102 protein-coding genes (2 of these 102 cut by a window edge) are annotated in these 114,339 nt (G+C 64.5%); 41 read left to right on the plus strand and 61 right to left on the minus strand.

Annotated features, from left to right (window positions below):
• The 13 genes from rnr to AC07R1_RS24320 all read left to right on the plus strand — a co-directional run.
• Positions 1–627, plus strand: partial view of a ribonuclease R gene (gene rnr / locus AC07R1_RS24260; RefSeq protein ID WP_495111005.1) — the 3' end only. It extends 2,001 nt beyond the left edge of the window; only the last 627 of its 2,628 coding nucleotides appear in the window; its start codon lies beyond the left edge, outside the window; its stop codon occupies positions 625–627.
• On the plus strand, positions 624–1,391 hold the full coding sequence (gene rlmB, locus AC07R1_RS24265) for a 23S rRNA (guanosine(2251)-2'-O)-methyltransferase RlmB (protein ID WP_015633942.1): 768 nt from the start codon (positions 624–626) through the stop codon (positions 1,389–1,391). Before rnr ends, rlmB begins: the two co-directional genes overlap by 4 nt.
• 250 nt (positions 1,392–1,641) lie before the next feature.
• Entirely contained in the window at positions 1,642–2,067 is a 426-nt protein-coding gene (gene rpsF / locus AC07R1_RS24270) for a 30S ribosomal protein S6 (protein ID WP_011058949.1), read from the plus strand.
• A gap of 28 nt (positions 2,068–2,095) precedes the next feature.
• Positions 2,096–2,326 carry a 30S ribosomal protein S18 gene (gene rpsR / locus AC07R1_RS24275; RefSeq protein ID WP_002551829.1) on the plus strand — a complete coding sequence of 77 codons (231 nt, stop codon included), beginning with the start codon at positions 2,096–2,098 and terminating at the stop codon, positions 2,324–2,326.
• A gap of 36 nt (positions 2,327–2,362) precedes the next feature.
• Positions 2,363–3,262, plus strand: a complete 900-nt coding sequence (locus AC07R1_RS24280) for a hypothetical protein (RefSeq protein WP_011058950.1) — start codon at positions 2,363–2,365, stop codon at positions 3,260–3,262.
• A 21-nt stretch (positions 3,263–3,283) separates the two neighbouring features.
• A complete protein-coding gene (gene rplI / locus AC07R1_RS24285) occupies positions 3,284–3,730 on the plus strand; it encodes a 50S ribosomal protein L9 (RefSeq protein ID WP_007921484.1) in 447 nt (148 codons plus the stop codon).
• Positions 3,731–3,854: 124 nt separating this feature from the next.
• A complete protein-coding gene (gene dnaB, locus AC07R1_RS24290) occupies positions 3,855–5,252 on the plus strand; it encodes a replicative DNA helicase (RefSeq protein WP_011058951.1) in 1,398 nt (465 codons plus the stop codon).
• A gap of 289 nt (positions 5,253–5,541) precedes the next feature.
• Positions 5,542–7,839: a YgiQ family radical SAM protein gene (locus AC07R1_RS24295; RefSeq protein WP_495111006.1), complete on the plus strand. Its 2,298-nt coding sequence runs from the start codon at positions 5,542–5,544 to the stop codon at positions 7,837–7,839.
• A gap of 172 nt (positions 7,840–8,011) precedes the next feature.
• A complete protein-coding gene (gene ssp4 / locus AC07R1_RS24300; protein ID WP_186355319.1) occupies positions 8,012–8,953 on the plus strand; it encodes an Ssp4 family T6SS effector in 942 nt (313 codons plus the stop codon).
• Positions 8,950–9,399, plus strand: coding sequence for a hypothetical protein (locus AC07R1_RS24305; protein ID WP_123397741.1), 450 nt, complete (start codon positions 8,950–8,952; stop codon positions 9,397–9,399). The genes ssp4 and AC07R1_RS24305 overlap by 4 nt, the downstream gene beginning before the upstream one ends.
• A gap of 171 nt (positions 9,400–9,570) precedes the next feature.
• Positions 9,571–12,846, plus strand: coding sequence for a transglutaminase family protein (locus AC07R1_RS24310; protein ID WP_495111007.1), 3,276 nt, complete (start codon positions 9,571–9,573; stop codon positions 12,844–12,846).
• Positions 12,847–12,933: 87 nt separating this feature from the next.
• Positions 12,934–15,420, plus strand: a complete 2,487-nt coding sequence (locus AC07R1_RS24315; RefSeq protein ID WP_368994091.1) for a circularly permuted type 2 ATP-grasp protein — start codon at positions 12,934–12,936, stop codon at positions 15,418–15,420.
• A complete protein-coding gene (locus AC07R1_RS24320) occupies positions 15,420–16,310 on the plus strand; it encodes a transglutaminase family protein (RefSeq protein WP_011058957.1) in 891 nt (296 codons plus the stop codon). Before AC07R1_RS24315 ends, AC07R1_RS24320 begins: the two co-directional genes overlap by 1 nt.
• 109 nt (positions 16,311–16,419) lie before the next feature.
• Here the strand turns inward: AC07R1_RS24320 and AC07R1_RS24325 are convergent, their stop codons facing one another.
• Both AC07R1_RS24325 and AC07R1_RS24330 read right to left on the minus strand, forming a co-directional pair.
• Positions 16,420–16,596, minus strand: a complete 177-nt coding sequence (locus tag AC07R1_RS24325) for a hypothetical protein (protein ID WP_011058958.1) — start codon at positions 16,594–16,596, stop codon at positions 16,420–16,422.
• Between the two features lie 68 nt (positions 16,597–16,664).
• On the minus strand, positions 16,665–17,252 hold the full coding sequence (locus tag AC07R1_RS24330; protein WP_019096143.1) for a cytokinin riboside 5'-monophosphate phosphoribohydrolase: 588 nt from the start codon (positions 17,250–17,252) through the stop codon (positions 16,665–16,667).
• A gap of 351 nt (positions 17,253–17,603) precedes the next feature.
• On the opposite strand from AC07R1_RS24330, the gene azu reads away from it, so the two are divergent.
• Complete coding sequence (azu, locus tag AC07R1_RS24335) at positions 17,604–18,050, plus strand: azurin (protein ID WP_011058960.1); 447 nt, start codon at positions 17,604–17,606, stop codon at positions 18,048–18,050.
• Positions 18,051–18,203: 153 nt separating this feature from the next.
• Here the strand turns inward: azu and nadE are convergent, their stop codons facing one another.
• The 3 genes from nadE to AC07R1_RS24350 form a co-directional block, all read right to left on the minus strand.
• The gene (gene nadE, locus AC07R1_RS24340; protein WP_053148788.1) at positions 18,204–19,031 is read right to left on the minus strand and encodes an NAD(+) synthase; all 828 of its coding nucleotides are present in this window, start codon (positions 19,029–19,031) and stop codon (positions 18,204–18,206) included.
• Positions 19,032–19,034: 3 nt separating this feature from the next.
• Positions 19,035–20,249 (minus strand): nicotinate phosphoribosyltransferase, encoded by a 1,215-nt coding sequence (pncB, locus tag AC07R1_RS24345; protein WP_495111008.1) that lies wholly within the window; start codon positions 20,247–20,249, stop codon positions 19,035–19,037.
• 202 nt (positions 20,250–20,451) lie between these two features.
• The gene (locus tag AC07R1_RS24350; RefSeq protein ID WP_015633948.1) at positions 20,452–21,354 is read right to left on the minus strand and encodes a LysR family transcriptional regulator; all 903 of its coding nucleotides are present in this window, start codon (positions 21,352–21,354) and stop codon (positions 20,452–20,454) included.
• A 170-nt stretch (positions 21,355–21,524) separates the two neighbouring features.
• Here AC07R1_RS24350 and amaB point away from each other — a divergent pair, with 170 nt between their 5' ends.
• From amaB to AC07R1_RS24395, 9 genes are all read left to right on the plus strand, one after another.
• Entirely contained in the window at positions 21,525–23,015 is a 1,491-nt protein-coding gene (gene amaB / locus AC07R1_RS24355; protein WP_495111009.1) for an L-piperidine-6-carboxylate dehydrogenase, read from the plus strand.
• 113 nt (positions 23,016–23,128) lie between these two features.
• Positions 23,129–24,412, plus strand: coding sequence for an L-pipecolate oxidase (gene amaA, locus AC07R1_RS24360; protein ID WP_011058965.1), 1,284 nt, complete (start codon positions 23,129–23,131; stop codon positions 24,410–24,412).
• A 364-nt stretch (positions 24,413–24,776) separates the two neighbouring features.
• A complete protein-coding gene (locus AC07R1_RS24365) occupies positions 24,777–25,913 on the plus strand; it encodes a branched-chain amino acid ABC transporter substrate-binding protein (protein ID WP_011058966.1) in 1,137 nt (378 codons plus the stop codon).
• A 161-nt stretch (positions 25,914–26,074) separates the two neighbouring features.
• Positions 26,075–26,989, plus strand: a complete 915-nt coding sequence (locus tag AC07R1_RS24370; RefSeq protein ID WP_011058967.1) for an ABC transporter permease subunit — start codon at positions 26,075–26,077, stop codon at positions 26,987–26,989.
• A 2-nt stretch (positions 26,990–26,991) separates the two neighbouring features.
• Positions 26,992–28,287: a high-affinity branched-chain amino acid ABC transporter permease LivM gene (gene livM / locus AC07R1_RS24375; protein WP_011058968.1), complete on the plus strand. Its 1,296-nt coding sequence runs from the start codon at positions 26,992–26,994 to the stop codon at positions 28,285–28,287.
• On the plus strand, positions 28,284–29,156 hold the full coding sequence (locus AC07R1_RS24380; protein ID WP_011058969.1) for an ATP-binding cassette domain-containing protein: 873 nt from the start codon (positions 28,284–28,286) through the stop codon (positions 29,154–29,156). Before livM ends, AC07R1_RS24380 begins: the two co-directional genes overlap by 4 nt.
• Positions 29,153–29,869, plus strand: coding sequence for an ABC transporter ATP-binding protein (locus tag AC07R1_RS24385; RefSeq protein WP_495111010.1), 717 nt, complete (start codon positions 29,153–29,155; stop codon positions 29,867–29,869). The genes AC07R1_RS24380 and AC07R1_RS24385 overlap by 4 nt, the downstream gene beginning before the upstream one ends.
• Before the next feature lie 872 nt (positions 29,870–30,741).
• Positions 30,742–31,509, plus strand: a complete 768-nt coding sequence (locus tag AC07R1_RS24390; protein ID WP_041115482.1) for an SDR family oxidoreductase — start codon at positions 30,742–30,744, stop codon at positions 31,507–31,509.
• Positions 31,510–31,756: 247 nt separating this feature from the next.
• Positions 31,757–32,662: a cation diffusion facilitator family transporter gene (locus AC07R1_RS24395; RefSeq protein WP_011058972.1), complete on the plus strand. Its 906-nt coding sequence runs from the start codon at positions 31,757–31,759 to the stop codon at positions 32,660–32,662.
• A 73-nt stretch (positions 32,663–32,735) separates the two neighbouring features.
• Here the strand turns inward: AC07R1_RS24395 and AC07R1_RS24400 are convergent, their stop codons facing one another.
• The 7 genes from AC07R1_RS24400 to AC07R1_RS24430 all read right to left on the minus strand — a co-directional run bounded on the left by AC07R1_RS24400 (position 32,736) and on the right by AC07R1_RS24430 (position 37,957).
• Entirely contained in the window at positions 32,736–33,875 is a 1,140-nt protein-coding gene (locus AC07R1_RS24400) for an AGE family epimerase/isomerase (RefSeq protein ID WP_123397737.1), read from the minus strand.
• Between the two features lie 168 nt (positions 33,876–34,043).
• Complete coding sequence (locus AC07R1_RS24405; RefSeq protein ID WP_015633953.1) at positions 34,044–34,616, minus strand: HupE/UreJ family protein; 573 nt, start codon at positions 34,614–34,616, stop codon at positions 34,044–34,046.
• Positions 34,617–34,654: 38 nt separating this feature from the next.
• Positions 34,655–35,269 (minus strand): urease accessory protein UreG, encoded by a 615-nt coding sequence (ureG, locus tag AC07R1_RS24410; RefSeq protein WP_011058975.1) that lies wholly within the window; start codon positions 35,267–35,269, stop codon positions 34,655–34,657.
• Positions 35,270–35,278: 9 nt separating this feature from the next.
• The gene (locus AC07R1_RS24415; protein ID WP_011058976.1) at positions 35,279–35,953 is read right to left on the minus strand and encodes an urease accessory protein UreF; all 675 of its coding nucleotides are present in this window, start codon (positions 35,951–35,953) and stop codon (positions 35,279–35,281) included.
• Entirely contained in the window at positions 35,950–36,450 is a 501-nt protein-coding gene (gene ureE / locus AC07R1_RS24420; protein ID WP_015633955.1) for an urease accessory protein UreE, read from the minus strand. The genes AC07R1_RS24415 and ureE overlap by 4 nt, the downstream gene beginning before the upstream one ends.
• A 280-nt stretch (positions 36,451–36,730) precedes the next feature.
• A complete protein-coding gene (locus AC07R1_RS24425) occupies positions 36,731–37,363 on the minus strand; it encodes a TetR family transcriptional regulator (protein WP_011058978.1) in 633 nt (210 codons plus the stop codon).
• Between the two features lie 168 nt (positions 37,364–37,531).
• Positions 37,532–37,957, minus strand: coding sequence for a hypothetical protein (locus AC07R1_RS24430; RefSeq protein WP_103290441.1), 426 nt, complete (start codon positions 37,955–37,957; stop codon positions 37,532–37,534).
• A gap of 385 nt (positions 37,958–38,342) precedes the next feature.
• Between AC07R1_RS24430 and AC07R1_RS24435 the strand changes: the two genes are divergently transcribed.
• A complete protein-coding gene (locus AC07R1_RS24435) occupies positions 38,343–40,418 on the plus strand; it encodes an AsmA family protein (RefSeq protein WP_495111011.1) in 2,076 nt (691 codons plus the stop codon).
• 66 nt (positions 40,419–40,484) lie between these two features.
• On the opposite strand, the gene AC07R1_RS24440 is transcribed toward AC07R1_RS24435, so the two are convergent.
• Entirely contained in the window at positions 40,485–41,015 is a 531-nt protein-coding gene (locus AC07R1_RS24440; RefSeq protein ID WP_015633957.1) for a ferritin-like domain-containing protein, read from the minus strand.
• 110 nt (positions 41,016–41,125) lie between these two features.
• Positions 41,126–42,049: a LysR substrate-binding domain-containing protein gene (locus AC07R1_RS24445; RefSeq protein WP_495111012.1), complete on the minus strand. Its 924-nt coding sequence runs from the start codon at positions 42,047–42,049 to the stop codon at positions 41,126–41,128.
• A gap of 125 nt (positions 42,050–42,174) precedes the next feature.
• Here AC07R1_RS24445 and AC07R1_RS24450 point away from each other — a divergent pair, with 125 nt between their 5' ends.
• The 3 genes from AC07R1_RS24450 (at position 42,175) to AC07R1_RS24460 (ending at position 44,142) form a co-directional block, all read left to right on the plus strand.
• On the plus strand, positions 42,175–42,813 hold the full coding sequence (locus AC07R1_RS24450) for an FMN-dependent NADH-azoreductase (protein ID WP_072452016.1): 639 nt from the start codon (positions 42,175–42,177) through the stop codon (positions 42,811–42,813).
• A 12-nt stretch (positions 42,814–42,825) separates the two neighbouring features.
• Positions 42,826–43,131 carry a DMT family transporter gene (locus tag AC07R1_RS24455; protein ID WP_011058984.1) on the plus strand — a complete coding sequence of 102 codons (306 nt, stop codon included), beginning with the start codon at positions 42,826–42,828 and terminating at the stop codon, positions 43,129–43,131.
• Positions 43,132–43,251: 120 nt separating this feature from the next.
• The gene (locus AC07R1_RS24460) at positions 43,252–44,142 is read left to right on the plus strand and encodes an esterase/lipase family protein (RefSeq protein ID WP_011058985.1); all 891 of its coding nucleotides are present in this window, start codon (positions 43,252–43,254) and stop codon (positions 44,140–44,142) included.
• 2 nt (positions 44,143–44,144) lie between these two features.
• On the opposite strand, the gene AC07R1_RS24465 is transcribed toward AC07R1_RS24460, so the two are convergent.
• Entirely contained in the window at positions 44,145–45,050 is a 906-nt protein-coding gene (locus AC07R1_RS24465; RefSeq protein WP_011058986.1) for a DMT family transporter, read from the minus strand.
• A gap of 96 nt (positions 45,051–45,146) precedes the next feature.
• Between AC07R1_RS24465 and AC07R1_RS24470 the strand changes: the two genes are divergently transcribed.
• From AC07R1_RS24470 to AC07R1_RS24505, 8 genes are all read left to right on the plus strand, one after another.
• Complete coding sequence (locus tag AC07R1_RS24470) at positions 45,147–45,935, plus strand: AraC family transcriptional regulator (RefSeq protein WP_495111013.1); 789 nt, start codon at positions 45,147–45,149, stop codon at positions 45,933–45,935.
• Positions 45,936–46,006: 71 nt separating this feature from the next.
• Positions 46,007–46,306, plus strand: coding sequence for a PsiF family protein (locus AC07R1_RS24475; RefSeq protein ID WP_011058988.1), 300 nt, complete (start codon positions 46,007–46,009; stop codon positions 46,304–46,306).
• Positions 46,307–46,551: 245 nt separating this feature from the next.
• The gene (locus AC07R1_RS24480; RefSeq protein ID WP_072444022.1) at positions 46,552–48,255 is read left to right on the plus strand and encodes a ShlB/FhaC/HecB family hemolysin secretion/activation protein; all 1,704 of its coding nucleotides are present in this window, start codon (positions 46,552–46,554) and stop codon (positions 48,253–48,255) included.
• 20 nt (positions 48,256–48,275) lie between these two features.
• A complete protein-coding gene (locus AC07R1_RS24485) occupies positions 48,276–57,914 on the plus strand; it encodes a hemagglutinin repeat-containing protein (protein WP_495111014.1) in 9,639 nt (3,212 codons plus the stop codon).
• The gene (locus AC07R1_RS24490) at positions 57,911–58,747 is read left to right on the plus strand and encodes a hypothetical protein (protein WP_174823999.1); all 837 of its coding nucleotides are present in this window, start codon (positions 57,911–57,913) and stop codon (positions 58,745–58,747) included. Before AC07R1_RS24485 ends, AC07R1_RS24490 begins: the two co-directional genes overlap by 4 nt.
• A 71-nt stretch (positions 58,748–58,818) precedes the next feature.
• Positions 58,819–59,286 carry a hypothetical protein gene (locus AC07R1_RS24495; RefSeq protein ID WP_495111015.1) on the plus strand — a complete coding sequence of 156 codons (468 nt, stop codon included), beginning with the start codon at positions 58,819–58,821 and terminating at the stop codon, positions 59,284–59,286.
• Positions 59,287–59,312: 26 nt separating this feature from the next.
• On the plus strand, positions 59,313–60,161 hold the full coding sequence (locus AC07R1_RS24500) for a hypothetical protein (RefSeq protein WP_495111016.1): 849 nt from the start codon (positions 59,313–59,315) through the stop codon (positions 60,159–60,161).
• A gap of 125 nt (positions 60,162–60,286) precedes the next feature.
• A complete protein-coding gene (locus tag AC07R1_RS24505) occupies positions 60,287–61,297 on the plus strand; it encodes an AI-2E family transporter (protein ID WP_011058994.1) in 1,011 nt (336 codons plus the stop codon).
• A gap of 66 nt (positions 61,298–61,363) precedes the next feature.
• Here the strand turns inward: AC07R1_RS24505 and AC07R1_RS24510 are convergent, their stop codons facing one another.
• The gene (locus tag AC07R1_RS24510) at positions 61,364–62,629 is read right to left on the minus strand and encodes an Hsp70 family protein (protein ID WP_401335438.1); all 1,266 of its coding nucleotides are present in this window, start codon (positions 62,627–62,629) and stop codon (positions 61,364–61,366) included.
• Between the two features lie 297 nt (positions 62,630–62,926).
• Between AC07R1_RS24510 and AC07R1_RS24515 the strand changes: the two genes are divergently transcribed.
• Together AC07R1_RS24515 and AC07R1_RS24520 are read left to right on the plus strand one after the other, a co-directional pair.
• Positions 62,927–63,868: a DnaJ C-terminal domain-containing protein gene (locus AC07R1_RS24515; protein WP_011058996.1), complete on the plus strand. Its 942-nt coding sequence runs from the start codon at positions 62,927–62,929 to the stop codon at positions 63,866–63,868.
• 23 nt (positions 63,869–63,891) lie between these two features.
• Entirely contained in the window at positions 63,892–64,194 is a 303-nt protein-coding gene (locus AC07R1_RS24520) for a chaperone modulator CbpM (protein WP_011058997.1), read from the plus strand.
• Between the two features lie 191 nt (positions 64,195–64,385).
• Here the strand turns inward: AC07R1_RS24520 and AC07R1_RS24525 are convergent, their stop codons facing one another.
• The 27 genes from AC07R1_RS24525 to cbiE form a co-directional block, all read right to left on the minus strand.
• Complete coding sequence (locus AC07R1_RS24525; protein WP_011058998.1) at positions 64,386–65,519, minus strand: sensor histidine kinase; 1,134 nt, start codon at positions 65,517–65,519, stop codon at positions 64,386–64,388.
• Between the two features lie 98 nt (positions 65,520–65,617).
• Positions 65,618–67,318 (minus strand): urease subunit alpha, encoded by a 1,701-nt coding sequence (gene ureC, locus AC07R1_RS24530; RefSeq protein WP_011058999.1) that lies wholly within the window; start codon positions 67,316–67,318, stop codon positions 65,618–65,620.
• A gap of 108 nt (positions 67,319–67,426) precedes the next feature.
• On the minus strand, positions 67,427–67,732 hold the full coding sequence (locus tag AC07R1_RS24535) for an urease subunit beta (protein ID WP_011059000.1): 306 nt from the start codon (positions 67,730–67,732) through the stop codon (positions 67,427–67,429).
• Positions 67,729–68,262: a GNAT family N-acetyltransferase gene (locus AC07R1_RS24540; RefSeq protein ID WP_011059001.1), complete on the minus strand. Its 534-nt coding sequence runs from the start codon at positions 68,260–68,262 to the stop codon at positions 67,729–67,731. Before AC07R1_RS24540 ends, AC07R1_RS24535 begins: the two co-directional genes overlap by 4 nt.
• Before the next feature lie 7 nt (positions 68,263–68,269).
• The gene (locus tag AC07R1_RS24545) at positions 68,270–68,803 is read right to left on the minus strand and encodes a GNAT family N-acetyltransferase (RefSeq protein WP_011059002.1); all 534 of its coding nucleotides are present in this window, start codon (positions 68,801–68,803) and stop codon (positions 68,270–68,272) included.
• A 9-nt stretch (positions 68,804–68,812) separates the two neighbouring features.
• Positions 68,813–69,115 carry an urease subunit gamma gene (gene ureA / locus AC07R1_RS24550; protein WP_401402517.1) on the minus strand — a complete coding sequence of 101 codons (303 nt, stop codon included), beginning with the start codon at positions 69,113–69,115 and terminating at the stop codon, positions 68,813–68,815.
• Between the two features lie 57 nt (positions 69,116–69,172).
• The gene (locus tag AC07R1_RS24555; RefSeq protein WP_123397732.1) at positions 69,173–70,012 is read right to left on the minus strand and encodes an urease accessory protein UreD; all 840 of its coding nucleotides are present in this window, start codon (positions 70,010–70,012) and stop codon (positions 69,173–69,175) included.
• A gap of 30 nt (positions 70,013–70,042) precedes the next feature.
• Entirely contained in the window at positions 70,043–70,741 is a 699-nt protein-coding gene (gene urtE / locus AC07R1_RS24560; RefSeq protein ID WP_495111017.1) for an urea ABC transporter ATP-binding subunit UrtE, read from the minus strand.
• A 104-nt stretch (positions 70,742–70,845) separates the two neighbouring features.
• Positions 70,846–71,706 (minus strand): urea ABC transporter ATP-binding protein UrtD, encoded by an 861-nt coding sequence (urtD, locus tag AC07R1_RS24565; protein WP_011059006.1) that lies wholly within the window; start codon positions 71,704–71,706, stop codon positions 70,846–70,848.
• On the minus strand, positions 71,703–72,782 hold the full coding sequence (urtC, locus tag AC07R1_RS24570) for an urea ABC transporter permease subunit UrtC (protein ID WP_011059007.1): 1,080 nt from the start codon (positions 72,780–72,782) through the stop codon (positions 71,703–71,705). Before urtC ends, urtD begins: the two co-directional genes overlap by 4 nt.
• Positions 72,782–74,284 (minus strand): urea ABC transporter permease subunit UrtB, encoded by a 1,503-nt coding sequence (gene urtB / locus AC07R1_RS24575; protein ID WP_011059008.1) that lies wholly within the window; start codon positions 74,282–74,284, stop codon positions 72,782–72,784. Before urtB ends, urtC begins: the two co-directional genes overlap by 1 nt.
• A 147-nt stretch (positions 74,285–74,431) precedes the next feature.
• Positions 74,432–75,697 carry an urea ABC transporter substrate-binding protein gene (gene urtA / locus AC07R1_RS24580; RefSeq protein ID WP_019094029.1) on the minus strand — a complete coding sequence of 422 codons (1,266 nt, stop codon included), beginning with the start codon at positions 75,695–75,697 and terminating at the stop codon, positions 74,432–74,434.
• Between the two features lie 225 nt (positions 75,698–75,922).
• Positions 75,923–76,222, minus strand: a complete 300-nt coding sequence (locus tag AC07R1_RS24585; RefSeq protein WP_041115664.1) for a 7(1) septoil knot domain-containing protein — start codon at positions 76,220–76,222, stop codon at positions 75,923–75,925.
• A 149-nt stretch (positions 76,223–76,371) separates the two neighbouring features.
• On the minus strand, positions 76,372–77,382 hold the full coding sequence (locus AC07R1_RS24590; protein WP_011059011.1) for a FecCD family ABC transporter permease: 1,011 nt from the start codon (positions 77,380–77,382) through the stop codon (positions 76,372–76,374).
• A complete protein-coding gene (locus AC07R1_RS24595; RefSeq protein WP_011059012.1) occupies positions 77,379–78,338 on the minus strand; it encodes an ABC transporter substrate-binding protein in 960 nt (319 codons plus the stop codon). The genes AC07R1_RS24590 and AC07R1_RS24595 overlap by 4 nt, the downstream gene beginning before the upstream one ends.
• The gene (locus AC07R1_RS24600) at positions 78,335–79,123 is read right to left on the minus strand and encodes an ABC transporter ATP-binding protein (protein WP_053156130.1); all 789 of its coding nucleotides are present in this window, start codon (positions 79,121–79,123) and stop codon (positions 78,335–78,337) included. Before AC07R1_RS24600 ends, AC07R1_RS24595 begins: the two co-directional genes overlap by 4 nt.
• A 41-nt stretch (positions 79,124–79,164) precedes the next feature.
• Positions 79,165–81,294 carry a TonB-dependent receptor gene (locus AC07R1_RS24605; RefSeq protein WP_495111018.1) on the minus strand — a complete coding sequence of 710 codons (2,130 nt, stop codon included), beginning with the start codon at positions 81,292–81,294 and terminating at the stop codon, positions 79,165–79,167.
• 155 nt (positions 81,295–81,449) lie between these two features.
• A complete protein-coding gene (locus AC07R1_RS24610; RefSeq protein ID WP_072443963.1) occupies positions 81,450–82,832 on the minus strand; it encodes a PepSY-associated TM helix domain-containing protein in 1,383 nt (460 codons plus the stop codon).
• Positions 82,833–82,931: 99 nt separating this feature from the next.
• Positions 82,932–85,064, minus strand: coding sequence for a TonB-dependent copper receptor (locus AC07R1_RS24615; protein ID WP_401261744.1), 2,133 nt, complete (start codon positions 85,062–85,064; stop codon positions 82,932–82,934).
• 88 nt (positions 85,065–85,152) lie between these two features.
• A complete protein-coding gene (locus AC07R1_RS24620; protein WP_065364904.1) occupies positions 85,153–85,563 on the minus strand; it encodes a DUF2946 domain-containing protein in 411 nt (136 codons plus the stop codon).
• Positions 85,564–85,618: 55 nt separating this feature from the next.
• Entirely contained in the window at positions 85,619–86,113 is a 495-nt protein-coding gene (locus AC07R1_RS24625; protein ID WP_065364905.1) for a copper chaperone PCu(A)C, read from the minus strand.
• 49 nt (positions 86,114–86,162) lie between these two features.
• Positions 86,163–86,561: a DUF2946 domain-containing protein gene (locus AC07R1_RS24630; RefSeq protein WP_011059019.1), complete on the minus strand. Its 399-nt coding sequence runs from the start codon at positions 86,559–86,561 to the stop codon at positions 86,163–86,165.
• Between the two features lie 100 nt (positions 86,562–86,661).
• Positions 86,662–86,952: an addiction module antidote protein gene (locus AC07R1_RS24635; RefSeq protein ID WP_011059020.1), complete on the minus strand. Its 291-nt coding sequence runs from the start codon at positions 86,950–86,952 to the stop codon at positions 86,662–86,664.
• Positions 86,953–86,955: 3 nt separating this feature from the next.
• A complete protein-coding gene (locus tag AC07R1_RS24640; RefSeq protein ID WP_015633982.1) occupies positions 86,956–87,258 on the minus strand; it encodes a type II toxin-antitoxin system RelE/ParE family toxin in 303 nt (100 codons plus the stop codon).
• A gap of 183 nt (positions 87,259–87,441) precedes the next feature.
• On the minus strand, positions 87,442–88,170 hold the full coding sequence (locus tag AC07R1_RS24645; protein ID WP_011059022.1) for a cobalt-precorrin-6A reductase: 729 nt from the start codon (positions 88,168–88,170) through the stop codon (positions 87,442–87,444).
• The gene (locus tag AC07R1_RS24650; RefSeq protein WP_495111019.1) at positions 88,167–89,264 is read right to left on the minus strand and encodes a cobalt-precorrin-5B (C(1))-methyltransferase; all 1,098 of its coding nucleotides are present in this window, start codon (positions 89,262–89,264) and stop codon (positions 88,167–88,169) included. The genes AC07R1_RS24645 and AC07R1_RS24650 overlap by 4 nt, the downstream gene beginning before the upstream one ends.
• Positions 89,265–89,357: 93 nt before the next feature.
• Positions 89,358–90,572, minus strand: coding sequence for a precorrin-6y C5,15-methyltransferase (decarboxylating) subunit CbiE (gene cbiE, locus AC07R1_RS24655; protein ID WP_495111020.1), 1,215 nt, complete (start codon positions 90,570–90,572; stop codon positions 89,358–89,360).
• Between the two features lie 138 nt (positions 90,573–90,710).
• On the opposite strand from cbiE, the gene cobG reads away from it, so the two are divergent.
• From cobG to cobJ, 4 genes are read left to right on the plus strand one after another with little or no spacing between them, the layout of a single operon-like run.
• A complete protein-coding gene (cobG, locus tag AC07R1_RS24660) occupies positions 90,711–92,024 on the plus strand; it encodes a precorrin-3B synthase (RefSeq protein ID WP_495111021.1) in 1,314 nt (437 codons plus the stop codon).
• Positions 92,017–92,643: a precorrin-8X methylmutase gene (locus tag AC07R1_RS24665; protein ID WP_011059025.1), complete on the plus strand. Its 627-nt coding sequence runs from the start codon at positions 92,017–92,019 to the stop codon at positions 92,641–92,643. Before cobG ends, AC07R1_RS24665 begins: the two co-directional genes overlap by 8 nt.
• Complete coding sequence (locus AC07R1_RS24670; protein ID WP_053156151.1) at positions 92,643–93,374, plus strand: precorrin-2 C(20)-methyltransferase; 732 nt, start codon at positions 92,643–92,645, stop codon at positions 93,372–93,374. Before AC07R1_RS24665 ends, AC07R1_RS24670 begins: the two co-directional genes overlap by 1 nt.
• Entirely contained in the window at positions 93,374–95,095 is a 1,722-nt protein-coding gene (cobJ, locus tag AC07R1_RS24675) for a precorrin-3B C(17)-methyltransferase (protein WP_495111022.1), read from the plus strand. The genes AC07R1_RS24670 and cobJ overlap by 1 nt, the downstream gene beginning before the upstream one ends.
• 18 nt (positions 95,096–95,113) lie before the next feature.
• Here cobJ and AC07R1_RS24680 read toward each other — a convergent pair whose 3' ends face one another.
• From AC07R1_RS24680 to gcbA, 18 genes are all read right to left on the minus strand, one after another.
• A complete protein-coding gene (locus tag AC07R1_RS24680) occupies positions 95,114–95,557 on the minus strand; it encodes an SMI1/KNR4 family protein (protein WP_065364911.1) in 444 nt (147 codons plus the stop codon).
• On the minus strand, positions 95,554–96,099 hold the full coding sequence (locus tag AC07R1_RS24685; protein ID WP_495111023.1) for a CPCC family cysteine-rich protein: 546 nt from the start codon (positions 96,097–96,099) through the stop codon (positions 95,554–95,556). Before AC07R1_RS24685 ends, AC07R1_RS24680 begins: the two co-directional genes overlap by 4 nt.
• 27 nt (positions 96,100–96,126) lie before the next feature.
• Complete coding sequence (locus AC07R1_RS24690; protein WP_011059030.1) at positions 96,127–96,579, minus strand: hypothetical protein; 453 nt, start codon at positions 96,577–96,579, stop codon at positions 96,127–96,129.
• A 33-nt stretch (positions 96,580–96,612) separates the two neighbouring features.
• Complete coding sequence (locus tag AC07R1_RS24695; protein ID WP_011059031.1) at positions 96,613–97,290, minus strand: hypothetical protein; 678 nt, start codon at positions 97,288–97,290, stop codon at positions 96,613–96,615.
• 3 nt (positions 97,291–97,293) lie between these two features.
• On the minus strand, positions 97,294–98,202 hold the full coding sequence (locus AC07R1_RS24700; RefSeq protein ID WP_019094013.1) for a hypothetical protein: 909 nt from the start codon (positions 98,200–98,202) through the stop codon (positions 97,294–97,296).
• 38 nt (positions 98,203–98,240) lie between these two features.
• Positions 98,241–98,837, minus strand: a complete 597-nt coding sequence (locus tag AC07R1_RS24705) for a MarC family protein (protein ID WP_011059033.1) — start codon at positions 98,835–98,837, stop codon at positions 98,241–98,243.
• Positions 98,838–98,901: 64 nt separating this feature from the next.
• Positions 98,902–101,688 (minus strand): hybrid sensor histidine kinase/response regulator, encoded by a 2,787-nt coding sequence (locus AC07R1_RS24710; RefSeq protein WP_495111024.1) that lies wholly within the window; start codon positions 101,686–101,688, stop codon positions 98,902–98,904.
• 98 nt (positions 101,689–101,786) lie between these two features.
• A complete protein-coding gene (gene purD / locus AC07R1_RS24715; protein WP_011059035.1) occupies positions 101,787–103,076 on the minus strand; it encodes a phosphoribosylamine--glycine ligase in 1,290 nt (429 codons plus the stop codon).
• Positions 103,077–103,265: 189 nt separating this feature from the next.
• Positions 103,266–104,873, minus strand: a complete 1,608-nt coding sequence (purH, locus tag AC07R1_RS24720) for a bifunctional phosphoribosylaminoimidazolecarboxamide formyltransferase/IMP cyclohydrolase (protein ID WP_065364915.1) — start codon at positions 104,871–104,873, stop codon at positions 103,266–103,268.
• An 82-nt stretch (positions 104,874–104,955) separates the two neighbouring features.
• A complete protein-coding gene (fis, locus tag AC07R1_RS24725) occupies positions 104,956–105,276 on the minus strand; it encodes a DNA-binding transcriptional regulator Fis (protein WP_003186237.1) in 321 nt (106 codons plus the stop codon).
• Complete coding sequence (gene dusB / locus AC07R1_RS24730) at positions 105,273–106,286, minus strand: tRNA dihydrouridine synthase DusB (protein ID WP_047283747.1); 1,014 nt, start codon at positions 106,284–106,286, stop codon at positions 105,273–105,275. Before dusB ends, fis begins: the two co-directional genes overlap by 4 nt.
• A 195-nt stretch (positions 106,287–106,481) precedes the next feature.
• The gene (locus tag AC07R1_RS24735; RefSeq protein WP_258611437.1) at positions 106,482–107,786 is read right to left on the minus strand and encodes a DUF3426 domain-containing protein; all 1,305 of its coding nucleotides are present in this window, start codon (positions 107,784–107,786) and stop codon (positions 106,482–106,484) included.
• Positions 107,787–107,816: 30 nt separating this feature from the next.
• A complete protein-coding gene (prmA, locus tag AC07R1_RS24740) occupies positions 107,817–108,695 on the minus strand; it encodes a 50S ribosomal protein L11 methyltransferase (RefSeq protein WP_011059039.1) in 879 nt (292 codons plus the stop codon).
• Positions 108,696–108,924: 229 nt separating this feature from the next.
• The gene (accC, locus tag AC07R1_RS24745; RefSeq protein WP_015633996.1) at positions 108,925–110,286 is read right to left on the minus strand and encodes an acetyl-CoA carboxylase biotin carboxylase subunit; all 1,362 of its coding nucleotides are present in this window, start codon (positions 110,284–110,286) and stop codon (positions 108,925–108,927) included.
• A 17-nt stretch (positions 110,287–110,303) separates the two neighbouring features.
• Complete coding sequence (accB, locus tag AC07R1_RS24750) at positions 110,304–110,765, minus strand: acetyl-CoA carboxylase biotin carboxyl carrier protein (RefSeq protein ID WP_015633997.1); 462 nt, start codon at positions 110,763–110,765, stop codon at positions 110,304–110,306.
• Positions 110,766–110,813: 48 nt separating this feature from the next.
• The gene (gene aroQ / locus AC07R1_RS24755) at positions 110,814–111,266 is read right to left on the minus strand and encodes a type II 3-dehydroquinate dehydratase (RefSeq protein WP_011059042.1); all 453 of its coding nucleotides are present in this window, start codon (positions 111,264–111,266) and stop codon (positions 110,814–110,816) included.
• A gap of 230 nt (positions 111,267–111,496) precedes the next feature.
• Positions 111,497–113,458: a methyl-accepting chemotaxis protein gene (locus AC07R1_RS24760; RefSeq protein WP_236203705.1), complete on the minus strand. Its 1,962-nt coding sequence runs from the start codon at positions 113,456–113,458 to the stop codon at positions 111,497–111,499.
• 53 nt (positions 113,459–113,511) lie between these two features.
• A protein-coding gene (gene gcbA, locus AC07R1_RS24765) for a diguanylate cyclase GcbA (protein ID WP_495111025.1) crosses the window boundary here: on the minus strand, positions 113,512–114,339 show its 3' end. The gene runs 840 nt beyond the window's last position; the window shows 828 of its 1,668 coding nt (coding positions 841–1,668); its start codon lies off the right edge, out of view — the gene reads right to left on this strand; the stop codon is at positions 113,512–113,514.

Here is a 114,339-nt window from a genome sequence, read left to right on the forward strand (position 1 = left end):
GAGTCCTTCCCGGGTGTGATCACCGCGGTGACCGGTTTCGGCCTGTTCGTCGAGTTGACCGACATCTACGTCGAGGGCCTGGTGCACGTCACCGCCTTGCCGGGGGACTACTACCACTTCGACCCTGTGCATCACCGCCTGGCGGGCGAGCGCACCGGTCGCAGCTTCCGCCTGGGCGATACTGTGGAAGTGCGGGTCATGCGCGTCGACCTGGACGAGCGCAAGATCGATTTCGAAATGGCCGAGAAGACCATCAACGCACCGATCGGCCGCAAGAAGCGTGGCGCCGCGGACGCACCTGCCAGCAAGGTCGTGGAAGAGCCGGCTCCAGCCAAGGCGGGGCGTCGCAGCTCCGCCAAGGAAAAGGCGGTCGAGGCTTATCGTCCAAGCGACGCTGCCGCGAAAAACGCCGAAGTGCGCAAAAGCCGCGAAATGAAGCGGGCGCTGCTGGCCGAAGCCAAGGGCGGTGGTAAAGCGACGTCTGCGGGAAAGTCCGGTAAGCCGGCGCCCTCGCGCGTTGGCGAAAAGCCCGCCAAGCCGAGCAAACATCGTAAAGGTCCGCCCAAGGCGGGCTCCGCTTCCGGCGCTAAAAGCGGCGGGGCGCGCAAACCAAAGGCCAAGTCATGAGTCAGTTGGAAAAGATCTACGGCGTGCATGCCGTAGAAGCGTTGCTGCGTCACCATCCCAAGCGGGTCAAGCAGATCTGGTTGGCTGAAGGGCGCAGTGATCCACGGGTTCAGGTGCTGGTGGACCTGGCTGCGCAGAACCGTGTTTCGGTTGGCCAGGCCGAGCGTCGTGAGATGGACGCATGGGTTGAAGGCGTGCACCAGGGCGTAGTGGCGGAAGTCAGCCCGAGCCAGGTGTGGGGCGAGGCCATGCTCGACGAGCTGCTGGACCGTACCGAAGGCGCGCCGTTGCTGCTGGTGCTGGACGGTGTGACCGACCCGCATAACCTCGGGGCCTGCCTGCGTACTGCCGATGCGGCCGGTGCCCTGGCAGTGCTGGTGCCCAAGGACAAGTCGGCGACCCTGACTCCGACCGTGCGCAAAGTGGCCTGCGGCGCCGCCGAAGTGATTCCGCTGGTAGCCGTGACCAACCTGGCCCGCACCCTGGAGAAGCTCCAGCAGCGTGGGCTGTGGATCGTCGGCACCGCCGGCGAGGCCGAACAGGAACTGTACGACCAGGACCTGACCGGCCCGACCATCATCATCATGGGGGCCGAAGGCAAGGGCATGCGTCGCCTGACCCGCGAGCACTGCGACTACCTGGTACGCCTGCCGATGGCCGGCAGCGTCAGCAGCCTCAACGTCTCCGTGGCCACTGGCGTGTGCCTGTTCGAAGCCATGCGCCAGCGCGGTGCCAAGGCCAAGGCCGGCGCCAAGAAAGCCTGACCCGCAGTTGCAGGAGCCGGCTTGCCGGCGAGGCGCGTGCTGCCGTCCATCGTCGGCACGCCGGCTCCCGCAGGTGGTTGTTCAAATAATCACCAATTGCCTTGCGCCGCTGTTCCCCCTTCTCTACAATTGCGCCCCTTGCCGTGACGGCAGGCGCATATGTGCCTACTACCAGGCAAGACACACCAGTGTCATTCACTCCTTGTCTGACCGCTTATAGGCGGCAGGCTACAACCCGTAAGGAGCATTCATGCGTCATTACGAAATCATCTTTTTGGTCCACCCGGATCAAAGCGAGCAAGTCGGCGGCATGGTTGAGCGTTACACCAAGCTGATCGAAGAAGACGGCGGCAAAATCCACCGTCTGGAAGACTGGGGCCGTCGTCAACTGGCCTACGCAATCAACAATGTTCACAAGGCTCACTACGTGATGCTGAACGTTGAGTGCACCGGTAAAGCCCTGGCTGAGCTGGAAGACAACTTCCGTTACAACGATGCTGTGATCCGTAACCTGGTCATCCGTCGCGAAGAAGCCATCACTGGCCAATCCGAGATGCTCAAGGCTGAAGAAAACCGCAGTGAGCGCCGTGAGCGTCGTGACCGTCCTGAGCATGCTGACAGCGCCGATGGCGATGACAGCGACAACAGCGACGCCAGCGATAACGCTGACGAGTAATCCACGGACCTTTTGAGGAGCCAATTACATGGCACGTTTCTTCCGTCGTCGTAAATTCTGCCGCTTCACCGCTGAAGACGTGAAAGAGATCGATTACAAAGATCTCAACACTCTGAAAGCCTACGTATCCGAGACCGGCAAAATCGTTCCAAGCCGCATCACCGGTACCAAAGCTCGTTATCAGCGTCAGCTGGCCACCGCTATCAAGCGCGCCCGCTTCCTGGCCCTGCTGGCCTACACCGACAGCCACGGCCGCTGAGATCGGGCAGTCGACAAGTAGTAAGGGATTGAATGCATGCGCGCCTTAGCTGAGTTCATCATGCGCGGTCGTATGCAGGCCACTCTGGTAGTGGCTGGCTGTTCGGCATTGCCGTTGTTGTATTGGTTGGGTGCTGCCGCCGGGAGCCTGGTGCTTCTGCGGCGCGGATTGAAGGATGCCCTTGGCGTCCTCGCTCTGGGAGTGCTGCCAGCTTTGCTCTGGTGGCTGACGTTCGATGACCCGCGGGCACTTTTGGTGCTGCTGGGTTCTTCGAGTCTTGCGTTGGTTTTGCGCGCAAGCGAGTCTTGGAGCCGCGTGTTGCTGGTCAGCATAGCGATGGGGTTGGTGTTTGCTGGAGTCCTGGGTGCGGCTTTCCGCCCTCAGATCGAAGCGCTGTCACAGGAATTGATAAAAATCCTGCCGATGGCCTTGGGTGAGGTCTACCAGCAGCTATCGGTTGAAGAGCGAGCTCGTCTTGCCACGCTGATTGCACCGATCCTGACCGGCCTGATAGCGGCCCTGTTGCAAGCCATCAGCGTGCTGAGCCTGATTCTTGGGCGTTACTGGCAGGCTGTGTTGTATAACCCGGGTGGTTTTGGTCGCGAGTTTCGCGCCATCAGAATCCCTCTTGGGCCAGCGATGTTGCTGCTGGCGTGCATGCTGGTGGGGCCGAACTTCGGACCTCAACTGGCCATGCTGACGCCGATGTGCAGTGTCCCGCTGGCTTTTGCCGGGCTGGCCCTGATTCACGGGCTGGTGGCACAAGGGCGACTGGCCAGGTTCTGGCTGGTGGGGTTGTACGTCACGCTGTTGCCGTTCATGCAGCTGATCTATCCGTTGCTCGTGGTCCTGGCCATTGTCGACAGTCTGGTTGATTTTCGCGGTCGTTTGGCGCCGAAAGACGCTGATAACGGCTCTGCGAACGGTGAAGGTTAAAAGTTAAGAGGTTATTACCAAATGGAACTGATCCTGCTGGAAAAAATCGCCAACCTGGGCAACCTGGGCGATAAGGTAAACGTTAAGGCTGGTTACGGCCGTAACTACCTGCTGCCTTTCGGCAAAGCCACCGCTGCTACCGCTGCCAACCTGGCTGCGTTCGAAGCGCGTCGTGCCGAGCTGGAAAAACTGGCTGCAGAGAAGAAGGCTTCTGCCGAAACTCGCGCTGCGCAACTGGCTGAGCTGGAAGTGACCATCACTGCCACCGCCGGTGACGAAGGCAAGCTGTTCGGTTCGATCGGCACCCACGACATCGCTGATGCACTGACCGCCTCGGGCGTTGAAGTGGCAAAAAGCGAAGTTCGTCTGCCGAACGGCACCATCCGCAACGTAGGTGAATTCGACGTAGCCGTGCACCTGCACGCTGAAGTTGAAGCAACCGTACGCGTTGTCGTGGTGGCTGCTTAAGCAGTACCAAATCGTCTGGCACCTTGTGTGGCTGACGGTTAACATCGGGCACGATCCTGTTTACAGGTCGTGCCCTTTGTCTTTCTGCTGATCCTGATTTTCATCCCCCGAATTCCAAGTGGCCATGAACGATATCTCCGCTCCCGAGCAATACGATCTGCAAACCGCTGCCCTGAAGGTGCCGCCGCACTCCATCGAGGCCGAACAGGCCGTGCTCGGTGGTCTGATGCTGGACAACAACGCCTGGGAACGCGTGTTGGATCAAGTGTCCGACGGCGATTTCTACCGGCATGACCACCGTTTGATCTTCCGCGCCATCGCCAAGCTGGCCGACCAGAACATGCCCATCGACGTGGTCACCCTGTCCGAGCAACTGGACAAGGAAGGCCAGACTTCGCAGGTCGGCGGCCTGGGCTACCTGGGTGAACTGGCGAAGAACACTCCGTCGGTGGCCAACATCAAGGCCTATGCGCAGATCGTTCGCCAGCGGGCAACCCTGCGCCAGCTGATCGGCATCAGTACGGAGATCGCCGACAGTGCCTTCAACCCGGAAGGGCGCACCGCCGAAGAGATTCTCGACGAGGCCGAGCGGCAGATCTTCCAGATCGCCGAAGCGCGGCCCAAGACCGGTGGCCCGGTGGGGGTCAACGAACTGCTGACCAAGGCCATCGACCGCATCGATACCCTGTTCAACACGGACAACGCCATCACCGGCCTGTCCACCGGCTATACCGATCTCGACGAGAAGACCAGCGGCCTGCAGCCGGCCGACTTGATCATCGTCGCCGGCCGTCCGTCCATGGGTAAGACCACCTTCGCCATGAACCTGGTGGAGAACGCGGTACTGCGCAGCGACAAGGCGGTGCTGGTGTACTCCCTGGAGATGCCAGGTGAATCGCTGATCATGCGTATGCTCTCCTCCCTGGGCCGCATCGACCAGACCAAGGTCCGTTCCGGCCAGCTGGAAGACGACGACTGGCCACGCCTGACCTCGGCGGTCAACCTGCTCAACGACCGCAAGCTGTTCATCGACGACACCGCGGGCATCAGCCCCTCGGAGATGCGTGCGCGGACCCGGCGCCTGGTGCGTGAGCACGGCGATATCGCCATGATCATGATCGACTACCTGCAGCTCATGCAGATTCCAGGCTCCAGCGGCGACAACCGGACCAACGAGATTTCCGAGATTTCCCGGTCCCTGAAGGCCCTGGCCAAGGAGTTCAACTGCCCGGTAGTGGCCCTGTCCCAGCTCAACCGCTCCCTGGAACAACGTCCCAACAAGCGCCCGGTGAACTCCGACTTGCGGGAATCCGGAGCGATCGAGCAGGACGCCGACGTGATCATGTTCGTCTACCGGGACGAGGTGTATCACCCGGAAACCGAGCACAAGGGCATTGCCGAGATCATCATCGGCAAGCAGCGGAACGGCCCCATCGGCTTTATCCGCCTGGCGTTCATCGGCAAGTACACCCGCTTCGAGAACCTCGCCCCGGGCAGCTACAACTTCGACGACGACGAATAACGGCGCCAGCCATGGTGGTTGGCCGGCTCTGGTGGGGCAGCGTGCTCCCGCTGGAGCAAGCTGCGGCCCCAAGGCCGATCGGCGCCTTGCTCCAGATATATTGTCGCCACCGACTCTGCGCCTGCTGCGCAGACGAGCGGGAGCAAGTGCCCTCGCTACTGATCGCGTGACGTGACAATGAATTCCGACCCTTTTGGTCGGAATTGGTTATTTTTTGTGCTATATTCCGCGCCCGCGAATTTCCCTGTGAATCAACGCGTCCCTATCCAAGCCAACACCGGTCATCGACATGCAAGCAGCCAAGCCGTTATTTGACTATCCCAAGTACTGGGCCGAATGTTTCGGGCCAGCACCATTCCTGCCCATGAGCAGGGAGGAGATGGATCAGCTCGGCTGGGATTCCTGCGACATCATCATCGTCACCGGTGATGCCTACGTCGATCACCCGTCGTTCGGCATGGCGATCATCGGCCGGCTGCTGGAGTCCCAGGGCTTTCGCGTCGGGATCATCGCCCAGCCCAACTGGCAGTCCAAAGACGACTTCATGAAGCTCGGCGAGCCGAACCTGTTCTTCGGTGTCGCTGCCGGCAACATGGACTCGATGATCAACCGCTACACCGCCGACAAGAAAATCCGCTCCGACGACGCCTACACCCCCGGTGGCCTGGCGGGCAAACGCCCGGATCGTGCGAGCCTGGTCTACAGCCAGCGCTGCAAGGAAGCCTACAAGCACGTGCCCATCGTTCTCGGCGGCATTGAAGCGTCCCTGCGCCGCATCGCCCACTACGACTACTGGCAGGACCGGGTGCGCAACTCGATCCTGATCGACGCCAGCGCCGACATCCTGCTCTACGGCAACGCCGAGCGAGCCATTGTCGAAGTGGCCCAGCGCCTGTCCTACGGCCACAAGATCGAAGATATCACCGACGTGCGCGGCACCGCCTTCATCCGCCGCGACACGCCCAAGGACTGGTACGAAGTGGACTCCACCCGTATCGACCGCCCGGGCAAGATCGACAAGATCATCAACCCCTACGTCAATACCCAGGACACCCAGGCCTGCGCCATCGAGCAGGAAAAGGGCCCGGTGGACGATCCCCAGGAAGCCAAGGTGGTGCAGATCCTTGCCAGCCCGCGCATGACCCGGGACAAGACCGTGATCCGCCTGCCGTCCATGGAGAAGGTGCGCAACGACCCGGTCCTGTACGCTCACGCCAACCGCGTGCTGCACCTGGAAACCAACCCGGGCAACGCCCGCGCCCTGGTGCAGAAACATGGCGACGTGGACGTGTGGTTCAACCCGCCGCCCATTCCCATGACCACCGAGGAAATGGACTACGTGTTCGGCATGCCTTATCAGCGCATTCCGCACCCGGCCTATGGCAAGGAAAAGATCCCGGCCTACGACATGATCCGCTTCTCGGTGAACATCATGCGCGGCTGCTTCGGCGGTTGTACTTTCTGCTCCATCACCGAGCACGAAGGGCGGATCATCCAGAACCGTTCCGAAGAGTCGATCATTCGCGAGATCGAAGAAATTCGCGACAAGGTTCCCGGCTTTACCGGGGTGATCTCCGACCTCGGCGGCCCGACCGCGAACATGTACCGCATCGCCTGCAAGAGCCCGGAAATCGAATCCGCGTGCCGCAAGCCGTCCTGCGTGTTCCCGGGCATCTGTCCGAACCTGAACACCGACCATTCGTCGCTGATCCAGCTGTATCGCAGCGCCCGTGCCTTGCCGGGTGTGAAGAAGATCCTGATCGCTTCCGGCCTGCGCTACGACCTCGCGGTCGAGTCGCCGGAATACGTGAAGGAGCTGGTGACCCACCACGTGGGCGGCTACTTGAAGATCGCCCCGGAACACACCGAGGAAGGTCCGCTCAATCAGATGATGAAGCCGGGTATCGGCACCTACGACCGCTTCAAGCGGATGTTCGAGAAATACTCCAAGGAAGCGGGCAAGGAGCAGTACCTGATTCCGTACTTCATCGCCGCCCACCCGGGCACCACCGATGAAGACATGATGAACCTGGCCCTGTGGCTCAAGGGCAATGGCTTTCGCGCGGACCAGGTACAGGCGTTCTACCCGTCGCCGATGGCCACCGCCACGGCCATGTACCACTCGGGCAAGAACCCGCTGCGCAAGGTCACCTACAAGAGCGACGGCGTGACCATCGTCAAGAGCGAGGAGCAGCGCCGCCTGCACAAGGCGTTCCTGCGCTACCACGATCCGAAGGGCTGGCCGATGCTGCGCGAGGCTCTGCTGCGCATGGGCCGTGGCGACCTGATCGGTCCGGGCAAGAACCAGCTGATTCCGACCCACCAGCCGGCTACCGACAGCTACCAGAGTGCCCGTCGCAAGAATTCGACACCGGCCGGCAGCCACAAGGTGGCCAAGGAAACCAAGATCCTTACCCAGCACACCGGGCTACCTCCTCGCGGCGGCGACGGCGGCAATGCCTGGGACAAGCGCGAACAGGCCAAGGCTGCGGCGTTTGCCCGCAACAAGCAGGCGGCCAAGGAGCGCGCCGACGCGGCCAAGGGCAAAGGCAAGAAGCCGACCCGCAAGCCGGTAGTGCCGCGCTAAACCCCACAAAACGCCAGCCACCGAGCTGGCGTTTTGCTTTTATGGAGATCGATTTTTTTACCGGCGGGCGAGCAACAAACGGTCAGGGCTTTGTTAAGGTTGCCGGGCTTGCATTGCCGCGATGCCTGGCTGGCTCATGGCTATCAGGCAGATTCACATCGTCAGACCAAGGATGAACCGCGTGACCAGCCCACTAGACGGAGTGATCAGGGACCTCAGCCTGACCCAGGTTCTTGCCCGCCAACGAATCGAAAGCCAGATCAACCTGCCGCGTCTGTTTGCCGCCATCGACACCGATCCCTCGATTGCCGGTGCCGGGGTGGTGTACATCGATGCCGACTTCAATGTCGTGACCCTGCGCGAATTCAGGCCGATCTGCAGCATCGTGCCCAAGCGGGTGATCTTGCGCGAGGCCAAGCGCTACATCGCGCCCCAGCAGTTCGTCGACCAGGTGAAGAACAACCCGCGCGAATCGCGGCTGGCCACTGAATCCTTCAACACCACCCTGGCCTGCACGGCCGCAGTGATCGGCTGGCTGGTGGTGTTCAGCGGCAGCATCGCCGTGCCCTTCACCGCCGGTGCCAGTGTCTGGGTGGTAGCGCTTGGGGCCTCGGCGGCGATGGCCGGCACCGCTCAGTGCGTGATTGGCGGCGCGCGGGTGATCAACGAGATCCAGGACCCGGCGGCCAACGACCGCATGGACGATGCCGAGTGGTACAACATAGTCACGCCGATTCTCGATGGCATTTCCCTGGTGGGTGTCGGCGGTTCGGCGCTGACCACGCTCAGGCTGCTCAAGGCCAGCAAGGCGGCGAACACCGGCAAAAGCTGGATGCAGTTGCTCAAGGGCCTCAACCGCCAGGAACGGGCCAAGCTGACCAAGGAACTGTTGACCCTGCGGGACCCGAGCCTGACCTCCAAGCTGCTGAAGCTGCAACAGCGTGCCGGTGCGTTGCCCAGGCGCTATTCGTCGACGCAGATCCGCCACGCCACCCTGACCCAGATGCAGGATGCTCTGGGCGCTGCCCTGAGTACCAGCGGGAGTATCAGCTCCGGCAATCTTGGCCAGGTGAAAACCCTTGCGGTGGGGCTCTACGAGGAGTTCGACGAGTGATAGATGGCGGCCGCATGAGAGACCTCCTGGTACGTTATTTCCCGACCTTCATGCTCACCGTGCTGCTGGGCTGCTTCAGTGCCTCGCTCCTGCTGTCCCTGGCCGGCACCACTTATTGGCGCGCCATGGCACCGCCCCAGCGCGACGAATACCTGCTGTTTGGCCTGTTGGTACTGATCCCGCTGCTGGTGCTGGGCAACCTGCTGATAGTGCGTGGCATTTCCCGCGCGGTATGGTTGGTGGCCGGCTACTTTGTCGCCTGCCTGCTTGGGGTGGTGCCGATGTTTCAGTATCACCCGCACCAGGGGGTGTACCTGTTCGGCGTGTTGCTGCCGCTGCTCGGGCTGTTGCTGCTCAATAGCAAGCGACACCGGGAAATGCGCGAACGACTGCTGCAGATCCGCCAGCAGCGCCAGCGCTTCAAGCAGCAGCGCAAGCGCGGCTGATTCGTCGCCTGCCTTCTGGCGCATTTATGTGCAATTGCCTGCACCGGGATGCATCGATTGCGCGGTTTTGGTGCTGTACTGCCCAGGGTCGCTGAACAACCCCATGGACTTGCGCGCTGGCATAAGTCTTGCGCAGGTTCTCCCACCGTTCAGGCTCGCAGGAGGCACGCCGTGTCGATTCATGTCGCATTGCACCATGTCACGCACTATCGCTACGACCGCGCCGTCGAACTGGGCCCGCAGATCGTTCGCCTGCGCCCGGCGGCCCACAGCCGCACGCGAATTCTTTCCTATGCGCTGAAGGTCCAGCCCGAGCAGCATTTCATCAATTGGCAGCAGGACCCGCAGGGCAATTACCTGGCGCGTCTGGTGTTCCCGGAAAAAACCAGCGAGCTGCGGATCGAAGTCGACCTGCTGGCGGAAATGGCGGTGTTCAACCCGTTCGATTTCTTCCTCGAGCCCTACGCCGAGCAGATTCCCTTCGCTTATGCCGCCGATGAACAGCGCGAGCTGGCGCCCTACCTGGAAACCCTGCCCCTGACGCCGAGGTTCCAGGCTTACCTGGACGCCATTTCGCGTACACCGCTGCCGGCGGTGGATTTCCTGGTGGGCCTGAACCAGCGGTTGAGTGCCGACATCGCCTACCTGATCCGCATGGAGCCCGGGGTGCAGACTCCGGAGCAGACCCTGCTCAACGCCTCCGGCTCCTGCCGGGACTCGGCCTGGCTGCTGGTGCAATTGCTGCGCAACCTGGGGTTGGCGGCGCGCTTTGTCTCCGGCTACCTGATCCAGCTGACGGCGGACGTCAAATCCCTGGATGGCCCCTCCGGCACCGAGGTGGACTTCACCGACCTGCATGCCTGGTGCGAGGTGTACCTGCCGGGCGCCGGCTGGATCGGCCTGGATGCCACGTCCGGGCTGTTCGCCGGGGAAGGGCATATTCCCCTGGCCTGCAGCCCCGACCCCTCTTCAGCGGCGCCCATCACCGGGCTGGTGGAGCCCTGCGAATGTGAATTCAGCCATGAGATGAGTGTGGAGCGCATCTGGGAAGCGCCCCGGGTGACCAAGCCCTACACCGACGAGCAATGGCTGGCGATCCAGGCCCTGGGCCGGCAGATCGATGTCGACCTGCTGGAGGCGGATGTGCGCCTGACCATGGGGGGCGAACCGACTTTCGTCGCCATCGACGATCCCGATGGCCCGGAGTGGAACACGGCAGCCCTGGGGGCGAATAAGCGCCGCCTGGCCGGCGAGCTGTTCCAGCGCCTGCGCCAGCACTATGCGCCCCAGGGCCTGGTGCACTTCGGCCAGGGCAAGTGGTACCCGGGAGAGCAACTGCCGCGCTGGTCGCTGAATTGCCACTGGCGTCGTGACGGTGTACCGGTGTGGCGCAACAACGCGCTGATTGCCGACGAGCATGAAGATTACGCCGCCGATGCGCTGTTGGCCGGACGTTTTCTGGCCAGTGTCGCCGAGCGTCTGAAGCTGCCTGCGCGTTTTGTGTTTCCCGCCTACGAGGACAATTTCTACTACCTGTGGCGCGAAGGCAGCCTGCCGCTGAATGTCAGCGCCGAGGATTCGCGGCTGGAGGATGCCCTGGAGCGGCAGCGCCTGCGCAAGGTTTTCAGCCAGGGGCTGGACAAGGTCATCGGCCAGGTCCTGCCCTTGGCCCGTACCGCCAAGGGCGACCAGTGGCAGAGCGGGCGCTGGTACCTGCGCGATAACCATTGCCGGCTGGTACCGGGTGATTCGCCCCTGGGCTATCGCTTGCCCCTGGCGTCCCAGCCCTGGGTGACGGCGGCGGAGTATCCGTTCATTCACGCCACCGATCCGAACCAGGATTTTCCCGAACTGGCGGGCGCGGCTCAGCTGGCAGCGATTGATGAGCCGGCAGTGGCGGACGAGCGGGTGCCCCAGGTGGACGAGTCCGCCGACTGGCTGACCCGTACCGCGCTCTGCGCCGAGGCGCGCGAGGGGCGGTTGTACCTGTTCATGCCGCCCCTGGAGCGTCTGGAGGATTACCTGCAACTGGTCAGCGTGATCGAGGCCACGGCCGAGGAGCTGCGCTGCCCGGTCTTGCTGGAGGGCTACGAGCCGCCGGCGGACCCTCGCTTGTGCAACTTCCGGGTGACCCCGGACCCGGGGGTGATTGAAGTCAACGTGCAGCCCTCGGTCAGTTGGGACGAGTTGGTGGAGCGCACCGAGTTTCTCTATGAGCAGGCCCGGCAGACGCGCCTGACCAGCGAGAAGTTCATGATCGATGGGCGCCACACCGGCACCGGTGGCGGCAACCATTTTGTCCTTGGCGGAGCCACCCCGGCCGACTCGCCGTTCCTGCGGCGCCCCGACCTGCTGCGCAGCCTGATCAGTTACTGGCACAACCACCCGTCGCTGTCCTACCTGTTTTCCGGGTTGTTCATCGGCCCCACGTCCCAGGCACCGAGGGTCGACGAGGCACGCAATGACGCGCTGTACGAGCTGGAGATTGCCTTCGCGCAGATGCCGGCTCCCGGCCAGGAGTGCGCGCCCTGGTTGGTGGACCGCCTGCTGCGCAACCTGTTGATCGATGTCACCGGCAACACCCATCGCGCCGAGTTCTGCATCGACAAGCTGTATTCGCCGGATGGCGCCACCGGGCGCCTTGGCCTGCTGGAGCTGCGGGCCTTTGAAATGCCGCCCCATGCGCGCATGAGCCTGGCCCAGCAGTTGCTGCTGCGGGCGCTGGTGGCGCGCTTCTGGCGCGAGCCTTACGCGCCGGCCCGGTTGGCGCGCTGGGGCACCGAACTGCACGATCGTTTTCTGTTGCCGCACTTTATCGAACAGGATTTCGCTGATGTATTGGTGGAGCTGAATGCCGCCGGCTACCCGCTGCGGGCCGAATGGTTTGCCGCGCATCTGGAGTTCCGCTTTCCCAAGGTCGGCGATTACGCCGTCAGTGGCATCGAGCTGGAACTGCGCCAGGCCCTGGAGCCCTGGCATGTGCTGGGGGAGGAGGGTGCGGCGGGTGGCACGGTGCGTTATGTCGACTCTTCCCTGGAGCGCCTGCAGGTCAAGGTCGGCGGCCTGGTACCCGAGCGCCACGTGCTGACCTGCAATGGCGTGGCGCTGCCCCTGCATCCCACCGGGCGGGTCGGCGAGTTTGTCGCCGGGGTACGTTACCGCGCCTGGCAGCCGGCCAATTGCCTGCAACCCACTATCCCGGTGCATGCACCGCTGGTGTTCGACCTGCTCGATACCTGGATGCAGCGCTCCCTGGGCGGCTGCCAATACCATGTGGCCCACCCCGGCGGGCGTAATTACGACAGCCTGCCGGTGAATGCCAACGAGGCGGAAAGCCGGCGCATGGCGCGCTTCTTCCGCCTGGGCCATAGCCCGGGAAGCCTGGAGGTGCCGCCAGTGGTGATCAGTGCCGAGCTGCCGCTGACCCTGGATTTGCGACGTTTTTAATCCACCTGCGACGCCTGTGAGATAGCCATATCCGGGCGTCATGGCGGTGCGTTAATCTGACTTTCCCTGCCGTCTGCCGAGTGTTCCATGCCTGACTTGCTAGACCGTTACCCGCTGACGGCGGGTACCTACCACGAGTTGCTGGATGACCAGGGCCAGGTCCGGGCGCACTGGCAGCGGCTGCTGGAACAGTTGCAGCGCAGCAGCCCCGGTCAACTGGCCCAGCGCCAGGCGCTGCTGACCCGGCAGATCCACGAGAACGGCGTCACCTACAACGTCTATGCCGACCCCAAGGGCGCCGACCGGCCCTGGGAACTGGACCTGTTGCCCCATGTGATCGCGGCGGATGAATGGCAGTTGCTGTCCACCGGAATCGCCCAGCGCGCTCGCCTGCTCAATGCCGTGCTGGCGGACCTGTATGGCCCGCAGCGGTTGATCCGCGAAGGGCTGTTGCCGGCGGAACTGGTGTTCGGCCACAACAATTTCCTCTGGCCGTGCCAGGGCATCCGCCCGCCGGAACAGACCTTCCTGCACCTGTATGCCGTGGACCTGGCACGCAGCCCGGACGGGCGCTGGTGGGTCACCGCCGACCGTACCCAGGCGCCCTCCGGGGCCGGCTATGCCCTGGAGAACCGCATGAGCGTGTCCCGGGCGTTCCCCGACCTGTACCGCGACCTGCAAGTGCAGCACCTGGCCGGGTTCTTCCGCACCCTGCAGGAAACCCTGGCCCGCCAGGCACCCCGGGACAGCGAAGCGCCGCTGGTGGTGCTGCTGACGCCAGGGCGGTTCAACGAGAGCTATTTCGAGCACCTGTACCTGGCGCGACAGCTTGGCTACCCGCTGGTGGAGGGCGGCGACCTGACCGTGCGTGATGCCACGGTGTACCTCAAGACTCTCAGCGGCCTGCGCCGGGTGCACGCCATCATGCGTCGCCTGGACGACGATTTCTGCGATCCGCTGGAGTTGCGCACCGACTCGGCCCTGGGGGTTCCCGGGCTGCTGGACGCGGTGCGCCAGGGCCGGGTGCTGGTGGCCAACGCCCTGGGCAGCGGGGTGCTGGAGTCCCCCGGCCTGCTGGGCTTCCTGCCGAAGATCAGCCAGTTTCTGCTGGGCGAGGAACTGCTTCTGCCGTCCATCGCTACCTGGTGGTGCGGCGAGGCCCCGGTGCTGCAGCAGGCCCTGGAAAAACTCCCGGATCTGCTGGTCAAGCCGGCCTTCGCTTCCCAGAGCTTCACCCCGGTGCTGGGCCGCGACCTGGACCCCGAGCAACGCCGGCAATTGGCTGAGCGCATGCGGGCGCGGCCCTATGCCTATGTCGCCCAGGAATTGCCGCAACTGTCCCAGGCGCCGGTCTGGCAGGCCGAGAACGGGCAGTTGCAGCCCCGTGCCATCGGCATGCGGGTGTATGCGGTGGCCAGCGAGGACGGCTACCGGGTGCTGCCCGGAGGCCTGACCCGGGTCGCTGCCCAGGCCGGTGCCGAAGTGGTGTCGATGCAGCGCGGTGGCGCCAGCAAGGACACCTGGGTGCTCGGGGAGCGGGCGCCCAGCGGCGAGCAGTGGAAGGCCCAGCGCACCATCGGCGTGTATGACCTGGTGCGCCGCGATCCCTACCTGCCGTCGCGGGTGGTGGAAAACCTGTTCTGGTTCGGCCGTTATTGCGAGCGCTGTGACGACAGTGCGCGGCTGCTGCGGATCATGCTGGCGCGCTATGTCGATGGCGATGATCCGCAAGCCTTGCTGGCCGCGGTGGACCTGGGAGAAAGCCTGATGCTGCTGCCGGATGAGGGCGAGCTGCCCGAGCGCCTGCTGGCGGCCCTGTTGGGTGAGGACTGGTCCTTCAGCCTGCGCTCCAACCTGCAACGCTTGCAGTGGGCGGCTTCCCAGGTACGCGGCAAGCTGTCCCGGGAAAACTGGCAGGCCCTGGTGGAGCTGCAGCGCGAGGCCCAGGAGCTGGACACTCCGGAGCCGGATTTCGCCGAACTGCTGGATTTTCTCAACCGCCTGGTGATGTCCCTGGCGGCGCTCTCCGGCTTCGCCCTGGACGACATGACCCGCGACGAAGGCTGGCGCTTCCTGATGATTGGCCGGCGCATCGAGCGCCTGCAGTTCCTCAGCAGCAGCCTCGCGGCCTTCCTGCGGGGCACCGCGGCCTTCGACCAGGCCGGCTTGGACTGGCTGCTGGAGCTGGGTAACAGCAGCATCACCTACCGGTCGCGCTACCTGGCGGTGGCGCAGTTGATTCCGGTCCTCGACCTGTTGCTGCTGGATGAACAGAACCCCCACGCCGTGTTGTTCCAGCTCAAGCTGGTGACCCGCACCCTCAAGCGCCTCAACGATGATTTCGGCGTGCCCCGCGAGCTGGCGCTGCCGCGGCTGGTGGAGCGCCTGGCGCATTTCGACCTGGGCTGCCTGGAGAACTCGCTGTTCGGCGAGGCCAGTGTGCGCGCCGCAGTGGAGGGCCTGGCGGACCTGCTGCAGGAGATCGCCGAGGTCAGCGGGCAGGTTTCGGACCGCCTGGCGCTGCGGCATTTCGCCCATGTGGATGATGTCAGCCAGCAAACGGTGTCGGTCTGATGAGCGCGCGCTACCAGGTGTTCCACGACACCCACTACCGCTACGACAGCCCGGTGTCCCTGGCCCAGCAACTGGCGCACCTGTGGCCCCGGGCCTGTGCCTGGCAACTGTGCAGCGAGCGGCAATTGCTGATCAGCCCCGACCCTACCAGCCGTCGTGACGAGCAGGATGTATTCGGCAACCCGCTGACCCGCCTGGCCTTCGAGCGGCCCCATGACGAATTGCTGGTCAATGCCCAGCTCAGTGTCGAGGTGCTGGAGCGGCCGGCGCTGGATTTTGCCGCGTCACTGCCCTGGGATGCCGCCCGCGGCGCCCTGACCTACAGTGGCCAGCCCTTGTCCGAGGCGTTGCTGGAAGCCTGTCGCTACCGTTTCGAATCGCCTTATGTGCATCTGAAGCAGAGTTTTGTCGAGTTCTGCGCCAGTTGCTTCGTACCGGGGCGGCCGCTGTTGCAGGGCGCCCAGGCGTTGATGGAGAAGATCTTCAGTGAGTTCACTTTCGACGCCGAAGCCACCCAGGTGGCGACGCCGCTGGTGGAGGTGCTGGAACGTCGGCGCGGGGTGTGCCAGGACTTCGCCCACCTGATGCTGGCCTGCCTGCGCTCGCGAGGGCTGGCGGCGCGCTATGTCAGTGGCTACCTGCTGACCCAGCCACCGCCGGGGCAGCCGCGGCTGATCGGCGCCGATGCTTCCCATGCCTGGGTTTCAGTGTTTTGCCCGGTGCTGGGCTGGGTGGATTTCGACCCGACCAACAACGTGCAGCCGGCGCTGGAGCACATCACCCTGGCCTGGGGCCGGGATTTTTCCGATGTGTCGCCGTTGCGTGGGGTGATTCTGGGAGGGGGCAGCCATGACCCGGATGTTCGGGTCACCGTCATGCCCCTGGCATGACACTGCCATCTCCGACCTTGCAGGAGCCGGCTTGCCAGCGATGGGGCCTGCGGATATTGCGTAGGGCTGGAGAGCGCTTTCGCTGGCCAGCCAGCTCCTACGGGGCAGGTCAGGCCTGGGGGGCCTCGGGCTCGGCGTCGTCGACGCTCACTTCACCTTCTGCATCCGGGTTCAGTGCGCTGGTTTCTTCAGCGGCGGCTTTCTTGCGTTGCAGCTTTTCCTCTTTCTTCTGTTCCTTGGCCAAGTCACGTTGACGTTTGGCGAAGGAGTAGTTGGGTTTGGCCATGGGCGATCCTCTGGGGTCGAAGGTGAGGTTGAGCGGCGCGTATTCTGCCTGTTATCGGGGCCGGGTGGTTAACTGGGTTTGCCTTCGGCCCATTTGTCCGGGACCGTCGGTTGCCAGGCGTCCAGCGCATCCAGCAGGCCGGCCGGCGACTCGCTCATTTGCAGCATGTCACGGTGCGGGGCACGGACGAAGCCTTCGCCGACGATATGATCGAGAAAACCGCTGAGTTTTTCGTAGAAGCCATTCACTTCCAGCAGGCCGAGCGGCTTGTGGTGGTAGCCCAACTGGCCCCAGGTCCAGACTTCGAACAGTTCTTCCAGGGTTCCCAGGCCGCCGGGCAGGGCGATGAAGGCATCGCTGAGCTCGGCCATGCGCGCCTTGCGGGCGTGCATGCCGTCCACCACTTCCAGGCGGGTCAGGCCGCGATGGCCGATTTCCTTGTCCTTCAGGCTTTGCGGAATGATCCCGATGACTTCGCCCCCGGCCGCCAGGGCCGCGTCGGCGACGATGCCCATCAGCCCTACCGCGCCGCCGCCATACACCAGGGTCAGCTTGCGCTCGGCGATGGCCCGGCCCAGGGCCTGGGCGGCTTCACGATAGAGAGGGTTGGCGCCGGTGCTGGCGCCACAGAATACACAGACAGAAGTTAACGACATGCCTTACTCCGAGGTCATTGATGGCCTCAGAGTAAAGGCTCGCCGGCCTCGCTCCAAGTATTAAACCTCCCGTTGCGGGGTTTCATGGGTACCGCTGGCGCCACAGGCGTAGGCGGCGAGCAAGCTGCGAAACAGGCTGTTCAACGGCATGAGGGTGACTCCGATCAGGGACGATGGCGTGATTCTAGAAGCGTGCCATGCCGCTGGCCGGTTGATTGTCTTGATCAGGTCGATAGCAGAGAGTTGTATACAATTTTTTGATGCAAATCATAGGAACTTGCGAGAAATTCAGGCAGTCTTCCGTCCCATGGATTCAGATGGATTTTGTTAACCCTGCCTTGGAGATTCACCATGTTTGCCAAACTCGTTGCGGTATCCCTGTTGACACTGGCCAGCAGCCAACTGATGGCCGCCGAATGCAAGGTCGATGTCGACTCTACCGACCAGATGTCCTTCAACACTAAGGAAATCACCATCGACAAGAGCTGCAAGACCTTCACCGTGAACCTGACCCACTCCGGCAGCCTGCCGAAGAACGTCATGGGCCACAACTGGGTACTGAGCAAGACCGCAGACATGGCTGGCATCGCCACCGACGGCATGGCCGCCGGCATCGACAAGAGCTACCTGAAGGAAGGCGACACCCGCGTCATCGCCCACACCAAGATCATCGGTGCCGGCGAGAAAGATTCGGTGACCTTCGACGTATCGAAGCTGACCGCTGGCGAAAGCTACCAGTTCTTCTGCTCGTTCCCGGGCCACAACTCGATGATGAAAGGCGCTGTGGTCCTGAAGTAAGCATCAGGCCCGGCTGCAACAAGAAAGCGCCCCCAGGGGCGCTTTTTTTGTGTGCATCCGTAGGAGCGGGCTTGCCCGCGAAGAGGCCCTCGAGCCTTGTGCAGCACAAGCGGCCCTTTCGCCGGCAAGCCGGCACCTACAGAGCGAGGCGGGTCATGGGGCGAAGGGCATGACGCGTTTGTGATGGGTCTTGCGGTAGGTGTCGCAGATGATCTTGAAGGCTTCCTCACGTACCGGCTGGCCATGCAGGAAGGCGTCGATCTCGGCGTAGGTGACGCCGTGGGACGCTTCGTCCGGCTTGCCCGGCGACAGGTCTTCGAGGTCAGCGGTAGGGACTTTTTCCACCAGGGACTCCGGCGCGCCGAAATAGCGGGCAATGGAGCGCACCTGGTTTTTCACCAGGCCGCTCAGGGGCGCCAGGTCGCAGGCGCCGTCACCGAACTTGGTAAAGAAACCCATCACCGCTTCGGCGGCGTGGTCGGTACCTATCACCAGGCCATGGGCGGCGCCGGCGATGGTGTACTGGGCCACCATGCGCATCCGCGCCTTGGTGTTGCCGAGGACGAAATCCCGGGACACCGCGTGCTGCCCCTCGAAGGCCGCCACTTCGTTGGCCAGGGCCCTGACCGCCGGGCCGATGTTCACGGTGTGGCGTTCGTCAGGGTTGATGAAGTCCACCGAGGCCTGGGCATCGTGTTCGTCGAACTGGGTCTCATAGGGCAGGCGCACGGCAATGAAGCGGTAGCCATCGTCTCCGCTGCGTTCGCGTAATTCACGCATCGCCCGTTGGGCCAGCAGGCCGGCGGTCAGTGAGTCGACACCGCCGCTGATGCCCAGCACCAGGGATTTGAGCCCGGAATTGACCAGGCAGTCCTGGATGAAGCGGATGCGCCGGGCGATTTCTGCCTCAAGGGCGGCGTGGTCGGGAAAAGGTGCTTGGACCTTGAGCTGCTGCGCAATCTCACGCTGTACGGCTTGCATGATTCACTCCTTGCCAGGTTGGGCAGGTACTTGGAAAACGTGGCGCAAGTAAGCGACGAAGTTCGGATCCTTGCAATGGGTCTTGCCCGCTTCATCGGAGATCTTGGCGACGGGCTGGCCATTGCAGGCAGCCATTTTAAGCACGATGCTCATCGGCTCGACACTGGGAATGTCACAGGTCAGGTTGGTGCCGATGCCGAAGCTGACATTGATCCGCCCCCGCAGCGCACGGAATATTTCCAGGGCGCGCGGCAGGCTCAGGCTGTCGGAGAACACCAGGGTCTTGCTCATCGGATCGATGCCCAGCTTGTGGTAGTGGGCGATGGCCTTTTCTGCCCAGAGGATCGGGTCGCCGGAGTCGTGGCGCAGGCCGTCGAACAGCTTGGCGAAGAACAGGTCGAAATCGCCGAGGAAGGCATCGGTGGTGATGCAATCCGTCAGGGCGATGCCCAGCAAGCCACGGTATTCGCGGACCCAGCAGTCGAGGGCGGCGATCTGGCTGTCGATCAGCCGCGGCCCCAGTTGCTGGTGGGCCATGATCCATTCGTGGGCCATGGTGCCCAGGGGTTTCATGTTCAGTTCCCGGGACAGGTGCACGTTGCTGGTGCCGACAAAACGTCCGGGGAAATCGTGCTTGAGCACGTTCACTACTTCTTCCTGGACCCGGTAGGAAAAGCGTCGGCGGGTGCCGAAATCCGCCACTTGCAGCTCGGAAAGTTCTTCGCTGCTGGCGTTGGCGGTCAGCCAGTCGAACTTGCGGTACAGCTGCTCGCGGGCCTGGACCAGCTGGATCTCGCGATAGCGGTAGCGGTTGCGCACCTCGCTGATGATGGCCAGCATCGGCACTTCGAACAGGATCACGTGCAGCCAGGGGCCGCGCAGGCGGATAAACAGCTCGCCGTCCTCGATGCCGGTATGCACGTAGCGCAGGTTGAAGCGAAACAGCCCGAGAAAGCGCAGGAAATCCGGCTTGAGGAAGCTGATCCGTTCGAGAAAGCCCAACTGGTCGGCGCTCAGGCTCAGTTCCGCCAGGCGCTCGAACTGGTAGCGGATCTCTGCCAGATAGGGCCGCAGGTCCTCGCTGTTACGGCAACGAAACTCCCATTCCACCTCGACGTTGGGGTAGTTGTGCAGCACCGCCTGCATCATGGTCAGTTTGTAGAAGTCGGTGTCGAGCAGGTTCTGCACGATGCGATCGGCAAACACACTCTCGCTCATAACGGGAATCTCCATGCTGGCCGCGACGGACAAGTGCGGCATTCAGCTCTTTCAATGAAGGCGCTAGTGGCGCATAGACGCGCAGCGCTTTGCCAGTGTTTTTTGTGGCGGGCCATTCTCCGGTCGTAGGAGCTGGCTTCCCAGCGAACGGATCTTCAGTCTTGAGCAGGGCTCAAGGGCCCCATCGCCGGCAAGCCGGCTCCTACGGGAGGGGCGAGTCGTTGTGTTCGAGCATCCAGCGCACGAAGTCCCGGACCTTGGGCACTTCCGCCGAGTGTTCGGGGTAGGCCAGGTAATAGGCGTCCTGGCTGGGCATGGCGTATTCCCAGGCGATCACCAGCTTGCCTTCAGCCAGTTCTTCTTCCACCAGAAAGCGTGGCAGCAGGGCGACCCCGCAGCCGACCTGGGCCGCACGGATGCACATATAGAAGGTTTCGAAGCGTGGGCCGTGGTAGCTGTGCTCGGTCTGGTAGCCCTGTTGATCGAACCATTCGTGCCAGCCCTGGGGCCGTGAAGCGTTCTGCAACAGCACCAGTTCAGTGAGTTGCCTGGGGTCGGTCAAGGGCTCGGCGGGCAGGCTGTCAGGGGCGCAGACCGCCACCAGCTCTTCGCTGAACAGCTTCAGGCTCTCGGTGCCGGGGCGTGAACCCTGGCCAAAGTAGAAGGCCAGGTCGGCATGGCCCTGGAGCAGTTCGTCAGGCTCTTGCTCATTGCACAGGTCCAGGTGGATGTGCGGGTGGCGCAGTCGCCAGCCCTTGAGGCGCGGCACCAGCCAGCGGGCGCCAAAAGTGTAGGGCGTGGAGACTCGTAGGACTTCGGTCTCGCCGCCGTAGGAACGCAGGTAATGGGTAGACATCTCCACCTGGGTGAGGATCTTGCGCACCTCCACCAGGTACAGGTCGCCGGCCGGAGTCAGTTGCAGGCGCCGCCGTACCCGACGAAACAGCAGGTGTTGCAGCAGCTCTTCCAGTTGCGCCACTTGCTTGCTCACCGCGCTCTGGGTCAGGTTGAGCTCTTCGGCCGCACGGGTGAAGCTCAGGTGCCGGGTCACGGCCTCGAAGCACTGCAGGGCGGTGATCGACGGCAAGTAGCGTTTGTTGAGCATGGGTGGTCCTTGTTCTTATGGGTGCCAGCGAGCGGCTCAGCATGAATAAACGGAATGATATCTCGCTTAAAGGTCGTTTGTTGGCAAGTCTCGGGCCAGCTACAACTACTAGCCTTGATGGCCGTCGCAGCGGCCTGGTTCTTTCGCTTTCATCTGTAAGGAGTAACCCCATGGTTGCCGCATTGCTTGATCGTCTGGGTGTCAACCCGGCCCTGTACCAGTCGGGCACCCAGCCTGTGCACTCGCCCATCGACGGCAGCCGGATCGCCGCGGTGAACTGGCAGGGCGCCGCCGAGGTGGAGCAGCAGGTCAGTCGCGCAGAGCATGCATTCGCCCTGTGGCGCAAGGTGCCGGCACCCCGTCGCGGCGAGCTGGTGCGGCAATTCGGCGAGGTGCTGCGCGAGTACAAGGCCGACCTGGGGGAGCTGGTGTCCTGGGAAGCCGGCAAGATCACCCAGGAAGGCCTGGGGGAAGTGCAGGAAATGATCGACATCTGCGACTTCGCCGTCGGCCTGTCGCGCCAGCTCTACGGCCTGACCATCGCCTCCGAGCGCCCGGGCCACCACATGCGTGAAACCTGGCATCCCCTGGGGGTTGTTGGGGTGATCAGCGCCTTCAACTTCCCGGTAGCGGTCTGGGCCTGGAACACCACCCTGGCGCTGGTCTGCGGCAACCCGGTGATCTGGAAACCCTCGGAAAAGACCCCGCTCACCGCCCTGGCCTGCCAGGCGCTGCTGGAGCGCGTGTTGAAGAACTTCCAGGATGCGCCCGAATACCTGAGCCAGGTGATCATCGGCGGCCGTGATGCCGGTGCCGCCCTGGTGGACGATCCGCGGGTGGCCCTGATCAGCGCTACCGGCAGCACCCGCATGGGCCGCGAAGTGGCGCCGAAAGTGGCCGCACGCTTTGCCCGCAGCATCCTCGAACTGGGCGGCAACAATGCCATGATCCTTGGCCCCAGCGCCGACCTGGACATGGCGGTGCGCGCCATCCTGTTCAGCGCCGTGGGTACCGCCGGCCAGCGTTGCACCACCCTGCGTCGCCTGATTGCCCACGAGTCGGTGAAAGAGGAAATCATCAGCCGCCTCAAGACGGCCTATTCCAAGGTGCGCATCGGCCACCCGCTGGAAGGCAACCTGATCGGCCCGCTGATCGACAAGCACAGTTTCGAGGCCATGCAGGATGCCCTGGAGCAGGCCCTGAGCGAGGGCGGCCGGGTCTTCGGCGGCCAGCGCCAGTTGCAGGACCAGTTCCCCAACGCCTACTACGTGTCGCCGGCCATCGTCGAAATGCCCGAGCAGAGCGAGGTGGTGTGCAGCGAAACCTTCGCGCCGATCCTCTATGTGATCGGCTACGACGACTTCGAAGAAGCGCTGCGCCTGAACAACGCCGTGCCTCAGGGCCTATCGTCCTGCATCTTCACCACCGACGTGCGTGAGGCCGAACAGTTCATGTCGGCGGTGGGCAGCGACTGCGGCATCGCCAACGTCAACATCGGCCCCAGCGGCGCAGAGATCGGCGGCGCCTTCGGCGGCGAGAAGGAAACCGGCGGCGGTCGCGAATCCGGCTCCGATGCCTGGCGCGGCTACATGCGGCGCCAGACCAACACCGTCAACTACTCCCGGGAACTGCCGCTGGCCCAGGGCATCACCTTCGATTGAGTCTTTTCGCGAGCACGCTCGCTCCTACGGGGAGGTTTGTAGGAGCCAGCTTGCTGGCGAACAGCGGCAAGTGCGTTTCAGCGTCTGTGGTTCGTTGATTTCGGAGTCTGGCAATGGCGCTACAAGAACAATGTCTGTGGGAAACACTCACTCCGCAACGGCCTGACAGGGCGCCGCTCAAGGGCGAGCTGACGGCGGATGTGTGCATCATCGGCGCCGGCTTCACCGGGCTGTCGGCCGCCGTGCATTTGCTGGAGCAGGGCAAGCGGGTCTGTGTGGTCGAAGCCCACCGCGCGGGGCACGGCGGTTCAGGGCGCAACGTCGGGCTGGTGAACGCCGGCATGTGGATCCCGCCGGACGAGATCGAGGCCGGTTTCGGCGAGCAGGTGGGCAGCCAGCTCAACCGCATGCTCGGCGCGGCGCCGTCATTGGTGTTCAGCCTGGTGGACAAGTACCACATCGATTGCCAGCTGCGCCGCGAAGGCACTTTGCACATGGCCCACAACGCCCGGGGCGAGGCCGATCTGCGCAGCCGTGAAGAACAGTGGAAACGTCGCGGGGCCCCCGTGGAGTTGCTGACCGGCGCGGCGTGCGAAGCGGCCACCGGCACTCGCAAGATTGCCGCGGCCCTGCTCGACCGGCGGGCGGGAACCCTCAACCCCATGGCTTACGTCAGCGGCCTGGCCAGGGCGGCGACGGAATTGGGCGGGCGTCTGTTCGACCATTCCCCGGTCACCCGCCTGGAGCGCCAGGGCCAGCGCTGGTCGGTGCAGACCGAGCAGGGCTCGGTGCTGGCCGAGCAGGTGGTGATCGCCTCCAACGCCTACACCGAAGGCGACTGGACCGAGCTGCGGCGCAACTTCTTCCCCGGCTACTACTACCAGGTGGCTTCCGCGCCCCTGACCGAAGAAGCGGCCCGGCAGATCCTGCCCGGGGGCCAGGGCTCCTGGGATACCCGACAGGTGCTCAGCAGCATCCGCCGGGATGCCGAGGGCCGCCTGTTGCTGGGCAGCCTGGGCAATGGCAGCCAGAAGCCCTTGTGGTTCCTCAAGGCCTGGGCCGACCGCGTACAGCAGCATTACTTCCCGTACCTCAAGCCGGTGGAGTGGGAATGCACCTGGACCGGCTGCATCGCCTTCACCCCCGACCACCTGATGCGCCTGTTCGAGCCGGCCCCGGGCCTGGTGGCTGTCACCGGTTACAACGGCCGGGGCGTGACCACCGGAACCGTGGTGGGCAAGGCCTTCGCCGACTACCTGTGCAACGGCGACCCCCAGGCCCTGCCGATCCCCTTCGCAGCCATGCAGCCCCTGGCCGGCGTGGGCTTGCGCAGTTGCCTGTACGAAGCCGGCTTCTCCCTCTACCACGCGGGCCAGTGCCTGCGAATTGTGATCTGAACAAGGAAATAGTGGGCGGCCGACGACGCTTTTCGATGCAGCGACTAGCCTGTAATGGTGCGGCTCGTAGCAGTCTCGCACCAGCAGTGTGCAGTTCGGTGACGCGAGCTGTTACAGCAGGGTTGCACGTTGAATTGTGTCGCGGTTGCAATGATGGCACGCATGGGTTGCGCCCATTAAAAAGCAGGGTTTTACCTTCCGCGGTTTAGACGGTTGCACGCCCAATAAAAAAGGGCTCGAAACAGTCGAAATAACAATAAGACAGCGACTTTTTTCAGAATAAAAAACCACTGGCACGGCGCTTGCTCTGAGCAACCTTAGTGAAGTCGCAGTGCCAACTAAAAAAACCTTGGAGCACCACCTCATGTCCCAGACGTTTTACAAGAAAGGCTTTCTGGCCCTCGCAGTGGCAACTGCGCTGGGTGTTTCTGCGTTTGCTCAAGCCGACCTGAAGATCGGTGTAGCGGGTCCCATGACAGGCGCCAACGCGGCATTTGGCGAGCAGTACATGAAGGGTGCACAGGCAGCGGCTGACGAGATCAACGCCAAGGGCGGGGTCAACGGCGAGAAGATCGTCCTGGTCAAGGGCGATGACGCCTGTGAACCCAAGCAGGCGGTGGCAGTGGCCAACCGCCTGGTGGACCAGGACAAGGTGGCCGGCGTGGTCGGGCACTTCTGCTCCTCGTCGACCATTCCGGCTTCCGAGGTGTACAGCGACGCCGGTGTGATTGCCATCACCCCGGGCTCCACCAACCCCCAGGTCACCGAGCGTGGCCTCTCCGCGATGTTCCGCATGTGCGGGCGTGACGACCAGCAGGGCATCGTCGCCGGTGACTACATCATCGATGTGCTCAAGGGCAAGAAAGTCGTGGTGCTGCACGACAAGGACACCTACGGCCAGGGCCTGGCGGATGCCACCAAGGCACAGTTGACCAAGCGCGGCGTGACCCCGGTGCTGTACGAGGGCCTGACCCGTGGCGAGAAAGACTTCAGCGCCGTGGTGACCAAGATCCGCGCCGCCGGCGCCGACGTGGTGTACTTCGGCGGCCTGCATCCGGAAGCCGGTCCGCTGGTACGCCAACTGCGCGAGCAGGGCCTGAAGGACGTCAAGTTCATGTCCGACGACGGCATCGTTACCGACGAATTGGTGACCACCGCCGGTGGCCCGCAATACGTTGACGGCGTGTACATGACCTTCGGCGCCGACCCGCGCCTGTTGCCAGACAGCAAGGCCGTGGTGGATGCCTTCCGCAAGGCCGGCACCGAGCCAGAGGGCTATACCCTGTACGCTTATGCCTCGATCCAGGCCCTGGCGGCCGGCTTCGGCGGCGCCAAGTCCAACAAGGGCGAAGATGCGGCCAAATGGCTCAAGGCCAATCCGGTGAAAACCGTGATGGGCGAGAAGTCCTGGGACGCCAAGGGTGACCTCAAGGTTTCCGACTACGTGGTCTATCAGTGGGACAAGGACGGCAAGTACCACCAGCTGGAAAAACAGAAGTGACATGAGTCCGAACGGGCCGGTACCACCCCCTGGTACCGGTCCCTGCTCGTGCAGTACTTGCCTTTTCTCGTAGAGCTGCACAACGGACGTGTTGCGCAGACGGGTGATCCCTGTCCGGCGTCGACGGCCTGTGCAGTCTCTCAAGTCCGTGAGATTGCGTTATGGATGGTATTTTCCTGCAGCAACTGATCAATGGGCTGACCCTCGGGTCCGTCTACGGTCTGATCGCCATCGGCTACACAATGGTCTATGGCATCATCGGCATGATCAACTTCGCCCACGGCGAGGTTTACATGATTTCCGCCTACCTCGCGGCAATCAGTCTGGCTCTGCTGGCCTATTTCGGCATTGAATCCTTCCCGCTACTCATTCTCGGCACGCTGATCTTCACCGTCGTGGTGACAGGGATCTATGGCTGGGTCATCGAGCGCGTGGCCTACAAACCCCTGCGCAACTCCACCCGCCTGGCGCCGCTGATCAGCGCCATCGGCATTTCGCTGATCTTGCAGAACTACGCGCAGATCAGCCAGGGTGCCAAGCAGCAAGGGGTTCCGACCCTGCTGGCCGGGGCCTGGAAAGTCGATATCGGCACAGGCTTCGTGCAGCTCACCTACACCAAGATCTTCATCCTGGTGGCGGCGTTCGCCGGCATGGCACTGCTCACCTACATCATCAAGTACACCAAGCTCGGGCGTATGTGCCGGGCCACCCAGCAAGACCGCAAGATGGCCTCGATCCTCGGCATCAACACCGACCGGGTGATCTCCTACGTGTTCGTCATCGGCGCGGCCATGGCGGCCCTGGCCGGGGTGCTGATCACCATGAACTACGGCACGTTCGACTTCTATGCCGGCTTCGTCATCGGCATCAAGGCGTTCACCGCGGCGGTACTCGGCGGCATCGGCTCGCTGCCTGGGGCGATGCTCGGCGGGATCATCCTCGGCATCTCCGAGTCGCTGTTCTCCGGTTTGATCAACTCCGACTACAAAGACGTGTTCAGTTTCTCGCTGCTGGTGCTGATCCTGATCTTCCGTCCCCAAGGCCTGCTGGGTCGCCCACTCGTGGCGAAGGTGTAAGTATGTCTGCTGCCAATAAACCGATTGATATCAAAAAGAGCGTCATCGACGCCGTGCTGGCCGGGCTGATCTCGCTGATCGTGTTTGGCCCCATCGTGGGTGTGGTGCTCGATGGCTACAGTTTCAACCTGCAGCCGACTCGCGTGGCCTGGCTGGTAGCCATTGTCATGGCCGGCCGGCTGGCCCTGAGCCTGTTCCTGCAAACCCCCAAGGGCCTGAAGATACTCCAGGGCTTTGAAAGCACCGGCTCCGGCGTGCATGTGCTGGCGCCGGACTACAAGTCGCGGCTGCGCTGGATCATCCCGGCCCTGATCGTGATTGCCATCGTGTTTCCGTTCTTCGCCAACAAGTACCTGCTGACCGTGGTCATTCTCGGGTTGATCTACGTACTGCTGGGCCTGGGGCTGAACATCGTGGTGGGGCTGGCGGGCCTGCTGGACCTGGGTTACGTGGCGTTCTACGCCATCGGCGCCTACGGCCTGGCCCTGGGCTACCAGTACCTGGGCCTGGGCTTCTGGACCGTGCTGCCCCTGGCGGCGATTGCCGCGGCCCTGGCGGGGTGCATATTGGGCTTCCCGGTGCTGAGGATGCACGGCGACTACCTGGCCATCGTGACCCTGGGCTTCGGCGAGATCATCCGCCTGGTGCTCAATAACTGGTTGTCCTTCACCGGTGGCCCCAACGGCATGCCGGTGCCGTCGCCGACTTTCCTGGGCCTGGAGTTCGGCCGCAAGGCCAAGGACGGCGGGGTGCCGTTTCATGAGTTCTTCGGCCTGGAATACAACCCCAACCTGAAATTCCTGTTCATCTACATCGTGCTGTTCCTGGTGGTCCTGCTGGTGCTCTACATCAAGCACCGGCTGACCCGCATGCCCGTGGGGCGGGCCTGGGAAGCCCTGCGTGAAGACGAGATCGCCTGCCGCGCCATGGGCCTGAACCATGTGCTGGTCAAACTCTCGGCCTTCACCATCGGTGCTTCCACCGCCGGCCTGGCCGGGGTGTTCTTCGCCAGCTACCAGGGCTTCGTCAACCCGTCGTCGTTCACCTTCTTCGAATCGGCGCTGATCCTGGCCATCGTGGTGCTGGGGGGCATGGGCTCGACGGTGGGCGTGGTGATCGCGGCCTTCGTGCTGACTGTGGCGCCGGAGTTGCTGCGCAGCTTCTCCGAGTACCGGGTGCTGCTGTTCGGCATTCTCATGGTGTTGATGATGATCTGGCGACCGCGAGGGCTGATCCGCATCAGCCGTACTGGCGTCACTCCACGCAAAGGTGCTCTGACTGAGGGGAACGCGCCATGAGCGAATACATTCTTTCGGTCGAAAACCTGATGATGCACTTCGGTGGCATCAAGGCCCTCAGCGACGTCAGCCTGAAGGTCAAGCGCAACTCGATCTTCGCCCTGATCGGCCCCAACGGCGCCGGCAAGACCACGGTGTTCAACTGCCTGACCGGCTTCTACAAGGCCTCCGGCGGGCGCATCGAGCTCAATACCCGGGGCCGGCAGACCAACGTCATCAAGCTCCTGGGCGAGCCCTTTCGCGCCACCGACTTCGTCTCGCCGAAAAGCTTCGCCAGCCGCCTGTACTACAAGATGTTCGGCGGCACCCACCTGGTGAACCGCGCCGGCCTGGCGCGGACCTTCCAGAACATTCGCCTGTTCAAGGAAATGTCCGTGGTGGAAAACCTGCTGGTGGCCCAGCACATGTGGGTCAACCGCAACCTGCTGGCGGGCATCCTCAACACCAAGGGCTACCGCAAGGCGGAAAGCGCCGCCCTGGACCATGCCTTCTACTGGCTGGAGGTGGTGGACCTGGTGGACTGCGCCAACCGCCTGGCCGGCGAGTTGTCCTACGGCCAGCAGCGGCGCCTGGAGATCGCCCGGGCCATGTGCACCCGGCCGCAGATCATCTGCCTCGACGAGCCGGCCGCCGGCCTCAACCCCCAGGAAACCGAGGCGCTGAGCGCAATGATCCGGCTGCTGCGCGACGAGCACGACCTGACCGTGGTACTGATCGAACACGACATGGGCATGGTGATGAGTATTTCCGACCACATCGTGGTGCTCGACCACGGCAACGTGATCGCCGAGGGCGGCCCGGAGGCGATCCGCAATGATCCGAAAGTGATTGCCGCCTACCTGGGTGCCGACGAAGAGGAACTGGCATGACTCAACCTATCCTCGAACTCAAGGACCTGGACGTGTACTACGGCCCGATCCAGGCCCTGAAGAAAGTCTCGCTGCACATCAACGAAGGGGAAACCGTGAGCCTGATCGGCTCCAACGGTGCCGGCAAGTCGACCCTGCTGATGTCGATCTTCGGCCAGCCCCGGGCGGAGTCCGGGCAGATTCTCTATCGCGGTGTGGACATCATCCACAAGTCGTCCCACTACATCGCCTCCAACGGTATCGCCCAGTCCCCGGAAGGGCGTCGGGTGTTCCCCGACATGACCGTGGAGGAAAACCTGCTGATGGGCACCATCCCGATTGGCGACAAGTACGCCAATGAGGACATGCAGCGCATGTTCGAGCTGTTTCCCCGCCTCAAGGAGCGGCGTACCCAGCGGGCCATGACCATGTCTGGCGGCGAGCAGCAGATGCTGGCCATTGCCCGGGCATTGATGAGCCGGCCCAAGTTGCTGCTGCTGGATGAGCCGAGCCTGGGCCTGGCGCCCATCGTGGTGAAGCAGATCTTCGCCACCTTGAGGGAGTTGGCGGCCACCGGCATGACCATCTTCCTGGTGGAGCAGAACGCCAACCACGCGCTGAAGCTCTCGGACCGCGCCTACGTGATGGTCAACGGCGAGATCCGCCTGAGCGGCACCGGCAAGGAACTGCTGGTCAACGAGGAGGTGCGCAACGCTTACCTGGGCGGCCACTGACCGTCCGCTCTGTGGATAAAGCATGCCCCGCCGGCCCGCGCCGCCGGGGCATTGTTATGCCCACCCCATCCCGTCCTCCCCTGTAGGCGCTGGCTTGCCAGCGAAGGGGGCCGCCTGACCGCCTTTCTGATTTCACCGAGCGCCGACTGGCGCTTTGCGCCTGCACCAAGCTTGTGTCCGGTAATTGTGGAAAACATTCCTGGCAAGCTGCTTTAACGCGGCATAAAGACGCTGCAAACAGTTGTTTTTCCACTGTTTTGACTTGTCCCCGTTTGCTGTGGAGCGGGCTGTGGGTAACGTGGGTGTAGCTGGCTGCAAGCCTTTAACCACGTGGCTTGCAGGCGATTGGTTGTTTTTTGATCGGTGCTTTTTGTGGGAGCTGAAGGTGCGCTTGTCAACCTTTTTATTGTCGCAGCTGTACCTGGAAAAGGGTTGGGATAAGCCTGTGGATAAGTCTGTGATTAAACTCTGGAAAGACGGCTCTGAGCGGCGTAGTTACTGGCCTCTGGCCTTGTCAACCTTGACCGTGCGGTCATCTTTGCCCGGGCCGGCTGCATGGACCCGCGGTCCGGGTCAAGCAAAAAACTTCTGCTGAACCCGCGCAGGCCCTGTGGATAGCGGCTTTCAGCCCTTTGCACTTGCCCCCAAAGACTGTGGACCGGCCTGTGGATAAGGTGCGTGCACATGGCTGCAGGCCATGTAACCCGTGGCTTGGCGCCTGGTGAGTGTTTTTTGTACAGCAAGCATCGGGCGCGCTCACCGCTTGCGGCTCTTTACGGCCAACGGCGCGGTTGCCGGTAGGAGCCGGCCCGGGCATGCTGCGAAGCGTTTTTTATCGAAACGGCGGCTCGCCACCCAGCAAGGAGAACACCATGACTTCCACACTGTTCATTACGGGCGCGACTTCCGGTTTTGGCGAAGCCTGCGCCCGGCGCTTTGCCGCAGCCGGCTGGTCCCTGGTACTGACCGGCCGCCGCGAGGAGCGCCTCAGCGCCCTGTGCGCGGAGCTGTCCAAACAGACCGAGGTGCATGGCCTGGTGCTCGATGTGCGCGACCGCAAGGCCATGGAAGAGGCCATCGCCCAGTTGCCGCCTTCGTTCAGCAAGCTGCGCGGGCTGATCAACAACGCCGGCCTGGCCCTGGGCGTGGACCCGGCGCCCAAGTGCGACCTGGATGACTGGGACACCATGGTCGACACCAACATCAAGGGCCTGATGTACAGCACCCGCCTGCTGCTGCCACGGTTGATCGCCCACGGTCGCGGCGCAGGCATCGTCAACCTGGGCTCCATCGCCGGCAACTACCCGTACCCGGGCAGCCACGTCTATGGCGCGAGCAAGGCTTTCGTCAAGCAGTTCTCCCTGAACCTGCGCTGCGACCTGCAGGGCACCGGCGTGCGCGTCACCAACATCGAGCCGGGGCTGTGCGAAAGCGAGTTCTCCCTGGTGCGCTTCGCCGGTGACCAGGCACGCTACGACGCCACCTACGCCGGGGCCGAGCCGATCCAGCCCGAGGACATCGCCGACACCATTTTCTGGGTGCTCAATACCCCGGCACACGTCAACATCAACAGCCTGGAGCTGATGCCTGTGAGCCAGACCTGGGCCGGTTTCGCCATCGAACGCAACGCCAAGTCATGAGCCTCCTGTAGCCGCTGCCGCAGGCTGCGACAGGGCCGCAGGGCCCTCCGGCGCCCGCAAGATCTTGCGCCTCCTGCGGAGGCGGTCGCAGCCTCGCCATCGCTCGGCAGCGGCTACAGTTGTACTCGGATACACATAAGCTGATTCGTTTCAGCTTGTGGGCAGCCCTGACAGGTTAGAATTCCCGCCAGAAATTTCGCCGCTGCCTCACACGAGGCGGCGTTTTTGAAGTTCGATAGGAGGAATCGTGAGTAACCGAGGTGAGCAGGCTCTGCTCAAACAATCGACCGTACTGATGTTCGCCGTGGCGATCGCCGGTATCGTCACGGGTTTTGTTTCTGGCGCCCAATCCATCCTGTTCGATGGATTTTTTTCGCTGATCGCCACCTTCATCAAGGTCCTGATGCTGATCACCGCCAAGCTGATCGCCAAGGAAAGCAACCACCGTTTCCAGTTCGGCTTCTGGCACCTGGAACCCATGGTGCTGCTGATCGAAGGCAGCTTCCTGATGCTCATCGCCATCTACGCCTTCCTCAATGGGGTGTTCGGCATCATCAACGGTGGCCGCGAGGTCGAGCTGGGGCTGGTGATTTTCTATGCGGCGTTTTTCGCCGTGGCGGAGTTCGCCTACTTCTTCTACGTGCGCCGGCGTAACCGCAAGCTCAAGTCGTCGCTGATCCAGTTCGACAACATCAGCTGGCTGGTGGACGCGATGCTCTCGGTGGGGCTGCTGGTGAGCTTCATCATCGCCTTGCTGCTCAAGCAGTACGGGCACGGCCAGTGGGCGGTGTATGTCGACCCGGCGATCCTGATCCTGCTGGCCCTGAGCATGTTGCCGCCGGCGCTGAAGATCTTGCGCCCGGCCCTGCGTGATGTGCTGGGGATCGCCCCGGACCAGTTGGACGAAAAGGTCCGCAACGTGATGGAGCAGGCCAAGGCCGCCCATGGTTTCGACGACTACATCAGCTACGTGCAGAAGCACGGTCGGGCGCGGTTCATCGAGATCCATATCGTCCTGCCGGCGCACTATCCGCTGCAGGATGTGGCGACTCTGGACCGTTTGCGCGAGGAGATTTCCAGCCAGTTGGGAGAGGCCGACGCAGCGCGCTGGCTGACCATCAGCTTTACCGGGGATCGCAAGTGGATCGCTTGATGGGCGGCGCCTGTTTCGCCGGCAAGCCGGCTCCTACAACACCGCGTAGGAGCCGGCTTGCCGGCCAAGGGCCTCAGGCAAAATATTCCGCCAGCCCGCGATAGCAGGTCGCCAGGTGATAAGGCGTGGTCGAGGGCATATCCCGCCGGCTGACCGCGCCGTTGGCATCCAGGCATTCATTCCAGCCCCCTGCATGCAGGAAATGCGCTTGCAGCGCTTTTAGCTGACGCAGCAAGGGTGCCTGGCCAGCCGGGCGCAAGGTCAGGGCACGCAGGTATTCGGCCTGGGCCCAGATGCGCTGGGTGGCGTCCTTGACGCCGGCTCGGGGCGGCAGTTCGAGCATGGCGCACACGGCGCCGCTCTCGGGCTCGACTCCCAGTTGCTCGGTAAAGGCGAAGGCTCGTTCCACGCAAGCGTGCAGGGCGCTACCGCGCAGTAACTGTGACGAGGCCAGCAGGAAGTACCACTCGAACTGGTGCCCCGGCTCGAACCAGTTATCCACAGCTCCCAGGGGCTTCTCCATCATCACCCCGTGCTGGGGGTCGATGAACTGCTGCTGCATGGCCTGGCACAGTTCCAGCAACGCGGCTTGCACCGCAGCGTCCTCGCGTACGGCCAGGATCGCGAGAAAGGCTTCGGCCAGGTGCATCAGTGGATTCTGCAGGGGCCCCGAACCCAATATGGACCAGTCCTCGGCGAGGCTGGCTTCGTAGAGCCCGTCGCCGCGGGCGAAGCGCTGGGCTACCACTTCCAGGGCGGCGTTGAGCACCGACTCCACCAGCGGCTCGCGGACCTTGGCCCAGTAATGAGCGCAGGCGAAGAGGATAAAGGCGTGGGTATAGAGGTCCTTGCGCCTATCCAGCGGCGCGCCTTCGGGGTCGATGCTGTAGAACCAGCCACCGTGCTCGGCGTCGTGGAAGTGCCGCTGCAGCGAGCGAAACAGCGCGGCGGCGCGCTCCTGGGCAAAGGGCGCGGCGGCATCGCCGATCAATTGGGAGAACAGATACAACTGCCGGGCACAGGCCATGGCTCGATAGCGCTGCGGCGGCAGCGGCCGATGCTCGGCGTCCAGCGCCTCATAGGGCAGCGCCAACTGCGGATTCCAGCCCGGGCCTTGCCACAGCGGCACTATCACCTTGTGGAAATGCTGCTGCATGGCGTTGAACAGAGCGCTCGATTCAGGCGAGGTGGCGGAGCGGGATACATCGGGCATTGGCTGGCGTCGTCACGGCAGTTTTGAATGCGCGACATGTTACCAGAGAAGCCCCACAAGGCGGCTTGCCCGCCGAGCACGACATACTGGCAGGAGCTGGCTTGCCTGCGAACGAGGCCCGCAGGACCGCCTTCGCCGGCACGCCGGCTCCTGCAGATGAAGCAGGGATCAGCCTGCCAGCAACCACACGCCCGTAGCGGCCGAGGCCGCACCGGCCAGGCGCACCAGCGGCGCTGCCGCCTGAGGCAGTACCCGTACCACGGCATAGCCGGCGGCATGCAGGGCCGCAGTGGCCGCCACAAAACCGGCGGCATAGGCCCAAGGGCTGGACATGTCCGGCAGTTCCAGGCCGTGGGCCACGCCATGGAACAGGGCAAACAGCGCGGTGGCGGCAATCGCCAGGCTCAGGGGCGGGCGCACGGCCAGGGCCACGGCCAGGCCCAGGGCCAATACCGAAGCGGCGATGCCGCTTTCCAGGGCCGGCAACTCCAGGCCCTCGAAGCCCAGCACACCACCGATCAGCATGGTGCCGACGAAGGTGCAAGGCAGCGCCCAGCGCGCGGCGCCTTGCTGCTGGGCGGCCCACAGGCCGACAGCGAGCATGGCCAGCAGGTGGTCGAGGCCGCTGATGGGGTGGCTGATACCGGCCATCAGGCCGTTGTCGCCATGGCCCGGGTGGGCGAAGGCCAGGGCCGGGGTCAGCAGCAGGGCCAGGGCCCCGAGGATGCGTTTTAGGGTCATGGAGTGGCTTTCCTTGTTGAGCGGATTGGGTTCGGGGATCAGGCAGCGGTGAGCAGGCCCTGGCGTTCGATGAAGGCGATGATGTCCGCCAGGCCCTGGCCGGTTTTCTGGTTGCTGAAGACGAACGGCTTGCCGCCGCGCATGCGCTGGGTATCGCTGTTCATCATCTCCAGGGAGGCCCCCACCAGCGGCGCCAGGTCGATCTTGTTGATCACCAGCAGGTCGGATTTGCAGATGCCCGGACCGCCCTTGCGCGGCAGCTTGTCACCGGCGGAAACGTCGATCACATAGATGGTCAGATCGGAGAGTTCGGGGCTGAAGGTGGCCGAGAGGTTGTCGCCGCCGGACTCCACCAGGATCAGGTCGAGCCCGGGAAAGCGCCGGTTCAACTGGTCCACCGCTTCCAGATTGATCGAGGCGTCTTCGCGGATCGCGGTGTGCGGGCAGCCGCCGGTTTCCACGCCGATGATCCGTTCCGGCGCCAGGGCCTCATTGCGTACCAAGAAGTCGGCGTCTTCGCGGGTGTAGATATCGTTGGTCACCACCGCCAGGTTGTAGCGCTCGCGCAGGGCCAGGCACAGGGCCAGGGTCAGGGCGGTTTTACCGGAGCCCACCGGGCCGCCGATGCCGACGCGCAGAGGTTGTGCGTTCATGAGTTTCTCCTAGGAACGGAACAGGCGGCTGTACTGGCGCTCGTGGGCCATGCTCGCCAGGGACAGGCCGAAAGCGGCGCTGCCATGATGGTTGGGGTCAAGGTTCGCGGCGTGGTGCTGGGCTTGCTGCAACAGTGGCAGCAGCTCGCTGGTCAGGCGCTGGGCGGCCTGCTGGCCCAGGGGCAGGGTCTTCATCAGCACCGCCAGCTGGTTCTCCAGCCAGCTCCACAGCCAGGCGGCCAGGGCGTCCGCCGGGCTTATGCCCCAGGCCCGTGCCGCCAGGGCCCAGCCCAGGGCCAGGTGTGGTTCGTCCTGGTGCGTCAGCAGTTCCCTGGCATCGCTGTCCAGTTCCGGCAAACCCTCCAGCAGTTGCTTGAGGGAATAACCCATCTGCCGGCTTTCCTGGTAAAGCTCGCGGGTTTCGCGGCTGGCCCGATGTTCCTCGCTCAACTGCTGCAAGCGGGCCCAGTCCTGGTCGGCTGCGGCCTGGCAGTGGGCGAGCAGCAGCGGTGCTTCGAAGCGTGCCAGGTTCAGCAGCAGTTGATCGCTGATCCAGCGGCGGGCGCTGGCCTGATCATTTACCCGCTGCTGCTCCACGGCCATTTCCAGGCCCTGGGAATAGCTGTAGCCGCCAATCGGCAACTGCGGGCTGGCCAGGCGCAGCAGGGCCCAGGCCGGGTTCATGGGCGGACGCCGAACTGGTGCAGGCGCGGCGGATAGTTGAAGTCTTCATCGCCGTGGCGCGAATGATGGTGGCCGCCGCCATAGGCGCCATGCTCGGGCTGGAACGGTGCCTCAAGGGGCGCGGTGCTGGCCCCCAGCTGTTCGAGCATGGCCTTGAGCACATAGTCGTCCAGCAGGCGCAGCCAGCCGTCACCCACCTGCAGGGCCACGTGGCGGTTGCCCAGGTGATAGGCGGCGCGGGTCAGTTCGAAGGCGTTGCGGCAGGTGACGTGCAGCAGGGCTTCCGGGCGGGCGCAGACCTTGACGATGCGCCCGTCCTCGGCCTCCAGGAACTCACCATCGTGCAGCGGTGGCTGGCCCCGCTCCAGAAACAGGCCGACGTCTTCACCGGCGGCACTGAAACAGCGCAGGCGGCTTTTGCTGCGGGCCTCGTAAGTCAGGTGCAGTTCGGCGGACCAGGTGGCTTGGGGGGCGGTTCTGCGGTGGATCACCAGCATCGGAAAGCTTCCAGCTATGAGCGATGCACAAGCCAGAGCAAGGGCCTTGCCAATCACTCGGTGGAGAGGAAAAACCCTTTCTCGATGCCGGAACTGCGCCTGAAAAAGGGGCAAAACCTTGTTTCATCTTGTTACAAATTGATGCGCTGAGCTGATTTATAGCACTGAGTTGGTGCGCGGGAAATGTTTTTGCTGCAATCCGGTGCCCGGCGGGCGGGCAGGCGCAAACGCGCAGCCCAGAGCGGGGCGCATAGTGTGAAGGGGGAGCGGTGCGGGCGAGTTACTCGGTGCTGCCCAGGCCTTGCCAGTGCTTGAGGCCGATGAAGATGAAGCGCAGTTGCTGGGTGATCTTGGCCTGGGGCGTGAGGTGTTCGGGCAGGGCCTGGGCCGGGGGATCGATGATGTCGGGCAGGGTGGCGAACACGCTTTTGACGATCAGGTCGGCCATGACGCTGAGATCGGCGGCGTCCAGGTGCTGGAGCTTGGGCATCAGGGTGAGGTCGGCGGCGAGGTCCGAACTGATGTTCTCGCGCAAGGTGGCGATGGCCTGGCGAACCGGCAGCGAGCCGCCGTACTGCTCTCGGGCCAGAAACAGGAACTGCGAGCGCTTGGCTTCCACCACATCGAGGAAGATGCGTACCGAGGCATCGATGATGCCGCCCATGACGAATTCATTGTGGCGCACCAGGCGGATGGTTTCGCGAAAGGTCTGGCCGACTTCGCTGACCAGTTCCAGGCCCAGTTGGTCCATGTCGCTGAAGTGCCGGTAGAAACCGGTGGGCACGATACCCGCGGCTTTCGCCACTTCCCGCAGGCTCAGGCTGCCAAACCCACGGCCACACTCCATCAGGTGCCGGGCGGCATCCATCAGGGCGTTGCGGGTCTGTTGCTTCTGTTCGGCGCGGGGCAGCATCGGCGGGGCGTTCTTTGCTCAATGGGAGCGGCGCACTCTAGCAAATCAACTTTGCCGGAGTCGAACTGCTGTCAGAGACAGGAGGGAGAGGCAGGGGGAAAAATGCAGCTGCTATAAAAGTCAAAGCCCGATCCAGGGATCGGGCTTTTTTCCAGGGCCAGCATGGCCTCAGCTCGCAGCTTGATGACGTTCGGCCAGGCGATCAGCACCGCCTTCGGCAACGGTCTGACCTTGAGGTGTACGGCTGTAGCCATCTTCCACCAGGCCTTTCTCTTCCAGGCGATCACGGCCGCCTTCAGCTACGTTTTGACCTTGTGGGGTGCGGTCGTAGCCATCTTCGGCAACGTTCTGGCCTTGAGGGGTGCGATCATAGCCGTCTTCGGCAACGCTCTGGCCTTGTGGAGTACGGTCATAACCGTCGGCAGCGACTTTGTTGCGTTCGATCAGGCGATCCGAACCGCCTTCGGCCAGGGTCTGGGTGAACACGCTGTGGCTGGCCTTGACCTGTGGGGTGGCTTGTTCAGCGGCTGGCAGGGCGAAGGCGTTGGCAGCCAGAACAGATAAGGCGAGGCTCAGTAAAAGTTGGCGTTTCATGATGGGTTGCTCCTTGGTAGGGCGATAAATTGGGTACGGAGCTAATGTTACCGCCGCTAAATCGATATAAAAGTTCATAAACACAATGGTAATAATCAACGGAATTGATTGTTTGCCGCGAAGGCTCTAGCTCGGGCGTTAACGCCGATTGCTTTTGCACCAGGGTGGGTATTTTCGACTCACTGCCGCTTCAGGGAGGGGCGGCTCGAGGTAACACAAAGCTGTCCGAGTGATCAGGAAAGCAGGTTTTTTCAGCGGATCGGGTAGCCGGATTAAACCTGCGCGGGCTTTGTCAGTCGTAGTTTTCATGGCCGGTGATTTTTCCATCGGCAGTTCATCGATGCGTCGTGGTTGGGCGCTCAGTTGTCTTCAGGAGCCTCGTGCAATGACGCGCACTCGTAAAATTCTCGCCTGGTCCATCACTGGCCTGATCCTGCTACTGGCGGTGCTGGTACTGGTGATCGCGTTCTTCGATTGGAACCGGATCAAACCCACGCTCAATGCCAAGGTCTCCGAGGAGTTGCACCGGCCCTTCGCGATCAATGGCGATTTGTCGGTGGTCTGGCAACGCGAACCTGACGAAGGTGGCTGGCGGGCCTGGGTGCCCTGGCCTCACGTGGTGGCCCAGGACCTGACCCTGGGCAACCCGGACTGGTCCAAGGCGCCGCAGATGGTCAGCCTCAAGCGGGTTGAGCTGCGCATTTCGCCTCTGGCCCTGCTGGCGCAACGAGTGAGCATTCCGCGCATCGACCTCACCGAGCCCGACGCCGCGTTGCAGCGCGTGGCCGACGGGCGCGCCAACTGGACTTTCAAGTTCGACCCCAAGGACCCGAACGCCGAACCGTCCAACTGGACGGTGGACATCGGTGCCATCGGTTTCGACAAGGGCCACGTGACCCTCGATGACCAGAGCCTGAAGACCCAGCTGGACCTGCAGGTGGAACTGCTCGGCAAGCCGATTCCGTTCAGCGATATCGTCGGTGAAAGTGAAGCGAAGAAGGTGGCCGAGAAAGGCGCCGAGGCCCAGGCTTATGCGTTCGCCCTCAAGGTCAAGGGCCAGTATCACGGGCAGAAGCTCGCCGGCACCGGCAAGATCGGCGGCCTGCTGGCCTTGCAGGATTCGCGCAAGCCGTTTCCGCTGCAGGCCCAGGCGCAGATCGGCGACACCAAGGTGGAGCTGCGCGGCAGCCTGACCGACCCGCTGAACCTCGGCGCCCTGGACCTGCGCCTGAAGCTGGCGGGCACCAGCCTGGGCAACCTCTACCCGCTGACCGGGGTGACCCTGCCGGATTCGCCGCCCTATTCCACCGACGGCCACCTGACCGCCAAGCTGCACGATCCGGCGGGCGCGACCTTCAGTTACCAGGACTTCAACGGCAAGATCGGCGACAGCGACATCCACGGCAACCTGACCTACGTGGCCAGCCAGCCACGGCCCAAGCTCAGTGGCGCGCTGGTGTCCAACCAGTTGCTGATGAGCGACCTGGCGCCGCTGATCGGCGCCGACTCCAACGCCAAGCAGAAGGCCCGGGGCGGCGAGAGCAAGCAGCCGGCGGACAAGGTGCTGCCGGTGGAAGAGTTCCGCACCGAGCGCTGGCGGGACATGGACGCCGATGTGGAATTCACCGGCAAGCGCATCGTCCACAGCGCCGAGCTGCCGTTCACCGATCTGTACACCCACCTGGTGCTCAACGACGGCCAGCTCAGCCTGGAGCCCCTGCGCTTCGGCGTGGCCGGCGGCAAGCTCGACGCCCAGATCCGCCTCAACGGCCACACCACGCCGCTGGAGGGCCGGGCCAGGCTGACGGCGCGCAATTTCAAGCTCAAGCAACTGTTCCCCACCTTCGAACCGATGAAGACCAGCTTTGGCGAGCTCAATGGCGATGCCGACATCGCCGGTCGCGGCAACTCGGTGGCGGCCCTGCTGGGCAGCGCCAACGGTGACCTGAAGATGCTGATCAACGATGGCGCCATCAGCCGCAGCCTGATGGAAATCGCCGGGCTCAACGTCGGCAACTATGTGGTCGGCAAGATGTTTGGCGACAAGGAAGTGAAGATCAATTGCGCGGCGGCCGACTTCGGCATCAAGAGCGGCCTGGCGACTTCCCGGCTGTTCGTCTTCGACACCGAGAACGCCATCATCTACATCGATGGCACCGCCAATATGGCCAGCGAGCAACTGGACCTGACCATCACTCCGGAATCCAAGGGCCTGCGCCTGTTCTCCCTGCGCTCGCCGCTTTATGTACAGGGCAAGTTCATCCAGCCCAGTGCCGGGGTCAAGGCCGTGCCCCTGGTACTGCGCGGTGCCGGCATGGTGGCCCTGGGGGTGATCGCCGGGCCGGCGGCGGGGCTGCTGGCGCTGGTGGCGCCCAGCGGCGATGAGCCCAACCAGTGCGCGCCGCTGTTGCAGCAGATGCGCTCGGGCAAGGCACCGGTGACGGTGAAACCGACTCATTAAGGGCCTGGGCGCGCGGCCAGAAAAAAGCCCGCCGCTGCAGGCAGGGCGGGCTTGGGGGAGAGGGCGTTACAGGTCGTTGAGGATGTCTGCCATGTCGTCGGCGTGTTCTTCTTCCTGGGCCAGGATCTCTTCGAACAGGCGGCGGGTGGTGGGGTCCTTGTCACCGATGTACTGGATGATCTCGCGGTAGCTGTCGACCGCGATGCGCTCCGCCACCAGGTCCTCGTAGACCATTTCCTTCAAGGTGTTGCCGGCCACGTACTGGGCATGGGAGTGCTTGGACAGCAGGTCGGGGTTGAACTCCGGTTCGCCACCGAGCTGGACGATGCGCTCGGCCAGTTTGTCGGCGTGCTCGGCTTCCTGGGTGGCGTGTTCGAGGAACTCGCTGGCGGCGACGCTGGCCTTGATCCCGTTGGCCATGAAGTAGTGGCGCTTGTAGCGCAACACACAGACCAGCTCGGTGGCCAGCGACTCGTTGAGCAGGCGCAGTATCTCCTCGCGATCGGCGTTGTAGCCCTCGGTCACGGCTCCGTTTTCCACGTGTTGGCGGGCCCGTTCGCGCAGGGTGTTCACATCAGACAAATGCATGTCGCTCATCTCGATCTCCTGGAGGCTAATCCGATTTACGCCAGGCTCTGTTGGCCTGATCGCTACCTTGGTTGTGAGTCGCGGCGGCGGCAAAAAGTTTTATCGGATGTGCCCGGCGGTCAACTGCGTGCCAGTGACGGGTGCCCGGCCAGCAATGATTCCTGCTGCAGCCATTGAAGAAAGGCGCGCACCGGCGGATGGCGCTCGCGGCCGGGCACGCATAGGGCGCTGTAGCCGGCGCCGTCCACCTGGACTTCGGGTCGGTAGGGCTGCAGCAGGCCGCTGGCCACGCTCTGGGACACCAGGATGTCGCTGGCCAGGACCAGGCCCTGGCCGGCAATGGCCGCTTGCAGGGCGTACTGTTCCTCGTCGTAGGAGCGGATCAGCGGCGCGTCATCGAACCAGCTTTCCCCGGCCTGGGCGCACCAGGCCTGCCAACCGTCGGCATACAGCCGGGAGTTGCGCCAGTGCACGCTGATCAGGGTCGGCGCCTGCTGGCGGGCCAGGGCCACCTGCTGGGGCGAGCCGTAGACCGCGAAACGTTCGTCGAACAGGCACAGGCCGTGCAGGTCCAGGTAGCCCTCCTGGCTGTAGCGGATCGCCACGTCGATGCTGGCGTCCTGTTGCAGGTCCACCACCTCGCACTGGGTATCCAGGCGCAGGCTGATGCCGGGGTGCCGGGCATAGAAGCGCCCCAGCCGCGGCACCAGCCACAGGGCGGCAAAGGCCGCGGTGGTGGAAACGGTCAGTTGGGCATTGCTGGGTGTGGGCCGCAGCGTATCGACACTCTGGGTCACTTCCAAAAGAGCACCGTGCAAGCTGTGAAACAAGCGCTGGCCGGGCTCGGTCAGGCGCACCTGGCGCGGCAGTCGTTCGAACAGCGCCACCCCCAGCCAGTGCTCCAGGCTGCGGATCTGGTGCGACACCGCGGTGGGCGTCACCGACAGGTCATCGGCGGCGGCCTTGAAACTCAGCAGGCGCGCGGCGGACTCGAAAGTGCGCAGGGCGGTGAGGGGCAGGTGGGCGAACATCGAGTGCTCCATGGCTGAGATAAATTCATCTGGAAGAAATTCTGTTCATTTGTTGCAGTGCGGCTGTGCTCTTAGCTTTAGCGCGGACCGGCCTTGGTTTCAAGGCCGCCATCAGCAACCCGTCTGAGGCAGATGAGATGAGTACAGTTCTTGCGATCCACGGTAGCCCACGGGGCGAGCGTTCCCACAGCCGGCGCCTGGCCGACGCCTTCCTCCAGGCCTGGCAAGCGGCCAATCCCCAGGGGCGGTTGACCCGGCGCGAGGTTGGCCGGGGTGCCTTGCCCCACGTCAGCGAAGCCTTTATCGCCGCCGCGTTTTATCCACAGCCCGAGGCGCGGCCTCTGTCGATGCAGGCCGACCTGGCCCTGAGCGACGAACTGGTGGCGGAGTTGCTTGGCCATCAGCGCCTGGTGATCTCGGCGCCAATGCACAACTTCAGCGTGCCCAGCGGGATCAAGGCCTGGGTCGATCACATCGTGCGCCTGGGGCTGACCTTCAACACCCAGCAGGACAACGGCGTGGCCCAGTACCAGCCCCTGGTGCAGGGCAAGAAGGTGTTGATCGTTACCAGCCGCGGCGGGGGCGGCTTTGGCCCGGGGGGCGAGCATGAAGCGATGAACCACGCGGACCGCTGGTTGCGCACGGCCCTGGGTTTTATCGGTATCGAAGACGTCACCGTGGTTGCGGCGGAAGGCGAGGAGTCGGCGCCCGAGCGATTCGCGCAGTCCTGTGGCGAAGCCCAGCAGCGCCTGCTGGCCCTGGCGCAGAGTTTCTGAGGGGGCGGCGCCATGGCCTGGATGTTCCTGCTGCTGGCGGCGGCCTTCGAGGTCACGTTCGCCATGGGCATGAAGTACGCCGAGGGCTTTACCCGGCCCTGGCCGTCGCTGCTGACGGTGGTCGCGGCGGTGGGCGGGATCTATTTCCTGACCCTGGCCATGCGCGAGTTGCCGGTGAGCGTGGCCTACCCGATCTGGACCGCCATCGGTTCCCTGGGCACGGTGCTGCTGGGCTGCCTGCTGCTGGGAGAAAGCCTGACGGCGGTCAAGCTGGTGTCGGTGGGGCTGATCGTGGCGGGGGTGGCCGGGCTGAAGTAGCTACCGGGAGAAACGGGCTGTCACCGGTTTGTCGCCAAAGCGTCATGGGGGCTGACGACGGCCCCGGTTATGGTCTAGCTTTCAGCCAGCCCCGCTGCCTTCGCACAAGGATGTCGCCGCATGTCCCAAGAGCTTGCCACCCGTTACCCCCTGGTCCTGGTGCCCGGCATGCTCGGCTTTGTCCGCCTGCTGCTGTACCCCTACTGGTACGGGATCATTCCGGCCTTGCGCCGGGGCGGGGCGCAGGTGATCGCGGTGCAGGTCTCGCCGCTCAATTCCAGCGAGGTGCGCGGTGAGCAGTTGCTGGCGCAGATCCAGCGGATCATGGCCGAGACCGGCGCAGCCCGAGTCAACCTGATCGGCCACAGCCAGGGCGCGCTCACCGCGCGCTACGCCGCCGCCAGGCGCCCGGACTGGGTGGCCTCGGTGACGTCGGTGGCGGGGCCCAACCATGGCTCCGAGCTGGCGGATTATCTGCAACGGCATTCACCCGCCCATAGCCTGCGGGGGCGAGTGCTGAGCCTGCTGCTGAGGGGGATTTCAAGCCTGATGCGGTTGCTGGAAACCGGCTATCGCGGACCGAAGCAGCCGGTGGATATCCATGCTTCGCACCAGTCCCTGACCACCGAGGGCGTGGCCCTGTTCAACCGCCAGTACCCCCAGGGGTTGCCGCAGGAATGGGGCGGGCAAGGGCCGGCGCAGGTCGACGGTGTGCACTACTACTCCTGGTCCGGCATTTTGCAGCCGGGCAAGACCAACCGCGGGCGTAATCTGTTCGACGGCACCAACCGCAGTTGCCGGCTGTTCGCCCGCACCTTCGTCCGTGAAGCCGGCCAGTGCGACGGCATGGTGGGGCGCTACAGCTCGCACCTGGGGCAGGTCATTGGCGATGATTACCCGCTGGACCATTTCGATATCGTCAATCAGTCCCTGGGGCTGGTGGGCAAGGGCGCGGAGCCGATCCGCCTGTTCGTCGAACATGCCCGGCGCCTCAAGGCCGCCGGCCTCTGATCTCAGCGTTGCCCGGCAGAAGCCGGCTTGCCGGCGAGCGGTCCCAGCACGGTGGTCCAGCGTTCCGAGAGAATCACCCCGCCCAAGGTCAGCAAGCCACCCACCAAATGGAACCAGGCCAACTGCTCATGCAGCACCACTGCCGCAATCAGCGCCGTGATCAACGGCAGCAGATTGAAAAACAGCGTGGTCCGGCTTGGCCCCAGGCGCACCACCGCCTGCATCCAGGCCAAGGGCGCGAGCATCGAAGCCAGCAGGCAGGCATAGAGCACCAGCGGAATGTTCTGCAGAGTCGGGCCTACCTTCGGCGAAGCCAGGAACAACGGTAGCAGCACCACGACCGCCACCAGCACCTGCAGATACAACAGCACCAGCGGCGGCAGGCGCAGCTGCCATTTCTTCAGCAGGGTGCTGTAGATGGCGTAGGCCAGGGTGGCCACCAGCATCATCGCGTCCCCCAGGTTGACCCCGTGTTGCAGCAGCGCGGCCAGGCTGCCGGAGGACACCACCACCAGCACCCCGGCGAAGGACAGCACGGCGCCCACCAGGGCTCCGGCAGTCAGGCGCTGGCCCAGGGCCGCGATGGCCATGGCCAGGGACATCAGCGGCATCAGCGAAAGGATGATGCCCATGTTGGTGGCCGAGGTCAGGCTGGCGGCGAAGTAGGCCAGGCTCTGGTACACCGCCATGCCCAGCACGCCGAGAATGGCGATGCGCCAGAGGTTGGGGCGGACCTCCGGCCAGTGCTTGATCACCGGCTTGAGCATGAAGGGGGTAAACAGCAGGCCCGCCAGCAACCAGCGATAGAAGCCGATCTCCGCGGGAAAGATCGCGCCCACGGCGAGTTTGTTGATCACGGTATTGCCGGCCCAGATAAAGATGGCCAGCAGTGGATAAGCGTATTGCATGGAGACAACCAGAAAGTTGATGAAGGCTGATTATCCTCTTGTCCGGATCAATGCCTATACTGCGAACCGGACAACCCGCCCCGACATCCGGACAGCATGAGCAAAAAACACATCCATCTCCTGGATTTCCACGGGCTGCCCGCGCCGGTGTACTTCCGCTATGCCGACTTCGCCGCCCACAGCCATGCCCTGGAGCATCGTCACCCCTGGGGCTGCCTGGAGTATTCGGCCCACGGCGTGATGCACATGGAGATTGCCGGCCAGCGTTTCATGTCGCCGCCGCAATATGCGGTGTGGGTGCCGCCACAGACGCCCCACAGTTTCTACACCGCGCAGCCGATCAACTACCGCGCCGTACTGCTGGCCCCGGAGCTGTGTGCCGAGTTGCCGGCCGGGGGCAGTACCCTGGCCATCAGCGAGATCCTCAAGGCGATCCTCAAGGACTTCGCCGCCCGTGACGTGCAGATCCCCGAGGGCGAGGCCGACCAGCGCCTGGCCCAGGTGCTGCTGGACCAGTTGCGCCAGGCGCCGGTGCATACCTGTTACCTGCCCTACGCCAGCAGCCCCGACCTGCTGCGGGTGCTCCAGGCCCTGCAGGCCGAACCGGGCAACAACCAGCCTTTGGCCCACTGGGCGGGGCTGGCCCATGTCAGCGAGCGGACCCTGGCCCGGCAGTTCGTGCGCGAATTGGGCATGAGTTTTGGCGAATGGCGCCAGCGCCAGCGTTTCCTGGCCTCCATCGAGGCCCTGGAGAGCTCGCGCAGCATCCAGGAAATCGCCTTCGACATGGGCTACAGCAGCGCCTCGGCGTTTATCGCGATGTTCCAGCGCCAGGCTGGCAGCACGCCGGAGCAGTATCGCCGGGCCGGCCTGCAGAACAGGTGAAGGTGTAACAGGCTTTGTCTACACTGCGCTGGAGGCCGTGCCCGTCGGTGCGGTGACAAGGAGAAAACTCCATGAAGATGTTGCGTATTCCGTTGTTGATGGTGGGCCTGCTGCTGTGCTCCCAGGGTTTTGCCGCCACCGCCCAGCAGAACAAGATGACCACCTGCAATGCCGAGGCCACCGCCAAGACCCTGAAGGGCGATGAGCGCAAAGCCTTCATGAGCACTTGCCTCAAGGCGGCCCCGGCAGCTGCGGCTACCCCGTCCACGCCTCAGGAAAGAATGAAGACCTGCAACGCCACGGCCACCACCCAGGCGCTCAAGGGCGATGCGCGCAAGGCGTTCATGAGTGATTGCCTGAAGAAGAAATGAGCCTGAATCGATGGGGCCGAGGTATCGCGCGCGCTACAGGACCTTGGCCTGCATCGGTTTTTCAGAGTTTCGCAGCATATAAACCATTAGCTTTCAATGAGATAGGTCTGGAAGCTACCGCTCGTCGCTTTTTTGTTATGTAAATTTTTTTACATTTACACTTTGTTCCCTTCGAAAACAGGTGCCGGGACGCACCACGCGGACGTTTGGCCAGCCAAAATCCGTGATTCTAGGGAATGGAAAGCATGTCGCGTTTTGGCTTGTTCAGGCCTGTAGTAGCGTTTTGTGCTTTGTCTGCTTCGCTCGCGCTCAGCGCCGCGCCGCTGCAGACGCCGGGTGATCGCGACCTGATTCGGGATCGCCAGCAGCAGTTGCTGCAAGAGCAGCAGAAGCGCCTCGACGAACTCCAGCAACTCCCCGGCAAGACCTTGCCCCCCGAGCCTGCCCCGCAACCGGGCGAGCAGCGCTGTTTCACCATCAAGACCGTGATTCTCAAGGGGGCCGATCATCTTTCCGCCGCCGATCGCGAGCGCCTGGTGGCGCCCTATCGCGACCAGTGCCTGTCGGTGACGCAGATTAACACCCTGCTCAAGGCCATCACCCATCACTACCTGCAGCAGGGCTATGTCACCACCCGGGCCTACCTGCCGGCCCAGGAACTGGCCTCGGGGCAACTGACCATCGTGGTGGTCGAAGGCCGCCTGGAGAGCCTGGACAGTTCCGCCCTGGCCAGCTCGCGGGAACTGGCCATGGCCTTTCCCGGCACCACCGGCGAGGTGCTCAACCTGCGGGAGCTGGAGCAACTGGTGGACCAGCTGACTCGCCTGCCTTCGCGCCAGGTGGAACTGGAACTGGCCCCTGGAGAGAAACTGGGCGACAGCCGTGTCGGGCTCAAGGGCCAGCGTCTGAAGCCCTGGCGGGTATCGGCCACCCGCAACAACAGCGGCGACAAGAGCACCGGCGAGCAGCAGGCCGGCCTCGGCCTGGACTGGGACAGCCCCCTGGGCCTGGCAGACCAGCTCAGCCTGCGTGCCAATCAGGACACGGTCAGTGACCGCTGGCGCCACTCCGACAACCAGAGCCTGTTCTACAGCCTGCCCTGGGGCTGGTGGACCCTCAGTTATTCCTACAGCCAGAGCTACTACCGCACCCGCAATGACAGCACCGGCTTCGACTTCACCATGGACGGCGAAAGCAAGAACCAGCAGTTGCGCGCCGAACGGGTGCTGCACCGCGACAACCTGAGCAAGACCGGCATGAGCCTGGGCCTGAGCCAGTTGCGCACGCGCAACTACCTCGATGACAACCTGATCGACGTTTCCAGCAACCGCATCACCGAAAGCCAGCTGGGCTTCAACCATGGGCGGCGCATCGGCAATGCCCTGGTCAACGCCGACATTGGCTGGCAGCAGGGCATCGGCGCCCTGGATGCCCAGGGCAGCGGCAATCCCCATGGCAGCGAGCCGGTCGCCCGTTACAACAAATACAGCCTGACCCTGAGCTACCTGCAGCCCTTTCGCCTGTGGAACGAAAACTTCAGCTTCGACAGCCTGGCCACCGGGCAGCGCAGCGAGGACGTGCTCTTCAGCCCCCAGCGCATCAGCCTCGGCGGCCTCAACTCGGTGCGTGGCTTCCAGGACCAGACCCTGTCCGGCAACAGCGGCGGCTACTGGCGCAACCAACTGCGCTGGCGCCGTGCGGTGACCTGGCCGGCGTTGCAGCCTTTTGTCCAGGAATACGGCATGGCCTTTGCGTATGACGTGGGGGTGATCAAGGGCGATCGCTACAACCAAGATGCCCGCGGCCGCATGAGCGGCAATGCCCTGGAACTCAATGCTCGCGGCCAGTACCTGGCTGCATCCGTCAGCTTCGCACGCTCCCTGGAGCGACCGGCAATTATCGAGAGGCGAGAGCACCCGGTGTACTTCCGGGTAGACCTGTTCTTCTGACTCGCCCGCAACGTTATTGAATGGATGATTCGCACATGGACGTACGCAAGCCTTTTGCCCAATGCATTGCCCTGTCGTTGTCGGGGATCCTGTTTCTCAACCCGATCGTCAGCGTGGCCGCAGGCCTGGCCCTGGACCCGGCCGCGGGGGGCAACGCCACCATCGGCGCGGCCGGCAATGGCGTACCCATCGTCAACATCAACGCCGCCAACGGCGCCGGCTTGTCCCACAACAAGTTCAGCGAATACAACGTCGGCAGCAACGGCCTGATCCTCAATAACGGTACCGGCTCGACCCAGAACACTCAGCTGGGCGGCTACATCATGGGCAACCCCAACCTCAAGGGGCAGGCGGCCCAGGTCATTCTCAACGAAGTCACCGGCAGCAATCGCAGCAAGCTGGCGGGCTATACCGAAGTGGCCGGGCAGTCGGCCCGGGTGATCGTCGCCAACCCCCATGGCATCACCTGCAACGGCTGCGGCTTCATCAACACCCCACGGGCCACCCTGACCACCGGCAAGCCGGTGATCGAAGGGCAGAAACTCGATCGCTTCCAGGTCGATGGCGGCGACATCAGCATCGAAGGCGCCGGCCTCAACGCCAGCAACATCGACCAGTTCGACCTGATCACCCGCAGTACCAAGCTCAATGCCGACCTGTACGCCAAGAAGCTCAACGTCATCACCGGGCGCAACGACGTCAAGGCCGATGACCTGAGCGTCACGGCCCGGGATGCCGACGCCAGCGCCAAGCCGGAATTGGCCATCGACAGCTCGGCCCTGGGCGGCATGTACGCCGGGGCGATCCGCCTGGTGGGCACGGAAAAGGGCGTGGGGGTGAACATGTCCGGGGAAATGGCGGCCAGCACCGGTGATATCCAGATCGACGCCAACGGCAAGGTCACGGTCGCCGGCATGGGCGCCAACCAGGCCATCGCCATCAAGGCCCAGAGCATCGAGCTCAAGGGCAAGGCCTACGCCGGCACCGAGGCGACCCTGCAGGCCGCCGAGCAGATCCAGGTGCAGACCAGCCTGGCGGCCCGGGACCGGGTCCAGGTGGTGGACGCCGCGCAGGTGGTCAACCACGGCATCATCGAAGCCGGAGTCAACACCGACAACAGCCGCAACGATCACGGCGAGGTCAAGCTGACCGCCGGCACCCTGGAGAACCGCGGCAACGTACTGGCCAGCCGCAACCTGGAGCTGACCGCGCGCCAGGCCCTGAACAACCAGAACGGGGTGATTCAGGGGCCCAAGGTCGAGGTCAAGACCGCGCGCCTGGTCAACCAGGGCGCACAGGCCCGGGTGCTGGCACAGCACGAGCTGGTGCTGACCACCCCGGCCATCGCCAACCTGGGCGGCCTGATCCGCTTTGGCGAGCAGCAGGCCGCGACGCTCACTCTGGATAGCCTGAACAACAACGGCGGGCGCCTGGAAGTGGCAGGCGCCGACCTGACCCTCAAGGCCCGCGAAGTGAGCAACCAGAAAGGCTCGATGATTGCCGACCGGGTAGAGATCAGCGCCGGGCGGCTGGACAACCAGCAGGGCCTGATCGGGGCCAGCCAGGGCAGCGCCACCTTCAAGGTCAGCGAGCAGTTGAACAACAACGGTGGCCAGCTCCAGGCCCAGACCCTGCTGGAAACCCAGGGCGCAGAGTTGCTCAACCAGGGCGGCAAGCTGCTGGCCGACCAGATCAAGATCACTGGCACGCGCCTGGACAACAGCCAGAAGGGCCTGGTCAGCGCCGAGAAGGGCGAGTTGCAGGTGAGCCTCGCCCAGGACCTGATCAATGCGGGTGGCAAGCTCCAGGCCACATCGCTGCTCAGCCTCAAGTCCGCCAGCGTGGATAACCGCGCTGGCACCCTGGTTGCTCCGCAGCTGACCCTCACCAGCAGTGGCAAGCTCGATAACCAGGGCGGCACGGTGGATGCCACCGGGCTTGAGCTGCACACCGCGGACATCGACAACCAGGGCGGCCTGCTGCAAGGCAAGGACAACCTGCTGCTGGAAGCCCGGGACCTGGCCAACAACCAGGGCCAGGTGATCGGCAACGTACTGACTGCCAACCTCGACAGCCTCAGCCAGAACCAGGGCGGGGTACTCAGCGCCGAAGCCGGCCAGCTGACCCTGACGGTCAAGCAGCATCTGAACAACGCCCTGGGCCATTTGCAGGCCAAGAACGGCGATGTGCAGATCGGCTCCGGCAGCCTGAACAACCAGGGCGGCGTGGTGGTGGGCAATCAATTGCTGCTGACCAACAACGGCCTTTTGGACAACCGTGGCGGGCAACTGGTGGGCGACCGCCTGAGCCTGAGCACCCAGCGCCTGGACAACCAGGGCGCAGGCCTGCTGGCGGCGGGCAGCGACGGCTTGCTGCTGACCTTGACTGCCGACGGCGCCACCCCGGGGCAGTTGCTCAACAGCCAGGGGCGCCTGCAAAGCGACGGGCATCTGCAAGTCAACGGCGGCCAACTGAACAACAGTGGCGGGGTGATCCTCGGCGAGAGCGTCGGGATCAACGCCGCGGGCCTGGACAACAGCGCCAGGGGCGCAGTGGTGGCCAAGACCGGGGGGCTGCATGTGGCCCTCAACAACGGCGTATTGAACAACAGCGCCGGGGTCATCGACGCCGGTGACCAGGCACTCAAGGTCACCCAACTGGCCCGTCTCGACAACCAGGGCGGCACCCTCAAGGGCAAGCGCCTGGAGGTCGATGGCGGCGCGCTGGACAACCGCCAGGGGCAACTGCTTGCTGGCAGCGATGGCCTGAACCTGGTGGCCGGGGGCCTGAACAACGCCGAAGGGATGATCCTGGCCCAGGGCGGCCATGGTGAAGTCACCCTGGGCCAGGGCAGCCTGGACAACCGTGGCGGCACCCTGCAGGGCGCGACCCTCGCGGTGACGGCCGGGGCTGTGGATAACAGTGCCCTGAACGGCAAGGCCGGCTTGATCAGCAGCCAGGCCGGCAACCTGAAGCTGGTGGTGGACCGCCTCACCAACCAGGCAGGCAAGCTCTACGCCAACGGCCTGCTCAGCACTTCCGGACAGACCCTGGACAACCGCTGGGGCGGCGAAATCAGCGCCCAGCAGTTGGACCTGACCACCGCGGCCAACCTCTACAACCAGGGCGGCCTGGTGGAGTCGGCCGGCTCGCTGCTGCTGGTGGGCGGCAACCTGGACAACAGCGCCGGCGGGCGAATCCGCGCCGTAGGCGGGGAGCAAAGCCGGATCAGCCTGGGCGGCAGCCTGTACAACCAGGGCGGTAGCCTGGCCCTGGGCTCCAACGCCTTCAGCCTGAATGCGGGCAACCTGAACAACGTCGGCGGCAGCATCGAGCACGCTGGCAACGGCCTGTTCAAACTCGACCTGGGCGGGCTCTCGGGCCTCCAGGGGCGCATCACCGGCCTGGGCCGGGGCGACTGGGACATCGGCTGGGTGGACCGCAGCGGGCTGATGCAGCTCAACGGCGCCCTGGACCTGAGCACCGGTGGCGATCTCAACCTCAGTGCCGGCGACCGTATCGCCAGCGCCAGCGGCCTGCGGGTGGGCGCCGCCACCCTGAACAACGCCGGGGAACTGGCCAGTGACGGCTACCTGACCCTGGACCTGGGGGGCAACCTGAACAACAGCGGCCTGCTGTCGTCCCGGGGCAAGCTCACGGTGGGCGCCAGCGACCTCAACCAGAACGGCGGTCGTATCGCCAGCGGCGGCGACACCGAGCTGAACCTGCGCGGCACCCTGGACAACCTGGGCCGGCTGATCGCCAGCCAGAACCTCTACGTGTCGGCGGGGCAGATCAACAACCGCGGCACCCTGGGCGCCCTGGGGCAGATGCAGCTGCGCTCCAGCAACGGCATCACCACCTCGGCCGACACCCTGATCTACAGCGGCGGCGACATGCTCCTGCGGGGCAACGGCCTGGCCAACAGCTACGGCGACATCTACAGCGCCGGCAATCTCAGCTTCGCCGCCCTCGACGGGGGCCGCGCGGCCCTGCTGAGCAACCGCTCCGGAACCATCGAAAGCGAGGGCGACATGAACCTCAACGTGGCGTTGCTGCAAAACGCCATGGACCAGTACCAGGTCGGCGAAACCATCACCCAGCGCAATATCGTGATCAACTGCACCGACTGTTCCGGCGATTACCACACCGCCACTTACATCGTTAACACTACCTACGAAGGCACCATGGGCGAGCACTCCGCTGGCGCCCGCCTGGTGTCCAACCGTGACCTGACCATCAATGCCGATACGGTGGAAAACGACCAGAGCCTGATCGCCGCCAACCGCGATGTCTCCATCACCGCCAACAACCTGTACAACCGGGGCCTGACCCTGAACAAGCGGGTCGAGAGCATCAGCTATTTCCTGCACGGGGTTTCCAAGGGCGCGTTCCGCGCCGCCGAGCGCGCCACCATCGCCTGGAACGCCGCCAACGCCAATCGCGCGCCGGGCCAGCAGGACCCGCTGCCGACCGTGGTGACCCAGTACCCGATCTACGAACCCGCCAGCCACACGGTGATCACCCCGGGTTCCCAGAGCGCCTACGCCTCCACCCTGCAGGCCGGCCAGCGCCTGCACCTGCAGGTCAGCGGCACCCTTGAAAACGGCGTGCAGAGCGAACAGAGCCGCGCCCAGCTCACCGGGCAGACGCTGCAGAACAACCTGGCCCAGGTGGGCGGCCAGGTGATCACGGTCAATGCCCAGAGCTCCGCGGCGGCCAACCAGGTGGCCAAGGATGTGCAACGCATCGAGAAGGTCGGCGCCGACGGCACCACCCAGGTCAGCTTCGTCCCGGTGGATTTCTCCGGCGTGCCGTTCGCCGCCGTGGACCCGACCTCGCTGTCGAGCTTCCGCGTGCCTCAGGGCGAGTACGGCCTGTTCGTCAAGAGCCAGAACCCCCAGGGCCGCTACCTGATCGAGACCAACCCGACCTTCACCGACCTGTCGCGCTTCATGAGCTCGGACTACATGCTCGGCAACCTCAACTACAACACCGATCAGACCTGGCGCCGCCTGGGCGACGGCCTGTACGAGACCCGGCTGATTCGCGACGCGGTGCTGGCCCAGACCGGCCAGCGCTTCCTGGCGGCCGGGCTGACCAGCGACTACGACCAGTACCGCTACCTGATGGACAACGCCATCGCTTCCAAGGACCAGTTGAACCTGAGCATCGGCGTGTCCCTGACCCCGGCCCAGGTGGCCTCGCTGACCCATGACATCGTGTGGATGGAAACCCGCGAAGTGCAGGGTGAGAAAGTGCTGGTGCCGGTGCTCTACCTGGCCCAGGCGGAAACCCGCAACCTGCGCGGTGGCAGCCTGATACAGGGGCGCGACATGACCCTGATCGCCGGCGGCGACCTGACCAACGTCGGTACCCTGCGGGCCAGCAACGACCTGAGCGTGAATGCTGGCGGCAGCCTCTACCAGGGCGGCCTGATCGAGGCCAACGAGCGGGTCAGCCTGATGGCCCAGGACAGCGTGCGCAACGCCCTGGCCGGGGAAATCCGCGGCAACCAGGTCAGCGTCACCTCGATCAAGGGCGACATCATCAACGACCGCACCGCAGTGGCCGTCGGCTACGGCTCGGGCAATCGCACCATCCTCGACCAGGGCAGCCAGATCACCGCGCGCCAGCAGCTGGACCTCAGCGCCGGTCGCGACCTGACCAACCTCGGCCAGCTCGCCAGTGCCGGCGATGCCAAGCTCAGCGCCGGTCGCGACATCGACCTGCTGGCGGTGCAGGACCACACCTTCACCCAGAGCGCGATCCGTCGCGGCCTGGTGACCAACGACACGGTGCAGACCCTGGGCTCCAGCGTGACCACCGGCGGCAACCTGGAACTCAATGCCGGGCGCGACCTGGCGGTGGTAGCGAGCCAGGTCAGCGCCGGCAACGACCTGTCCCTCAATGCCAAGCGCGACATCGTCATCGCTTCGGCCCAGGACGAGCAATCCTCGACCTTCTACCAGAAGAAGAAAGGTTCCTGGGGCAAGAGCAAGACCACCCGCAGCGCCGATTCCTCCACCACCAACGTGGCTTCCGAGATCAGCGCCGGGCACGACCTGATGGTCAACGTCAGCCAGGACAAGGACGGCCGTATCAGCCTCAACGGCGGACGCGACGTCACCGTGGTCGGCAGCCAGCTCAAGGCCGGCAACGACCTGCTGGTGGGCGCTACCCGGGACGTCAGCCTGGTCTCGGCCCAGGAGCAGCAGGACAGCGCCTACAGCCAGAAGAAGAAAGGCAGCTTCGGCCTGAGCAAGAGCGGCAACAGCCGCACCTCCAGCAGCACCACCCAGGTGGGCAGCGAGCTGAGTGCCGGCAATGACGCGGTGGTGATATCCGGGACCAACGTCAACCTTTCGGCCAGTTCCATCGAAGCCAAGCGCGATGCCGAAGTGCGCGCCGGGCTGATCGACAAGAACGGCGACATCAACCTGATGGACGCGGCCAACACCTCCAGCAGCCAGAGCGACAAGTACAAGAGCAAGGTGGGGTTCTCCAGTTCCGGCAGTTTCACTTCGATTGCCTCCTCGAAGAAATCCGGCCAGGAAAACATTCAATCCCAGAGTGTCGGCAGCGTGGTCAGTGGCGGGCGTGACACCACCCTGCAGGCATCTCGTGACGTCAACATGATCGGCAGCACGGCCGCGGCCGAGCGCAACCTGAATGTGGGGGCGGGACGCGACATCAACGTCCTGGCCGGCAGCAACAGCTCGGACCAGAGCAACTGGAAGTCCGAGAAGCATGTGGGGCTGTCCCTGGAGAGCGATCGCAATGGCGTCACCGCGTTCCTGGGCAGCGAAGGCCTCAAGCAGAAATCGCGCAATGCCGAGCAGACCGTGGCGCCGAGCCAGTTGCTGGCCGGGCAGGATGCAACCATCAAGGCCGGACGTGACCTGACCCTGGAAGGCTCGCGAGTGGATGCCGGGCGTGATATCAACCTGCAGGCCGGGCGCGATATCAGCATCGACGCGGGCAAGGAAACCTCGATCGAGGAGCGCAGCAAGAGCCGTGACCGCAATGGCCTGACGGTCAATGTCAGCCACAACTACGGCAACACCATGGACGCCCTCAAGGGCACCGGCAAAGGCGAGGACAACACCAGCAAGGCCTCCAGCGTGCTCAGCACCGTGGATGCGATCAACCAGTTCACCTCGGGCCCGACCACCGCGACCCATTTCGGTACGGCCAGCCAGTCCAGCAGCTCGCGCCAGGAAGTGCACAGCAACAGCCCTGCCAGCCTGGGGGCGGGGCGGGATATCAGCGCCGTGGCCGGCAATGACATCAACATTCGCGGTGGTCAGTTCGACGCCGGGCGCGACATCACCCTGGTGGGCCGTGACATCAATGTGGATGTGGCCCGCGGTTCGGTCTCCGAAGAGAGCAAGACCGCCCGCAGCCAGGGCGGCATCAATGGCCAGAGCGGCGGTGGCAGCGCCCGTGCCGGTATCGGCGGCAGCAACGGTGTGGCCAGCGAGCAGATGAACCAGGGCACCAACACCCCGTCGGTATTCCTCGCCGGGCGTGATGTCAGCCTTGAGGCGCGCAACAACCTGACCCTGATCGGAACCCAGGTCCAGGCCGGGCGCGATATCGACCTGGGCGCCGGTAACGACCTGACCATCCGCGCCGCGCAGAACGATTCCAGCAGCGAGTCCAGCCGCCACAGCGGCGGTGGTGAAGTGGGCCTGGCCGTGGGCGGCAAGGACTTCATCTCGGTCTACGCCAGCGTCGACATGGGCAAGGGCCAGTTGGACCGGGACAACCAGCGGCAGCAGAACGCCAATCTGGTAGCCGGCGACCAGCTGCGCTTCAGCAGTGGCAAGGACACCACCATCGCCGGCGCCACCCTGCGCGGTGGTGAGGTCATCGGCCGGGTTGGCGGTGACCTGACCGTGTCCTCGGTGCCGGATACCGGCAAGGTCAGCGGCAAGGAAATGGATGCCAGTGTCACCGTGAGCATCGGCCTGGGCGGCGGTGGCAGCGTCAGCGGTTCCCTGGGCATGGGCAAGACCACCGGCAAGACCAACTGGGTCCAGGAGCAGACCAGCATCACCGGCAAGAACGGAGTGGACATCCGCACCGAGAAGCACACCCAGCTCGACGGCGCGCTGGTCGCCGCCGACAACGGCAACCTCAAGCTGGACACCGGCACCCTGGGCTTCCGCGATATCTCCGGCCAGGACAAGGAGCACAGCTACTACGTCAATGCGGGCGGCACCTTTGGCTGGGGCGGCGGCGATGGCGCCAAGGCCACCGGCGGCAAGGACGTGGCCTTCACCACGGACAAGAGCCAGGAAGGCAAGGGCAAGACCGGGGCGTCCGGCTGGAGCGTCAGCGGCTATGACTACCGCAAGGAGCGCGAGCAGGAAGTGCGCGCCACAGTGGGCGCGGGCACCATCACCGTGCGCAACGACGCCAAGACTGGCGCCGACTCCACTGCGGGCCTGAACCGCGATGTGTCCCTGGCCTATGAAATCACCAAGGACAAGGAAAAGCGTACCGACCTGTATGTGTCCCAGTCGTCCCTGGAGTCGGTGAACCACCCGATTCAGACCCTGAACCAGTGGAAGGAGGGGATGAAGAACTATGGCAAGAATGCCTCGGGTATCTTCACCCAGTTTGGCGACCTGAGTAAGGCGGCGGACCAGGTGGTGGCCGACAACCCGTCGTTGCTGCCGCTGGCCTGGATTCCCGGGCTCCTGGAAACCGTGCTCGACAAGGCTGGCAAGTACACCGGTGGCATCATGCCCGGCGTCGAGAACCATGGTGGCCTGATCACCCAGGTGCCGGCCTTGATCACGGGTGACATGCGCTTCTACCGGGTTGAGACCAAGTACCAGTACGAGTCCGACGGCAAGACCATCAAGGTGGATCCGTTGTCCGGCAAACCGATGATCGAGAACGTGCAGAAGCTGATGGAGATCGAGCGTCCCGATGGTGATGGTGCAGTGTTCACCAACGGCATCCAGAACTCGCTGATGGCGGCATTGGTCAACGGTGCGATGCAGACCGGCTCCGATTCCTTCATGCAGGCCTACAACCCCGAGCACGGGATTCTCGGCGACTTGGTCGAGTCGCTGTGGGATGTGGCGCTGGGCGGGACGGTACGCTCTGGTAACGCCCAGCAGCTGCACGATTTCTTCCAGGCCGGGATCAAGGATGAGTACAAGCTGGACGTTGCCGGCCACAGCCAGGGCGGTCTGTTGACCTACCGGGCGATTTCCGGCCTGGATTTCAACCTCAATGGCCAGGTCGGGAGCATCCAGTTGTCGGGCGCCCCAGTGGGTTCCAAGAGCTTCTTTGAAGCCGCCGATGCCGCCGGATTCGATATCGGCAACGGCGCCTTCTTCCAGGTCAACCGTCCGGGGTCGAAGACCTTTTTCGGCATGTTGCCGGTCACCGATACCGTGTCGGATCTGCTGGGGCAGAACTTCACGCACTCGTCCGACCCGGTGGCTCGTTTCTTCGGTTCGCTGGCGACCAGCACCTCGTTGACGGGAGTGGATAGCCCGCACTCGAACTACCTGTGTGTTGCCAAGGGCATGTGCGGTGATGCGCCCAATGCGCTGCAGGACCAGTTCAAGAAGAATCCCCGGTACATTGAACCTACGTTCATCGATGCCAATGGCAAGGACACTATCCGCAGATGAGGGGGAGTCCAAGTGTGGTGGTGGGGCTGGCAGTGCTGCTCGGGGGATGCCTGAACCTCCCCGCCAAGCCGCAGGAGCGACGCACCGAGCAGCGCATGTTGTGTAGCGAAGGGGCCAAGCGGGTGACCTTGCCCCAGCGTTTCTCCTTCGACCTGCCTGAACCGTTCCGGCACACAGAATGCGGTACGCTCATGGGCGGTTTCTACTACGACAGAATCAGCGACAGCCTGTCTGTCGCTACCGAGGGGACCTTCGCCTATGGCGATGTCCAGGTATCGGCGTCTTCGCTGTACATGAAGGTCAGCAGTTTTCTCGACGGTGAGGGTTATGGGCTGATGTATCCCCACGACGCCTTTCTCCAGGGCAAGCTGGCTGCATTGGCTTTGCCCGGCAGTGGTGCCAAACCCCGTGAAGTGGATTGGGTCACCCGGGGTGGCTACCAGTGCCTGCGCTTCTATGAGCACTGGCAGGGGGCCGCAGTGGGGCTCTGGGAGGATGAGGTCAGGTATTGGTGCTGGGAAGGGGAAAGCGGCCTGACTCAACCGTTCTATGTACATGCCGGGCAACGTCTGGCTTTGGGCGCCAAGGGTTACGATCTGGATCGGACCTTTATCCTGCCGTTCTTTGCCAGCTTGCAGATCAAGCGTCTGGCACCTTCGGCTCTGGCTCAGGCACAAAACCGGCTCCAGGCTGCTTGTGCCCGCGGCAAGGCTCGTTATGACCGGGGAAGTGCCTGGGGCAGCGACTACCCCGACAAGCGCCTGACCCTGACCCGCCTGCACTACTGCGGCTACGATGTGCCGCTGCCCGATCTCAAGGCGCCTTCACCTTGAACCTTCGGGCCTGCTCTAAGGAGGGTGTTTGCTGACAAGCCCGTTAGCCGACAGTACATAAGGAGATGTTTATGAAAACCTGGGCATGGATTGCGGCGTTGCTGCTCTTGAGTGGTTGTGCTTCTCAACCGCTATCCAAGGATCATGATCAGGTCCTGTCCGAGGTCGCTGATGTGGTGCAGAGGGACGGCGGTGGCTCGGCACAGGGTGAGCACCAGGATTTGCAACAGCTTGTCACGCAGATCAACAGCCATGGGCAGCTTCCCGATCGTCTAGTGATTGTGGCCGGCGGGGGTGTTGAACGCTTCAATGTGCGTGACATGTTCGCCAAGGTTTCCGAAAGCCCCAACGGCAGGTTCCTGATGTTCGGGGCCAACCCGGCACTGGACAAGGCGATTGTCGGCGGCGCACTGAGTGGTCAGCGCTTTCCTCGGGTCTGGCTGTTCTTTGTCGGCGAACCTGGGCAAGAGCAGGAAATGCGCAGCATCGTCGAAGCAGCGGGCATCAGGTATTCGTTTATCAGCAAATACAAAAAGTGAAGGTGTCTGTGAGTATCCGCGGTGCCATGGGGATTGCCCTGGTCTGTGGTTGTCTGGGAGGCATCAGCAGCTGCACGGCGCCCTCTCTGGTCTATGAAAACGCTCGCTTCGACAACCGGCTGCTCTGCCAGGAAGGCGCGAAGCGGGTCACCCTGATGCAGCGCTACTCCTTCGATTTACCAGGGCCTTACCGGCATGCCGAATGCGGAACCGTTACCGGAGGGTTTTATTATGAAAAGGCCAGTGACTCATTGTCTGTGGGAACTTCCGGTTCCTTTTCCTATGGCGACACCCAGGTGACGGCATCCGCGCTCTATATGCGGGTCGACAGCTTTCTCGATGGGCAGGGAGTGGGGCTGCTCTATCCGAAGCAGGCATTTCTTGATGATTTGCTGGCCAGGCAGGCGTTGCCATCCCATACCGGCGTCAAGCCCAGTAGCCTCGACTGGGTGACCCTGCAGGGCTATCAATGCCTGCGTGCATACGAGCGTTGGGAAGGGGCGGCGGTCGGTATTTTTGAGGACAAGGTGAAGTACTGGTGCTGGGAGCAGGAGAGCGGCCTGCAGCAGCCGTTCTATGTGCATGCCGGCCAGCGCCTGCCCTTGGGGAGCAAGGGCTACGACCTGGATAAGGTGTTTATCCAGCCGTTGTTCCAGAGCCTGAAGATCAACCCCTTGCCAGAGCCGGTACTGGCCAAGGCTCGAGCCGGCATTCAAAAGGCGTGTGCCCATCTCAAGTCGCGCTACGACCAGAACCTGAGATGGGGCGATGACTACCCCGACAAGCGCCTGACCCTGACCCGCCTGCACTACTGCGGCTACGATATGCCGCTTCCCGACCTTTCGGCCCCGGCGGCCGGGGCCAAAGCCGACTGAACCTTCGCCTGTCACAACACTCCAGTACCCTGTAAGCCCGCGTCCTCACGGCGCCTGCCACTATTCCTCAGGGGTGAAGGCTGGCAGACTGCCGGTCTTTTCCCCGCTGTCTGTCTTGAGGCTATATGCCAGCGTTTTCACAGCGTCATCTGTTGTTCATCAGTTGGATCATCATTTTCGGTGGCCTGTTGCTGGCCTTGCCCCTGCGCCTGCTACCCAGCCTGCTGGCCGGGTTGCTGGTGTTCGAGCTGGTCAACATGCTCACCCCGCAACTGCAGCGGCTGATCGAAGGCCGGCGTGCGCGCTGGCTGGCGGTGGCCCTGCTGGGCACCCTGGTGGTCAGCCTGCTGACCCTACTGTTCGCCGGGGCCATCAGCTTCCTGTTGCATGAGGCGGAGAACCCGGGTGCCTCGCTGGGCAAGTTCATGGTGGTGGTGGACAAGGCCCGGGGCCAGTTGCCGCCGTTCCTCGATTCCTACCTGCCGGCCAGCGCCGCCGAGTTCCAGGCCGCCATCGGCGCCTGGGCCAGCAAGCACCTGAGCGAGTTGCAACTGGTAGGCAAGGACGCGGCGCACATGTTCGTGACCCTGCTGATCGGCATGGTCCTGGGGGCGATCATTGCCCTGCAGCGGGTCCCCGACCTGACCAAGCGCAAGCCTCTGGCGGCGGCGCTGTTCGACCGTCTGCACCTGCTAGTCCAGGCGTTTCGCAACATCGTCTTCGCCCAGATCAAGATCTCCCTGCTCAACACCTTCTTCACCGGGATCTTCCTGGCGCTGATCCTGCCGCTGTTCGGGGTCAAGCTGCCGCTGACCAAGACCCTGATCGTGCTGACCTTCCTGCTGGGCCTGCTGCCGGTGATCGGCAACCTGATTTCCAACACACTGATCACCATCGTCGGCCTGTCGCTGTCGATCTGGGTGGCGGTGGCGGCGCTGGGCTACCTGATCTTTATCCACAAGCTGGAATACTTCCTCAACGCGCGGATCGTTGGCGGGCAGATCAGTGCCAAGTCCTGGGAGCTGCTGCTGGCGATGCTGGTGTTCGAGGCCGCCTTCGGCCTGCCCGGGGTGGTGGCGGGGCCGATCTATTACGCGTACCTGAAGAGCGAGTTGAAGCTGGCGGGATTGGTGTGAATCTTGTTCGCCGGCCCGCCGGCTCCTACAGAACCTTGTAGGAGCCGGCGGGCCGGCGAAGCTGTTTCAGCCGTAACGCTTCTTGGCCTCGATGGCCAGGCCGCTGCCGATGCTGCCGAAGATATTGCCTTCCACATGCCGGGCATTGGGCAGCATCGCCGCCACGCTCTGGCGCAGCGCCGGAATGCCGCTGGAACCACCGGTGAAGAACACCGTATCGACCTGGCCCACACCGACATTGGCGTCGCTCAGCAACTGGGTGACGCTGGTGCGGATGCGCTCCAGCAAACCGTCGATGGAGGATTCGAACAGGGCCCGGCTCAGGTCCACGCTGAGGTCGCGCTCGATCCGGTCCAGGGCCACCAGGCGGCTCTCTGCGTGGGTCAGCTGGATCTTGGTCTCTTCCACTTCCATGGCCAGCCAGTGCCCGGCGCGCTGTTCGATCAGCTTGAACAGGCGGTCGATGCCGCCGGTGTCCTCGATGTCATAGCGCATGCTGCCCAGGGCCAGCTGGGATTTCTGCGAGTACACCGAGTTGATGGTGTGCCAGGTCGCCAGGTTCATGTGGTGGCTGGTGGGCATGTAGGCGCCGCTCTTCATCCGGCTGCCGTAGCCGAACAGCGGCATCACGCCCTGGAGGCTCAGTTGCTTGTCGAAGTCGGTACCGCCCACGTGCACGCCGCCGGTGGCGAGGATGTCGTCGTGGCGGTTATCGACGCCACGGCGCTCGGGGGACAGGCGCACCAGGGAGAAGTCCGAGGTACCACCGCCGATGTCGACGATCAGCACCAGCTCTTCGCGCTCGATGGTGGATTCGTAGTCGAAGGCCGCGGCGATGGGTTCGTACTGGAAGGACACGTGCTTGAAGCCGATCTTGCGGGCCACTTCCACCAGGGTGTCTTCGGCTTCCTGGTCGGCGGCGGCGTCGTCATCGACGAAGAACACCGGGCGCCCCAGCACCACTTCTTCGAATTCCCGACCAGCGGCGGCTTCGGCGCGGCTTTTCAGCTGGCCGATGAACAGCCCCAAGAGGTCCTTGAACGGCATCGCAGTGCCCAGCACGCTGGTGTCGTGCTTGATCAGCTTGGAACCCAGCAGGCTTTTCAGCGAGCGCATCAGCCGGCCTTCGTAGCCTTCCAGGTATTCGTGCAGCGCCAGGCGGCCGTACACCGGACGGCGTTCCTCGATATTGAAGAACACCACCGAAGGCAGGGTGATCTTGTCGTCCTCCAGGGTGATCAGCGTCTCCTCGCCGGGGCGCAGCCAGCCGACGGTGGAGTTGGAGGTACCGAAGTCAATGCCGCAGGCACGGGCCGGGGTGGCGTTGTTCATGTCTTTGGATCCGGTGAAAAAAACGGCCGCGCAGCGTACGCCAGTCCTCGCGCCTTGCAAAGGCCGACTATCTGCTAAATCACCCCCTGTCGTGCCTTGAAAGACTATCCTTTACCCCCAAACTTGCAGGCATGGGCCGAGCAGCCACCCGGGATCACAAGATCCGCCCGAGGCTGCCGATAAACTTCTGATGCGCCGTTCAGTCAGAGAATTGAGATTGATCAATTCTCATGCTGCCAGACCGAGCATGCTGTGCTGCACGCCGCGCGACTTTGATAACGGATGGTGATTCCCTCGATGGACTTCAAAGACTATTACAAGATTCTCGGCGTGGAGCCGACAGCGGACGACAAGGCGATCAAGGCCGCCTATCGCAAGCTGGCGCGCAAGTACCACCCCGACGTCAGTAAGGAAAAGGATGCCGAGGCCAAGTTCAAGGACGCCTCGGAAGCCTATGAAGCGCTGAAAAGCGCCGACAAGCGCGCCGAGTACGATGACCTGCGCAAGTACGGCCAGCATGGCCAGCCCTTCCAGGGCCCGCCGGGCTGGCAGAGCCGTGGCGGTTTTGGCGGCGGCGAGGACGGTGGCGATTTCTCGGACTTCTTCAGTTCGATCTTTGGTAACCGGGGGCCAGGATTCGGCGGCCCGGAGCAGCGCCGCAGCAGCGGTCGTCGTGGACAGGATGTGGAAATGGAACTGCCGATCTTTCTTGAAGAAACCCTGTCCACCGAGTCGAAGAAGATCAGCTTCCAGGTGCCGCAGTACAACGCCAATGGCCAACACGTCAGCAACACCAGCAAGAGCCTGAACGTGAAGATTCCGGCAGGTGTCACCGACGGCGAGCGCATCCGCCTCAAGGGCCAGGGCGCGCCGGGCGTGGGCGGCGGCGCGAATGGCGACCTGTACCTGACCATTCGCTTCGCGCCGCATCCCAAGTTCGATGTCGAAGGCGAGAACCTGATCATCACCCTGCCACTGGCCCCCTGGGAGCTGGCGCTGGGGACCGAGGTCGCGGTACCGACCCTGACCGGCAAGATCAACCTCAAGGTTCCGGCCGGCAGCCAGAATGGCCAGCGCATGCGCGCCAAGGGCCACGGCCTGCTGAACAAGGCCGGCCAGCGCGGCTACCTGTTCGTGCAACTCAAGGCGGTCATGCCCAAGCAGGCGGGCGACGACGTCAAGGCCTTGTGGCAGGAGCTGGCGAAGAAGGCAGCGTTCGACCCCCGGGAAAATTTCTGATTCGACACTAGGAGGCGCTGATCATGAGCACCCTGATCGTTCAGCTGGACATGGAAGAGTTCTGTGAAGTGGCCGACCTGTCGGCGGCCTACGTGATCGAAATCGTCGAGCACGGCATCCTCGAACCTCAGGGCCGGGCGCCCAAGGACTGGCGCTTCAACGACTATGAGCTGTCCCTGGCCAAGCGCGCGGCGAAGTTGCGCCGCGACCTGGACCTGGAATGGGAAGGCGTGGCCCTGGCCCTGGACCTGCTGGACGAAGTGCGGCAACTGCGCGCCGAGAACCAGATGCTCAAACAGCGCCTGGGCCGCCTGCTGGTGGACTGAGGGTGTGTAGGCCTGTAGCCGCTGCCGAGCGCTAGCGAGGCTGCGACCGGGCGCGCAGCGCCCGTATAAACAGGCGACTGCGGTGTGTCAGGAAAAAGCGCGTTGCGAGGACTGCGTCCTCGTTCGCAGCTTCGCTGGCGCTCAGCAGCGGCTACAAAACGATACAAACGCACCAGCGGTTACAAAGTGCCTCAGGCACTGGCGCGGGAGACGCGCGGCAGGACCACGGTGAAGGTGGTGCCATCGCTGGCGTTGGAGCTGACTTCGATGCTGCCCTGGTGGGCAACCACCACTTCCTTGACGATGAACAGCCCCAGGCCAAGGCTGGTGCTGGGGTTGCCCAGTTCTTCGTCGACGCTGCGCACCAACGGGTCGAACAGGGTGCCCAGGGCCTCCGGGGGGATCGGCGTGCCGTAGTTGTGCACGGTCAACAGCACCTGTTCCGCGCCACCGGTGATGGTCACGGTCACGGTGCGGCGGTTGTTGCCGTGCTGCAGGGCGTTGCCGATCAGGTTCTGCAGCATCTGCTCGATGCGCCCGCGGTCCCAGATGCCATGGCTGTCGCCCTCGAAGCTCATCAGCGGGGTGCAATCGGGCTGCCCGGCGCAGGCTTCGTCCATGGCCGCCTTGGCCGCGCTGGCCAGGTCCATGGGCGCAGGTTCGATAGGCAGGCTGCTGCCCAGGCGGCTGCGCACGAACTCCAGCAGGTCGCTGACCATGGCGCCCATGTGCCGGGTGCCGCTCTTGATACGTGAAACGAAGGCCTGGGCGTCGCCGTCCAGGGCGACTTTGCGTGCCAGCATTTCAGTGGACATGCTCACTGCCTGCAACGGCGCCCGCAGGTCGTGGCCAAGAATTGCCAGGAAGATATCCCGCGAGCGGCTGACCTGTTCGGCATAGGCCGCGGTGGACTCGGCCAGGGCTTCATCAATGGCTTCGTTGAAACGGATCATGTCCTGCAGGTAGGCCAGGTCCGGTGTCTGCAGGCTGGCCACCCACAGGCGGATCACGCAGGCTCGCAGGTGGCGGAATTCCGAGGTCATCTGCACCAGGTCGAACCCCACGTGATGGCGCAGCTCGCCATGGCTGGCGGCCGCGGCATCCAGGCTGGGGGTTTTTTCCGGGCCTTCGCCCTTGGCCTTGGCCCGTTGTTCCCCGGGGCTCTGGGCGGTGCACATATCCCGGGCGGCGGCCAGCAGGATGGAGCGCGCGTGGTCACGCAGGTCCGTGCGGGTCAGGGAGTCCTGGGCGAGGCTCCTGGCAAATTGTTCCCATTCATCAACGATTCGATCAACGTGCTGCACGATAAAATCGGACAGGCGCATAGCCGGGCACCTTACTGGGCAGTGAGTGGAAAACCGAGACGCATCTTAGCGCCTAATCGAACATTTCAGCAGCCACTCTGCCCAGTGGTGGACCGGCCCTAGAACAGGAAGTAGCGCTGGGCCATGGGCAGCACGTCCGCCGGTTCGCACCACAGCAGAACGCCATCAGCCTTGACCTGATAGGTCTGCGGGTCGACTTCGATATCCGGCAGGTAGTCGTTGTGGATCAGGTCGGTTTTCTGCACGTTGCGACAGCCCTTGACCACGGCGATGCGTTTTTTCAGCCCCAACTGCTCCGGCACCCCGGCCTCCAGTGCCGCCTGGCTGATGAAGGTCAGGCTGGTGGCGTGACGGCTGCCGCCGAAGCTGGCGAACATCGGCCGGTAGTGCACCGGCTGCGGGGTCGGGATCGAGGCGTTGGCGTCGCCCATCAGGCTGGCGGCAATGGCCCCGCCCTTGAGGATCAGGGTCGGCTTGACCCCGAAGAACGCCGGGCGCCAGAGCACCAGGTCGGCCCACTTGCCCACTTCGACGGAGCCCACCTCATGGCTGATGCCGTGGGTGATCGCCGGGTTGATGGTGTACTTGGCAATGTAGCGCTTGACCCGGAAGTTGCTGTTGCCCGGGCCATCCCCCGGCAGCGGGCCGCGCTGCTTGTGCATCTTGTCGGCGGTCTGCCAGGTGCGGGTCACCACTTCGCCGACCCGGCCCATGGCCTGGCTGTCGGAGCTGATCATGGAGAAGGCCCCGAGGTCGTGGAGGATGTCCTCGGCGGCAATGGTCTCCCGGCGGATGCGGCTTTCGGCGAAGGCCACGTCCTCGGCGATGCTCGGGTCCAGGTGATGGCAGACCATCAGCATGTCCAGGTGTTCGTCGATGGTGTTGCGGGTGAAGGGCCGGGTCGGGTTGGTGGAGCTGGGCAGCACGTTGGCCAGGCCGCAGGCCTTGATGATGTCCGGGGCATGGCCGCCGCCGGCGCCTTCGGTGTGGTAGGTATGGATGGTGCGGCCCTTGAAGGCGCCCAGGGTGGTTTCGACGAAGCCCGATTCATTGAGGGTGTCGGTGTGGATCGCCACCTGCACGTCGTACTCATCGGCCACGCTCAGGCAGTTGTCGATGCTGGCCGGGGTGCTGCCCCAGTCCTCGTGCAGCTTGAGGCCGATGGCCCCGGCCTTGACCTGTTCGATCAGCGGCTCGGGCAGGCTGGCGTTGCCCTTGCCGGTAAAGCCGATGTTCATGGCGAAGGCGTCCGCCGCCTGGAGCATGCGCGCCATGTGCCAGGGCCCGGAGGTGCAGGTGGTGGCGTTGGTCCCGGTGGCAGGTCCCGTGCCGCCACCGATCATGGTGGTGACGCCGCTCATCAGCGCCTCTTCGATCTGCTGCGGGCAGATGAAGTGGATATGGGTGTCGATGCCGCCGGCGGTGAGGATCATGCCCTCACCGGCGATGACCTCGGTGCTGGCGCCGATGGCGATGTTCACGTCGGGCTGGATATCCGGATTGCCGGCCTTGCCGATGGCGGCGATGCGCCCGTCCTTGAGGCCGACGTCGGCCTTGACGATGCCCCAGTGGTCGATGATCAGGGCGTTGGTGATCAGGGTGTCCACCACCTCGGCGGCCAGCAACTGGCTCTGGCCCATACCATCACGGATCACCTTGCCGCCGCCGAACTTCACTTCTTCACCGTAGGTGGTGAAATCCTTCTCCACTTCGATCCACAGCTCGGTGTCGGCCAGCCGCACCTTGTCGCCCACGGTGGGGCCGAACATGTCGGCGTAGGCTTCACGGGAAATCTTCATCGCAGCTCCTTACAAAAACAGGTCTTGCAGGAGCCGGCTTGCCGGCGAAGGGGCCCGAAAGACCGCAATCGCCGGCAAGCTGGCTCCTACGTGCGTAGGGTCGAGGGATCAGAGGTCGCCCATGATCCGCCCGGCGAAGCCGAATACCCGGCGCTTGCCGGCCAGTTCCACCAGTTCCACTTCCCGGGTCTGGCCCGGTTCGAAGCGCACCGCGGTGCCGGCGGCGATGTTCAGGCGCATGCCGCGGCTGGCGGCACGGTCGAAGGTCAAGGCGTCGTTGGTTTCGAAGAAGTGGTAGTGGGAGCCGACCTGGATTGGCCGGTCGCCGCTGTTGGATACGTTCAGGCGCAGGGTACGGCGCCCGGCGTTGAGTTCGATCTCGCCGGGCTGGATCTGGTATTGGCCAGGAATCATAGGGGTTGTCCCAGGGTCTTGAAGTAGATGGCGGTGGCGGTATAGGTGCCGTCCGGGCTCTGGCAGTAGTTGGGCAGTTCGCCGACCCGGGTATAGCCCAGGGCGCGGTAGAACTCTTCCGCCGCGGAGCCGGCCTCCGTGTCCAGGTACAGCAGCCCGCGCTTGTGCTGGCGGGCGGCCTGTTCCAGGGCATTCATCAACTGCTGGCCCAGGCCGCGGCGGCGGGCGCTGTGCAGGACCTGGAGCTTCTGCACCTCGGCGCGGTTGCGCCCGTTGGCCTTCATGCACAGGGCCAGTTGCACGCTGGCCAGGACTTTCTCGTCGCGTACCACCACCCACAACAGCAGACTGCCGTCCTCGACCCCGGCCTGCACGCTGCTGAGGTAGCTGCGGGCCTGGCTGTCGTCGAGATCGGCCATGAAGCCGATGGACGCACCATGCTGCACCGAGTCCAGCAGCAACTCGATCAGTCCCTGACGGTAATGGGCAAAGCTTTCTCCATGGACAAGGCGCAGTTGGGCGGCGTTCATCGAGATTTCACTCCTTGTGCGGGGCGGGCGGTTGCGCCCCGGGGTTGAGAATCAGCTGCATGAAGGTCAGGTCCAGCCAGCGCCCGAACTTGGTGCCCACCTGAGGCATCTGCCCGGTGCTGATGAACCCCAGGCGCTCATGCAGACGGACCGAGGCGCTGTTGCCGCTCTCGATGGCGGCCACCATCACGTGCTTGCCACAGCCCCGGGCGCGCTCCAGCAGCACCGCCATCAACTGCGGGCCCAGGCCGTTGCCGCGCTGGTCGCTGCGCACATAGACCGAATGTTCCACGGTGTGACGGAAGCCGTCGAAAGGCCGCCAGTCGCCGAAGGAAGCGTAGCCGAGCACCTGCTCCTCGGCGTTGATGATCACCAGGATCGGATAGCCCTGGGCCTGGCGTGCGCTGAACCAGGCCTGGCGGTTGCCCAGGTCTACCGGTTGCTCGTTCCAGATCGCCGTGGTGTTGAGCACGGCGTCGTTGTAGATGTCGCGGATCGCCGGCAGGTCGGCATGCAGGGCATCGCGGATGCGATAGGTCATGGCACGGCCTCAGGTGATGGGTTGGTGAACGGTGACCAGCTTGGTGCCGTCGGGAAAGGTGGCTTCCACCTGGATGTCCGGGATCATCTCCGGGATGCCTTCCATCACCTGCTCGCGGCTGAGCAGGGTGGTGCCGTAGTGCATCAGTTCGGCCACGGTCTGCCCGTCCCGGGCGCCTTCGAGCAGCGCCGCGGAGATATAGGCCATGGTTTCCGGGTAGTTGAGCTTGAGGCCGCGGGCCAGTCGCCGCTCGGCCACCAGGCCGGCGGTGAAGATCAGCAGCTTGTCTTTTTCGCGTGGGGTCAGATCCATCGTGGTCAATCCGTTGTCAGGCAGTAGAAAAAAGTGCAGTGGAAAAGGGCATGCGGGTCAGGTGTTCCAGATTCTGGGTGGCCTGGCTTCGCGGCCCAGCAGCGCCGGGCGCAGCAGGCGCCACAGCTCGATCAGCCAGGCCCGGGCCTGCAGAGCTTCGCTGGCCAGGCAGCGGGCCACCAGCAGGCCCGGCAGTTGGCTCAGGTCGCCGCGTACCGGGTGCGCCAGGGCGCGGCAGCGTTCCAGCAGTTCGCCGTCGATTTCACCGGTCACCAGCAAGGTGGCGAACACCGGCTGGCCATCCAGGCCGATGGGGGAATCCAGCAGGCCGTCGCCACCGCCGATGCGCTGGCGTTCATGCCACAGCGGCCGGCCGTCGCGGTACAGGTCCAGGTGGGCCTGGAAATGGCCCTGCTCGAACCGCTCGCCACTGGCCGGGCGCCCCAGGGCAATGATGTCCCAGTAGAACAGCCGGGCATCGCCCTGCAATTCGATGCGGGTCGTGAGCTCGGCCTGGGCAGCGCTGAAGACGATGGTTTCCTGGGGCAGCCACTCCAGGGTCGCGCCCGGCGCTACCTGCAGGTTCAGGGCCTGGCTGGCCGGGCCGGTGGCGCGATACCACTTGGCCGCCCCGGGGCTGGTCAACTGGGCCCAGGCACCGCTGTCGACCCGGGCGCTGATGGCCAGCCGATCACCGCCGGCAATGCCGCCGGGCGGGTGGACGATGATGTGCTGGCAAACCTCGGGGCCTTCGGCATACAGGTGCTTCTGCACCCGCAGCGGGCCCAGGTGGCGGCGCAGCACCGGGCGCGTGGTGGCACCGCAACGGGCATAGGCCAGCTCCAGTTCGGCGTGCCAGCTGGGAGTGAACAGGGCGGTGGCGGCAGGTAGGTTCATGCTGGGTCGTTATCGTTAGGAGGCTACAGATTAGATCGTAACCAGGCCGCGTACACCCTCGGCCTGCATATTTTCGCCGCGGCCCTGCTGGATGATTTCCCCCCGGGACATCACCAAGTACTGGTCGGCCAGTTCGGCGGCAAAGTCGTAGAACTGCTCCACCAGCAGGATCGCCATGTCGCCCCGGGCCGCGAGCTTGCTGATCACCGCGCCGATCTCCTTGATCACCGAGGGCTGGATGCCTTCGGTGGGCTCATCGAGGATCAGCAGGCGCGGGCGGCTGGCCAGGGCCCGGCCGATGGCCAGTTGTTGCTGCTGGCCGCCGGAGAGGTCGCCACCACGGCGCTGCTTCATCTGCAACAGCACCGGGAACAGTTCGTAGATGAAGGCCGGCACTTCCTTGGCCTGGGAGCCGGGGAAGCGGGACAGGCCCATCAGCAGGTTTTCCTCCACGGTCAGGCGGCCGAAGATTTCCCGGCCCTGGGGCACGTAGGCGATCCCGGCGTGGACGCGCTGATGGGGCTTGTAGCCGGTGATGCTCCGGCCCTCCCAGTTGACCGCGCCTTCCTTGGCCGGCAGCAGGCCCATCAGGCATTTGAGCAGGGTGGTCTTGCCCACGCCGTTGCGCCCCAGCAGGCAGGTGACTTCGCCAATCCGGGCTTCGAAGCTCAGGCCGCGCAGGATGTGGCTACCGCCGTAGTATTGGTGCAGCTTGTCGACTTGGAGCATGGTCGGGTACTCGAATTTTGTGGGGATTGCGGGGTGGTCTTCGCTGGCCAGCCAGCTCCTTCGGGAGGGAGTAGGAGCCGGCTTGGCGGCGAACGGCGGTTGCGCTAACGGCCGAGGTAAACCTCGATCACCCGTTCGTTTTCCTGCACCTGTTCCAGGGAGCCTTCAGCCAGCACGCTGCCCTGGTGCAGCACGGTGACGTGGTCAGCAATCGAGCCGACAAAGCCCATGTCGTGTTCCACCACCATCAGCGAGTGCTTGCCCGCCAGGGTCTTGAACAGCTCGGCGGTAAATTCGGTCTCGGCGTCGGTCATGCCCGCCACCGGTTCGTCCAGCAACAGCAGTTGCGGGTCCTGCATCAGCAGCATGCCGATCTCCAGAAACTGCTTCTGGCCGTGGGACAGCAGGCCCGCCTGGCGTTGAGCCGAAGGGCTCAGGCGAATGGTCTCCAGCACCTGGGCGATGCGGTCCTGCTGTTCTGTGCTCAAGCGTGCCCCGAGGCTGGCCCACACCGACTTGTCGGTCTTCTGCGCCAGCTCCAGGTTCTCGAACACGCTCAGGGCCTCGAACACCGTGGGTTTCTGGAACTTGCGGCCGATCCCGGCCTGGGCGATCTGCACTTCGCTCATCAGGGTCAGGTCCAGGGTTTCGCCGAACCAGGCCTTGCCCCGGGAGGGGCGGGTCTTGCCGGTGATCACGTCCATCAGGGTGGTCTTGCCGGCGCCGTTGGGGCCGATGATGCAGCGCAACTCGCCGACACCGATGTACAGGTTGAGGTCGTTGAGCGCCTTGAAACCATCGAAGCTGACGCTGATGTCTTCCAGGGTCAGGATGGTGCCGTGGCGGGTGTTGAGGCCCTTGCCGGCGGCGTGTCCGAGGCCGATGGCGTCGCGGCTGGTGCCGGCGTCCTTGTTGGTGTCGAGAATGGGTTCGAGCATGAAGTCCGCCGTTGCTGTGACTCTCATTGTTCACCTCGTTTGTTCAGCAGGCCGATCACGCCCTTGGGCAGGTACAGGGTCACGACGATGAACAGCGCACCGAGGAAGAACAGCCAGTATTCGGGAAAGGCCACGGTGAACCAGCTCTTCATGCCGTTGACCACACCGGCCCCCAGCAGCGGGCCGATCAGCGTGCCGCGCCCGCCCAGGGCGACCCACACGGCGGCCTCGATGGAGTTGGTGGGGGACATTTCGCTGGGGTTGATGATGCCCACCTGGGGCACGTACAGGGCCCCGGCCAGGCCGCACAGCACGGCGCTCAGGACCCAGACGAAAAGCTTGAAGCCGCGCGGGTCGTAGCCGCAGAACATCAGGCGGTTCTCGGCATCGCGCAGGGCCGTCAGCACCCGGCCGAACTTGCTCCGGGCCAGGCGCCAGCCCAGGTACAGGCTGCCCACCAGCAGCGCCACCGTGGCCAGGAACAGCACCGCCCGAGTGCCCGGTTCGGTGATGCCGAAGCCCAGGATGCTGCGGAAGTTGGTAAAGCCGTTGTTGCCGCCAAAGCCGGTCTCGTTGCGAAAGAACAGCAGCATCCCGGCGAAGGTCAGGGCCTGGGTCATGATCGAGAAGTACACGCCCTTGATCCGCGAGCGGAAGGCGAAGAAGCCGAACACCAGGGCCAGCAGCCCCGGGGCCAGCACCACCAGGCACAGGGCCCAGAGGAAATGCTCGGTGCCGGCCCAGTACCAGGGCAGTTCGCTCCAGGAAAGGAAGGTCATGAAGGCCGGCAGGCCATCCCCGGCGGCCTGGCGCATCAGGTACATGCCCATGGCGTAGCCGCCCAGGGCGAAGAACAGGCCGTGGCCCAGGGACAGCAGCCCGGCGTAGCCCCAGACCAGGTCCAGGGCCAGGGCGACGATGGCGTAGCAGAGGATCTTGCCCACCAGGGTCAGGGTGTAGGCCGAGACCTGCAGCGGGTTGTCCGCCGGTAGCAGCGACAGCAGCGGCAGGGCCAGCAGCACCAGGAGCAGCAACGCCCCGACGGTGATCGTGACCCTGGGCCCGGCTTTCTGGGTGGCGGTAATGAGCAGTGGTTGATTCATCAGTCGATCACCCGTCCTTTCAGTGCGAAGAGTCCCTGCGGGCGTTTCTGGATAAACAGAATGATCAGCGCAAGGATCAGGATCTTGCCGAGCACGGCGCCGATCTGCGGTTCGAGGATCTTGTTCGCCACCCCCAGGCCGAAGGCCGCCAGCACGCTGCCGGCCAGTTGCCCGACCCCGCCGAGGACCACCACCAGGAACGAGTCGATGATGTAGCTCTGGCCCAGGTCCGGGCCGACGTTGCCGATCTGGCTCAGGGCCACGCCGCCCAGGCCCGCAATGCCCGAGCCGAGGCCGAAGGCGAGCATGTCCACGCGCCCGGTGGGCACGCCGCAGCAGGCGGCCATGTTGCGGTTCTGGGTCACCGCGCGCACGTTCAGGCCCAGGCGGGTCTTGTTCAGCAGCAGCCAGGTGAGCACCACGACAAACAGCGCGAAGGCGATGATCACGATGCGGTTGTAGGGCAGTACCAGGTTGGGCAGCACCTGGATGCCGCCGGACAGCCAGGCCGGGTTCGCCACTTCGACGTTCTGCGCGCCGAACAGCAGGCGCACCAGCTGGATCAGCATCAGGCTGATGCCCCAGGTGGCCAGCAGGGTTTCCAGGGGCCGGCCGTAGAGGTGGCGGATCACCGTGCGCTCCAGGGCCATGCCGATCCCGGCGGTGACGAAAAACGCCACCGGCAGCGCCAGCAGTGGGTAGTACTCGATGGCTTGCGGGGCGTAGCGCTGGAACAGCAACTGCACCACATAGGTGGCGTAGGCGCCGAGCATCAGCATCTCGCCGTGGGCCATGTTGATCACCCCCAGCAGGCCGAAGGTGATGGCCAGCCCCAGGGCCGCCAGCAGCAGGATCGAACCCAGGGACAGGCCGCTGAAGGCCTGGCCCAGCACTTCGCCCACCAGCAGCTTGCGCTTGACCTGGGCCAGGCTGGTTTCGGCCGCGGTGCGTACCGCGGCATCGGCTTCGACCCCGGGTTCGAGCAGGCCTTCGAGGCGGGTACGGGCCAGCGGGTCGCCGGTTTCCCCCAGCAGGCGCACGGCGGCCAGGCGCACCGCCGGGTCGCTGTCCACCAGTTGCAGGTTGGCCAGGGCCAGGCTCAGGGCATCGTGCACGTCCGGGGCTTGCTCGGCGGCCAGTCGGGCATCGAGGAATTTCAGTTGCGCCGGCTTGGCGCTTTTCTGCAGTTGGCGGGCGGCGGCCAGACGGCTGTTGGCGTCGCTGGCGAGCAACTGGTGGCTGGCCAGGGCGCTGTCGATCAGGCCCCGCAGGCGGTTGTTCAGGCGCAGGGTTCTACTTTCGCCGGCGATGTTCAACTGGCCCTGCTGCAGGGCGTTGAGCAGTTCCAGGCGCGCCGGGTCGGGCTGCGCGGCCCAGGTTTCCAGGAGCCGGGCCTGCTCGCCGGAGTTGCCGGCGACGAAGTCTTCGGCATCCCCGGCCTGGGCCGTCCATGGCAGTAACAGCAGGCCGGCGAGGATCAAACGGTAGAGGGCAGTGGGCATATCGGTGTCCTTGAAAGCGCCCGGATAACCTGTAGGAGCGAGCTCGCTCGCGATCCGCGCAGCGGCCAGCCGGGCGGTTTTCGTTGGAGGTCCTGCGGACCTCGTCGCGAGCAAGCTCGCTCCTACGGGGAAGGCGTCAGGTTCGGATCAGTTGCTCTTGACCGCGTAGTCCGGCTTCTTGTCGTTGCCCGGGATGAACGGGCTCCAGGGCTGGGCACGGATCGGGCCTTCGGTCTGCCAGACCACGTTGAACTGACCGTCGGGCTGGATCTCGCCGATCATCACCGGCTTGTGCAGATGGTGATTGGTCTTGTCCATGGTCAGGGTGTAGCCCGAAGGGGCGGCGAAGGTCTGCCCGGCCAGGGCCTCGCGAACCTTGTCGACATCGGTGGACTTGGCTTTCTCCACCGCCTGGGCCCACATGTGGATGCCGACGTAGGTGGCTTCCATCGGGTCGTTGGTCACCGCCTTGTCCGCGCCCGGCAGGTTCTTGGCCTTGGCGTAGGCCTTCCAGGCGGCGACGAACTTCTGGTTCACCGGGTTATCCACCGACTCGAAGTAGTTCCAGGCCGCGAGGTTGCCCACCAGGGGCTTGGTGTCGATGCCGCGCAGTTCTTCCTCGCCCACCGAGAAGGCCACCACCGGCACGTCGGTGGCTTTCAGGCCCTGGTTGGCCAGTTCCTTGTAGAAGGGCACGTTGGAGTCACCGTTGACCGTGGAGATCACCGCAGTCTTGCCACCGGCGGAGAACTTCTTGATGTTGGCGACGATGGTTTGATAGTCGCTGTGGCCGAACGGGGTGTAGACCTCTTCGATGTCCTTGTCGGCCACGCCCTTGGAGTGCAGGAACGAACGCAGGATCTTGTTGGTGGTGCGCGGGTAGACGTAGTCGGTGCCCAGGAGGAAGAAGCGCTTGGCGCTGCCGCCGTCCTCGCTCATCAGGTATTCCACCGCCGGGATCGCCTGCTGGTTCGGTGCGGCGCCGGTGTAGAAGACGTTGGGCGACATCTCTTCGCCTTCGTACTGCACCGGGTAGAACAGCAGGCCGTTGAGCTCCTCGAACACCGGCAGCACCGACTTGCGCGACACCGAGGTCCAGCAGCCGAATACCACCGCCACCTTGTCCTGGGTCAGCAACTGGCGGCCCTTCTCGGCGAACAGCGGCCAGTTCGAGGCCGGGTCCACCACCACCGGCTCCAGCAGCTTGCCGTTGACCCCGCCCTTGGCGTTGATTTCGTCGATGGTCATCAGCGCCATGTCCTTGAGGGACGTTTCGGAGATCGCCATGGTGCCCGACAGCGAGTGCAGGATCCCCACCTTGATGGTTTCGGCGGCCTGGACGGTCCAGGTCATGCCCATCGCGGCAATGCTTGCCGTGAGAGTGAAAGCCTTGAGCAAACTACGACGCTTCATTGTGCGATCTCCATGAACTCTTGATTTTTCAGGTGGTAGATGCGGACTGCTGAAGGGCTGTTTTGCAAGGGGTGTGCCGAGTCGGCGCAAGGCATGAAAACGTCGCTTTAACGGCGCGGGCGGGGGAGGTGATGCCCCAAGACGAGGCTTGGGCAAGGGGCTGGTGCGTCGGGGTGCGTCATTGTGGTGCTGCCGCTGGGCGGCAGCCGTGGCCTGGGGGTGGCTTCAGTTCACGCCCGGGAAGGAATCGACATATTTGATGGTGAAGTCGGGAAAGGAGTCGACGATCTGGATCTTGTAGTCGGGAAAACTGTTGACGATTTTCCACTTGCCCGGCGCGTCGGCAAAGGAGTTGACCTGCTTCACCTTCAGGTCGGGGAAGGAGTTCACCACCTTGACCTTGTAGTCGGGGAAGCTGTTGACGATCTGGATGTTGCCGTAGATTTTCGAGACGTCGACCGAGGTGCCGGCCTGGGCGCCAAGGGCTGTGCCGAGCAGCAAGGCCAAGAATGCGGTTCTGAACATGAGACTCATCCTGAGAGATCCAAGCGCGCGATCTTAAAGCAAGGGCGACGATTGTAGGAGCTGGCTGGCCAGCGAAGAGGCCCTTGAACCTGGCACAAGGCCTACGGGCGCCCTCGCCGGCAAGCCGGCTCCTACAGAGGCGGGCACAGTCAGCGGCGGCGCATCAGGCCGATGAAGAACACCCCGCCGATGGCCGCGGTGGCCACGCCGATGGGCAGGTCCTCGGGGGCGATCAGGGTGCGCGCAGCCACATCCACCCAGACCAGGAACACGCTGCCCAGCAGCACGCACACCGGCAGCAGCCGGCGGTGTTCGGCGCCCACCAGGCGCCGGGCAATGTGCGGCACCATCAGCCCGACAAAACCGATGGAGCCGCTGATGGACACCAGCACTCCGGTCATCAGCGAGGCAATCAGGAACACCTTCAGGCGCACATTGCGCGCGTTCAGGCCCAGGGTCACGGCGGTCTGCTCGCCGGCCATCAGGGCGTTCAGCGGGCGCGCCATGCCCAGCAGCAACACCAGCCCCAGCAGCACGCTGGCGGCGGGGATCGCCAGCAGTTCCCAGCGCGCCAGGCCCAGGCCGCCGAGCATCCAGAACATCACTGCGGAGCTGGCGCGGTGGTCGCCCATGAACAGCAGCAGGTTGGCCGCGGCCATCATCACGAACGACACCGCCACCCCGCACAGCAACAGCCGGTCGCTGTCGAGGCGGCCGTTGCGGGCGGCGATCCCCAGCACCAGCGCCATGCTCAGCAGGGCGCCGACAAAGGCCGCCAGGGGCAGGGTCAAAAGCCCAATCACCTGGCCCAGGTGCAGCACCACGATCACCGCGCCGAGGGTGGCGCCGGAGGTCACCCCCAGCAGGTGCGGGTCGGCCAGCGGGTTGCGGGTCACCGCCTGCAGCACCGCGCCGATCAGTGCCAGCCCGGCACCCACCAGGGCCCCCAGGAGCATGCGCGGCACGCGGATCAGCCAGACGATGTGCTCCTGGCCCGGGCTCCAGTCCACAACGCCCAGGCCCAGGGCCTTGTGCAACAGAATGCGCCCCACCACCTCCACCGGCACCCGCGCCGGGCCAAAGCCCAGGGACACCACGCAGGACGCCAGCAGCAGGGCGCCCAGGGCCATCAACAGTGCGGCATAGCGGGGACTGGTCATTCGCCGTGGAAACCCTTTGCCAGGGTTTCCACCGCCAGCACGTTGTCGATGCCCGGCGTGGCCTGCACATAGGGGATGACGATGAAGCGCTGGTTCTTGATCGCATCGACTCCTTGCAGGGCCTTGTTGTTCAGCAGGAACTGCTGCTTCTGCTCGGCGCTGACTTCGCTGTAGTCGACGATCACGATCACCTGCGGGTTGCGCTCGACCACGGTTTCCCAGTTGACCCGGGTCCAGCTGGCGTCGACGTCATCGAGGATATTGCGCCCGCCAGCCGCGTCGATTAGGGCCTGGGGCATGCCCAGGCGGCCCGAGGTCATGGCCCGGTCTTCGCCGCTGTCATAGAGGAATACCCGCGGCTTGTCCCTGGGCAGGTCCTTCTGTACCTGGGCCACCTGCTCCTGCATCTGCGCGATCAGGGCGTTGGCGCGATCCTGCACGTCGAAGATCCGCCCGAGGTTACGCAGGTCGGTGTAGGTGTCCTCGAGGCTGGCGGCCGGGCGCTTCATCACGAAGGCGCAGGACTCGGTCAACTCGTAGACGTTGATCCCCAGCGGCGCCAGGGTCTGGGGCGTGAGGTCGCCGCCCACGCGCATGCCGTAGTCCCAGCCGGCGAAAAAGAAGTCGACGTTGGCATTGAGCAGGGTTTCCACCGACGGGTACTTGGCCGCCAGTTCCGGCAGGCCGTCGAGCAGGGCGCTCATCTGCGGGGTCACGGCCTTCCAGCCGCTGATCCCGCTGTAGCCCACCATGCGTGGCTTGAGCCCCAGGGCGAGCATCATCTGGGTCATGTTGATGTCATGGCTGAGGGCGTGTTTCGGCGCTTGCTTGAAGGTCACTTCGCGGTTGCAGCTGGTGATGGTCAGCGGGTAATGGGTGGCCTCGGCGAAGGCCTGGGCGGCCCCCAGAGACAGGGCCAGGAGCAGGCTGGAGCGAAGCAGGGAGCGCAAGGTCATGGTTGGGTGATCCAGGTGATTCGTGGGTAGCCGGACAGGGGATGGGCGTCGATCAGCGCCTCGACGCCGAAGACGTTGCGCAGCAACTCGACGGTGAGCACCTCGCCGGGCGTGCCGCTGGCGACGATGCGCCCGTGGTCGAGGACATACAGGCGGTCGCAGAAGGCTGCGGCCAGGTTCAGGTCGTGGATGCTCGCCAGGGTACCGATGCCCAGGCGCTTGACCCGCTGCAGCAACTCCAGCTGGTAGCGCGGGTCGAGGTGGTTGGTGGGCTCGTCGAGGATCAGCAACTGGGGTTGCTGGGCCAGGGCGCGGGCCAGGATCACCCGCTGTTTCTCACCGCCGGACAGGGTGGCGAAGGCGTGGTCCTCGAAGCCCAGCAGGCCCACCGATTCCAGGGCCTCGCGGGCGATGCGCCGGTCGTCCTGGGTGTCGCCGTCGAACAGGCCCTTGTGCGGGGTGCGGCCCATGGCGACCACCTCTTCCACAGTCAGGCCGAAGGCGTCGGGAAACTCCTGGAGGACCACGGCGATGCGTTGCGCGCACCAGCGCGGCGACTGCTTCCACACATTCTGATGCTCAAGCTGCACCTCGCCCTGCTGCGGCTTGCTGAAGCGATAGGCGCAGCGCAACAGGCTGGTCTTGCCGCTGCCGTTGGGCCCGATCAGGCCGACGAACTCGCCGGCCGCCACCTGCAGGCTGGCCTCACGCAGTTGGAACTGGTGGTGGCAGTGGCCCTGGCCCAAGGGTGTCCAGGCCAGGTTGGTGAGGTTCAGCGAGGTCATGCCGTATCCGTGTGGTCCCCGCGCGGTGGCCGCAGGTGAGGTTAAAAGGTGTAGTCAGCGGTGACGAAGAACGAGCGCGGCTCGCCGAGTATCCATTGCTGGCCGTCATTGTATTGGCTTTGCGCGTACTGGCGGTCAAACAGGTTGTTCAATTGCAGGCCCAGGGTGGTGCTGGGCAGGGCTTTCCACGACAGCGCGGCATCCACCACGGTATAGCTGGGCAACTGATTCCGGTTGGCCATGTCGGCGTAGCGTGCGTCTACGTAGCGCACTCCGGCGCCGGCCCGCAGGTCATCGTCGAGGGCCTTGCTCAGCCACAGGTTGGCGGTGCGCCGGGGCACGTCCACCGGGCGCTTGCCGTCGCGGGAGACCTGCACGCCGTCGACGTCCTGCTGGAAGTCGTCGTACCGGGCGCGAACGATGGCGGCGTTGGCCTGCAGTTGCCAGGCGCGGGGCAGTTGCAGGTCCAGGCTGGCTTCCAGGCCGTTGGAGGATTGCTGGCCCACCTGCTGTTTCAGGTCCGGGTCGCCCGGTACATCGGTCAGCAGCTTCTTCTTGACGATGTGGTAGGCCGCCAGGGTCCATTCGCCGCGCTGGTCCCAGAACATCTGCTTGAGGCCGATCTCGGTCTGCCTGGCGCTGGAGAGGTCGAATTGCTGCTGGCTCTTGCTCAGGGAAATCAGCCCGCCGACACCGTCGGTGCTGGTGGAGTACTGGCCATAGAGGGAGGTGTCCGGGGTCACCGCAAACACCAGCCCGGCCTTCCAGTTGTTACCGGTCAGGGTCTTGTCGCTTCGGCTGTCGTCCTTCAAGTCATCGCGATCAATATGCACGTAGTCGCGGCGCACACCGCTCACCAGGGACCAGCGCTCGCTGAGCTGCAGGCGGTTTTCGGCGAACACCGACATCTGCCTGGTGGTGGTCTTGAACTGGTCGCGGTAGGGGCTGTCGCTGGCGAAGTCGTCCGGGGCCGGATGGTACAGGTCCACCGGCTGACCGTTGCTGAAGCTGTCGATGAAGGGCGAGTTGCTCTTCATGTGGAAGCGGATGCGGTTGTAGTCGACCCCGGTCAGGGTCTGGCTGTCGAGGCCCAGCAGCGAGTGCTTGAAGGTGAAGGTCTGGCGGTCGCCGACCTGTTCCTGCTGGTGACCGATGCCGAAGTTGCCGCTGCGGGTCAGTTGCCGGCCCAGGCTGTTGAAGTTGTAGTTCTCGGCGTTCTGCCAGCGGCGCTGGGCCTTGAGGTAGTACAGCTCGTTGCTGGCGCTGAGGTTGTCGGAAATCTGCCATTGGCTGGTCAGGCGGGTCCACTGGTCGTTGTAGTGCTGCTTGTCATTGCGCACGTTGTAGTTCTTGTCCCGCAGGCTCTTGTGCAAACGCCCGTCGATCAGTGGCGTGCCGAAGTAGTTCATCGGGTTCTGGTCGCCGTAGTCGTGGGCCAGGGTGAAGGCCAGGTCGTCACGGGCCTGCCAGCGCAGGGCAGCGCTGACGAAGTCGCCGGAGGAATCGCCCCGGTCGATCCAGCCGTTGCTGCGCTCGCGGTTGAGGTTGAGCCGGTAGCTCAGGGTGTCGCTCAGGGAGCCGCCGCTGTCCAGGGCCTGCTGCTGGCGATCGAAGGAGCCGTAGCCCAGGCGCAGGTGGTTTTCGATTTCGCCGCTGAACGGCTTTTTCGGGACGGTGTTGATCACCGCTCCGGTGGCGCCTTCGCCGTACAGCACCGAGGCCGGGCCGCGCAGCACGTCGACCCGCTCCACCGCCCAGGTGTCCACCGGGAAGGTCACGGTGCCCATGCCGGTGTACATGCGGTTGCCGTCATACAGCTGCATCACCGAGCTCTGCCCGGTAAAGCCCCGTGCCGACAGCGAGGTGCCGCCGTCGCCCGGGGTGCCGGTGCGGCTGATGCCGGCGCTGCGCGATACCGCGTCCTGGATGCTCCGATCGCCCCGGGCGCGGATTCGATCGCCGCTCAGGCTGTCGGTGCTGGCCGGGGTTTCCAGGGCGCTCAGGCCCAGGCGCGAACCGGCGCTGGTGGGGGTGGCCAGGCTGATGCTGTCGTCGGCTTCGCTGGCGGCGGCGGAGATGGTGCCGGTGGGCAGGGTCAGGGCGGAGCCGTCGGCCTGGGCCGGGGAAGTCAGGGCCATCAGGCAGAGGCTGGGCAGCAGGTACTTGTTCATCGGGACGGTGAATCACTTCTTCCAGAGGGTTGCCCGCAGCGGATGAGGCTGCGGGCGGGGATCTTACACCAAGCGTTATAAAGTAACATTATAACTGTGCGCGACTGAAGCGCGCGGAGTGTACAGAGCCCTCTGGAATGCGCATCTCGGCTGATTCATGTTGAAGATGAGGCTGATTCAGGATCACGGTTCCAGCGCGATAGCAGCAGGCGGTCCAGCAGCCAGACCACGACCAGCGAAGCCCCCACCAGCGGGAAGGCCAGGGCCAGCAGGCCGATGACCAGCATTGCGGTCTTCCAGCGTGGCAGGTCGTGGCGCAGTGGTGGTACGCCGAGCCGGCCCTGGGGCCGTCGTTGCCACCACATGATGAGACCACTCACGGCGCCGAGCAGGATCATCAGGCACACCACCAGCACCAGGATCTGGTTGAAGCGCCCGAACATCTTGCCTTCGTGCAGCATCACTCCCAGCTCGGTGGCCCGGGCCACGTTGCTGTAGTCCTTCCAGCGCACATCGGCGAGCACCTGGCCGCTGTACTGGTCGACGTGCAGGGTGGCGTCGTGGCGCGGGTCGTCGGCGAATACGGCGATGGTGAATACCCCTGTCGCCGTGCTCGGCAGGGTGATGCTGTAGCCCGCTTCGACCTGGCGCTGACGGGCGATGTCCTGCACCGCCTGCAGGCTGATGGCGGGGGCGGCCGCAGCGGTATTGCCGGCGTTGTGGGCCATGTGCTCGGCGTGGTCGCCGGACATCGGCATGGGGGTGTTTTCCAGGGCCCAGGGCACGGTCTGGCGGCTGGCGCTGTTGAGCTCTCCGGCCTGCTGGTCGGAGGTCGGCACGTCGTTCCACATGGCCGCCGGAAAGCGGTTCCACAGGTCGGCGTACTGCTTGCCCCAGAAGCCGGTCCAGGTCATGCCGCTGAGCAGCATCAGCAGCAGGAAGGCCGAGCCCCAGAAACCCAGCACACCGTGCAGGTCACGCCAGAACAGGCGGCCGCGGGCACTCCAGCGTGGCCAGAGTACCCCGGCCGAAGACTTGCCCCGCGGCCACCACAGGTACAGGCCCGAGACCACCAGGACAATGCCCCAGCTCGCGGCCAGTTCCACCAGCCGATCACCCGGGGTGCCGATCATCAGCTCGCCATGAATGGCCCGGGCCATGGCCTGCAGGTTGCCCTTGGCATCCTGCTCGCCGAGCACGTCGCCGTGGTAGGGGTCGATGAATACATTGAGTTCCTGGCCTTTGTGCTGCACCACGAACTGCGCGCTGCGCTCGGCATCCACAGGGGGCAGGTACTGCTTGATATGGCCCTGGGGGTAGGCGGCCTGAACCCGTTGCAACAGCTCATCGGCGCTGAGGCTGTGGTGGGCGGCAGGCACCTTGAGCAGGCTGGGGTACATCAGCGGGTCCAGCTGCGGTTTGAACAGGTAGACGATGCCGGTCAGGGCCAGCATCACCATGAAGGGGGCGACGAACAGCCCGGCGTAGAAATGCCAGCGCCAGGCCAGGTTGTAGAAAGACACTTTGGGTCGGTTCATCGGGGAAGGCTCCGCAGGGCTGTGGATCTTTTCTTATGGGGGCTGTTCGCCGGCAAGCCCGCTCCTGCGACGAGGAGACGGCGTGCCGGCGAAGGGGCATCAGAAACTCAGGTCAACCTTGGTCCAGAGCGTGCGCCCCGGTTCCTTGATGGCTTGCGGGTCCGTCGCCGGATAGCCGAAGCCGGCATTGCCCGCCAGGTTCAGGTGCTCGGCGTAGGCCTTGCCGAACAGGTTGTCGACCCCGGTGCTGAGCTTGAGGTTCTTGGTCACCCGGTAGGCGCCGTTGAGGGAGAACACGCCGAAGCCGCCGCTCTTGCCGAAGTCCTTGCCGACCACGTTGCCCTTGTTCAGGTCCACCCGGTTTTGCGCTGCGACCACGCGCCACAAGGCCCCGGCGCTCCAGTCGTCCTCGCTGTAGGTCAGGCCCAGGCGCGCGTCCAGCGGCGGCATCTGTGGCAGGGCCTTGCCGTCGCTGCTGTTCTTGCCCCAGGCGTAGGCCAGGGTCGCGTCGGCTTTCCAGTTGGAGGTCAGCTTGTAGGCCGCGCCCAGTTCGCCGCCCATGATCCGGGCGTCGATGTTCTCGGCCCGAGAGGTGCTCATGCCCATCATTTTCGAGTTGTAGTCGAAGAGGATGTAGTCGCGCACCTGGCCGATGTAGCCCGAGGCCCAGGCTTCCAGGTCTTCACCCTGGTATTGCAGGCCGAAGTCGAGCTGGGTGGTCTTTTCCGGCTTGATCGAATCGAAGGCGTTCACCGAGCCGGCCGGGCCCATTTTCGGCGAGAACAGCTCCCAGTAGTCGGGGAAGCGCTGGGTGTGGCCAAGGCCGACGTAGAGCGTGGTCGGGCTGTCGGCCAGGTCATGCTCGTAGCGCACGAAGCCGCTGGGCAGGGTATCGGCCCGGGTGTCGCCGGCGGTGGGGTTGGGGCGGGTCATCATTCCCGAGCCGATGCTTTGCCGGTAGTCCTTGGCCGAGGCGCGGTCCAGGCGCGCGCCGGTGATCATGCGGTCACGCTCGGCGGCGTACCAGGTCAGCTCGCCGAAGGCTCCGTAGTTGTGGAAGTCGGCGTCCTTGGTGCGAGGCAGCTCCTTGTAGGTGTCGACGCCACTGCTGGCGCGGTTGCGGTGTTCGTTGGTCTGGGCGTCCAGGCCGCCGATCAGTTGCAGGTCGGCCCAGCGCCAGGTGGCCTTGATCCGCGCCCCGAGGGTGCGACGGTCGACGTTGGAGGCCATGGGGCCGGCCATCATTCCGGTGCCGGATGGGGTGCGCAGGCTGTAGTTGTCCATCACGTGGTCGGCGTAGTTGTAGTAGACCTGGGCCTCGACCTTGTCCAGCACCTCGCCAAGGTTGGACTTCTCGAAACGCAGGCCCAGGCTTTCGCGCTTGAATTGCGAGCCGTCCATGCCGCGCCCGGCGTAGCGGGCTTCGCCATCGCCCTTGCCGGCAGTGAGTTCCAGCAGGGTGTCGGCGTCCGGGGTCCAGCCCAGGGCCACGTCACCGTTCCACTTGTCGTAGCGCGAGGCCACGGTGTCATTGTTGCCGTCGCGGTAGTCGTCGGCGTGGGCGGTGTTGCCGATCACCCGCACATAACCCAGGGGGCCACCGGCAGCGGCATCCAGGGTCTTGTCGAAGCGCCCGTTGGAGCCGGCCAGCAGGCTGGCATTGACCCGGGTGCCAAGTTCGCCGAAGTGTTCCGGTTCGCGCTCGAAAAGCACTGTGCCGGCCGAGGCGCCCGGGCCCCAGAGCACGGTCTGCGGGCCCTTGATCACGGTCAGCCGGTCGTAGGTTTCCGGAGAGATATAAGAGGTCGGCGCGTCCATGCGGCCCGGGCAGGCGCCGAGCATCATGCCGCCGTTGGTGAGGATGTTCAGCCGCGAGCCGAACATGCCCCGCAGCACCGGGTCGCCGTTGGTGCCGCCGTTGCGCACCAGGGCAAAGCCGGGAATGGTCTTGAGGTAGTCGCCGCCGTCACTGGCCGGCACCGGCTGGCGCGGGTCCTTGGGGTTGGTGACCACGGTCAGGGGCGAGCTGGGGGCGATGGCGGTGATCACCGTCGGGCTCAGTTCGGTGCTGTGCCGGGAGTGGTCCGTTGCGGCATCGTCGGCCAGCGCCAGGGGCGTCAGCAGAGCGCCGCAGAGGACCGCGAGGGCGCGGTTGAAGTGCTGGCGCGCAGGGTTCAGGGCGAAGGTCTTGAGTGGCTGGGCAACGCCCAGGCGAGAGTCGGCAGAAAACATAGATGTTCCATCGTTCGGTCTTGAATGACACGGCCGCGGGTACGCGTCTGTCGCGCTGACAGCCGGCCGTGTGGGATGAGCTGAAGACTCAGGCGAGGAACGGTGGGGCGCGGGTCAGGGCGCCGGGGAACACGGTCTGCCGGGCGTGGCCCAGGCGCGTGGCGGGGATCAGGAAATACGGTGTGGGTGGCGTGAACAGAGCGGCGAACGACAGCGCCGAAGGCAGTGCCGGGCAATTGAACAGCAGGCTGCAATAGCCGCATTTTTCCCAGAGCACATGCTCTTCGCCCTGGGATCTGCCCTTCTGTGCGTGGTGCGGGCTTTCACCGTGGCAGCCGGGCGCAGCGTCGCCCATGTCCATGGAAACGGACATGTTCATCGGCATCGCGTGATCCATCGGCATCGACTGGGAAATCAGCGGGCCGATAAAAATCATCAGCATGGCGAACAGGCTGATCCAGCTGCCGCGGCGGACTCCAGACGAGTCGCGGCGCGGCACGGACCGCCTGCGGCCAGGCGCGTGCGGGGCGTTCACGGTGAGGGCCGGTCAGTGCTTACTGGGCGTGCATATGCCCTTGCATGGCGTCCGGCGCCTGCTTTTGCACCGCTACTTCGACCGTGACGTCACCGGCTTTTTCAAAGTGCAGGGTCAGCGGGAAACGCTTGCCGTCGGTGAGCAGGCTGCGGTCCTTGAGCTCCAGCAACATCACGTGGTAGCCCATGGGGGCGAAGGTCGCCTCGCCACCGGCGGGCACCGCCACCTTGGCCACTTGTTGCATCTTCATCATGTCGCCTTGCTTGACGTGCTCGTGCAGCTCGGCCTTGCCGGCGATCGGCGAGTCGACGCTGAGCAGGGTGTCGGCGCTCTTGCCCGGGTTGTGCACCACGAAGTACGCGGCCACGGTGGGCGCGTTCGGCGGCAGTTCCTGAGACCAGGGATGGGCGATCTGCAGGTCACCGGCCTTGTAGTCGTGGGCGGTGGCGAAACAGGCAGGCAGCAGCAGTGCGGCCAGCAGCAGGGATTGCTTGACCAGGGATGGTTTGGACATGTGAGTTCTCCAGAACGATTCAAAGACGCAGATCACTTGCGAAAGGGAATCATGCCAGAGGCGGGGCACCGGGGTTCAGGCTGGGCCATTGCTGGCGCAGGGTGAGCCGTTCTACCTGCGGTTGCGGTGCGCCCGGCTGGACTGCGAAGCGGGTGAAAGACAGCTGGGGAACGTGCCCGGGCAAGGCCACCAGCGGCGGCGAGCCGGAGCAGCACCAGCAGTGCTGCATGGTGGAATGGTCGTCGTTCTGTGGCGCTTGCTGGTCGAGCTTGCCCAGGGAAATGGCCACCAGCTTGGTGCCGGTGGAGGAGCAGAAGCTGCCCCACAGCAGTTGCTCGTCCAGCCCCGAATCGCTGCGCTGCATGGCCCCGGAAAGCGGCATGGCAAGCATGTTGAACAGCACTGCGAAGCAGGCGATCCAGGCAAATGCGAGCCGTTGTCGGGACATGGTGGGCGATCCGTCGGTTGAGCGATCAGGCGGGTATTTAGCCTGATCGCTGTGGATAAGTAAAAAAACACCGTGTGCGGTGTGGTGTCGCAGGAGTGGTTCAGGCGTTGCTGACGTTGATCTTCAACCCCAGGGCCTTCATCACCTTGATGATAGTCGCGAACTCCGGGTTGCCCTGGCTGCCGAGTGCCTTGTACAGGCTTTCGCGGCCCAGGCCGGTGTCACGGGCGACCTGGGTCATGCCGCGGGCACGGGCGATGTCGTTGAGTGCGGCGCGGATCAGCACGCCGTCGCCGGTGTCTTCCTCGAAGCAGGCGTCGAGGTAGGCGACCATGTCTTCAGGGGTCTTGAGGTACTCCGCCGCGTCGAAGCGGGTCACTGGGGTGCGCATGTTTCAGCCCTCGCTCTTGAGGTCGCAGGCCAGTTGCCTGGCCCGTTGGATATCGCGTTTCTGGGTGGCCTTGTCGCCGCCGATCAACAGCAGGTAGATCACTTTGCCGCGGCGCGAGAAGTACACCCGGTAACCCGGGCCGCGGTGGATGCGCATCTCGTGGACGCCTTCGCCCACAGGTTCGCAGTCGCCAAAACGGCCCAGCTGTGCGGCGCGGATCCTGGCCAGTACACGGGTTTTCCCTTGCGGGTCCTTCAGGTTCAGCAGCCAGCGGCTGAACTCAGGAGTCTGCTCGAAAACGAACATGGCGAATGTATTCCTTGGGATACGTCGCGGCAACCCATTTGCCCGCGAAAAACCCAGTGAAGCGACAGGCGGTCCTGCCCGGCGCCGGCGTCACTGAGGCTGTTCAAGGAAGGCTAAAGCAAGGAATTGGCGCGCGCTGCCAGGGGTTTCCCATGTTGCTGTGGGGCGCGATGGTTTTGTCTGTCAGGCTTTATCCGGCAAGCCCAGGGCCAGCAGCAACTGGGCCGTGCTGCTGAAATTGCGATCCGTTTCGGGCAGGTCCGGACGCTTGAGTACCAGCACCGGCAGCCCGCGCTCGCGGGCCACTTCCAGCTTGGGTTCGGTGGCGCTGCTGCCACTGTTCTTGCTGATCAGCACGTCGATCTGCCGGCGGGCGAACAACTGCCGCTCGTCTTCGATCAGGAACGGCCCGCGGGCACCTATGACTTCGCAGTGCTCGTTGCCCGGGCAGGCCTCCAGGGCGCGCAGGGTCCAGAATTGCCCGGGGGGAATTTCATCCAGGTGCTGCAAGGGCTCGCGGCCCAGGGTGAACAGTGGCCGCTTGAAGGGGCGCAGGGCCTCCACCAGTTGCGCCCAGCCGTCGATCTCGCGCCAGTCGTCACCCGGTTGAGGCTGCCAGGCCGGGCGCCGCAAGGCCCAGCAGGGCACGCCAGCGCTCTTCGCGGCGGCCACGGCATTGGCGCTGATCTGTGCTGCGTAGGGGTGGGTGGCATCCAGCAGCAGGCCGATCCGCTGCTCGCGGATAAAGCGCGCCAGGCCCTCGGCGCCGCCGTAGCCGCCGACCCGTACCTGGCACCGCAGGTCACCGGGCACCCGGCCGACCCCGGCCAGGCTGTAGATATGTTCCGGGCCCAGGGTGCGGGCGATGGCCAGGGCCTCGGTGACTCCGCCCAGCAGCAGGATACGGGTCATTGGAAACCTCCGGCGTGGCCGACGATGCCGCCCTGGCGGTCGATGGCAAAGACCTCTACCTGGACCTGGGGCGGCACCACGCTGCGGGCGAAATCCAGGGCGTGCTGGCATACCGCATCGCCCAGCGCGATTCCGGCGGCGCTGGCCATGGCCAGTGCCTGCTGGCTGGTATTGGCCTGGCGGATCGCCTGTTGCAGGGCTGGGTCGGCCCCTGCATCGGCGGCCCATTGCGCCAGTTGCGGCAAGTCGATACTGGAGTGGCGGCTGTGCAAGTCCATGTGCCCGGCGGCCAGCTTGCTGATCTTGCCGAAGCCGCCGCACAGGCTGAGTTTATCCACCGGTACTTTGCGCAAGTGCTTGAGCACCGCACCCACGAAGTCGCCCATTTCGATCAGGGCGATTTCCGGCAGCTCGTAGACCCGGCGCATGGTGTCCTCGCTGGCGTTGCCGGTGCAGGCGGCGATGTGCAGGTAGCCATTGGTTTTGGCCACGTCGATGCCTTGATGGATCGAAGCGATGTAGGCCGCGCAGGAGAAGGGCCGGACGATGCCGCTGGTGCCCAGGATCGACAGCCCGCCAAGAATCCCCAGGCGCGGGTTCATGGTTTTCAGGGCCAGTTCCGCTCCGCCCTCGACGTTCACCGTGACCTCGAAACCGCCGGGGTAGGCCCGTTCTTCGGCGAGCCGTTGCAGGTGCTCGCCGATCATCCGGCGCGGTACGGGATTGATCGCCGGCTCGCCCACCGCCAGCACCAGGCCGGGGCGGGTCACGGTGCCGACACCCTGGCCGGCGACGAAGCGAATGCCCGGTTCAGGGGTCAGGCGCACCCGGGAGTACAGCAGGGCGCCGTGGGTCACGTCCGGATCGTCGCCGGCGTCCTTGATAGTGCCGGCTTCGGCGCCGTCGGCGGTGTGGCGGCAGAATTCCAGGCGCATCTGCACCTGCTTGCCCTTGGGCAGGATGATCTGCACCGCGTCGGCATTGCTGCCCTCGAGCAGCAGGCGCGCGGCGGCCAGGCTGGTGGCGGTGGCGCAACTGCCGGTGGTCAGGCCGCTGCGCAGGGGCGCGGGCTGTTCCGCTGTTTCTTCACGCATGCCCCAGCCCTCGCAGGGGCGAGCTTGCTCGCCAAGGGCGCACTTCGGTCTCTTGGGCGGACGTATTCGCGAGCAAGCCCGCACCTGCAAGGTTCATGGCAGGTCCCGGGGCTTGTGCAGGTCCAGCAGGGTGATCGGCAGGGCCTGGCGCCAGGTGTCGAACTCTCCCAGTGGCTGGGCCTGGGCGATGTGGATGCGGGTCAGCTCGCCGCCGTGGCGTTCTCGCCAGTCCATCAGGGTCATTTCGCTTTGCAGGGTCACGGCATTGGCCACCAGGCGCCCGCCGGGCTTGAGTTGTTTCCAGCAGGCCTGCAGCACGCCTTCGCGGGTCACGCCGCCACCGATGAAGATCGCATCCGGGCGTTCCAGCCCGGCCAGTGCCTGGGGCGCGCGGCCGCGTATCAGTTGCAGCCCGGGCACGCCGAGTACCTCGCGGTTGTGTTCGATCAATTGCTGGCGGCCGTCGTCGGCCTCGATGGCCAGGGCGCGGCAGCTGGGGTGGGTACGCATCCACTCGATGCCGATGGAGCCGCTGCCGGCACCCACGTCCCAGAGCAGCTCGCCGGGCACCGGTGCCAGGCGCGCCAGGGTCATGGCCCGCACGTCGCGCTTGGTCAACTGGCCGTCGTGGCGAAAGGCCGAGTCCGGCAGGCCGGCGAGCCGCGACAGGCGCGGGGTGCTGGCTTCGGCCAGGCATTCGATGGCCAGCAGGTTGAGGTCGGCGATTGCCGGGGCGGCCCAGTCATTGGCGGTGCCGTCGATGCGCCGCTCCAGGGGGCCGCCCAGGTGTTCCAGCACGCTGATCCGGCTCGGGCCGAAACCGCGCTCGCGCAGCAGGCCGGCAATGGCGGCCGGGCTGTGGCCGTCATTGCTCAGCACCAGCAGGCGTACCCCGCCGGACAGTTGGGCGCTGAGTGCGCTGATCGGCCGCGCGACCACAGAGAGCGTGATCACCTCCTGCAAAGGCCAGCCCAGGCGCGCAGCCGCCAGGGAATAGGACGAAGGGAAGGACAGTACCTGGATTTCCTCTGCGGGCAGCTGCCGCGCCAGGCTGGCGCCGACGCCGAACAGCATGGGGTCACCGCTGGCCAGGACGCAGACTGCAGCACCACGCTGGCTCAGCACCGGCTCCAGGGAAAACGGGCTGGGCCACAGCTGGCGCTGGCCACGGATGCAGGGTGGCAGCAGGTCCAGCTGGCGTTGGGCGCCGACGATCTTTGATGCGCCCAGCAGGGCGTGCCGGGCATTTCTGCCCAGGCCCTTGAAGCCGTCTTCACCGATTCCCACTACTGTCAGCCAGGGCGACATCTCTATTCCTCGAACGCAAAACCTGTTGTTCCGACAGGCAGGCTTTTCATGCCTTCGGACAAAGCAGGCATAATACCGCGCCTTCGCTGACGAAGCGCTTTTCCCACACGGCCGGTCACCCCCTTGAACGAACGCTCGATGTCCACTGCCATCCGCCCCTCGGCCTGCCCGGGGTTGCTGCGCATCGTCCCGGCGCTGGACGGTGGCATCTGCCGGATCAAGCTGGCTGGCGGCGTCATCAGCGCGGAGCAGGCCGTGGCAGTGGCCGAGGCGGCGCAGGCTTACGCCGGTGGCGTGATCGAGGCCACCAACCGCGCCAACCTGCAGATTCGCGGCATCGGCCCGGAGCATCAGGCACTGATCGCCGCACTGCTGGCTGCCGGGCTTGGGCCGACTACTGCCGCCGGTGACGATGTGCGCAACCTGATGCTCAGCCCCTGCGCCGGGATCGATCGGCAGTGCTTGATGGATACCCGGCCCCTGGCCGCACAGATTCTCGACACCTTGCAGGGCCATCCGCGCTTTCACCAACTGTCGGCCAAGTTCGCCGTACAGCTCGACGGTGGCGAAGCCCTGGCCATGCTCGAACATCACCATGACCTGTGGCTGTCGGCCCTTGAGCGCGACGGCCAGGGGCTGCTGGCGTTCGGCCTGGCTGGCTGCCCGGTGGATGAACCCCTGGCGGCGGTGGCGCAGGACCAGGGCCACGAGCTGCTGGTGGCCGTGCTGGAGCTGTTTCTCGACCTGGCGCGGCCGGAACAGACGCGCATGCGTCACCTGCTGATGGACATGTCGCGGGAGGATTTCCTCGCTCAACTGGAGCCCCGCCTGAGCCGGCCGCTGTTGAATATCGGTGGCTGGCGGCGCCAGGCCAGTGACGCCAGGCTGCACATCGGTACTTATCCACAGGCTGCGCCCGGGCAGGTCTATGTTGGCGCGGGCACGCCCCTGGGGCGGCTCGATCCGGCCATGCTCAAGGGCGCGGCGCAATTGGCCCGAGAGTACGGCGACGCCAGCCTGCGCCTGACCCCCTGGCAGAGCCTGCTGCTGCCCTCGATCGCCGCGGCGGATGCGCCGGCGGCCACTGCAGCCCTGGAACAACTGGGCCTGCTGTGCAGCCCGCAACAGGCCTTGGCTCACTTGATTGCCTGCACCGGTTCCAGTGGTTGCGGCAAGGCCCTGGCCGACACCAAAAGCGACGCCCTGCAACTGGCAGGACTGCTCCAGCGCCATGGCCGCCAACTGGATGTGCACCTGTCCGCCTGCCCGCGTTCCTGCGCCGCCGCTCATGTGGCGCCGGCCACCCTGCTGGCGGTGGCCCCAGGGCGCTATGACTTGTATTTGCGCGATGCAGCGCTGCCGGGTTTCGGCACGCTGCACGCACGCAACCTTTCTATTGAAGCGGCAGAGGCATTGCTCGATGCCCGCCCACGGAGCAACCTTGATGCTTGATTACATCCGCGACGGTCAGGAGATCTATCGCAACTCCTTCGCGATCATTCGCGAAGAAGCCCGGCTGGAGCGCATTCCCGCCGACCTGGAGAAACTCGCCGTGCGGGTGATCCATGCCTGCGGCATGGTCGAGGCCGTCGATGGCCTGCAGTTTTCCGAGGGCGCCGGCAAGGCCGGGCGCGATGCCCTGGCGGCCGGTGCACCGATTCTCTGCGATGCGCGCATGGTTTCCGAGGGTATTACCCGGGCCCGCTTGCCGGCCAACAACCAGGTGATCTGCACCCTGCGCGACGACAGCGTGCCAGCGCTGGCCCGGGAGCTGGGCAACACCCGTTCCGCTGCGGCCCTGGAGCTGTGGCGCCCGCACCTGGAAGGCAGCGTGGTGGTGATCGGCAACGCGCCCACCGCCTTGTTCTACCTGCTGGAAATGCTCGATGCGGGCGCGCCGAAACCGGCGCTGATCCTCGGCTTCCCGGTGGGCTTCGTCGGCGCCGCCGAATCCAAGGCGATGCTCGCCGCCGACAGCCGCGGGGTGCCCTTCGTGATCATGCAGGGCCGCCTGGGCGGCAGCGCCATGGCGGCGGCTGCGGTCAATGCCCTGGCCACGGAGGTCGAATGATGCAGCAGCCCGGACGTTTGATCGGCCTTGGCGTGGGCCCCGGTGACCCGGAACTGATTACCCTGAAGGCCCTGCGCCTGCTGCGCGAATCACCGGTGGTGGCCTACTTCGTGGCCAAGGGCAAGAAGGGCAATGCCTTCGGCATCATCGAAGGGCATCTGCAACAGGCCCAGACCCTGCTGCCCCTGGTGTACCCGGTCACCACCGAGGTGCTGCCGGCGCCGCTGTCCTACGAACAAGTGATCAGCGACTTCTACGACAGCGCCAGCCAGGAGCTGGCGCAGCACCTGGACGCCGGCCGCGACGTGGCGGTGATCTGCGAAGGCGACCCGTTCTTCTACGGCTCCTACATGTACCTGCACGACCGGCTGGCCGAGCGTTACCAGGCCGAAGTGGTGCCGGGGGTGTGCTCGATGCTGGGCGGCGCTTCGGTGCTGGGCGCGCCGTTGGTGTATCGCAACCAGAGCCTGTCGGTGCTTTCCGGGGTGCTGCCCCATGAGGAACTCAAGCGTCGCCTGGCGGACGCCGATGCGGCGGTGGTGATGAAGCTGGGGCGCAACTTCCCCAAGGTGCGCCAGGTCCTGGAAGAACTGGGGCTGGCGCGGCGTGCGCTGTACGTCGAGCGCGCCACCATGGCCAACCAGAAGATCGTGCCGCTGGATGACGTGGAGCCGATGTCCTCGCCGTACTTCTCGCTGATCATCGTTCCCGGCGAAAGGTGGCAAGGCTGATGGCCCGTTCAACTCCGGCCATCGTCATCCTTGGCCAAGGCAGCCTCGACACCGCACGGCAGATCCAGCGGCTGTATCCCGACTCGTTGATCCACGGTCTGGCGGAACGGGTCGAAGGCGCCGACCGGGTCTACCACGAATTCGGCGCGACCCTGCGCCAGCTCTATCAGCAGGACGCGCCCATCATCGCCCTGTGTGCGGCCGGCATCGTGATCCGCACCCTGGCGCCGCTGCTGCTGGAAAAGGGCGCCGAGCCGCCGGTGCTGGCGGTGGCCGAAGACGGCAGCGCCGTGGTGCCGCTGCTGGGCGGCCTGGGCGGCGTCAACGTCATGGCCCGGGAAATCGCTGCGGGCCTTGGAGTGGCCGCGGCTATTACCACTAGCGGTGAACTGCGCTTCGGCACCTGCCTGCTCAACCCGCCCAGTGGCTATGCCCTGGGTGACCTGGAGCTGGGCAAGCGGTTCGTCTCCGACCTGCTGGGTGGCGAAAGCGTGCGCATCGAAGGCGCAGCACCCTGGCTGGCCGCAGCGAAGCTGCCCGAGGACGACCAGGCCCGCCTGACCATCCGGGTCGGTTCCGCCGAGCGCGAGCCCGTGGCCAATGAACTGTTGATCTACTCCCGCAGCGTGCTGGTTGCCTGCCGTGGGCAGCGGCTTGCCGGCGAAGCTGATAGCGACCTGGCCACCCACATCCGCCAGGCTTTGCATCAGGCGCGCATCGCGGTGCAGTCGGTGGTGTGCCTGCTGGCCGCTGACCGCGACATGGCCGACCGTGCCCTGCACCAGGCAGCAGCGCAACTGGGCGTACCGCTGCGCTTCCTGCCGGCCGCCGACAGCGTCGTCGAGCTGGCGCAACAGGCGGTGCCGCAATTGCTGCCGCCGCTGAAGGTGGGCGAGGACATCGCCATTGCCGTGGCCAACCAGCCCCTGGACCCGGAGCAGATTGGCCGCCCCCGTGGGCGTCTGGCCGTGATCGGCCTCGGTCCGGGCGCTGCCGAGCTCATGGTGCCCGCGGTGAAAGCCGAACTGGCCCGGGCCAATGACATTCTAGGTTATGAGACCTATGTGCGCATGGCCGGTCCGTTTCGCGCCGACCAGGTGATGCACTGCACCGATAACCGCGAAGAGATGCAGCGCGCCCGTCACGCCTTCGAGCTGGCGGCCCAGGGCCGTTCGGTGGTGGTGGTGTCGTCCGGCGACCCGGGAGTGTTCGCCATGGCCGCGGCGGTGCTCGAAGCCCTGCACGAATCCAGCGACCCGGCCTGGCACAGCGTCGATCTGGAGATCCTCCCGGGCGTCTCCGCCTCCCTGGCTACCGCGGCACAGGCCGGTGCGCCTCTGGGCCATGACTTCTGCGTGCTGTCGCTGTCGGACAACCTCAAGCCCTGGGACATCATCGAGAAGCGCCTGGACCTCGCCTCCCAGGCGGATCTGGCCCTGGCCTTCTACAACCCGATTTCCCGCTCGCGGCCCTGGCAACTGGGCCGGGCCCTGGAGATCGTGCGCCAGCACCGTACGCCGCAAACCCCTGTGGTATTGGGGCGCGACATTGGCCGCCCGGGCCAGACCCTGCGGGTCATCACCCTGGGCGAGCTGACCCCGGAGCAGGTGGACATGCGCACCATGGTGCTGGTGGGTTCCTCCACCACCTGCGTCTTCCCCCGGGCCGGGGGCGGCGACTGGGTGTACACCCCGCGCTGGTACGGCAATAAACCCCTGTAGGAGCCGGCAAGCCGGCTCCTACGAGTCGCTGGGTTCGGCGGTCAGCAGCCAGGTGATGAATTCGAAGAAGCCGGCCCATCTGGCGGGGATGCGGCCGGCGACGAAAGCTTCCCAGTCGCCCAGGTCGAAATCCCAGACGCCGCCGCTGTCCTTGTCCAGCAAGTAGCCGCCTTCGCCTTGCAATGAGGTGAAGGCCACAAAGTTCTCTGGCAGCTCCCAGACCTCATGGATGAACTCGGTGCCCATGCGAACTTCCTCGCCGGGCCCGGCAATGTCGAGGAGCACTTCGTCGCTGGCGCGGCTGCTGAAGTCGGCGGGGTGGCAGGCCAGGTAGATCTGTGCGAACTCGCTGTCCGGGGCAATGCCCAGGGCTTCCAGCGCCAGGGTGACCTCGGCGCTTTCAGGAAGCGGGCGGTAGCGGGGCTGGGCTTCGATCAGGGCAATCAGTGGCGCTGGAATCATGCCGGGTACTCGGTGGCGCGTGGCCATTTGTCCAGCGGCAGATGGTTCATGTCGCGGGTGAATTGTTCCCGGGCCTGGCCCAGGGTTTTATGGTTCGGCCCGCTCTGCACATCCAGCGCTTCGCTGCCGTCGTCTTCCCAGTGGCACAGGTCGCAGATCTCGTATTCGCCTCGTGCGCCCAGGGTCAGGTAGCCGCAGCAGGGGCAGGCCTCCAGGCACTCGATGTTCGCGCTGACGGTGTAGTCACCCAGCCCGGCTTCACGCAGGCAGCGCCTCAGGTACAGGTGGGTCACGCCGCGATATTCGGCGCGCAGGGCGATCAGCAGCAGCGCGTCGTAGCGTGGGTCTTGCACCTCTTGCGGGGGCTCCGGTTGGGTCAGGATCTGTTGTTGCAGGCTGGGTGCAAGTGCCGCGAATTCAAGGTCGTCGCTGTCTATTCCCCACCAGTTCAGGAGGTGGGAGAAGCGCGCGGCGGCGTCGAGGCCGGGCAACCTGTGGCGGCTCAGAAGGTCGATGGCTGCGTTGGCGGTGAGTTTTTCCATGGGGGCTCGGCTTTTCGAGGGGGCGGTTCAGGGCCAGGTCAGGGTCAATTGGTCAGGGCGCTGAATGGGTATTCGTACCCTGACCCCGGAGGTCGATTCGCCATGGAGGTACTGGTCCTGGATCTCTACTCGGTTGAAGGGGTTGGTGTCGCGCAGGGCAATCAGCCAGATCAGTGCATCCGAGCCTTTTTCCTGCAAGGCCAGGAAGCCATCGCCGCCGTAGCCTGCCGTCTCCCCACCCCGGGCATAGAACGACTGTGGACCGTCGGTGCACAAGCCCAGGGTGGTGACGAAGTCAGGCTCATCCTGTTGGGGATAGTCCAGGGCCGGCATCCAGACGTTGTTGATCAGCCGGGGATGTTCATAGGGCAGGTCGAACAGGCAGTAGAACCCGCTGCCGAGGACCAGGGTGTTTTCCCGGGGGAAACACCCGGCCTGCCATTGTTCCTGAATGAAAGCGGCATCGGCGCTGTAGGGCATTGGGTGGTTCCTGCTCCTGCTGGAAGGGGGTTTCTACAGGTTCGAGACCTGGCGAAAACCGGAGTTGTAGGCGCATTGCCCGGCGTACTCGGGGCGTGCATCACAGGCCTTGAGGCAACCCTGGACGCCCTTGGGAAAGCGCGCCTCCACCGACATAGCGAAACCGTAGGTCGGCGTGGTCACCGCAAAGCTGCTGTTGCAGGCCACTTGCGTGCTGTAGGTGAAGGTCATGGCCTCGCGCCGGCCGTTGTGGGCGAAGGCCACCTCGAAGCTGTCGAGGCTGTTCCAGCCCGACAGCGGCAGCACTACAAAACGGTAGCGGGTGCTGTCCAGGCGTTGGCCGATGACCCGCAGGTTCTTGCTCGATGAGTCGGCCTTGGGCGAAGGGTAGGGCAGGGCCAGCAGCGCCCGCGGGTCACCCACCACGCCCAGTTCGAAGCCGATACCTTTTTGGTAGAAGGGTATCTCCAGGGCCGGTGCGCCCTCGATCTTCACGTACTGGCTGGATGCATAGGGGCCGCGGGTTTCAGGCTTGTAGTCCGGCGCTTTGGCGAAGCTGACTTCAAGCTCCAGCACCGCGTCTGAGGCCTTGGCGTGCTCGGTGCGTATATCGCTGGGTTGCTCGCTGCCATGGCTGGCGCAACCGGCCAGCACCATGGCCGTAGTCAGTTGCAGCAGCTGTCGGGCGGGCCATGGACGTAGAACGGTCATCACTCAATGCTCCTTCTTCAGCGGGCTGGAGTTCAGGCCCAGCCCCTTGAGCTGCCAGCTTCCCTGCACCTGCTGCCAGCTGAACTGGCGGCCGACCCAGTCCACCTGCAAGGCGTGATGCAGGCGGCTCTGGTCAATACGTCGGCCTTCGTCCAGGGCCTTTCGCGCGCGGTCGCCGGCTTGGTTGAACAGGGGCCAGAGCTGGCTCAGGTTCAGCTCTTTGCTGATCGGCAACTGGGCATACACGCCCTGCTCCGCCGAACTGAGCAGCAGCCCTTCCTTGCCGAGGAACGCAGCACTGCTGTTGTCCGGCGACACCGACACCAGCATGGCGTAGTGGGAGAACCCCCAGCCGGGCAGCCGCTCGTCGAACCACAGCACTTGCCCGGTGGAGGGCACCAGGGCCCGCGCGCCCTCGGGAAACAGCAGCAGGTCGCTGCGTCCGGGTTGCGGCTGGCCCCAGTCGGGTTCGCTCTTGCTCTTGACCGGGCTGAGGACGCGGGCCAGGGGCGTGTCGTTCTGCACGGCGATCAGCACCGTGCCGACGCCCATCCATTCGATGGTGGTGGCCAGCAGTACCGGTTGCCCGCCCCGGGTCGCCCCGGTGGGTTTTACATCGGTGATCTGCCAGGCGTTCAGCGGCCGATAGAGCTGGCCCTTGTAGGTGATTTCCCGGGGGCTGCTGCCGTCCCGACGGTGGTACACCTTGAAGTCGCCAAAGCGCTCAATGGATTCACTGGTCTTGTTCAGCCAGGCCTCGAGCTTGGCCTGGGGCGATTCGCCAGCCAGTGCCGGGAGGGGCATGAGCAGGAGCCCGGCCAGCAGGCAGGCCAGGCCGCGCCCGATCTGCGCAAGGCACAGGGCGCGCGCGGCGGCGGGGCCCGTGCCAGTGGGTCGTTGAAGAGTCTGCATTCCGTTGCCTGTCGCTTGATGGGAGGGTGGCCGGGGCCCTAAGGGACCAGGTAGCCCCTGACCCCGGTGAAGATGATCTGCGCCGCCAGGGCGCAGACGAACAGTCCCATCAACCGGCTGACGATCTGCAAGCCCTGGTCGCCGAGGATGCGTTCGATGCGGTTGGACAGGTACAGCACCACCCCCACGGTGAGGCTGGCCAGGGCGATGCTGAGGATGGCGGTGAGCTTGTCGTCCCAGTGCGGCTGGCTGACGCCCATCACCAGCAGGGCGCCGATGGTGCCCGGGCCCACGGTCAGGGGAATGGTCAGCGGGACTATGGTCACGTCCTGCTGCACGTTGTCGGTCTGCACCGCCGATTTGCCCTGGGCCATGCCCAGGGCAGAGATGAACAGCACGCTGCCGGCGCCGATGCGGAAGGCGTCCACGGTGATGCCGAACACGCCGAAGATCACCCGGCCGAACAGGTACAGCAGGATGCTGGAGACCAGGGTCGCCAGGGCCACTTTCCAGGCCAGGCGCCGGCGCTCCTTGAGCGAATAGCCGCGGGTCAGGCTGATGAAGCACGAGAGCACGAAGAAGGGGCTGTAGAGCACCAGCATCTTCAGGTAAACGCTGAACAGCACGTGGAGCATGGTGGGAGCTCACGACTAAAGGAGGGCGAGCGAGAGTTTAACAGGCGCCGCAGAGCCTGTCGGCTCAACTGGTGTGCGCGGTGCTGCGCTCGCGCAGGTCGCGCTGGGTCACCCAGTGTTCCACCAGTTCCCGCAGTTGCGAGAGCTCCACGGGCTTGGCCATGTGCCCATCCATGCCGGCCTGGCGCGCGCGCTCCTTGTGCTCGGCGAGGATGTGCGCGGTGAGCGCCACCACCGGGGTACGCACCCGCTGGTTGCCGACTTCCCAGGCGCGCAGTTGCTGGGTGGCGGAGAAGCCGTCGAGCACCGGCATTTCGCAGTCCATCAGTACCAGGTCGTAGCGGTTGGCTTTCATTGCCTGCAAGGCTTCCTCGCCGTTGCTGGCGGTATCGGGCTGCAGGTTGAGCTTGCCGAGCATGCCGCGGATGACCTTGGTGGAAATACTGTTGTCCTCGGCCACCAGGATGCGGAAGTCGCTGGGCACGGTGACTGGCGCCGGGGCCTGGGCAGCGTGCGCCGGCTGGTTGTAGGGGGCGGCGGGGGCCTTGTCGCGCTGATTGAGTTCGTCCGCCAGGGTGGTCTTGAGGGTGTAGCCGGCCACTGGCTTGGCGAGGATGCGCTTGATCCCGGCATTGCGTGCAATCACCTTGCTCGGCGCATTGCTGATGCCGGTGAGCATGATCAGCAGGATGTCGTGGTTCAGGCTCGGGTCTTCCTTGATCTTCGCCGCCAGTTGCATGCCGGTCATGCCGGGCATGTTCTGGTCCAGCAATACCACGTCGAAGTAGTCCCGCAGGTGCGCCTTGGTGCGTAGCAGGGCCAGGGCTTCCTTGCCCGATGGCACGGCGCTGACGTTCAGGCCCCAGGCACTGCACTGCTGTACCAGCACCTTGCGGCAGGTGTCGTTGTCGTCCACCACCAGTACCCGCGCGCCCTGCAGTGGGCCGTCGAGGTCGGCGGTCGGGTGTTCCAGGCGCTCGGCATCCAGGGGCAGGGTCAGCCACAGGGTGCTGCCCTGGTTGGTGCCGCTCTTGATGCCGAACTCGCCATGCATCAGCAGGATCAGTTGACGGGCGATCACCAGCCCCAGGTTGCCCCCCAGGCGGGTGGTGGCGAGGAAGTTCTTGCTGTGCAGCTCGGTGTGCAGCAGGGCTTCGCGCTCTTCGGCTTCCATCGGCTGGCCGCTGTCCTGCACGGCGATGCGCAGGCGCGGTTTGCTGCTGCGCTCGTCGAGGGCGACGACGATCAGCACTTCGCCTTCATCGGTCTTCTTCAGGGCATTTTCCAACAGGCTCAGCAGGGCCTGGCGCAGGCGTGTCGGGTCACCGCTGATGACCCGTGGCACCTGGGGCTGGATGAAACTGATCAGCTCGACGTTCTGCTGTTCGGCCTTGGCTCGGAAGATGCTCAGGCAGTCTTCGATCAGGGCGTTGAGGTCGAACTGCACATCGTCCAGTTCGATCTGCCCGGACTCCAGCTTGGAGATGTCGAGGATCTCGTTGATCAGGGTCAGCAGCTCGTTGCCGGCACTGTGGATGGTCTGCACGTAATCGCGCTGCTTGACCGACAGCGGGGTGCCCAGCAGCAGCTCGGTCATGCCCAGCACGCCGTTCATCGGGGTGCGGATCTCGTGGCTGATCTTGGCCAGGAACTCGGCCTTGGCATTGACCTCGGCGGTGCTGGCGGCCAGGTCGCGGCTGACGCTGAAGCGGTTCTCGGTGATGTTGCGCTGGCGCTCGCCCAGGGCGATGCTCATCAGCAGCCCGGCGATGCACACCACGCTCAAGAGGGTGACGATCAGGCCTTGCGGGGCCACCAGGGTCAGCCCCAGCAGGGCCGGCAGGATCACCAGGGTGCCGAGGTTGAAGATCACCATGGCGGCGACGAACAGGCGCGCCGGGCGATAGCCCTTGTGCCAGTGATAGCCACCGACGAACAGCATGCTCAGGCCGGCCAGGGCCACCAGGCCGTAGGTGATGATGTTCAGCGGCAGGGTATCGACGAACAGCAGCAACAGGCCGAACAGGCTGATCAGCAGGATGTTGCCCAGCAGCAGGCGGTTCAGCGGATGGGCGCCCAGGGGGGCGAAAAAGCGGTAGGCGAACATCATCCCGCAGGGCGCGGTCAGCAGCAGGGCGATATAGGCCCCCGGCGTCTGCAGGGCTTCCCAGGCCGGGAGCCAGGGCCCGAACAGGTTCAGCAGCATCAGCAGGCTGAGGGTCAGCAGCCCTTCGCAGGCTGCCAGCCACAGGCTGCTGCGCGAACGGGTGTAGGCGAAGCGGGTGAGGTTGTGCAGGATCAGCATCGCCAGGCAGCCGAAGAGCAGGCCGTAGATCAGCGTCTGGCTCTGGTCGGCCGCGCCCATCACCGCCGATTGCAGGGTGATGAAGGGGCGCAGTTCGTGTTCGGACACCAGGCGTACAAAGACGTCCAGTGGCTTGGCGCTTTGTGGCAGCGGCAGCATGAAGTCGCTGCTGGGCAGGGGCTTTTGCGCCTGCGACGGGCCGGAGCCGGTGTTCACTTGCTCGATCAGCTTGTCGCCTTCGAGCACGTAGAGGTTCAGGTGGGACAGGTCGGGGGCGAAGATCCGCAGGATCTGCTCATGGGTTCCCGGTTGCAGCTTGAAGCGTAGCCACAGGGCGCCATCGGGCTCGGCGGCGGTAAGCTTGTCCAGCTCGATCGGGCTGAACTGGTTGGTGTAGCGCGGGGAGCGGATGTCACTGAGCTGCAGGTCGGCCTGTTCGTCGAGCAAAACCGCCCAGCCACTGCCTTGAGCGGCCAGGGCCGGGTTCAAGCAGAGCAGGGTCAGCAAGGTGACGGTGAAGCCTAGGGCAATCCTGAGCCAGCGCACGGCGAAATCCCTTCGTTGGTTGATGCCTGATTATAACTATGCGCGGCGTAATGACCGCACGGCAAGGGCGTTTGCCCTTGCCGGGGTCAACGACAGCCTTACTCCTGGCCGCGCTCGCGGGCAATGGCGCGGTAGCCGATGTCCTTGCGGTAGAAGCAGCCCTGCCAGTCGATCTCGGCCGCCAGGCGGTAGGCCTGTTGCTGAGCCGCGTCAACGCTGTCACCCATGGCGGTAGCGCACAGTACCCGGCCGCCGGAGGTCACGACCTGGCCATCCTTGAGTGCGGTACCGGCGTGGAACACCTTGCCTTCCAGTGCTGCCGCGGCGTCCAGGCCAGTGATGGCCGCGCCCTTGGCGTAGTCACCAGGATAGCCGCCTGCCGCCAGAACGATACCCAGGCTCGGGCGTGGGTCCCACTGCGCTTCGACCTTGTCCAGGGCCTGGGCCAGGGCGGCTTCCACCAGCAGCACCAGGCTCGATTGCAGGCGCAGCATCACCGGTTGGGTTTCCGGGTCGCCGAAGCGGCAGTTGAACTCGATGACTTTCGGGTTGCCGGCCTTGTCGATCATCAGCCCGGCATAGAGGAAGCCGGTGTAGACGTTGCCTTCCTCGGCCATGCCGCGCACGGTGGGCCAGATCACCAGATCCATCACCCGCTGGTGCACTTCTGAAGTGACCACCGGTGCCGGGGAGTAGGCGCCCATGCCACCGGTATTGGGGCCAGTGTCGCCGTCGCCGACGCGCTTGTGGTCCTGGCTGGTGGCCATGGGCAGCACGTTCTTGCCGTCGACCATGACGATGAAGCTGGCTTCCTCGCCGTCGAGGAACTCCTCGATCACCACGCGGGAACCGGCGTCGCCGAAGGCATTGCCGGCCAGCATGTCGCGCACCGCTTCCTCGGCTTCGGCCAGGGTCATGGCGACGATCACGCCTTTGCCGGCGGCCAGGCCGTCGGCCTTGATCACGATCGGGGCGCCTTTTTCACGCAGGTAAGCCAGGGCCGGCTCGATCTCGGTGAAGTTCTGATAGTCGGCAGTAGGGATCTTGTGGCGGGCGAGGAAATCCTTGGTGAAGGCTTTCGAACCTTCCAGCTGCGCAGCACCGGCAGTCGGGCCGAAGCAGTCCAGGCCACGGGAGCGGAACAGGTCGACCACGCCAGCCACCAGCGGCACTTCCGGGCCGACGATGGTCAGGGACACATTCTTCTGAGCAAAGTCTGCAAGCTGCTCCAGGGCCAGGACGTCGATGGCGACGTTCTCGCACTTGGCCTCGATGGCGGTGCCGGCGTTGCCTGGGGCGACGAACACTTTCTGAACCCGTGGGTCCTGAGCGACTTTCCAGGCCAGAGCGTGTTCACGACCGCCGCTACCAATGATCAGTACATTCATTTCAAAAACCTCGGATGACGCTAATTCTGTTTTGGAACCTGAAGAGCTGGACGCCTCAGGAGGTTGCAATGACAGTGGTAGATGCAAGGCGGAGCCCACCTCGATGAGCGCAGTTGCCTGTTGGCAATGAGCATCATCGAGGTGGGCTCCAACGCAGCAGATGCCGGTGTCAGTGCGACCGTTGTCGTATCAGTGACGGAAGTGGCGCATGCCGGTGAACACCATGGCTATGCCCGCTTCGTCGGCCGCGGCAATCACTTCGTTGTCACGCATCGAGCCGCCGGGCTGGATCACCGCGGTGATGCCGACCTTGGCGGCGTTGTCCAGGCCGTCGCGGAACGGGAAGAACGCATCGGAGGCCATGACCGAACCGGCGACTTGCAAGCCGGCGTGCTCGGCCTTGATGGCGGCGATTCGCGCGGAGTTCACGCGGCTCATCTGGCCGGCGCCGACACCGATGGTCTGGCGGTTCTTGGCGTAGACGATGGCGTTGGACTTGACGTACTTGGCGACTTTCCAGGCGAAGATCAGGTCGTTGATCTCTTGCTCGGTCGGGGCGCGCTTGGTCACGACTTTCAGGTCATCGGCACTGATCATGCCGATGTCGCGGCTCTGCACCAGCAGGCCGCCGTTGACGCGCTTGTAATCCCAGGCCGCAGCGCGCTCAGCCGACCACTGGCCGCAGGCCAGCAGGCGCACGTTGGCCTTGGCAGCGACGATGGCGCGGGCTTCTTCACTCACGGATGGGGCAATGATCACTTCGACGAACTGACGCTCGACGATGGCCTTGGCGGTGGCTGCATCCAGCTCGCGGTTGAAGGCGATGATGCCGCCGAAGGCCGATTCGGTGTCGGTGGCGTAGGCCAGTTCGTACGCCTGGCGGATACCGCCTTCAGCGTCCGGGCTGACCGCCACGCCGCACGGGTTGGCGTGCTTGACGATGACGCAGGCCGGCTTGACGAAGCTCTTCACGCATTCCAGCGCGGCGTCGGTGTCGGCCACGTTGTTGTAGGACAGCTCTTTGCCTTGCAGTTGGGTCGCGGTGGCGATGCCGACTTCAGCAGGCTTGGCCTCAACGTAGAACGCCGCGCTCTGGTGCGGGTTCTCGCCGTAGCGCATTTCCTGGGCCTTGATGAACTGGCTGTTGAAGGTGCGCGGGAATTCGCTGCGATCTTCTGTGCTGAGGGTTTCGGCGGCCTGGTTCACGGTGCCCATGTAGTTGGCGATCATGCCGTCGTACGCAGCGGTGTGTTCGAAGGCCTTGAGCATCAGGTCGAAGCGCTGGGCGTAAGTCAGGCCACCGGCCTTGAGGCTTTCCAGGACGCCGGCGTAGTCGCTGGCATTGACCACGATGGCCACGTCCTTATGGTTCTTGGCCGCCGAGCGGACCATGGTCGGGCCGCCGATGTCGATGTTCTCGATGGCGGTCGGCAGGTCGCAGCCTGGCTTGTTGATGGTGGCTTCGAACGGGTAGAGGTTGACCGCGACCAGGTCGATCGGCTTGATCCCGTGCTCGTTCATGATGGCGTCGTCAATGCCGCGACGGCCGAGGATACCGCCGTGGATTTTCGGGTGCAGGGTCTTCACCCGGCCATCCATCATTTCCGCGAAACCGGTGTAATCCGCGACTTCCACTGCGGACACGCCGTTGTCCTGCAGCAGTTTGAAGGTCCCGCCGGTGGAGAGGATCTCCACACCAAGGGCTTCCAGCTCCTTGGCGAATTCGAGGATCCCGGTCTTGTCGGAAACACTGATCAAGGCGCGGCGGATCGGCAGGCGGGTAGTCTGGTCGGTCATCTCAATTTCCATCAAAAGCAAAGGAGTCAGCAAAAAAGGCGACCGTTTTTTACGCGGGCGCCTTTCTGGTTTGATTGAATGCTTACAGCAAATCGTACTGCTTGAGTTTCTTGCGCAGGGTACCGCGGTTTAGACCCAGGAGTTCGCTGGCCTTGGTCTGGTTGCCCTTGACGTAGTTCATCACGCTTTCGAGCAACGGAGCCTCGACTTCGGAGAGCACCAGGTTGTACACGTCCGTGACGGCAGCGCCCTCAAGGTGGGCGAAATAATTGTGCAGCGCCTTCTCGACACTCCCGCGAAGGGTCTGGCCTTCTTCGCTGGGTGTATTGAGGTGCTGTTTCAAATTCACGTTGTCGCTCACGGGTGTTGTTCCACTCACTAAAGTCTCGGTCATCATCGTCATGCGGCCACCCCCTCTCCGTCCCCTGTTTCCAGGCTCTTGTAACGTCCGGCAAAGAACTCACGAACGTTGGCGCATTGTGCTTCCGTATCTTCCAAACGATTGAAGTGGGCGCGAAACTCCCTGGCGCCCGGCAGGGTTGCGAGATACCAGCCCACATGCTTGCGCGCAATGCGTACGCCCATGACCTCTCCATAGAAGGCATGCAGCGCGGCCAGGTGCTCTAGCAGAATACGTTCCACCTCGAACAGCTCCGGTGCCGGGAGGGTTTCACCGGTACTGAGGAAGTGTTCGATCTCACGAAAAATCCATGGCCGCCCCTGGGCGGCCCGGCCGATCAACAGCCCGTCGGCGCCAGTGGCGTGCAACACCCGCCGGGCCTTTTCCGGCGAGTCGATATCGCCATTGGCAAAGACCGGGATCGACACCGCCTGCTTGATCGCGGCAATGGTGTCGTACTCGGCTTCACCGGTGTACAGGTCGGCCCGGGTCCGACCATGGACCGCCAGTGCCGTGATGCCGGCCTGCTCGGCGATCTTCGCCACCGTCAGGCCGTTCTTGTTCTCCCGATCCCAGCCGGTGCGGATCTTCAGGGTGACCGGTACATCCACAGCGGCCACTACTGCCTGGAGAATCTCGTTGACCAGGGCTTCGTCCTTCAGCAACGCGGAGCCGGCGGCCTTGTTGCAGACCTTCTTGGCCGGGCAACCCATGTTGATATCAATAATCTGTGCGCCCAACTCGACGTTGGCGCGGGCGGCGTCTGCCAGCATCTGTGCATCACCCCCGGCAATCTGCACCGAGCGGGGCTCGGGATCGCCTTCGTGGATCATGCGCAACCGCGATTTGCGGCTGTTCCACAAGCTCATGTCGCTGGTGACCATTTCCGAGACTACAAGGCCCGCGCCCAATTGCTTGCAAAGCTGACGAAAGGGCTGGTCTGTAACCCCCGCCATCGGGGCGAGAATCAAACCGTTGTGCACTGTATATGGGCCGATGCGTACCGCCGACATAGGACTTCCCTGTTGTGGGGCCGGATCATGAGAGTTCGAAAAAGGGTTGGCATGATACCCGCTCTCGATGACCGGATAAAGGCTGAATTGGATAAAATCTGAACAGTTCTTCTGTAACGTCCTGGGAGCAATCCAGGCGAAACAGTCATAAAACTGTCGTTAATCCAGAGTCGTCCGTGAACTTGTGCAGCCGATTCACTCAGGCGAGTGGAAACTCAGACTGTAGTTCACCGCTTTCGGGCCGGGGTCAAGAATATCCAGGGCGATGTGAATCGGGGTCTGCGGCGGCATTTCCGCCGCATCCTGCAAGTCACCGCCCAGGTATTCCCCGGGCTTGAAGCTGCGGCTGGCGATCAGGTGGCCGTTGAGGTCGGCGAAGCGCAGCTCAAGCAGCGGGAAGGGTTGGGAGAAGGGCGCGCGGTTATAGATGATGGCGTCCACCACCAGGGCGCCGCTGAATTCCGGATGGCTGCGTACCACCAGGTTGCTGCTCTTGATCCGGGCGATGTCGACCCGGGAAGGTACCGTGCAGCCGAATTCCGGGCACAGTTGCTGGAACCAGGGGCGGTACTGGTCCTGGCGGGCCAGCTCATCAAAGTGATAGGCGACGTATTGTCCCACCAGGCCGCCGGCGGCCAGCAGGATCAGCAGCAGCCAGAGCAGGCGCTTGCCCCAGGGCGAGCGGCGCTTCTGCCAGTCGAGGTGGAGCGGGTCGTCCACCAGGTCCAGCAGCACCTCTTCCTTGACCCCGGGCTCGTTGCGCTCGCGGCGCTTCTTGCCGGAGACGGCGGGCTCGTCGTCCTGGTCGTCCGGGTTGGCAGGCGAGTGAGGTTCCAGGTCATCGTCCAGGCGCAACCTGGGCGCCTGGGGTTCGTCGTCCAGGTCCGCGAGGTTGAACGACAGCGACGGTTCGGTGCGGCTGGGCTTGGGTGGTTCGACGCTGGGTTCGGCGTCGTCCGGTTGCACCTTGGGGGGCGAAGGCTCGCTGTCGTCCCGTTCGGCGGCGCTGCCGAACAGTCCGTCCGGCCAGTGCGCCTCGTCGGCGTCCTGGGTGTCGCGCCGGGCGCTGAGGCTGGCTTCCTTGTGCTCGCGTTCCTGGCCAAAGGCCTTGGCTGGCTGGATTTCGCGCTGTTCGAGCTTGGCCAGTTCCTCATCGAGGTCCAGGTGATCCAGGTCCATCTCGGCGGCCGACCATTGCTTCTGGCTGATGGCGCGCTGAGGAGCGGCAGGGGCCGCGGGGGGTGGCAGATCCGGCTCGGGTGCCGCCGGTGCCGGCGCCACGGTCGCTGCGGGAGCAGCCGGTGGCGCTACGGGTTTGGCAGCGGCTTTCGAGGTGGCAGCTTCCTTGGCCGCGCGCTGCTCGAGCAACTGCCGTGCGGCGTTGAACACCTGCAGGCAGGAGCCACAGCGAACCACTCCACGGGCCACGCTCAACTGGGCGTGGCTGACACGGAAGCGGGTTTGGCAATGCGGGCACTGGGTGACGAAACTGTCGGTCATGCGGCCATCCGGATTATGCAGGCGGCCATTCTAGCGCCGACGGCCGGTGATGCGCACCCAGCCATCAAGGGTGGCGATCGGGTCCAGATCGAAGTCCTGGGCATAAGCCGCGGCGACTTCCTCGCCCTGTTCGGCAAGGATGCCGGAAAGCGCCAGGCGCCCGCCAGACTTGACCAGCCCCGAAAGCTGCGGCGCCAGGGCCACCAGTGGCCCGGCCAGGATGTTGGCCACCAGTACATCGGCTTGCACCTGGGGCAACTGCTCGGGCAGGTAGAGCGGGAACAACTCGTCGGCAATGCCGTTGCGCCCGGCGTTGTCACGGGAGGCTTCCAGGGCTTGCACGTCGATGTCGGTGCCCACCGCCTGTTTGGCGCCCAGCAACAGGGCGGCAATGGCCAGGATCCCCGAGCCGCAGCCGAAGTCCAGCACGTTGCAGTCCTTCAGGTCCTGGCCGTCCAGCCATTCCAGGCACAGGGCGGTGGTCGGGTGGGTGCCGGTGCCGAAGGCCAGGCCCGGGTCCAGCAGCAGGTTCACGGCCTCGGGCTCCGGCGCGGCGTGCCAGCTGGGAACGATCCACAGGCGCTGGCCGAAACGCATGGGCTGGAAGTTGTCCATCCAGCTGCGCTCCCAATCCTGGTCTTCGATGACTTCGCTGTGATGCTCGGGCAGCGGGCCGCCGGTCAGCAGTTCCATGTGGGCGAGTACGCTGGCGGCTTCGGTGCCGCCCTCGAACAGGGCCAGCAGATGGGTGTGGGACCAGAGCGGGGTGGTGTTCAGTTCAGGTTCGAAGATCGGCTGATCCTCGGCGTCCATGAAGGTGACCGAGACGGCACCGACTTCAAGAAAAGCGTCTTCGTAGGTTTCGGCTTGTTCTGGGCTGATGGCGAGACGGACTTGCAGCCAAGGCATGGCGGGCACCTTTGAAAATATGTGATGTGCAGCCTAGTGGGCCGCGAGAAGCGCGCAAGTTTACGCGAGACGCCCCTTGGGAGCGAGGGGGATGCCCTGTGCTTGGTCGCAAGGACGGTTGATCAGGGAATGGCCGCTGCGCGGTTCGCGAGCAGGCTCGCTCCTGCAGGGCGGCGGCGGATACGACAAGGCCGCTCGAAAGCGGCCTTGTCGGTGTGGCGGGTGCCGATCAGTGTTGCTCGGCCAGCTTGTGCTCGAGGTAGTGAATGTTCACGCCCCCTTTGCAGAAGCCTTCGTCACGGGTCAGGTCGCGGTGCAGCGGGATGTTGGTCTTGATCCCGTCGACGACGATTTCGTCCAGCGCATTGCGCATGCGCGCCATGGCTTCGTCACGGGTGGCCCCGTAGGTGATCAGCTTGCCGATCAACGAATCGTAGTTCGGTGGAACCGCGTAACCGCTGTACAGGTGCGAGTCGACGCGCACGCCGTTGCCGCCCGGGGCATGGAAATGCTTGACCGTGCCTGGGCTTGGCATGAAGGTTTTCGGGTCTTCGGCGTTGATCCGGCATTCCAGCGCGTGGCCGCGGATCACGACGTCGTCCTGGGTGAACGACAGCTTGTTGCCGGCGGCAATGCTGAGCATTTCCTTGACGATGTCGATACCGGTCACCATTTCCGATACCGGGTGCTCTACCTGCACGCGAGTGTTCATCTCGATGAAGTAGAAGCGGCCGTTCTCGTAGAGGAACTCGAACGTGCCGGCGCCACGGTAGCCGATGTCGATGCACGCCTTGACGCAGCGGGCGAAGACTTCCTGGCGGGCGGTCTCGTCGATGCCCGGTGCCGGCGCTTCTTCGAGGACCTTCTGGTGACGACGCTGCAGCGAGCAGTCGCGGTCGCCCAGGTGGATGGCGTTGCCCTGGCCGTCGGACAGCACCTGGACTTCCACGTGACGTGGGTTGGTCAGGAACTTCTCCAGGTAGACCATCGGGTTGCCGAACGCCGCGCCGGCTTCGGAGCGGGTCAGCTTCGCCGAGGCGATCAGGTCTTCTTCCTTGTGCACCACGCGCATGCCGCGACCACCACCGCCACCGGCGGCCTTGATGATCACCGGGTAGCCGACTTCACGGCCGATGCGCAGGGCGGTTTCCTCGTCTTCCGGCAGCGGGCCGTCGGAACCTGGAACCGTCGGTACGCCGGCAGCGATCATGGCGTGCTTGGCGGAAACCTTGTCGCCCATCAGGCGGATGGTCTCGGCTTTCGGGCCGATGAAGGCGAAGCCGGAGTTTTCCACCTGTTCGGCGAAGTCGGCGTTTTCCGCGAGGAAGCCGTAGCCAGGGTGGATCGCCGTGGCGCCAGTGACTTCAGCGGCCGCGATGATGGCCGGGATGTGCAGGTAGGACTGCGCGGCTTGCGCAGGGCCGATGCATACCGATTCGTCTGCCAGGCCCAGGTGCATCAGCTCCTTGTCGGCCTTGGAGTAGACGGCTACGGTCTTGATCCCCATTTCCTTGCAGGCACGCAGGATCCGCAGGGCGATTTCGCCGCGGTTGGCGATCAGGACTTTTTCCAACTTCGCAGGCTTCAACATCAAAGACTCTCCGCGGTTCAAACGATGGTGAACAGCGGTTGGTCGTACTCAACCGGCTGGCCGTCTTCGACAAGAATGGACTCGATCACACCGCTGGTTTCAGCTTCGATGTGGTTCATCATCTTCATCGCTTCGACGATGCACAGGGTGTCGCCCTTCTTCACGCTCTGGCCGACTTCAACGAAGGCTGGCGAGGTAGGCGAAGACTTGCGGTAGAAAGTACCGACCATCGGCGAACGGGCCACGGTGCCGTTCAGCGCGGGTGCGGCCGGTGCTGCAGGAGCGGCGGCAGCAGCAGGAGCGGCAGCGGCAGGCGCAGCCACTGGAGCGGCAACCGGAGCCGGTGCGTAGTACTGCTGGGCTGGAGTCTTGCTGTGGCGGCTGATGCGTACGGACTCTTCGCCTTCCTTGATCTCCAGCTCGTCGATGCCGGACTCTTCCAGCAGTTCGATCAGTTTCTTAACTTTACGGATATCCATGAATCATCAACTCCCAAGGGTCGGTCAGGGGCGTTTATCGCTTGTCGTTCAAGCGTTTGCCTGACGTTCAAGCTGTTCTAGGGCGGCCTCCAGGGCCAGTCGGTAACCGCTGGCGCCAAGGCCGCAGATCACTCCCACCGCAACATCGGAGAAGTAGGAGTGATGACGGAAAGGTTCGCGTTTGTGCACGTTGGACAAATGCACTTCGATGAATGGGATGCTCACCGCCAGCAGCGCGTCACGTAATGCGACGCTTGTATGCGTAAAAGCTGCTGGATTGATCAAAATGAAATCCACGCCTTCATCGCGGGCGGCATGGATGCGCTCGATCAATTCGTACTCGGCATTGCTCTGCAGGTACTGCAGATGGTGCCCGGCATCACGGGCCCGTTGCTCCAGGTCCTGGTTGATCTGGGCCAGGGTGGTTGCACCGTAGACCCCCGGTTCACGGGTGCCGAGCAGGTTCAGGTTGGGTCCGTGAAGAACCAGTAGGGTGGCCATCGGTTGTTCCTTGTTATCGGGGGCTGTTGTCAGAACCCGGCGACTATGCCGGAAAGACTTTATGACTGTCCAGTTCTCTGCAATAGCCAGCACGATGACCGATGTTTGCGCAAAATATGTGACCGACAGGTTAAATCCGGTCATTTGCCCTCAAGAAGGGGGGCGTGCTTCTTGTCGCCCGTTTCGTCGCTGATGGCGGTGGGTTGTGGTTTGCGCGCCCGTTTCAGAGCCTAGACGCGGAACGCTTGGACTGCCGTATGCAATTGCCCGCCCAGGTCCAGCAGGTTCTCGCCCTGGGCCCGGCCTTCGCCGATGCGCAGCAGGTTGTCGCCGCCCAACTGGTGGATGCGTTCGCTGTGATCGCGGATTTCGCTCACCGCGCCGCTCTGCTGGGCAGTGACATCGGCGATCCGCACGGCGGTATCGGCGATGGTCTGGATCGCCCCGACGATTTCGTCCAGGGCGCCATCGGCGGCCTGGGCCTGGCCGGCGGTGGCCTCGGCGTGTTCGACCTGGGCGCGCATGCCTTGTACCGATTGCTGGGCTGCGGCCTGCAGGCCGGCGATCAGGGTCTGGATCTCCGCGGTGGCCCCGGCGGTGCGCTGGGCCAGGGAGCGCACTTCTTCGGCGACCACGGCAAAACCGCGGCCCATTTCCCCGGCGCGGGCGGCTTCTATGGCGGCGTTGAGGGCCAGCAGGTTGGTCTGGTCGGCGATGGAGCGGATCACCGTCAGCACGCCGCCGATGGTGGCGGACTCCTGCGCCAGGTGTTCGATCATCTGCGCATTGCCCTGGACTTCCCCGACAAGGGCGTGCAGCCCGGTGAGGCTCAGGCCTATGACTTTCTGCCCCTGCTGCACGGCGAGGCCAGCACTGCGGCTGGCGTCGGCGGCCTGGCTGGCGTCCCCGGCGACCTGCTGGATGGTGGCTTCCAGTTCGCCCAGGGCATCGCGGATCTGTGCGGTGTCGCCGGCCTGGCGCTCGGCGCCGCTGTGCAGGCCGCTGCTCAGGTCGGCCAGGGCGCGGCTGCTGCCGGCCACTTGTTCGGCGTTCTGGCGGATGGTGCCCACCAGGTCCACCAGGTAGGCGCGCAGGCGGTTCAGGGACTCCTCGATGTCATGCAGCTCGCGGTTGGTCTTGCCCAGCTGGATCGGTCGGCTGAAGTCGCCTTCGGCCCAGGTCGACAGCGCCGGGGCGAGGTTGGTCAGAACCCGCGCCAGCTTGCGCTGCAAGGTGTCGATCACCAGGGCGATCAACAGGATCAGGCCGATCATCAGCCCCTGCATCAGCCGCACTTCGCCCTGGATCTGCCCGTGCTGGGCCCGTACCGCCGGTTCCAGCTCGGCGATGGCCTGGCGCACGGCGTTGATCTTCAGCAGGGTTGCGGCGCTCAGGTCGGCGCGCTTCTGGATCTGCTCGCGGGTGCGTTGCAGTTCTGCCGGATAGCGGCTGAGCAGGCTGTTGAGTTCACGCTTGAAGCCTATGCCGGCATCTTCGGCGGCGGCTTTTTCGGTGTTTTCCAGGCCCATCATGGCGGCGAAATCATCGGTGCCCGATTCGCTGCTGGCGGCCACGCCCAATAAAGGCAGGGCTTCGAGCTGATCGGCCTGGGCGCGGATGCTGTTCACTTCCCGTTCCACATCGGCGGCCAGCTCGCTGCGGCCACTGCTCACCAGCTTGTCCCGGGCCAGGGAGAGCTTGCCCAGGTGCTGGGAGGCGGTGAGCAATAAAGGCAGGTAGTTCGCCGCTTCCGCGCTCTTGGCCCCGCTGGCGTACTGGCTGAGCTGCTCCAGGTTGGCGCCCAGCTCGCGTTCGGCCTGCAACAGCAGGGCCTGGGGATCGCCTGCCAACTTGCCGGCGGCCAGCAGGTCGGTCTTGCTGAAGTCGTCGAGGCTGGCCAGGCTCGGGCGCAGGCTTTGCGCCAGCGGTAGCGGCAGTTCGCCCAGCTCGCCCTGCAGGGTTTCCAGGGCCTGGGCCGCACTGCTCAGGCGCAGGGCATCGCCGCTGGCCAGGTAGTCTTCGATATTGCGCGCCACCTGGTTCTGAAACTGCTGGGACAGCCCCAGGTAGCGCTCCATCAATAGATAGGGGCGTTCCAGGGCCCGTTGCGACCACCACAGCGTCGCCCCCAGGGCGAGGCAAACGGCAACGAGCAGCAGGGTATTGAGATTGGTCAGCAGCTTCAGGCGCATCGGGGCTCTACCAACGGCTTAAATGGTAAGCGCCTGAATTTATTGCGTTTGTATTACAAGGTTATGACCGAATCGGTGGATTCGGATGAAAAGATGGCACTTTGACTTGATCGCGCGGCCTGGACCCGATTGCGCCCGCCATGCTTGGCCCGGTACAGGGCTTCGTCGGCCTGGCTGGCCATCATCAGGCTGTCGGAATCCTCCTGCATTTCCACCACCCCGGCGCTGAAGGTGCACCACAGGTCCTGGGGCTGGGCCGGGTAGTGGATCTCGGCAAAGCGCTGGCGGATTTCGTCCAGAACCTTGCACGCGGCGTCCTGGTCGGTGTCGGGCATGACAATGGCAAATTCTTCGCCGCCGTAGCGGCCGATGAAGTCGGTCTTGCGCAGGCGCTGTTTGAGAAACAGCGCCAGGCTCTTGATCACCCGGTCGCCCATGGGGTGGCCGTGGCTGTCGTTGACCCGCTTGAAGTGGTCGATATCCAGCATGGCGAAGCTCAGCGGCTTGCCCTCGCGACGGGCGCGGAAACTGCAGTCTTCCAGCAGTTGCAGGATATGGGTGTGGTTGTACAGGCCGGTGAGGCTGTCGCGGACCATCCGCGCCTTGAGGTTGCGCGCCCGGGCCGCGCGGTTGCGCACGGTGGTGATCAGGTGCCGGGGCTTGATCGGCTTGGTGAGGAAGTCGTCGCCGCCTTCGCTCATGGCGTCCAGCTGCTTGTCCAGGTCGTCCTCGGCGGACAGGTAGATGATCGGCACGCTGACGTAGCGGTCGTTGTGGCGGATTACCTTGGCCAGTTCGGTGCCGGTGCAGGCCGGCATGTACATGTCGAGAATGATCAGGTCCGGCTGGAAGTCCGCCAGCTCGGCCATGGCCTGGATCGG

The sequence above is a fragment of the Pseudomonas sp. GW821-FHT07F01 genome (assembly GCF_059418825.1).

Excerpts from the sequence above, each read along its gene's own strand:
- ureG (WP_011058975.1), bottom strand. The coding sequence starts at position 35,269 with ATGAACGCACAACCTCTGCGCGTCGGCATCGGCGGCCCGGTGGGCTCC.
- AC07R1_RS24515 (WP_011058996.1), top strand. The coding sequence starts at position 62,927 with ATGGACTTCAAAGACTATTACAAGATTCTCGGCGTGGAGCCGACAGCG.
- AC07R1_RS24665 (WP_011059025.1), top strand. The coding sequence starts at position 92,017 with ATGCTTGATTACATCCGCGACGGTCAGGAGATCTATCGCAACTCCTTC.
- AC07R1_RS24325 (WP_011058958.1), bottom strand. The coding sequence starts at position 16,596 with ATGGCCAAACCCAACTACTCCTTCGCCAAACGTCAACGTGACTTGGCC.
- AC07R1_RS24490 (WP_174823999.1), top strand. The coding sequence starts at position 57,911 with ATGAGGGGGAGTCCAAGTGTGGTGGTGGGGCTGGCAGTGCTGCTCGGG.
- AC07R1_RS24425 (WP_011058978.1), bottom strand. The coding sequence starts at position 37,363 with ATGCTGCCCCGCGCCGAACAGAAGCAACAGACCCGCAACGCCCTGATG.
- AC07R1_RS24475 (WP_011058988.1), top strand. The coding sequence starts at position 46,007 with ATGAAGATGTTGCGTATTCCGTTGTTGATGGTGGGCCTGCTGCTGTGC.
- AC07R1_RS24435 (WP_495111011.1), top strand. The coding sequence starts at position 38,343 with ATGACGCGCACTCGTAAAATTCTCGCCTGGTCCATCACTGGCCTGATC.
- urtA (WP_019094029.1), bottom strand. The coding sequence starts at position 75,697 with ATGAAGCGTCGTAGTTTGCTCAAGGCTTTCACTCTCACGGCAAGCATT.
- AC07R1_RS24400 (WP_123397737.1), bottom strand. The coding sequence starts at position 33,875 with ATGCCCGATGTATCCCGCTCCGCCACCTCGCCTGAATCGAGCGCTCTG.
- urtB (WP_011059008.1), bottom strand. The coding sequence starts at position 74,284 with ATGCCCACTGCCCTCTACCGTTTGATCCTCGCCGGCCTGCTGTTACTG.
- AC07R1_RS24535 (WP_011059000.1), bottom strand. The coding sequence starts at position 67,732 with ATGATTCCTGGCCAATACCAGATCCAGCCCGGCGAGATCGAACTCAAC.
- AC07R1_RS24365 (WP_011058966.1), top strand. The coding sequence starts at position 24,777 with ATGTCCCAGACGTTTTACAAGAAAGGCTTTCTGGCCCTCGCAGTGGCA.
- AC07R1_RS24315 (WP_368994091.1), top strand. The coding sequence starts at position 12,934 with ATGCCTGACTTGCTAGACCGTTACCCGCTGACGGCGGGTACCTACCAC.
- AC07R1_RS24385 (WP_495111010.1), top strand. The coding sequence starts at position 29,153 with ATGACTCAACCTATCCTCGAACTCAAGGACCTGGACGTGTACTACGGC.
- AC07R1_RS24760 (WP_236203705.1), bottom strand. The coding sequence starts at position 113,458 with ATGCGCCTGAAGCTGCTGACCAATCTCAATACCCTGCTGCTCGTTGCC.
- AC07R1_RS24470 (WP_495111013.1), top strand. The coding sequence starts at position 45,147 with ATGAGCAAAAAACACATCCATCTCCTGGATTTCCACGGGCTGCCCGCG.
- AC07R1_RS24320 (WP_011058957.1), top strand. The coding sequence starts at position 15,420 with ATGAGCGCGCGCTACCAGGTGTTCCACGACACCCACTACCGCTACGAC.
- purD (WP_011059035.1), bottom strand. The coding sequence starts at position 103,076 with ATGAATGTACTGATCATTGGTAGCGGCGGTCGTGAACACGCTCTGGCC.
- AC07R1_RS24480 (WP_072444022.1), top strand. The coding sequence starts at position 46,552 with ATGTCGCGTTTTGGCTTGTTCAGGCCTGTAGTAGCGTTTTGTGCTTTG.
- purH (WP_065364915.1), bottom strand. The coding sequence starts at position 104,873 with ATGACCGACCAGACTACCCGCCTGCCGATCCGCCGCGCCTTGATCAGT.
- AC07R1_RS24595 (WP_011059012.1), bottom strand. The coding sequence starts at position 78,338 with ATGACCTTGCGCTCCCTGCTTCGCTCCAGCCTGCTCCTGGCCCTGTCT.
- amaB (WP_495111009.1), top strand. The coding sequence starts at position 21,525 with ATGGTTGCCGCATTGCTTGATCGTCTGGGTGTCAACCCGGCCCTGTAC.
- AC07R1_RS24635 (WP_011059020.1), bottom strand. The coding sequence starts at position 86,952 with ATGCGCACCCCAGTGACCCGCTTCGACGCGGCGGAGTACCTCAAGACC.
- AC07R1_RS24505 (WP_011058994.1), top strand. The coding sequence starts at position 60,287 with ATGCCAGCGTTTTCACAGCGTCATCTGTTGTTCATCAGTTGGATCATC.
- AC07R1_RS24585 (WP_041115664.1), bottom strand. The coding sequence starts at position 76,222 with ATGTTCAGAACCGCATTCTTGGCCTTGCTGCTCGGCACAGCCCTTGGC.
- azu (WP_011058960.1), top strand. The coding sequence starts at position 17,604 with ATGTTTGCCAAACTCGTTGCGGTATCCCTGTTGACACTGGCCAGCAGC.
- AC07R1_RS24625 (WP_065364905.1), bottom strand. The coding sequence starts at position 86,113 with ATGTCCAAACCATCCCTGGTCAAGCAATCCCTGCTGCTGGCCGCACTG.
- AC07R1_RS24640 (WP_015633982.1), bottom strand. The coding sequence starts at position 87,258 with ATGTTCGTTTTCGAGCAGACTCCTGAGTTCAGCCGCTGGCTGCTGAAC.
- pncB (WP_495111008.1), bottom strand. The coding sequence starts at position 20,249 with ATGAGCGAGAGTGTGTTTGCCGATCGCATCGTGCAGAACCTGCTCGAC.
- AC07R1_RS24520 (WP_011058997.1), top strand. The coding sequence starts at position 63,892 with ATGAGCACCCTGATCGTTCAGCTGGACATGGAAGAGTTCTGTGAAGTG.
- AC07R1_RS24615 (WP_401261744.1), bottom strand. The coding sequence starts at position 85,064 with ATGTTTTCTGCCGACTCTCGCCTGGGCGTTGCCCAGCCACTCAAGACC.
- AC07R1_RS24700 (WP_019094013.1), bottom strand. The coding sequence starts at position 98,202 with ATGCAGACTCTTCAACGACCCACTGGCACGGGCCCCGCCGCCGCGCGC.
- AC07R1_RS24370 (WP_011058967.1), top strand. The coding sequence starts at position 26,075 with ATGGATGGTATTTTCCTGCAGCAACTGATCAATGGGCTGACCCTCGGG.
- AC07R1_RS24430 (WP_103290441.1), bottom strand. The coding sequence starts at position 37,957 with ATGAAACGCCAACTTTTACTGAGCCTCGCCTTATCTGTTCTGGCTGCC.
- urtE (WP_495111017.1), bottom strand. The coding sequence starts at position 70,741 with ATGCTCCAAGTCGACAAGCTGCACCAATACTACGGCGGTAGCCACATC.
- rlmB (WP_015633942.1), top strand. The coding sequence starts at position 624 with ATGAGTCAGTTGGAAAAGATCTACGGCGTGCATGCCGTAGAAGCGTTG.
- AC07R1_RS24600 (WP_053156130.1), bottom strand. The coding sequence starts at position 79,123 with ATGACCTCGCTGAACCTCACCAACCTGGCCTGGACACCCTTGGGCCAG.
- fis (WP_003186237.1), bottom strand. The coding sequence starts at position 105,276 with ATGACGATGATGACCGAGACTTTAGTGAGTGGAACAACACCCGTGAGC.
- AC07R1_RS24680 (WP_065364911.1), bottom strand. The coding sequence starts at position 95,557 with ATGATTCCAGCGCCACTGATTGCCCTGATCGAAGCCCAGCCCCGCTAC.
- AC07R1_RS24650 (WP_495111019.1), bottom strand. The coding sequence starts at position 89,264 with ATGCGTGAAGAAACAGCGGAACAGCCCGCGCCCCTGCGCAGCGGCCTG.
- AC07R1_RS24605 (WP_495111018.1), bottom strand. The coding sequence starts at position 81,294 with ATGAACAAGTACCTGCTGCCCAGCCTCTGCCTGATGGCCCTGACTTCC.
- AC07R1_RS24405 (WP_015633953.1), bottom strand. The coding sequence starts at position 34,616 with ATGACCCTAAAACGCATCCTCGGGGCCCTGGCCCTGCTGCTGACCCCG.
- AC07R1_RS24555 (WP_123397732.1), bottom strand. The coding sequence starts at position 70,012 with ATGAACCTACCTGCCGCCACCGCCCTGTTCACTCCCAGCTGGCACGCC.
- AC07R1_RS24445 (WP_495111012.1), bottom strand. The coding sequence starts at position 42,049 with ATGGAGCACTCGATGTTCGCCCACCTGCCCCTCACCGCCCTGCGCACT.
- AC07R1_RS24455 (WP_011058984.1), top strand. The coding sequence starts at position 42,826 with ATGGCCTGGATGTTCCTGCTGCTGGCGGCGGCCTTCGAGGTCACGTTC.
- AC07R1_RS24685 (WP_495111023.1), bottom strand. The coding sequence starts at position 96,099 with ATGGAAAAACTCACCGCCAACGCAGCCATCGACCTTCTGAGCCGCCAC.
- accB (WP_015633997.1), bottom strand. The coding sequence starts at position 110,765 with ATGGATATCCGTAAAGTTAAGAAACTGATCGAACTGCTGGAAGAGTCC.
- AC07R1_RS24510 (WP_401335438.1), bottom strand. The coding sequence starts at position 62,629 with ATGAACAACGCCACCCCGGCCCGTGCCTGCGGCATTGACTTCGGTACC.
- AC07R1_RS24500 (WP_495111016.1), top strand. The coding sequence starts at position 59,313 with ATGGGGATTGCCCTGGTCTGTGGTTGTCTGGGAGGCATCAGCAGCTGC.
- urtC (WP_011059007.1), bottom strand. The coding sequence starts at position 72,782 with ATGAATCAACCACTGCTCATTACCGCCACCCAGAAAGCCGGGCCCAGG.
- aroQ (WP_011059042.1), bottom strand. The coding sequence starts at position 111,266 with ATGGCCACCCTACTGGTTCTTCACGGACCCAACCTGAACCTGCTCGGC.
- AC07R1_RS24485 (WP_495111014.1), top strand. The coding sequence starts at position 48,276 with ATGGATGATTCGCACATGGACGTACGCAAGCCTTTTGCCCAATGCATT.
- amaA (WP_011058965.1), top strand. The coding sequence starts at position 23,129 with ATGGCGCTACAAGAACAATGTCTGTGGGAAACACTCACTCCGCAACGG.
- cobJ (WP_495111022.1), top strand. The coding sequence starts at position 93,374 with ATGGCCCGTTCAACTCCGGCCATCGTCATCCTTGGCCAAGGCAGCCTC.
- AC07R1_RS24465 (WP_011058986.1), bottom strand. The coding sequence starts at position 45,050 with ATGCAATACGCTTATCCACTGCTGGCCATCTTTATCTGGGCCGGCAAT.
- AC07R1_RS24705 (WP_011059033.1), bottom strand. The coding sequence starts at position 98,837 with ATGCTCCACGTGCTGTTCAGCGTTTACCTGAAGATGCTGGTGCTCTAC.
- AC07R1_RS24295 (WP_495111006.1), top strand. The coding sequence starts at position 5,542 with ATGCAAGCAGCCAAGCCGTTATTTGACTATCCCAAGTACTGGGCCGAA.
- accC (WP_015633996.1), bottom strand. The coding sequence starts at position 110,286 with ATGTTGAAGCCTGCGAAGTTGGAAAAAGTCCTGATCGCCAACCGCGGC.
- AC07R1_RS24695 (WP_011059031.1), bottom strand. The coding sequence starts at position 97,290 with ATGACCGTTCTACGTCCATGGCCCGCCCGACAGCTGCTGCAACTGACT.
- AC07R1_RS24590 (WP_011059011.1), bottom strand. The coding sequence starts at position 77,382 with ATGACCAGTCCCCGCTATGCCGCACTGTTGATGGCCCTGGGCGCCCTG.
- AC07R1_RS24690 (WP_011059030.1), bottom strand. The coding sequence starts at position 96,579 with ATGCCCTACAGCGCCGATGCCGCTTTCATTCAGGAACAATGGCAGGCC.
- dusB (WP_047283747.1), bottom strand. The coding sequence starts at position 106,286 with ATGTCGGCGGTACGCATCGGCCCATATACAGTGCACAACGGTTTGATT.
- ssp4 (WP_186355319.1), top strand. The coding sequence starts at position 8,012 with ATGAACCGCGTGACCAGCCCACTAGACGGAGTGATCAGGGACCTCAGC.
- AC07R1_RS24525 (WP_011058998.1), bottom strand. The coding sequence starts at position 65,519 with ATGCGCCTGTCCGATTTTATCGTGCAGCACGTTGATCGAATCGTTGAT.
- livM (WP_011058968.1), top strand. The coding sequence starts at position 26,992 with ATGTCTGCTGCCAATAAACCGATTGATATCAAAAAGAGCGTCATCGAC.
- AC07R1_RS24450 (WP_072452016.1), top strand. The coding sequence starts at position 42,175 with ATGAGTACAGTTCTTGCGATCCACGGTAGCCCACGGGGCGAGCGTTCC.
- AC07R1_RS24610 (WP_072443963.1), bottom strand. The coding sequence starts at position 82,832 with ATGAACCGACCCAAAGTGTCTTTCTACAACCTGGCCTGGCGCTGGCAT.
- AC07R1_RS24670 (WP_053156151.1), top strand. The coding sequence starts at position 92,643 with ATGCAGCAGCCCGGACGTTTGATCGGCCTTGGCGTGGGCCCCGGTGAC.
- ureE (WP_015633955.1), bottom strand. The coding sequence starts at position 36,450 with ATGCTGGTGATCCACCGCAGAACCGCCCCCCAAGCCACCTGGTCCGCC.
- AC07R1_RS24380 (WP_011058969.1), top strand. The coding sequence starts at position 28,284 with ATGAGCGAATACATTCTTTCGGTCGAAAACCTGATGATGCACTTCGGT.
- rplI (WP_007921484.1), top strand. The coding sequence starts at position 3,284 with ATGGAACTGATCCTGCTGGAAAAAATCGCCAACCTGGGCAACCTGGGC.
- urtD (WP_011059006.1), bottom strand. The coding sequence starts at position 71,706 with ATGAGAGTCACAGCAACGGCGGACTTCATGCTCGAACCCATTCTCGAC.
- dnaB (WP_011058951.1), top strand. The coding sequence starts at position 3,855 with ATGAACGATATCTCCGCTCCCGAGCAATACGATCTGCAAACCGCTGCC.
- ureA (WP_401402517.1), bottom strand. The coding sequence starts at position 69,115 with ATGGATCTGACCCCACGCGAAAAAGACAAGCTGCTGATCTTCACCGCC.
- AC07R1_RS24280 (WP_011058950.1), top strand. The coding sequence starts at position 2,363 with ATGCGCGCCTTAGCTGAGTTCATCATGCGCGGTCGTATGCAGGCCACT.
- AC07R1_RS24495 (WP_495111015.1), top strand. The coding sequence starts at position 58,819 with ATGAAAACCTGGGCATGGATTGCGGCGTTGCTGCTCTTGAGTGGTTGT.
- AC07R1_RS24350 (WP_015633948.1), bottom strand. The coding sequence starts at position 21,354 with ATGCTCAACAAACGCTACTTGCCGTCGATCACCGCCCTGCAGTGCTTC.
- AC07R1_RS24540 (WP_011059001.1), bottom strand. The coding sequence starts at position 68,262 with ATGAACGCCGCCCAACTGCGCCTTGTCCATGGAGAAAGCTTTGCCCAT.
- rpsR (WP_002551829.1), top strand. The coding sequence starts at position 2,096 with ATGGCACGTTTCTTCCGTCGTCGTAAATTCTGCCGCTTCACCGCTGAA.
- prmA (WP_011059039.1), bottom strand. The coding sequence starts at position 108,695 with ATGCCTTGGCTGCAAGTCCGTCTCGCCATCAGCCCAGAACAAGCCGAA.
- AC07R1_RS24545 (WP_011059002.1), bottom strand. The coding sequence starts at position 68,803 with ATGACCTATCGCATCCGCGATGCCCTGCATGCCGACCTGCCGGCGATC.
- rpsF (WP_011058949.1), top strand. The coding sequence starts at position 1,642 with ATGCGTCATTACGAAATCATCTTTTTGGTCCACCCGGATCAAAGCGAG.
- AC07R1_RS24330 (WP_019096143.1), bottom strand. The coding sequence starts at position 17,252 with ATGTCGTTAACTTCTGTCTGTGTATTCTGTGGCGCCAGCACCGGCGCC.
- nadE (WP_053148788.1), bottom strand. The coding sequence starts at position 19,031 with ATGCAAGCCGTACAGCGTGAGATTGCGCAGCAGCTCAAGGTCCAAGCA.
- cbiE (WP_495111020.1), bottom strand. The coding sequence starts at position 90,572 with ATGTCGCCCTGGCTGACAGTAGTGGGAATCGGTGAAGACGGCTTCAAG.
- AC07R1_RS24390 (WP_041115482.1), top strand. The coding sequence starts at position 30,742 with ATGACTTCCACACTGTTCATTACGGGCGCGACTTCCGGTTTTGGCGAA.
- AC07R1_RS24630 (WP_011059019.1), bottom strand. The coding sequence starts at position 86,561 with ATGTCCCGACAACGGCTCGCATTTGCCTGGATCGCCTGCTTCGCAGTG.
- cobG (WP_495111021.1), top strand. The coding sequence starts at position 90,711 with ATGTCCACTGCCATCCGCCCCTCGGCCTGCCCGGGGTTGCTGCGCATC.
- AC07R1_RS24735 (WP_258611437.1), bottom strand. The coding sequence starts at position 107,786 with ATGACCGACAGTTTCGTCACCCAGTGCCCGCATTGCCAAACCCGCTTC.
- AC07R1_RS24645 (WP_011059022.1), bottom strand. The coding sequence starts at position 88,170 with ATGACCCGTATCCTGCTGCTGGGCGGAGTCACCGAGGCCCTGGCCATC.
- AC07R1_RS24460 (WP_011058985.1), top strand. The coding sequence starts at position 43,252 with ATGTCCCAAGAGCTTGCCACCCGTTACCCCCTGGTCCTGGTGCCCGGC.
- AC07R1_RS24415 (WP_011058976.1), bottom strand. The coding sequence starts at position 35,953 with ATGAACCCGGCCTGGGCCCTGCTGCGCCTGGCCAGCCCGCAGTTGCCG.
- AC07R1_RS24440 (WP_015633957.1), bottom strand. The coding sequence starts at position 41,015 with ATGAGCGACATGCATTTGTCTGATGTGAACACCCTGCGCGAACGGGCC.
- ureC (WP_011058999.1), bottom strand. The coding sequence starts at position 67,318 with ATGAAGATTTCCCGTGAAGCCTACGCCGACATGTTCGGCCCCACCGTG.